The 115,343-nt window shown below is 58.4% G+C and carries 96 protein-coding genes, 3 tRNA genes and 1 riboswitch (1 of these 100 cut by a window edge); of the genes, 65 read left to right on the top strand and 34 right to left on the bottom strand.

Translation table 11 applies throughout. The annotated features are described in order from the left end of the window. From EAO82_RS14940 to EAO82_RS14865, 16 genes are all read left to right on the top strand, one after another. Complete coding sequence (locus EAO82_RS14940) at positions 1–1,335, top strand: CmpA/NrtA family ABC transporter substrate-binding protein (RefSeq protein WP_096344810.1); 1,335 nt, start codon at positions 1–3, stop codon at positions 1,333–1,335. Between the two features lie 140 nt (positions 1,336–1,475). Further along, positions 1,476–2,243, top strand: a complete 768-nt coding sequence (gene ntrB, locus EAO82_RS14935) for a nitrate ABC transporter permease (RefSeq protein WP_218838542.1) — start codon at positions 1,476–1,478, stop codon at positions 2,241–2,243. 10 nt (positions 2,244–2,253) lie between these two features. Continuing rightward, on the top strand, positions 2,254–3,054 hold the full coding sequence (locus EAO82_RS14930) for an ABC transporter ATP-binding protein (RefSeq protein ID WP_096344808.1): 801 nt from the start codon (positions 2,254–2,256) through the stop codon (positions 3,052–3,054). A 61-nt stretch (positions 3,055–3,115) separates the two neighbouring features. Beyond that, positions 3,116–3,361, top strand: a riboswitch (cobalamin riboswitch). Positions 3,362–3,480: 119 nt separating this feature from the next. Beyond that, positions 3,481–5,316, top strand: a complete 1,836-nt coding sequence (btuB, locus tag EAO82_RS14925) for a TonB-dependent vitamin B12 receptor (protein WP_096344807.1) — start codon at positions 3,481–3,483, stop codon at positions 5,314–5,316. 39 nt (positions 5,317–5,355) lie between these two features. Next, on the top strand, positions 5,356–5,931 hold the full coding sequence (locus EAO82_RS14920) for a hypothetical protein (protein ID WP_096344806.1): 576 nt from the start codon (positions 5,356–5,358) through the stop codon (positions 5,929–5,931). Further along, complete coding sequence (gene cobO, locus EAO82_RS14915; protein WP_096344805.1) at positions 5,928–6,539, top strand: cob(I)yrinic acid a,c-diamide adenosyltransferase; 612 nt, start codon at positions 5,928–5,930, stop codon at positions 6,537–6,539. The genes EAO82_RS14920 and cobO overlap by 4 nt, the downstream gene beginning before the upstream one ends. Next, entirely contained in the window at positions 6,536–7,852 is a 1,317-nt protein-coding gene (locus EAO82_RS14910) for a cobyrinate a,c-diamide synthase (protein ID WP_096344804.1), read from the top strand. The genes cobO and EAO82_RS14910 overlap by 4 nt, the downstream gene beginning before the upstream one ends. Positions 7,853–7,865: 13 nt before the next feature. Beyond that, positions 7,866–8,510, top strand: coding sequence for a 5,6-dimethylbenzimidazole synthase (bluB, locus tag EAO82_RS14905; protein ID WP_096344803.1), 645 nt, complete (start codon positions 7,866–7,868; stop codon positions 8,508–8,510). Next, positions 8,507–9,307 carry a cobalamin-binding protein gene (locus EAO82_RS14900; protein ID WP_096344856.1) on the top strand — a complete coding sequence of 267 codons (801 nt, stop codon included), beginning with the start codon at positions 8,507–8,509 and terminating at the stop codon, positions 9,305–9,307. The genes bluB and EAO82_RS14900 overlap by 4 nt, the downstream gene beginning before the upstream one ends. After that, positions 9,304–10,224: an adenosylcobinamide-phosphate synthase CbiB gene (gene cbiB / locus EAO82_RS14895; protein WP_231703364.1), complete on the top strand. Its 921-nt coding sequence runs from the start codon at positions 9,304–9,306 to the stop codon at positions 10,222–10,224. The genes EAO82_RS14900 and cbiB overlap by 4 nt, the downstream gene beginning before the upstream one ends. Then, positions 10,217–11,224 carry a threonine-phosphate decarboxylase CobD gene (gene cobD / locus EAO82_RS14890; protein WP_096344801.1) on the top strand — a complete coding sequence of 336 codons (1,008 nt, stop codon included), beginning with the start codon at positions 10,217–10,219 and terminating at the stop codon, positions 11,222–11,224. Before cbiB ends, cobD begins: the two co-directional genes overlap by 8 nt. Further along, positions 11,221–12,687, top strand: coding sequence for a cobyric acid synthase (locus EAO82_RS14885; protein ID WP_096344800.1), 1,467 nt, complete (start codon positions 11,221–11,223; stop codon positions 12,685–12,687). The genes cobD and EAO82_RS14885 overlap by 4 nt, the downstream gene beginning before the upstream one ends. Beyond that, positions 12,675–13,196, top strand: a complete 522-nt coding sequence (gene cobU / locus EAO82_RS14880; RefSeq protein WP_096344799.1) for a bifunctional adenosylcobinamide kinase/adenosylcobinamide-phosphate guanylyltransferase — start codon at positions 12,675–12,677, stop codon at positions 13,194–13,196. Before EAO82_RS14885 ends, cobU begins: the two co-directional genes overlap by 13 nt. Further along, positions 13,193–14,245 (top strand): nicotinate-nucleotide--dimethylbenzimidazole phosphoribosyltransferase, encoded by a 1,053-nt coding sequence (gene cobT / locus EAO82_RS14875; protein ID WP_096344798.1) that lies wholly within the window; start codon positions 13,193–13,195, stop codon positions 14,243–14,245. Before cobU ends, cobT begins: the two co-directional genes overlap by 4 nt. Next, positions 14,239–14,805 carry an alpha-ribazole phosphatase family protein gene (gene cobC, locus EAO82_RS14870; protein ID WP_096344797.1) on the top strand — a complete coding sequence of 189 codons (567 nt, stop codon included), beginning with the start codon at positions 14,239–14,241 and terminating at the stop codon, positions 14,803–14,805. Before cobT ends, cobC begins: the two co-directional genes overlap by 7 nt. After that, positions 14,802–15,554 (top strand): adenosylcobinamide-GDP ribazoletransferase, encoded by a 753-nt coding sequence (locus tag EAO82_RS14865; protein WP_096344796.1) that lies wholly within the window; start codon positions 14,802–14,804, stop codon positions 15,552–15,554. The genes cobC and EAO82_RS14865 overlap by 4 nt, the downstream gene beginning before the upstream one ends. 320 nt (positions 15,555–15,874) lie before the next feature. Here the strand turns inward: EAO82_RS14865 and EAO82_RS14860 are convergent, their stop codons facing one another. Beyond that, positions 15,875–16,909, bottom strand: coding sequence for an AraC family transcriptional regulator (locus tag EAO82_RS14860; protein ID WP_096344795.1), 1,035 nt, complete (start codon positions 16,907–16,909; stop codon positions 15,875–15,877). A gap of 160 nt (positions 16,910–17,069) precedes the next feature. Here EAO82_RS14860 and EAO82_RS14855 point away from each other — a divergent pair, with 160 nt between their 5' ends. The 11 genes from EAO82_RS14855 to EAO82_RS14805 all read left to right on the top strand — a co-directional run bounded on the left by EAO82_RS14855 (position 17,070) and on the right by EAO82_RS14805 (position 33,401). Then, entirely contained in the window at positions 17,070–19,103 is a 2,034-nt protein-coding gene (locus EAO82_RS14855) for an NADPH-dependent 2,4-dienoyl-CoA reductase (protein WP_096344794.1), read from the top strand. Between the two features lie 218 nt (positions 19,104–19,321). Continuing rightward, the gene (locus EAO82_RS14850; RefSeq protein ID WP_143520251.1) at positions 19,322–20,155 is read left to right on the top strand and encodes a hypothetical protein; all 834 of its coding nucleotides are present in this window, start codon (positions 19,322–19,324) and stop codon (positions 20,153–20,155) included. 155 nt (positions 20,156–20,310) lie between these two features. Then, positions 20,311–21,195 (top strand): NAD(+) kinase, encoded by an 885-nt coding sequence (locus tag EAO82_RS14845; protein ID WP_096344792.1) that lies wholly within the window; start codon positions 20,311–20,313, stop codon positions 21,193–21,195. Further along, positions 21,195–22,160: a metallophosphoesterase gene (locus tag EAO82_RS14840; RefSeq protein ID WP_096344791.1), complete on the top strand. Its 966-nt coding sequence runs from the start codon at positions 21,195–21,197 to the stop codon at positions 22,158–22,160. The genes EAO82_RS14845 and EAO82_RS14840 overlap by 1 nt, the downstream gene beginning before the upstream one ends. 7 nt (positions 22,161–22,167) lie before the next feature. Then, positions 22,168–23,019, top strand: coding sequence for a rhomboid family intramembrane serine protease (locus EAO82_RS14835; protein WP_096344790.1), 852 nt, complete (start codon positions 22,168–22,170; stop codon positions 23,017–23,019). A 40-nt stretch (positions 23,020–23,059) separates the two neighbouring features. Next, the gene (locus EAO82_RS14830) at positions 23,060–23,326 is read left to right on the top strand and encodes a YeaC family protein (protein ID WP_096344789.1); all 267 of its coding nucleotides are present in this window, start codon (positions 23,060–23,062) and stop codon (positions 23,324–23,326) included. Then, on the top strand, positions 23,326–24,156 hold the full coding sequence (locus tag EAO82_RS14825) for a DUF2797 domain-containing protein (protein ID WP_096344788.1): 831 nt from the start codon (positions 23,326–23,328) through the stop codon (positions 24,154–24,156). The genes EAO82_RS14830 and EAO82_RS14825 overlap by 1 nt, the downstream gene beginning before the upstream one ends. Positions 24,157–24,166: 10 nt before the next feature. Further along, entirely contained in the window at positions 24,167–26,818 is a 2,652-nt protein-coding gene (pepN, locus tag EAO82_RS14820) for an aminopeptidase N (protein WP_096344787.1), read from the top strand. Between the two features lie 450 nt (positions 26,819–27,268). Further along, complete coding sequence (locus EAO82_RS14815) at positions 27,269–29,647, top strand: efflux RND transporter permease subunit (RefSeq protein ID WP_096344786.1); 2,379 nt, start codon at positions 27,269–27,271, stop codon at positions 29,645–29,647. A 221-nt stretch (positions 29,648–29,868) separates the two neighbouring features. Next, positions 29,869–31,005, top strand: a complete 1,137-nt coding sequence (locus EAO82_RS14810; RefSeq protein WP_096344785.1) for a YCF48-related protein — start codon at positions 29,869–29,871, stop codon at positions 31,003–31,005. Between the two features lie 44 nt (positions 31,006–31,049). Then, positions 31,050–33,401: an efflux RND transporter permease subunit gene (locus tag EAO82_RS14805; protein ID WP_096344784.1), complete on the top strand. Its 2,352-nt coding sequence runs from the start codon at positions 31,050–31,052 to the stop codon at positions 33,399–33,401. A 170-nt stretch (positions 33,402–33,571) separates the two neighbouring features. Here EAO82_RS14805 and EAO82_RS14800 read toward each other — a convergent pair whose 3' ends face one another. Genes EAO82_RS14800 through EAO82_RS14775 form a run of 6 tightly spaced genes read right to left on the bottom strand, consistent with a single transcriptional unit; the run spans position 33,572 to position 40,461 of the window. After that, positions 33,572–35,251 carry a BatD family protein gene (locus EAO82_RS14800; protein WP_096344783.1) on the bottom strand — a complete coding sequence of 560 codons (1,680 nt, stop codon included), beginning with the start codon at positions 35,249–35,251 and terminating at the stop codon, positions 33,572–33,574. Further along, complete coding sequence (locus tag EAO82_RS14795; protein WP_174958903.1) at positions 35,248–37,077, bottom strand: VWA domain-containing protein; 1,830 nt, start codon at positions 37,075–37,077, stop codon at positions 35,248–35,250. The genes EAO82_RS14800 and EAO82_RS14795 overlap by 4 nt, the downstream gene beginning before the upstream one ends. Next, complete coding sequence (locus EAO82_RS14790; RefSeq protein WP_096344781.1) at positions 37,067–38,074, bottom strand: vWA domain-containing protein; 1,008 nt, start codon at positions 38,072–38,074, stop codon at positions 37,067–37,069. Before EAO82_RS14790 ends, EAO82_RS14795 begins: the two co-directional genes overlap by 11 nt. Continuing rightward, positions 38,067–38,552, bottom strand: a complete 486-nt coding sequence (locus tag EAO82_RS14785; protein ID WP_174958900.1) for a DUF4381 family protein — start codon at positions 38,550–38,552, stop codon at positions 38,067–38,069. Before EAO82_RS14785 ends, EAO82_RS14790 begins: the two co-directional genes overlap by 8 nt. After that, positions 38,549–39,499, bottom strand: coding sequence for a DUF58 domain-containing protein (locus tag EAO82_RS14780; RefSeq protein WP_174958897.1), 951 nt, complete (start codon positions 39,497–39,499; stop codon positions 38,549–38,551). The genes EAO82_RS14785 and EAO82_RS14780 overlap by 4 nt, the downstream gene beginning before the upstream one ends. A 2-nt stretch (positions 39,500–39,501) precedes the next feature. Further along, positions 39,502–40,461 carry an AAA family ATPase gene (locus tag EAO82_RS14775; protein WP_096344778.1) on the bottom strand — a complete coding sequence of 320 codons (960 nt, stop codon included), beginning with the start codon at positions 40,459–40,461 and terminating at the stop codon, positions 39,502–39,504. 198 nt (positions 40,462–40,659) lie between these two features. Between EAO82_RS14775 and EAO82_RS14770 the strand changes: the two genes are divergently transcribed. Genes EAO82_RS14770 through EAO82_RS14760 form a run of 3 tightly spaced genes read left to right on the top strand, consistent with a single transcriptional unit; the run spans position 40,660 to position 46,904 of the window. Continuing rightward, positions 40,660–45,570, top strand: coding sequence for an NAD-glutamate dehydrogenase (locus EAO82_RS14770; RefSeq protein WP_096344777.1), 4,911 nt, complete (start codon positions 40,660–40,662; stop codon positions 45,568–45,570). Beyond that, positions 45,567–45,824, top strand: a complete 258-nt coding sequence (locus tag EAO82_RS14765) for a DUF2835 domain-containing protein (RefSeq protein ID WP_231703216.1) — start codon at positions 45,567–45,569, stop codon at positions 45,822–45,824. The genes EAO82_RS14770 and EAO82_RS14765 overlap by 4 nt, the downstream gene beginning before the upstream one ends. Positions 45,825–45,875: 51 nt before the next feature. Next, positions 45,876–46,904 (top strand): quinone-dependent dihydroorotate dehydrogenase, encoded by a 1,029-nt coding sequence (locus EAO82_RS14760; protein WP_096344776.1) that lies wholly within the window; start codon positions 45,876–45,878, stop codon positions 46,902–46,904. 106 nt (positions 46,905–47,010) lie between these two features. Here the strand turns inward: EAO82_RS14760 and rmf are convergent, their stop codons facing one another. Further along, positions 47,011–47,226 carry a ribosome modulation factor gene (gene rmf, locus EAO82_RS14755; protein WP_096344775.1) on the bottom strand — a complete coding sequence of 72 codons (216 nt, stop codon included), beginning with the start codon at positions 47,224–47,226 and terminating at the stop codon, positions 47,011–47,013. Positions 47,227–47,488: 262 nt separating this feature from the next. Here rmf and rlmKL point away from each other — a divergent pair, with 262 nt between their 5' ends. Further along, entirely contained in the window at positions 47,489–49,726 is a 2,238-nt protein-coding gene (gene rlmKL, locus EAO82_RS14750) for a bifunctional 23S rRNA (guanine(2069)-N(7))-methyltransferase RlmK/23S rRNA (guanine(2445)-N(2))-methyltransferase RlmL (RefSeq protein ID WP_096344774.1), read from the top strand. Between the two features lie 22 nt (positions 49,727–49,748). On the opposite strand, the gene dacB is transcribed toward rlmKL, so the two are convergent. The 4 genes from dacB to EAO82_RS14730 all read right to left on the bottom strand — a co-directional run bounded on the left by dacB (position 49,749) and on the right by EAO82_RS14730 (position 55,046). After that, positions 49,749–51,218 (bottom strand): D-alanyl-D-alanine carboxypeptidase/D-alanyl-D-alanine-endopeptidase, encoded by a 1,470-nt coding sequence (gene dacB / locus EAO82_RS14745; RefSeq protein ID WP_174958894.1) that lies wholly within the window; start codon positions 51,216–51,218, stop codon positions 49,749–49,751. Between the two features lie 121 nt (positions 51,219–51,339). Beyond that, a complete protein-coding gene (locus EAO82_RS14740) occupies positions 51,340–52,464 on the bottom strand; it encodes a cache domain-containing protein (protein ID WP_096344773.1) in 1,125 nt (374 codons plus the stop codon). A gap of 44 nt (positions 52,465–52,508) precedes the next feature. Continuing rightward, positions 52,509–53,321, bottom strand: a complete 813-nt coding sequence (locus EAO82_RS14735) for a TatD family hydrolase (RefSeq protein WP_096344772.1) — start codon at positions 53,319–53,321, stop codon at positions 52,509–52,511. Positions 53,322–53,333: 12 nt separating this feature from the next. After that, entirely contained in the window at positions 53,334–55,046 is a 1,713-nt protein-coding gene (locus tag EAO82_RS14730) for a DEAD/DEAH box helicase (protein ID WP_096344771.1), read from the bottom strand. 142 nt (positions 55,047–55,188) lie between these two features. Here EAO82_RS14730 and EAO82_RS14725 point away from each other — a divergent pair, with 142 nt between their 5' ends. Continuing rightward, on the top strand, positions 55,189–56,121 hold the full coding sequence (locus EAO82_RS14725; protein ID WP_096344770.1) for a glutathione S-transferase family protein: 933 nt from the start codon (positions 55,189–55,191) through the stop codon (positions 56,119–56,121). 10 nt (positions 56,122–56,131) lie between these two features. Here EAO82_RS14725 and EAO82_RS14720 read toward each other — a convergent pair whose 3' ends face one another. The 5 genes from EAO82_RS14720 to EAO82_RS14700 form a co-directional block, all read right to left on the bottom strand. Beyond that, positions 56,132–56,515, bottom strand: coding sequence for a YajD family HNH nuclease (locus EAO82_RS14720; protein ID WP_096344769.1), 384 nt, complete (start codon positions 56,513–56,515; stop codon positions 56,132–56,134). Between the two features lie 85 nt (positions 56,516–56,600). Continuing rightward, positions 56,601–57,764, bottom strand: coding sequence for a sensor domain-containing diguanylate cyclase (locus EAO82_RS14715; RefSeq protein WP_174958891.1), 1,164 nt, complete (start codon positions 57,762–57,764; stop codon positions 56,601–56,603). A gap of 148 nt (positions 57,765–57,912) precedes the next feature. Then, positions 57,913–58,422 (bottom strand): transcription elongation factor GreB, encoded by a 510-nt coding sequence (greB, locus tag EAO82_RS14710; protein ID WP_096344767.1) that lies wholly within the window; start codon positions 58,420–58,422, stop codon positions 57,913–57,915. 2 nt (positions 58,423–58,424) lie between these two features. Beyond that, complete coding sequence (locus tag EAO82_RS14705; protein ID WP_153274296.1) at positions 58,425–60,932, bottom strand: ABC transporter permease; 2,508 nt, start codon at positions 60,930–60,932, stop codon at positions 58,425–58,427. After that, a complete protein-coding gene (locus tag EAO82_RS14700; RefSeq protein ID WP_096344765.1) occupies positions 60,925–61,608 on the bottom strand; it encodes an ABC transporter ATP-binding protein in 684 nt (227 codons plus the stop codon). Before EAO82_RS14700 ends, EAO82_RS14705 begins: the two co-directional genes overlap by 8 nt. A 50-nt stretch (positions 61,609–61,658) precedes the next feature. Between EAO82_RS14700 and EAO82_RS14695 the strand changes: the two genes are divergently transcribed. From EAO82_RS14695 to EAO82_RS14685, 3 genes are read left to right on the top strand one after another with little or no spacing between them, the layout of a single operon-like run. Beyond that, a complete protein-coding gene (locus EAO82_RS14695; RefSeq protein WP_096344853.1) occupies positions 61,659–62,243 on the top strand; it encodes an arylesterase in 585 nt (194 codons plus the stop codon). 28 nt (positions 62,244–62,271) lie between these two features. Continuing rightward, positions 62,272–62,622: a hypothetical protein gene (locus EAO82_RS14690; protein ID WP_096344764.1), complete on the top strand. Its 351-nt coding sequence runs from the start codon at positions 62,272–62,274 to the stop codon at positions 62,620–62,622. Between the two features lies 1 nt (position 62,623). Further along, complete coding sequence (locus tag EAO82_RS14685) at positions 62,624–63,538, top strand: L,D-transpeptidase family protein (RefSeq protein ID WP_096344852.1); 915 nt, start codon at positions 62,624–62,626, stop codon at positions 63,536–63,538. Positions 63,539–63,598: 60 nt separating this feature from the next. On the opposite strand, the gene EAO82_RS14680 is transcribed toward EAO82_RS14685, so the two are convergent. Beyond that, positions 63,599–63,856 (bottom strand): Lpp/OprI family alanine-zipper lipoprotein, encoded by a 258-nt coding sequence (locus EAO82_RS14680; RefSeq protein ID WP_096344763.1) that lies wholly within the window; start codon positions 63,854–63,856, stop codon positions 63,599–63,601. A 205-nt stretch (positions 63,857–64,061) separates the two neighbouring features. Between EAO82_RS14680 and EAO82_RS14675 the strand changes: the two genes are divergently transcribed. Beyond that, positions 64,062–65,462: a GntP family permease gene (locus EAO82_RS14675; RefSeq protein WP_096344762.1), complete on the top strand. Its 1,401-nt coding sequence runs from the start codon at positions 64,062–64,064 to the stop codon at positions 65,460–65,462. A 113-nt stretch (positions 65,463–65,575) separates the two neighbouring features. Next, on the top strand, positions 65,576–65,860 hold the full coding sequence (locus EAO82_RS14670; protein ID WP_096344851.1) for a GNAT family N-acetyltransferase: 285 nt from the start codon (positions 65,576–65,578) through the stop codon (positions 65,858–65,860). Positions 65,861–65,918: 58 nt separating this feature from the next. Here EAO82_RS14670 and EAO82_RS14665 read toward each other — a convergent pair whose 3' ends face one another. After that, the gene (locus EAO82_RS14665) at positions 65,919–66,995 is read right to left on the bottom strand and encodes a 3-deoxy-7-phosphoheptulonate synthase (protein WP_096344761.1); all 1,077 of its coding nucleotides are present in this window, start codon (positions 66,993–66,995) and stop codon (positions 65,919–65,921) included. Between the two features lie 242 nt (positions 66,996–67,237). Between EAO82_RS14665 and EAO82_RS14660 the strand changes: the two genes are divergently transcribed. From EAO82_RS14660 to cysB, 3 genes are all read left to right on the top strand, one after another. Next, complete coding sequence (locus EAO82_RS14660) at positions 67,238–68,194, top strand: putative 2-dehydropantoate 2-reductase (RefSeq protein ID WP_096344760.1); 957 nt, start codon at positions 67,238–67,240, stop codon at positions 68,192–68,194. Positions 68,195–68,204: 10 nt separating this feature from the next. After that, complete coding sequence (locus tag EAO82_RS14655; RefSeq protein ID WP_096344759.1) at positions 68,205–69,116, top strand: 5'-nucleotidase; 912 nt, start codon at positions 68,205–68,207, stop codon at positions 69,114–69,116. Positions 69,117–69,263: 147 nt separating this feature from the next. Beyond that, complete coding sequence (gene cysB, locus EAO82_RS14650; RefSeq protein ID WP_096344758.1) at positions 69,264–70,238, top strand: HTH-type transcriptional regulator CysB; 975 nt, start codon at positions 69,264–69,266, stop codon at positions 70,236–70,238. Between the two features lie 130 nt (positions 70,239–70,368). On the opposite strand, the gene EAO82_RS14645 is transcribed toward cysB, so the two are convergent. Beyond that, positions 70,369–71,103 carry a phosphoadenylyl-sulfate reductase gene (locus EAO82_RS14645; RefSeq protein WP_096344757.1) on the bottom strand — a complete coding sequence of 245 codons (735 nt, stop codon included), beginning with the start codon at positions 71,101–71,103 and terminating at the stop codon, positions 70,369–70,371. Between the two features lie 197 nt (positions 71,104–71,300). Here EAO82_RS14645 and thrH point away from each other — a divergent pair, with 197 nt between their 5' ends. Next, positions 71,301–71,918: a bifunctional phosphoserine phosphatase/homoserine phosphotransferase ThrH gene (gene thrH, locus EAO82_RS14640; RefSeq protein WP_096344756.1), complete on the top strand. Its 618-nt coding sequence runs from the start codon at positions 71,301–71,303 to the stop codon at positions 71,916–71,918. Between the two features lie 178 nt (positions 71,919–72,096). Here thrH and pabB read toward each other — a convergent pair whose 3' ends face one another. Genes pabB through EAO82_RS14625 form a run of 3 tightly spaced genes read right to left on the bottom strand, consistent with a single transcriptional unit; the run spans position 72,097 to position 75,995 of the window. After that, the gene (pabB, locus tag EAO82_RS14635; RefSeq protein ID WP_096344755.1) at positions 72,097–73,446 is read right to left on the bottom strand and encodes an aminodeoxychorismate synthase component I; all 1,350 of its coding nucleotides are present in this window, start codon (positions 73,444–73,446) and stop codon (positions 72,097–72,099) included. Beyond that, positions 73,443–74,456, bottom strand: a complete 1,014-nt coding sequence (locus EAO82_RS14630; RefSeq protein ID WP_096344754.1) for an alpha-L-glutamate ligase-like protein — start codon at positions 74,454–74,456, stop codon at positions 73,443–73,445. The genes pabB and EAO82_RS14630 overlap by 4 nt, the downstream gene beginning before the upstream one ends. A 9-nt stretch (positions 74,457–74,465) precedes the next feature. Beyond that, complete coding sequence (locus tag EAO82_RS14625; RefSeq protein ID WP_096344753.1) at positions 74,466–75,995, bottom strand: inactive transglutaminase family protein; 1,530 nt, start codon at positions 75,993–75,995, stop codon at positions 74,466–74,468. Between the two features lie 227 nt (positions 75,996–76,222). Here EAO82_RS14625 and EAO82_RS14620 point away from each other — a divergent pair, with 227 nt between their 5' ends. The 6 genes from EAO82_RS14620 (at position 76,223) to EAO82_RS14595 (ending at position 83,962) form a co-directional block, all read left to right on the top strand. Further along, the gene (locus EAO82_RS14620) at positions 76,223–76,930 is read left to right on the top strand and encodes a GntR family transcriptional regulator (protein WP_231703215.1); all 708 of its coding nucleotides are present in this window, start codon (positions 76,223–76,225) and stop codon (positions 76,928–76,930) included. Then, the gene (gene prpB / locus EAO82_RS14615; RefSeq protein ID WP_096344751.1) at positions 76,930–77,814 is read left to right on the top strand and encodes a methylisocitrate lyase; all 885 of its coding nucleotides are present in this window, start codon (positions 76,930–76,932) and stop codon (positions 77,812–77,814) included. The genes EAO82_RS14620 and prpB overlap by 1 nt, the downstream gene beginning before the upstream one ends. Before the next feature lie 43 nt (positions 77,815–77,857). After that, complete coding sequence (prpC, locus tag EAO82_RS14610; RefSeq protein ID WP_096344750.1) at positions 77,858–78,985, top strand: 2-methylcitrate synthase; 1,128 nt, start codon at positions 77,858–77,860, stop codon at positions 78,983–78,985. 1 nt (position 78,986) lies between these two features. After that, positions 78,987–81,590 (top strand): Fe/S-dependent 2-methylisocitrate dehydratase AcnD, encoded by a 2,604-nt coding sequence (gene acnD / locus EAO82_RS14605; RefSeq protein WP_096344749.1) that lies wholly within the window; start codon positions 78,987–78,989, stop codon positions 81,588–81,590. Positions 81,591–81,875: 285 nt separating this feature from the next. Further along, a complete protein-coding gene (prpF, locus tag EAO82_RS14600) occupies positions 81,876–83,069 on the top strand; it encodes a 2-methylaconitate cis-trans isomerase PrpF (RefSeq protein WP_096344748.1) in 1,194 nt (397 codons plus the stop codon). Positions 83,070–83,176: 107 nt separating this feature from the next. Continuing rightward, complete coding sequence (locus tag EAO82_RS14595) at positions 83,177–83,962, top strand: SDR family oxidoreductase (RefSeq protein WP_096344747.1); 786 nt, start codon at positions 83,177–83,179, stop codon at positions 83,960–83,962. Between the two features lie 21 nt (positions 83,963–83,983). On the opposite strand, the gene folD is transcribed toward EAO82_RS14595, so the two are convergent. After that, entirely contained in the window at positions 83,984–84,838 is an 855-nt protein-coding gene (gene folD / locus EAO82_RS14590) for a bifunctional methylenetetrahydrofolate dehydrogenase/methenyltetrahydrofolate cyclohydrolase FolD (RefSeq protein ID WP_096344746.1), read from the bottom strand. A gap of 297 nt (positions 84,839–85,135) precedes the next feature. Between folD and EAO82_RS14585 the strand changes: the two genes are divergently transcribed. From EAO82_RS14585 to EAO82_RS14535, 11 genes are all read left to right on the top strand, one after another. Continuing rightward, positions 85,136–85,212: transfer RNA gene (locus EAO82_RS14585), tRNA-Arg, on the top strand. A gap of 64 nt (positions 85,213–85,276) precedes the next feature. Continuing rightward, positions 85,277–85,352 (top strand) — tRNA-His (locus tag EAO82_RS14580). Positions 85,353–85,404: 52 nt separating this feature from the next. Continuing rightward, positions 85,405–85,489, top strand: a tRNA-Leu gene (locus tag EAO82_RS14575). 403 nt (positions 85,490–85,892) lie between these two features. Next, a complete protein-coding gene (locus EAO82_RS14570; RefSeq protein WP_096344745.1) occupies positions 85,893–86,891 on the top strand; it encodes an ATP-grasp fold amidoligase family protein in 999 nt (332 codons plus the stop codon). Next, positions 86,888–88,180: a lipopolysaccharide biosynthesis protein gene (locus EAO82_RS14565; RefSeq protein ID WP_096344744.1), complete on the top strand. Its 1,293-nt coding sequence runs from the start codon at positions 86,888–86,890 to the stop codon at positions 88,178–88,180. The genes EAO82_RS14570 and EAO82_RS14565 overlap by 4 nt, the downstream gene beginning before the upstream one ends. A gap of 136 nt (positions 88,181–88,316) precedes the next feature. Next, positions 88,317–89,663, top strand: coding sequence for a trigger factor (tig, locus tag EAO82_RS14560; RefSeq protein WP_096344743.1), 1,347 nt, complete (start codon positions 88,317–88,319; stop codon positions 89,661–89,663). 90 nt (positions 89,664–89,753) lie between these two features. Beyond that, positions 89,754–90,395, top strand: a complete 642-nt coding sequence (gene clpP, locus EAO82_RS14555) for an ATP-dependent Clp endopeptidase proteolytic subunit ClpP (RefSeq protein ID WP_096344742.1) — start codon at positions 89,754–89,756, stop codon at positions 90,393–90,395. Between the two features lie 166 nt (positions 90,396–90,561). After that, complete coding sequence (gene clpX / locus EAO82_RS14550) at positions 90,562–91,845, top strand: ATP-dependent Clp protease ATP-binding subunit ClpX (RefSeq protein ID WP_096344741.1); 1,284 nt, start codon at positions 90,562–90,564, stop codon at positions 91,843–91,845. 199 nt (positions 91,846–92,044) lie between these two features. Continuing rightward, entirely contained in the window at positions 92,045–94,444 is a 2,400-nt protein-coding gene (lon, locus tag EAO82_RS14545; protein ID WP_096344740.1) for an endopeptidase La, read from the top strand. A gap of 214 nt (positions 94,445–94,658) precedes the next feature. Next, positions 94,659–94,931: an HU family DNA-binding protein gene (locus EAO82_RS14540; RefSeq protein ID WP_096344739.1), complete on the top strand. Its 273-nt coding sequence runs from the start codon at positions 94,659–94,661 to the stop codon at positions 94,929–94,931. 265 nt (positions 94,932–95,196) lie between these two features. Next, positions 95,197–97,080, top strand: a complete 1,884-nt coding sequence (locus EAO82_RS14535) for a SurA N-terminal domain-containing protein (RefSeq protein ID WP_231703214.1) — start codon at positions 95,197–95,199, stop codon at positions 97,078–97,080. 98 nt (positions 97,081–97,178) lie between these two features. On the opposite strand, the gene fabI is transcribed toward EAO82_RS14535, so the two are convergent. The 8 genes from fabI to gloB form a co-directional block, all read right to left on the bottom strand. Continuing rightward, entirely contained in the window at positions 97,179–97,973 is a 795-nt protein-coding gene (gene fabI / locus EAO82_RS14530; protein WP_096347377.1) for an enoyl-ACP reductase FabI, read from the bottom strand. 17 nt (positions 97,974–97,990) lie between these two features. After that, complete coding sequence (locus tag EAO82_RS14525) at positions 97,991–99,625, bottom strand: ABC transporter ATP-binding protein (protein WP_096347378.1); 1,635 nt, start codon at positions 99,623–99,625, stop codon at positions 97,991–97,993. 1 nt (position 99,626) lies between these two features. Next, on the bottom strand, positions 99,627–100,661 hold the full coding sequence (locus tag EAO82_RS14520; protein ID WP_096347379.1) for an ABC transporter permease: 1,035 nt from the start codon (positions 100,659–100,661) through the stop codon (positions 99,627–99,629). A 2-nt stretch (positions 100,662–100,663) separates the two neighbouring features. Then, positions 100,664–101,737, bottom strand: a complete 1,074-nt coding sequence (locus EAO82_RS14515) for a microcin C ABC transporter permease YejB (protein WP_096347380.1) — start codon at positions 101,735–101,737, stop codon at positions 100,664–100,666. Between the two features lie 2 nt (positions 101,738–101,739). Next, positions 101,740–103,596 (bottom strand): extracellular solute-binding protein, encoded by a 1,857-nt coding sequence (locus tag EAO82_RS14510; RefSeq protein ID WP_096347381.1) that lies wholly within the window; start codon positions 103,594–103,596, stop codon positions 101,740–101,742. 40 nt (positions 103,597–103,636) lie between these two features. Then, positions 103,637–105,466, bottom strand: coding sequence for an extracellular solute-binding protein (locus EAO82_RS14505; RefSeq protein ID WP_096347382.1), 1,830 nt, complete (start codon positions 105,464–105,466; stop codon positions 103,637–103,639). Positions 105,467–105,553: 87 nt separating this feature from the next. Next, entirely contained in the window at positions 105,554–107,122 is a 1,569-nt protein-coding gene (locus EAO82_RS14500) for a LysM peptidoglycan-binding domain-containing protein (protein ID WP_096347383.1), read from the bottom strand. 75 nt (positions 107,123–107,197) lie between these two features. Beyond that, on the bottom strand, positions 107,198–107,977 hold the full coding sequence (gloB, locus tag EAO82_RS14495; RefSeq protein WP_096347384.1) for a hydroxyacylglutathione hydrolase: 780 nt from the start codon (positions 107,975–107,977) through the stop codon (positions 107,198–107,200). A gap of 102 nt (positions 107,978–108,079) precedes the next feature. Here gloB and EAO82_RS14490 point away from each other — a divergent pair, with 102 nt between their 5' ends. The 7 genes from EAO82_RS14490 to EAO82_RS14460 all read left to right on the top strand — a co-directional run bounded on the left by EAO82_RS14490 (position 108,080) and on the right by EAO82_RS14460 (position 114,245). Continuing rightward, the gene (locus tag EAO82_RS14490) at positions 108,080–108,853 is read left to right on the top strand and encodes a class I SAM-dependent methyltransferase (protein WP_096347385.1); all 774 of its coding nucleotides are present in this window, start codon (positions 108,080–108,082) and stop codon (positions 108,851–108,853) included. Next, positions 108,850–109,311 carry a ribonuclease HI gene (rnhA, locus tag EAO82_RS14485; RefSeq protein WP_096347386.1) on the top strand — a complete coding sequence of 154 codons (462 nt, stop codon included), beginning with the start codon at positions 108,850–108,852 and terminating at the stop codon, positions 109,309–109,311. The genes EAO82_RS14490 and rnhA overlap by 4 nt, the downstream gene beginning before the upstream one ends. Next, positions 109,304–110,026, top strand: a complete 723-nt coding sequence (dnaQ, locus tag EAO82_RS14480) for a DNA polymerase III subunit epsilon (RefSeq protein WP_096347387.1) — start codon at positions 109,304–109,306, stop codon at positions 110,024–110,026. The genes rnhA and dnaQ overlap by 8 nt, the downstream gene beginning before the upstream one ends. A gap of 179 nt (positions 110,027–110,205) precedes the next feature. Further along, on the top strand, positions 110,206–111,018 hold the full coding sequence (locus tag EAO82_RS14475) for a crotonase/enoyl-CoA hydratase family protein (RefSeq protein ID WP_096347388.1): 813 nt from the start codon (positions 110,206–110,208) through the stop codon (positions 111,016–111,018). 97 nt (positions 111,019–111,115) lie between these two features. Continuing rightward, positions 111,116–112,735 carry a ferrous iron transporter B gene (locus EAO82_RS14470; protein WP_096347389.1) on the top strand — a complete coding sequence of 540 codons (1,620 nt, stop codon included), beginning with the start codon at positions 111,116–111,118 and terminating at the stop codon, positions 112,733–112,735. Positions 112,736–112,740: 5 nt separating this feature from the next. After that, positions 112,741–113,580 carry an NAD(+) diphosphatase gene (gene nudC, locus EAO82_RS14465; RefSeq protein WP_096347390.1) on the top strand — a complete coding sequence of 280 codons (840 nt, stop codon included), beginning with the start codon at positions 112,741–112,743 and terminating at the stop codon, positions 113,578–113,580. 17 nt (positions 113,581–113,597) lie between these two features. Next, positions 113,598–114,245: a hypothetical protein gene (locus tag EAO82_RS14460; RefSeq protein WP_096347391.1), complete on the top strand. Its 648-nt coding sequence runs from the start codon at positions 113,598–113,600 to the stop codon at positions 114,243–114,245. Positions 114,246–114,266: 21 nt separating this feature from the next. Here the strand turns inward: EAO82_RS14460 and EAO82_RS14455 are convergent, their stop codons facing one another. Together EAO82_RS14455 and EAO82_RS14450 are read right to left on the bottom strand one after the other, a co-directional pair. Next, the gene (locus EAO82_RS14455) at positions 114,267–115,034 is read right to left on the bottom strand and encodes an SDR family oxidoreductase (protein WP_096347392.1); all 768 of its coding nucleotides are present in this window, start codon (positions 115,032–115,034) and stop codon (positions 114,267–114,269) included. Between the two features lie 21 nt (positions 115,035–115,055). Next, on the bottom strand, positions 115,056–115,343 hold the 3' portion of the coding sequence (locus tag EAO82_RS14450) for a phosphotransferase family protein (RefSeq protein ID WP_096347393.1). It continues 780 nt past the right edge of the window; 288 of the gene's 1,068 nt are visible here — the last part of the coding sequence; the start codon falls outside the window, past its right edge; its stop codon occupies positions 115,056–115,058.

The raw sequence follows: 115,343 nt of genomic DNA, 5'->3' as shown, positions 1-115,343 counted from the left end.
ATGGATGACAACACCACCAAGGACGCCAAAGGCGCTCCGAGCATGATCAAGCGTCGGGACTTTCTCAAGTACTCCATAGCGGCTGTCAGTGGTGCTGCGCTGTTCAGTTCCTTGCCGCCTGGCATGCGCACAGCGGCTTGGGCCGCCGGCAGCGATGGGGTGGAAACCACCAAGGCGAAATTGGGCTTTATTGCTCTGACTGACGCGGCGCCGCTGTTTGTAGCCGATGAAAAAGGCTTCTTCGCCAAGCACGGCATGACCGATGTAGAGGTGCTCAAGCAGTCTTCCTGGGGCACCACGCGGGACAATCTGGTGCTGGGCTCGGCGCGTAACGGCATCGACGGCGCACACATCCTCACGCCCATGCCGTATCTGATCACCACCGGGGCGATGACCGCGAACAATATCCCCACGCCCATGTATATTCTCGCCCGTCTGAATCTGGGCGGGCAGTGCATATCGGTAGGGCAGGAATACGCAAACCTGAAGCTGGGCGTGGACAGCCAGCCATTCAAGGCGGCGCTTGAGGCGAAAAAAGCCACTGGCAAGCCGGTCAGCGCAGCAATGACCTTTCCCGGCGGTACTCATGATCTGTGGATGCGCTATTGGCTGGCAGCGGGCGGCATCGATCCGAACAGCGACATTTCCACCATCGTCGTGCCCCCGGCGCAGATGGTCGCCAACATGAAGGTCGGCAGCATGGATACCTTCTGCGTCTGCGAGCCGTGGAACGAGCAGTTGATCAACCAGAAGATCGGCTATACCGCGCTGACCACCAGCGAGTTGTGGCATAACCACCCGGAGAAGGCGCTGGGCATGCGCGCCGACTGGGTAGATGCCAACCCCAATGCCGCCCAGGCATTGATCAAGGCGGTGATGGAAGCGCAGATGTTCTGCGAAGACCCGGCCAACCGCGAAGAAGTGGCGAAGATCTGCTCCAAGCGCCGCTGGATCAATGCACCGTTCAACGACGTGGTTGAACGCATGAAGGGCAACTTCGACTACGGCAACGGCAAGGTGGTCGAGAACAGCGACAACCAGATGCGCTATTGGAAGGACAACGCCTCTTATCCGTACAAGAGCCATGACAAGTGGTTTATCACCGAAGATATCCGCTGGGGTTATCTGCCGCAGGATCTGGACATGGACGCGCTGGTCGACAAGGTCAACCGCGAGGATCTCTGGCGGGCAGCCGCGACCAGCCTTGGCGTACCGGCGGAGCAGATCCCCACGTCCACGTCCCGTGGCGTCGAAACCTTTTTCGATGGCAAGACCTTCGACCCGGAAAACCCCATGGCCTACCTGGATAGCCTGGCTATCAAGGCCATGAGCTGAACATGACGTCAGATTCAATGAGGGGCTTGCCCATGAACGCCAATGTAAAGATTGATGCCGCTAATGCGCTGGAGCTAAAGCCGGACCCGCGGCATAACGTCGAACTGCCGGCCTGGCTGCAGCATTACGGGGGGATTTTCATGCGCCAGGTGCTGCCACCGCTGATCTTCACCGCGGTGCTGCTGATCATCTGGCAGATGCTCTGTTCCATGGAAGGTAGCGCGTTGCCGCCGCCTACCCAGGTGGTGACCGATACCTGGGAGCTGATCATCGACCCGTTCTATGACAATGGCGGCAACGATGTGGGCATGGCCTGGCAGATTCTCGCCAGCCTTGAGCGGGTTGCCTACGGCTATATGCTCGCGGTGGTGGTGGGCATCAGTCTGGGTGTGCTGGTCGGGCAGTCGACCTGGGCCATGCGCGGTCTGGATCCGGTGTTCCAGGTGCTGCGTACCGTGCCGCCGCTGGCCTGGCTGCCGCTGTCACTGGCGGGTTTTCAGGACAGTAACCCCTCGGCGATCTTCGTCATCTTCATCACCGCGATCTGGCCGATCATCATCAATACCTCGGTGGGCGTGCGCAATATCCCAGAAGATTACCGCAACGTTGCCCGGGTGCTGCGGCTGAATGGATTCGAGTACTTCGGCAAGATCATGTTGCCTGCGGCCGCGCCCTATATCTTCTCCGGGTTGCGTATCGGTGTGGGTCTGTCCTGGCTGGCGATCGTCGCAGCGGAAATGCTGATTGGCGGCGTAGGCATAGGTTTCTTTATCTGGGATGCGTGGAACGCGTCGCTGATCAGCGACATCATCCTGGCCCTGATCTACGTCGGCGTGGTGGGATTCTTCCTGGATCGCCTGGTGGCCTGGATTGGTCGCCTGGTTACCCGCGGCACCTCAGCCAGTTAAGGAGCAGCATATGAGTCGTTATCTGAATATCGAAAAAGTCTCCAAGACCTTCACCACCGGCAAGATGTCCACCGAGGTGCTGGTGGATATCAACCTGAGTGTGGCGCGGGGCGAATACATTTCCATCATCGGCCACTCCGGCTGCGGCAAGTCCACAGTGCTGAATATCGTGGCCGGCCTGATGGATTCCACCTCCGGCGCGGTGATTCTGGATGGCAAGGAAGTCAGCGATCCAGGCCCGGACCGTAGCATGGTATTCCAGAATCATTCCCTGCTGCCCTGGCTGACGGTGTATCAGAACGTCGCCATCGCGGTGAACAAGGTCTGGCGCAGCAAGAACGCCAAGGAAAAGGACGAATGGGTGCGGCACAATTTGAACATGGTGCATATGAGCCACGCGCTGGACAAACTGCCGAGCGAAATCTCCGGCGGCATGAAGCAGCGTGTCGGTATCGCCCGCGCATTGGCCATGGAACCCAAGGTGCTGTTGCTGGATGAGCCCTTCGGCGCGCTGGATGCATTGACCCGCGCCCACCTGCAGGACGAAGTCATGCGCATCCAGAACGACCTGAAAAATACCGTGATCATGATCACTCACGATGTGGATGAGGCGGTGCTGCTGTCCGACCGTATCGTGATGATGACCAATGGGCCGTCGGCAACTATCGGTGAAATTCTGGACATAGATTTGCCGCGTCCGCGTGACAGGATCGCGCTGGCAGACAACCCAAAATACAACCAGTACCGCCAGGCCGTGCTGCGCTTTTTGTATGAAAAACAGCGCAAGGTCGAGGCGGCTGTCTCGGCTTGATCTGGCAACTGCTGGGCAGATGCAGGGCAAGAATGCGTTGACGCTTTGTTACAAAATCACTAATCTTCACCCCGCTTCAGGTGCCCGCTGATGCCTAATCAGCGGGTGAAACTGGGAAGCCGGTGCGTCTGCCAGTTGCAGACAATTCCGGCGCTGCCCCCGCAACGGTAAGCGAGCGTCAGTCGATGTGAATCGGCTGGCACGTCACCGCCATACACCACTGTGCCAACGGCATGGGAAGGTGCGGTGACGGGATCATTGGATCCGCTCGCAAGCCCGGAGACCGGCCTGACGCATATCACAGCAGAGCGGCGGGCTTTGCGGGTGTGCGGTCTCCTGCTGTGCCGGATCCGTCTGCCTTTTGCTTCGCCGACTGCTACCTCTCAGCAGTGTCGTACGGGTAGGTACGACGGAGCCAGAAATCGCATGTCCAGTAACCGCATTATCAGTTCTTTTCCCGCTTCTGTAGCGGTGGCCTGCATGGGCCTGTCCTCGTTCTCCTTCGCCAACTCCGTCAGCTTGAATGATCAGGTGGTCACCGCCACGCGTTCCTCCTTGTCCGCCAGCCAGGGCATCGCCTCGGTCAGCGTAATCGAGCGCGCGGAGATTGAGCGCTTGCAAGCGACCAGCGTGGCGCAATTGCTGCGCCGGGTGCCGGGCATCAACATCACCAATACCGGCGGCCATGGCAAGAACGAGGCGCTGGGTATTCGCGGTACCAACAGCAATCATGTACTGGTGTTGATCGACGGCATACGCCTGGGTTCGGCGACCACCGGCGATGTGGCCCTGCAGAACTTGCCGGTAGAGCAGATCGAACGCATCGAAGTGGTGCGCGGCCCGCGCTCCAGCCTGTATGGCTCCGAAGCCATAGGCGGTGTGATTCAGATCTTTACCCGTCGCGGTGAGCAACAGGGCGCCAAGCCCTGGGCTTCGGCCACCGCCGGTAGCCGTAACTATCACGCGGGTAGCGCCGGCGTGTCCGGCGGGCTGGGCAACGCCTGGTACAACCTGGGCGCGACCAGCATGGGTACGCGGGGTATTGACGCGCGGCCGCGCGCGCCGTCGCCTGAGCCGGATAACGACGGCTATCGCGAGTGGTCGGCGAACATGACCGCCGGCTATCGCTTCGATAATGGCCTGGAGCTGGATGGCCATGTCATCGAGGTGCGTTCACACAATGATTACGACTCCGGCTTCAAGGCCAACGCTGACAATCTGCTGCGTACCCACGGCTTGCGCGCGCGCTTTACCCCGACCGATCCCTGGCTGGTGACGCTGCAGGCAGGGCGCAGCGAAGACAAAGTCGATACCTTCAACGGCAATGTATTCAACACGCGGATTGATACCCGTCGCGATAGCTTCAGCTGGCAAAACGATGTTCAGCTCAAGCCCGGGCAGGTGCTGACACTGGGCTATGACCTGTTGCAGGACTCGGTCAACGGCAGCACTGATTTTGCCGAAGACAGCCGCGATAACCACGGCGCCTACGCCCAATACCTGGCGCAGCTGGGGCGGCACGAACTGCAACTCAGCGCTCGCCATGACGACAACGAGCAGCACGGCACCTACAACACCGGCAGCATCGGCTATGGCTACAGCATCAGCGATAGCCTGCGTGCCAGCGCCAGCTACGGCACCGCATTCAAGGCGCCGACCTTCAACCAGCTCTATCATCCCAGCTTTGGCAATCCGGCTATTTCCGAGGAAACCTCGCGCAGCCTTGAACTGGGTCTGGATGGCGCGCACGCCTGGGGCAGCTGGGCGGTAGCGGTGTACCGCAACGAGATCGACGATCTGATCGCCTACTTCAATCAAGGCGCTGGTTTGCGCGCGCAGAATATCGACAAGGCGGTGATCAACGGCGTCGAGCTATCGGCGGTCAGCCAAGTACTGGGGTGGGACCTGAGCAGCAATCTCACCCTGCAGGACCCGGCCAACGAATCAAACCGAGCAGGCCAGGGCTATCTGTTGCCGCGGCGGGCCGAGCAGATATTCAATCTGGATCTGGACCGTCGGTTCGGCCGAGTCGGCCTGGGTGCCAGCCTGCACGTGGAAGGCCGGCGCTGGGATAACGCCGCCAATACCACCGAGTTGTCCGGCTACAACACCGTCGATCTGCGCTCGGAATATCAGTTGAGTGATACCTGGCGCCTGCAGGCGCGCATCAGCAACCTGTTCGACACCGACTACGAGACCGCCGCGACCTATCAGCAACAGGGCCGGGCTGGCTATCTGACTTTGCGTTACCAGGCGCTGTAAAGCGCCTGTTTCTTAAAAACCATCCAAGGAGGATGACCCATGTTAGAACTGTCCAGACGTAGCCAGGTGGCTATCGGTATCGTACTTGTTTTGCTGGTCGCCATGAACCGTGGCAGCCATTTCAGCCTGGTCAATCTGCCCAGCGCGTCCTGGGCGGTGTTCTTCCTCGCCGGTGTGTTGCTCAAGCCGCGCTGGGTATTTCCTCTACTGTTTTTGCAAACCACCTTTATGGACATTATGAGCGTGGGCTGGACCAACGCCGGGCATCATTGCATGACTGTTGCCTATTGGATGCTGTTGCCAGCCTATGCTGCGCTGTGGTTCGGTGGCCGCCTGTATGCGCGCTGGCACCGTGAGCAATTGAGCTCACTGCTGGTACTGATCCCTGCCGTGCTCAGCAGCGCACTGGTATGTCAGCTGTTTTCCAGCGGCGGTTTCTACTTTTTCTCCGGCCGTTACGACAACCCGACTTTCTCCGGCATGCTTGAGCGCATCGCAACCTACTATCCGCAATACCTGAGCAGCATGGCGTTGTATGTGGGTGCGGCTGCGGTGATCTATATCGTTATGCGTGTTTATGCGGTGCGTGAGGCGCAGCAAGGCCGCCAGGCATGAGCGATAGCGCCGAACGCGACGAGCGTCATCGGCTGCGCATGCAGCGCAAGAAGGCCATTGTCGACGAGAAAATTGCCCAGGCTCAGGAAGAGCACGGCCTGCTGCTGGTGCTGACTGGCAACGGCAAAGGCAAGAGCAGTTCGGCCTTCGGCATGGCTGCTCGCAGTCTGGGTCACGGCTTGCAAGTGGGCATCGTGCAGTTTATCAAGGGCGCGCGCAGCACCGGAGAAGAAACCTTCTTCCGGCGCTTTCCCGAGCAGGTGCGCTACCACGTCATGGGCGCCGGCTTTACTTGGGAAACCCAGGACCGTCAGGACGATATCGCCAAGGCGCAAGCCGCCTGGGCGGTGGCGGTGGAACTGATGAGCGATCCCACGGTAGCGCTGGTGGTGCTGGATGAGCTGAATATTGCGCTGAAATACGGGTACCTGTCGCTGGATCAGGTATTACAGGATATCGGCTCGCGACCCATGGCCCAGCATGTGGTGGTCACCGGTCGTGGCGCGCCACCGGCTCTGATAGACGCTGCCGATACCGTGACCGAGATGGGCGTGGTTAAGCATGCATTCAAATCCGGCATCAAGGCGCAGAAGGGAGTGGAGTTTTGACCGAATCCGTCGTCACAGAGCAGCAGTGCCCGGCACTGCTGATCGCCGCGCCTGCTTCAGGGCAGGGCAAGACCACCATCACCGCAGCCTTGGCCCGGCTGCATAGTCGGCAGGGCAAACGGGTGCAGGTGTTCAAGTGCGGACCGGACTTTCTCGATCCGATGATACTGCAGCGCGCCAGCGGGCGACCGGTCTATCAGATCGATCTGTGGATGATCGGTGAGCAGGAAAGCCGCAAGCTACTCAGCAAGGCGGCCGCCGAGTCCGACCTGATTCTGATTGAAGGGGTCATGGGGCTGTTTGACGGTACGCCCTCAGCGGCGGATCTGGCGCGCTGCTTTGGGGTGCCGGTGCTGGCGGTGATCGATGGCTCCGGCATGGCCCAGACCTTTGGCGCCATGGCCCACGGCCTGGCGAGCTATCAGGCTGGCTTGCCCTTTGCCGGGGTGCTGGCCAACAAGGTTGGCAGTGCCCGGCATGGCGAGATACTGCGCGATTGCCTGCCCGATAGTTGTGCCTGGTTCGGCGCGCTGCCGCGCAGTGAAGCCATCGGCTTGCCGAGTCGGCATCTGGGTTTGGTGCAGGCGGATGAGCTGGCGGATCTGGATGCCCGGCTGGATGCGGCAGCCGATGCGCTACTGGCCAGTGCTGATACCCAGTTACCTGCGCCGATTCGCTTCAGCGCGCCGGAGGCTGCTCCAGCTGGTACATCTAGTGCAGCGCTGGCAGGCGTACGTATCGGTGTGGCGCGGGATAGCGCCTTTGCCTTTATCTACCAGGCCAATCTGGATCTGCTGGCGCAACTGGGCGCGGAGCTGCTGTTCTTCTCGCCGCTGACCGATACCCAACTGCCCGAGATCGACAGCCTGTATCTGCCGGGCGGTTATCCCGAACTGCATCTGGCCGAGTTGGGCGGCAACCAGGCGATGCAGGCTGCTATCCGCGAGCACCATGATGCCGGCAAGCCGATTCACGCCGAATGCGGCGGCATGCTCTATCTGTGCGAATCACTGACGGATGCCGAGGGGCAAAGCGCCGAGCTGGTCGGCCTGTTGCCGGGTCGTGCGACCATGCAGAAGCGCCTGACTGCGCTGGCGTTGCAGGAAGTTGCGCTGCCGGAAGGCACCTTACGCGGGCATACCTTTCATCATTCCTCCATCGAATGTGAACTGGAGCCGCTGGTGCGCGGCGAATGCCCGAATTACAAGCGCACCGCCGAGGCGGTATGGCGGATCGGGCGGCTGACGGCGTCTTATATCCACCTGTATCTGCCGGGCAACCCCCAGGCGGCAGCGGCTCTGTTTTGCCCATGAACGGCATGCGCCCATGAGTACAGCGGATTTCTCCGACGCCGAGCGTGCGGCGGTGTACCGGGCGATTCGCGAACGGCGGGATATGCGCCATTTCAGCGGCGGTGAGGTGCCTGCTGAGCAGTTGTCACGCCTGCTGGAAGCCGCCCATCAGGCGCCCAGTGTCGGGCTGATGCAGCCCTGGCGCTTTGTACGCATTACCCAGCCGGGTTTACGCACCGCCATTCATCAGCTGGTTGAGGAAGAGCGGCAGCGCACCGCAGAAGCACTGGGTGAACGTGCCGAGGATTTTATGCGGCTCAAGGTTGAAGGCATTCGCGACTGCGCCGAGTTGCTGGTAGCTGCGTTGCCGGACGGCCGCGAGCAACATGTGTTTGGCCGCCGGACGCTGCCGGAAATGGATCTGGCCTCGGTCGCCTGCGCAATTCAGAATCTGTGGCTGGCTGCCCGTGCCGAAGGGCTAGGCCTGGGTTGGGTTTCGTTGTTCGATCCGCAGGCGCTGGCAGAGCTGCTCGGCATGCCGGCGGATGCCAAACCGGTGGCGGTGCTGTGCCTGGGCCCGGTTGAAGCGTTCTACGCCGAGCCGATGCTGGTCGAGCAAGGCTGGACCAACCCCAGGCCGCTGTCCGAACTGTTATTTACAGATAAATGGGAGCTGTGATGAAAGGCCCGCAACGCATTGTCTGCCTGTCCACCGAAACCTGCGAAGTGCTGTATCGCCTGGGCGAACAGGATCGCATTGTGGGTATTTCCGGGTTTACCGTCCACCCGCCGCAGGCCCGCAAGGAAAAGCCCAAGGTCTCGGCTTTTATCAGTGCCAAGACCGAAAAGATTCTCGCACTCAAGCCGGACCTGGTACTTGGCTACTGTGATCTGCAGGCCGATATGGCCGCGGAACTGGCCCGCGAGGGGCTGGAAGTTCACCTGTTCAATCAGCGCGATATCGCCGGCATCCTGCGCATGATCGAAACTCTGGGCGCGTTGGTGCACGCCGGTGATAAAGCCGAGGCTTTGGTTGCTGAGTTGCAGCTGAGCATGGATAGGGTGCGCCAGCAGGCAGCGCAACTGACCCGTCGACCCAAGGTGTATTTCGAAGAGTGGGATGGTCCGTTGATTTCCGGCATTCGCTGGGTGAGCGAGCTGATCGAACTGGCCGGCGGGGAAGACTGTTTTGCCGAGCTCAGTCACCACCCGAAAGCCAAACAGCGCTATATCACTGACCCGCAGGAAGTGGTGCGCCGCGCGCCGGATCTGATTATCGGCTCCTGGTGCGGCAAGCGCTTCCGGCCTGAACATCTGTTTGACCGGCCCGGCTGGCCGGGGATTCCGGCGCTAAGCAATGAGCAGCTGTTCGAAATAAAATCGCCGGATATTCTGCAGCCCGGCATCTCGGCGCTGACCATCGGGCTGGACCAGTTGCATGAGTTGATCCGCCAATGGGATCAGCGTCAGTGCTGAGCGCCGCCGTGCTGAGCGCCCCTTGGCTGATCGGTGCGCTACTGCTTGATCACTTTCTGGGTGAACCGAAACGCTGGCACCCGCTGGTCGGCTTCGGTCTTTTTGCCGATTACCTGGAAGCCACCTTGAACCGCGATAGCGCGCGGCGTGGTCGCGGGTTGCTGGCCTGGGCCCTGGCGGTGCTGCCGCTGACGCTGGGCGCCTGGGCGCTGGCGAGCTTGCCGATCATTGGCTGGGTTTTTTCATTGCTGCTGCTGTACCTGGCCATCGGACTACGCAGCCTGGCTGAGCATGCCGAACCCGTCATTAAGGCGTTGCGCGAGGGTGATCTGGCCGAGGCGCGATTGCGCGTGAGCTATATGGTCAGCCGCCAGACCGATGAGCTGGACGAGGAGGGCATAGCTCGCGCCACTACCGAGTCGGTATTGGAAAACGGCAGCGACGCAGTATTTGCCGCGCTGTTCTGGTTCGCCCTGCTAGGTGCGCCGGGTGTGGTGCTGTACCGCTTGAGCAATACGCTGGACGCGATGTGGGGCTACCGCAATGCGCGGTTTCGCCAGTTTGGCTGGGCCGCGGCGCGGCTGGATGATGCGCTCAATTATCTGCCGGCCAGGCTGGTTGCGCTGACCTATGCCCTGTGCGGGCGTACACGCCAGGCATTGCACTGCTGGCGCATCCAGGCGCCGGCCTGGGACAGCCCCAACGCCGGTCCGGTGATGGCCGCCGGGGCCGGGGCGTTGAATGTCAGCCTGGGTGGGCCGGCAATTTATCAGGGCGAGCTGCACCAGCGGCCCACTTTGGGCGCCGGGCCGCAGGCAAAGGCTGAGGATATTGATCGCGCCGTAAAGCTGGTCCGCCAGGGTGTAGTGCTCTGGTTACTGACACTCGCGGTGCTCTGGGGGCTTTTGTATGCTTGAACACGGCGGTCGGTTACGCCAGGCCGCAGCGCACTACGGCATTGCCGTCGAGGACTGGCTTGATCTGTCCACCGGGCTGGCGCCTTATGTATGGCCGCTGCCGGCCTTGGGCCCGGCCATCTGGGCACGGTTGCCGGAGGAGGGCGACGGCCTGGAGACAATTGCCGCGGGGTATTACGGTGCCGCCCAAGCGCTGCCGGTGGCAGGCTCACAGGCGGCGATTCAAACGTTACCGCAGCTGTTTGCATCCGCTCGCGTGGGTTTTATCGAACCCTGCTATGCGGAACATCGCTACGCCTGGGAAAGGGCGGGGCACGAGACTATCGGCCTGGATCAGGTTGGTGTAGCCAGCCATCTGGAGCGTCTTGATGTGCTGGTGGTGGTCAATCCGAATAATCCAACCGGCACTCAGATCGATGTTGAAACGCTGCTGGAATGGCACGAGCAGTTACACCGACGCGGCGGGTGTCTTATCGTCGATGAAGCCTTTGCAGATATCGCGCCGGAGCACAGCCTGGCTGAATTCAGCGACCGCCCAGGTCTGATTGTGCTGCGCTCGCTGGGCAAATTCTTCGGCCTTGCCGGCGTGCGATTAGGCTTTGTGCTGAGTGAGGCAGGGATGCTCGTCGCATTGCAGCGGCAGCTCGGGCCCTGGAGCGTCAGCGGTCCTGCACGGGCGGTGGGCAAGGCGGTGCTCGCCGATCACACTACGCAGACTTTGTGGCGGGCGCGTTTGCGGCGTGATGGGCAGCGCTTGGTAGAGTTGCTGACCGAACATGGCCTGAGCCCAGCAGGCGGTTGCGCGCTGTTCCAGTGGGTCCCGCATCCCCAGGCCGCAGATATCCATGCGGCGTTGGCCCGCCAAGGCATTCTGCTCAGATTGTTCGACCAGCCAGCGGCATTGCGCATCGGTTTGCCCGGCAGTGAGTCCGCCTGGCAGCGGTTGCACGCGGCATTGGCTGATATGCATTTCAGCACGCCAGCGAGGGCGGGCGTATGAGTACGCTGATGATTCAGGGCACCACCTCGGATGCGGGCAAGAGCACACTGGTAACAGCGCTATGCCGTTGGTTGCGTCATCAGGACGTCAAGGTGGCGCCGTTCAAACCACAGAACATGGCATTGAATGCGGCGGTGACGGTCGATGGCGGTGAGATCGGCCGCGCTCAGGCGGTGCAGGCCCAGGCCGCGCACCTGGAGCCGCATACCGATATGAACCCGGTGCTGCTCAAGCCCAATACCGATGTGGGCGCTCAGGTCATTATTCATGGCCATGCGATTGGCTGCATGGATGCGGTGGCCTACCACGCCTACAAGCCCACCGCCCTGCGCGCGGTACTGGCGTCTCACCAACGTTTGCTGGCGAGCTACGACACCATCCTGGTTGAAGGCGCAGGTTCGCCGGCAGAGATCAATTTGCGGGCGGGTGATATCGCCAATATGGGCTTTGCCGAGGCGGTAGATTGCCCGGTGATTCTGATTGCCGATATAGACAAGGGCGGCGTGTTTGCCCACCTGGTCGGTACGCTGGCATTGCTCTCGGAAAGCGAGCAAGCGCGGATCAAGGGATTTGTCATCAATCGTTTCCGCGGCGATATCGCGCTGTTGCAGCCTGGCCTTGACTGGCTGGAGGCGCACACTGGCAAGCCGGTGCTGGGCGTATTGCCTTACCTGCATGATCTGCATCTGGAGGCCGAGGATGCGGTGAATGCCAATCAGGGCGCCAAGACCCTTGATGCGCTGCGGGTGGTGGTGCCGGTACTGCCGCGTATCAGCAATCACACTGACTTTGACCCATTGCGTCTACACCCGCAGGTCGACCTACAGTTTATTGGGCCGGGCCAGCCGATTCCGCCAGCGGATCTGATCATTCTGCCGGGCTCCAAAAGCGTCAGTGCCGATCTGGCTTTTTTGCGCCAGTACGGCTGGGATCATGCGATCACCCGCCATCTGCGTTATGGCGGCAAGTTGTTGGGGATTTGCGGCGGCCTGCAAATGCTCGGTCAGCGCATTGATGACCCGCTGGGTCTTGAGGGGCCGGCCGGTAGTGAAGCAGCGCTGGGGCTGCTGGATTTTTTCACTACCTTGCAGGCGCACAAGCGCCTAACACGGGTTGAAGGGCAACTGCAGATAGATCAGGCAAAAGTCAGTGGTTATGAAATCCATGCCGGGCGCAGTGCAGGGCCGGCGCTGGAGCGCCCGCTACTGTATCTAGACAGCGGCGAAGCCGACGGTGCTCTCAGTGAAGATGGGCAGATTGCCGGGACCTATCTGCACGGCCTGTTCGAATCGCCACAGGCCAGTCAGGCACTACTTCAGTGGGCGGGGCTGGCGCAGGCGCAGGCTCTGGATTACGCTGCGCTGCGTGAACGGGATATCGAGCGTCTGGCACAGAGTGTCGAAGCCCATCTGGATACTGAATTGCTACGGCAATTGTGTGGAGTTCCTGCATGCAAGAATTGATTCTGGGCGGCGCACGTTCCGGCAAGAGCCGGCTGGCCGAACAACTGGCCAAGGACAGCGGCTGGCCGGTGACCTACATTGCTACCAGTCAGGCGCTGGATGGCGAGATGAGCGAGCGCATTCGCCAACACCAGCAAAGTCGCCCGGCCGAATGGGCATTGGTAGAAGAGCCCCTGGCGCTGGCTGACGTATTACGCCGCGAGGCCGCCACCGAGCGTTGCCTGCTGGTCGATTGTTTGACGCTGTGGCTGACCAATCTGCTGCTGTGTGATGACCAATCCCGGCTGGAAGTCGAGCGCGAGGCCCTGCTCGATTGCCTTGGTGCACTGCCGGGCCGGATTATTCTGGTCAGCAATGAAACCGGGCTGGGCGTAGTACCCATGGGCGAGCTCAGCCGGCGTTATGTGGATGCGGCGGGCTGGCTGCATCAGGCGCTGGCGCAGCGCTGTGAGCGCGTGTTGTTTTGCATCGCCGGTTTGCCGATGGCCTTGAAGGGAGCACTTCCATGAGCCGGCCATGGTGGAGCGCAGCCGTGGCGCAGTGGGACCAGGCAGCCCTTCTCGAAGCCCAGCAACGGCAGAGCGAACTGACCAAGCCGACAGGTTCTCTTGGGCAACTGGAGACCCTGGCTGTGCAACTGGCAGCCATGCAAGGCTCGGATCAGCCAGCCATCGATGCGCCCTGGATCACTATTTTTGCTGCTGATCATGGGGTGATGGCCGAGAACGTGTCTGCCTACCCGCAGTCGGTAACTGGCGAAATGTTGCGCAATTTCTCCCAGGGTGGTGCCGCTATCTGTGTTCTGGCGCGGCACCTGGGCGCGACGCTGAAAGTCATGGATCTGGGCCTGGCAGTGCCGATTCGCTCTTTGAGCAATGTGGAGCATCGCTTTATTGCGCCGGGCACCGCCAACTTCTGCCGTGCCCCGGCCATGACGACCGAGCAGTGCCTCGAGGCCATACGCGTCGGCCAGGAGGCGGTGCTGGCGATCGACAAGGCCGATCTGTTTATTGGTGGAGAAATGGGTATCGGTAACAGCACCAGTGCCTGTGCGCTGGCCAGTGCTCTGCTGGGCCGGCCTGCGGCCTTGCTGGTAGGGCCGGGGACCGGGCTGAGCAAGTCCGGAATGGAACATAAACTGCGGGTCATCCAGCGTGGATTGTTACGCCACGCTGCGCATCTGCGTGATCCGCTTGCGGCCCTGTCACGGCTGGGCGGACTGGAAATAGCGGCGCTCACCGGCGCCTATCTGGCTGCCGCGCAGCGCGGCATGCCGATGCTGATCGATGGATATATCAGTTCGGTCGCGGCCCTCTGCGCGACCCGGCTTAACCCGGGTTGCCGCGAGTGGATGCTGTTCAGCCACCGCAGCGCCGAGCCCGGGCATACGCTGGTGCTTCAAGCCTTGCAGGCATCGCCGTTACTGGACCTGGGCATGCGCCTGGGCGAGGGTAGCGGTGCTGCGGTGGCGGTACCTTTGCTACGCGCAGCTTGCGCATTGCATAACCAGATGGCGACCTTCGCGCAAGCGGATGTCTCTGATCGCCAGCCGTGCTGATCGAACTGCTTCGCCACGGTGAAACAGCCCTGGCCGGCAGTTTGCGCGGCAGCCTGGATGACGAACTGACGCCCGCTGGCTGGCAACAAATGCACCAGGCCTGTCAGTCCCCCGGGACCTGGCAGCACATCATCAGTTCGCCGCTGCGTCGCTGCGCGGCTTTTGCCTTCGAGCTAGGCGCGCGACTTGGCACGCCGGTGAGCCTGGAGCCCGGTCTTTGTGAGCTGCACTTCGGCGAATGGGAAGGCCAGTATCCCGCCGATCTGATGCGTGAACACGCCGACACCCTGGCGGCTTTCTGGCGGGATCCCTATGCCTGCACGCCCCCCGGCGGCGAGCCGGTATTGGCGTTCGAGCAGCGGGTGCTGGCAAGTCTGGATGATCTGGCGCTGCGGCATGCCGGCGACAAGATCCTGGTTATAACCCATGGTGGCGTGATGCGGTTGTTGCTGGCGCGGGCGCAGGGCTTGCCACGCGAACAACTGCTGCAGGTGCAGGTGGCACTGGCCGAACGAGTGCTGCTGCGTCGTCATCCTGATGGTGATTTGGAGCAGTTATGAAACTCCCGCTGGCACTGATGATTGCACTGCAATTTCTCACACGCCTCCCGGTGCGCCTGCCTTCTCTTCCTACGGCGCAGGATAACGGCCGCTCGCTGTTGTGGTACCCGCTGGTCGGCGCGCTGATCGGGCTGGTATTGCTATTGACCCATTGGTTGCTGATATCGGCTGCGCCCTTGCTGCAGGCCGCCATTATCCTCAGTCTCTGGGTGTGGATCAGCGGTGCGCTGCATCTTGATGGTCTGGCAGATACCGCCGATGCCTGGGTCGGTGGGCACGGTGATCGCGACCGCACGCTGGCTATCATGAAAGACCCGGCCTGCGGCCCGATCGGTGTGGTGGCTCTGGTGCTGGTATTACTGCTCAAGTTCGCTGCGCTGGTCAGCCTGCTGGAAAATCAGGCGTGGTTGGCACTGTTGCTGGCGCCCTGGATCGGCCGGTTGCTGCTGCCGGCGCTGCTGATCAATACTCCTTACGCACGTCCCGGCGGCCTGGGTGCAGAGTTGGCGGCCCACGCGCCCGCTTCGCTGAAGCCTGCATTACTCGGTCATGCACTGGTGATTGCGCTGTTGGCTCTGGTGGCCTGGGGACCAGCCGGCTTACTGCCATTGTTCGGCGTAGTGCTTTTCACCTTCTATTGGCGCCGGGTGATAATCAGGCGCTTGGGTGGCACCACCGGGGATACCGCCGGCGCCGTGCTGGAAATGGCTGAAGCCCTGCTGCTGGTGGCCCTCTGCGTAATTTTCTGAACTTTTTTATTCTTGCTTCATCTGACTGTCATACACGGCCTATAGCGTCGGGTAGTGAGCCCGTTGGCTCGACAACAAAAAGAGGAAGCAGCAATGAACGACTATGTAGAAGAACTGATGGACAAGCGCGCCCAGGAATGGGATCAGGATGCTGAAGACGCCGAAGAGATGTAACCGCTTCGGCTTTCTTCTGCGGTAAGCTTTTTCACAGTGGCCTTTATCAGCAATTATCAGCAACAACTGTCAGTAGTAACTACCAGCAATACTCCCCTCGTTTCGCCCTTTGGTAACTCGCCTTCTGCTCCTTTCAGTATTTATATTCAGCTTGGCGTTCTGCGCTGCTGACGCCTGAATTGTCCCGGCGGTTGCCCGGTCCAACGTTTGAAAGCTCTCTGAAATGCCTCCGGCGACGAAAAGCCCAGCAAGAACGCAATCTCCCCCAACGCCAACTCCGTATCGCGAATGTAGCTCACGGCCAGATCCTGTCGGGTTTCATCGATGATGTCCTGAAACCGCGTCTGCTCTTCCTGCTGCAGCCGACGGCGTAGGGTCCAGGAGGGTAAGCCCAGCTTGCGCGCGACCTCCGGCAACGAGGGTAAGCGCTGGTGCAGTTGTGGCGACAATATCTCCTCGACCTTTTCCCGCAGGCCGCGATGACGGTTGAGGTCATGCAACTGGGCTTTGCACAGCGACTGCAGATGATAAAAGCTGGCGGGAGCAGATTGCTCCAACGGCAGATTCAGGCTCGCCGGTTCCCAAAGTAGCTGGTTGTGTTCCTGCTCAAAGAGAACCGGGCAATCGAAGACGTCTTCGTAACGGTCGGCATACGCGGGTGCGGGAAACTCGATATGCACCGCTGAGAGTATCGCCTTGCCGCCGGTCAGGTGGCGACCAAGTTGCGCGCGGGAGGCCAGGGCCGAGTCAACCACAAACAGGTTGAAGGCGTTGTACGGGCTGATCGAATAGAAGCGCAGCGCAGGTGCGTCAAAGCTGGAATGGCCACGGTAGTTCTGGCTGGACAAGCGCTCGAAGCGTACCAGCGTCTCGAAGGCCTGACCCAGGTCGGCCGCACATTGGGCGGTCATGCCGGCCAAGCCCAGATGGCTGGCGTGGCTGCAACGCCCCATCAACAAGCCGATGTCGGCACGGCCGGTCAGCTGGATGGCCGCATTGCCGAGGCGCATAAAGCGCGGAATGCTGATGCGCGCCTGCGGGGTCGCCAATAGATCACTGCTGATGCGAAAGCGCTGGAACAGCGGCAGCGGGTCATGACCCAGGCTGAGCAGGGCGGCCTGAAGGCTGTACAGGTAACCGACCGAGATATCGCCGAGCTTCAAGGGTTGAGTTTCATTCAAGGCACTCGCACTTATGGAGAAACACAACTGTAATTCAAAGTCATGATTATGTCATTCAGGGTGATTGAGCGATGTTCGCCACCGGCCTATTGTCTTGCCATAGCATTTGCCGGGCACGTATCCGGTAAAGACCCTGATGAAGTGATAACCGGAGCAGTCCATGAGCGAAACCTCTCTCTATCCGCATTTGTTGGCCCCCCTGGATCTGGGTTTTACCACCCTGCGCAATCGCACCCTGATGGGCTCGATGCACACCGGCCTGGAGGAGAGGCCGCACGGCTTCGAGCGCATGGCGGCTTACTTCGCCGAGCGTGCGCGCGGCGGTGTGGGTCTGATCGTCACCGGCGGGATTGGGCCCAATGAAGAGGGCAGTGTTGCCGCTGGTGCAGCGAAGATGACCACGCCGGAAGAAGCCGAGCATCACAAGGTGGTGACTCAGGCGGTGCATGAAGCCGGCGGCAAGATCTGCATGCAGATTCTGCATGCAGGCCGTTACGCCTACAGCCCCAAGCAGGTGTCTGCCAGCCCAGTCAAGGCGCCGATAAACCCCTTTACGCCGAGAGAGCTGGACGAGGAGGGCATCGAGAAGCAGATCAGCGATTTCGTTACCTGCTCGCAGCTGGCCCAGAGCGCTGGCTATGACGGTGTCGAAATCATGGGTTCGGAAGGTTATTTTATTAACCAGTTTCTGGTCAGCCATGTAAACAAGCGCACCGACCGCTGGGGCGGCAGCTACGAAAATCGCATGCGTTTGCCGGTAGAAATTGTCCGCCGTGTACGTGAGGGCGTAGGCCAGAACTTTATTATCATCTATCGCCTGTCCATGCTCGACCTGATTGAAGGCGGCAGCACCTGGGATGAGGTGGTGATGCTGGCAAAAGCGATTGAAAAGGCTGGCGCGACCATCATCAATACCGGCATCGGCTGGCACGAAGCGCGGATTCCAACCATTGCTACCAAGGTGCCGCGCGCTGCGTTCACTAAAGTCACCGCGAAGCTCAAGGGCGAGGTCAGCATCCCGCTGGTCACCACCAACCGGATCAACACTCCAGAAGTAGCAGAGCAGGTGTTGGCAGAGGGCGATGCAGACATGGTTTCCATGGCCCGGCCGTTCCTGGCCGATGCCGACTTCGTCAATAAAGCAGCTGCCGGCAAGGCCGATGAAATCAATACCTGTATTGGTTGTAACCAGGCCTGCCTGGATCACACCTTCGGCGGCAAGCTGACCAGTTGCCTGGTCAACCCGCGCGCCTGTCACGAAACCGAACTGAACTATATTCCGACCACTGCAGTGAAGAAGATCGCTGTGGTTGGTGCCGGTCCTGCCGGTTTGGCCGCGTCTACGGTTGCAGCGCAGCGCGGGCATGAGGTGACGTTGTTCGACTCGGCGGCGGAAATTGGCGGCCAATTCAATATCGCCAAGCAGGTTCCCGGCAAGGAAGAGTTTTTCGAAACCCTGCGCTACTTTGGCAAGATGATCGACAAGTACGGGGTCAAGCTGGTGCTGAACAAGCGCGTCGAGGCGGCGGATCTGGCTGAGTTCGATGAAGTGATTCTGGCGACAGGCATCAAGCCGCGCACGCCGGATATTCCCGGCATCGATCATCCCAAGGTGGTCAGCTATATCGACACCATCCTCAATCACAAGCCGCTGGGCAATAAAGTGGCGGTGATGGGCGCGGGCGGGATCGGCTTCGATGTGTCCGAGTACATTACCCACCAGGGCGGCAACCCGAGCCTGGATACCCAGCTGTTCTGGAAAGAATGGGGCATCGATCTGAATATCGAAGCCCGTGGCGGCATCGCCGGTATTACCCCGCAACCGCATCCGCCAGCACGTGAGGTCTATCTACTGCAGCGCAAGACCAGCAAGGTCGGGGATGGCCTGGGCAAGACCACTGGCTGGATTCATCGCACCGGCCTGAAAAACAAGCAGGTTCAAATGCTCAACTCGGTGCAGTATCTCAAGGTCGACGATGCCGGGCTGCATATCCAGATTGGAGAGGGCGAGCCACAGGTCCTGGCGGTCGACAATATTGTGATCTGTGCCGGGCAAGAGCCGCTGCGTGAATTGCAGGCGGGCCTGGAAGCGGCGGGTAAAACCCTGCATCTGATCGGCGGCGCTGATGTGGCAGCCGAGCTGGATGCCAAACGGGCAATTGATCAGGGGTCACGTCTGGCCGCGGCTATCTGAAATTTTCCCTGCACCAGGAGAGCCCGCCCCAGCCAGAAGCTGCGGCGGGCTTTTGCGTAGTTGCGTGGCACGCAAGCGCAGCAGAGGTTGTGCCAAGTGCATCACAGTCCTCAATGGCACTTTTCTCTACACTTGCGCTCCAAAGTGCAATTGCCATAAAAAAGCGTAGGATCATGTTTGATCTGGACAAGGCTGGACGGACCCGGCGGGAGCAAGTGATGAATACAGTACGAAAGCCGCTGCTGACCGAAGCGGTGATGTTTTTTTCCGAGCGAGGTATCGCCAAGGAAATGCTCTATCCGGAATTCGAGGCGCTGCTTGACGGCATGGTGTCGACCCCGGAATTCGCCGATGAAACGGTGGAGGCGGTATTTCTGCAGATCAGCAATCGGCTGCATGTCAGAGGCGCGGTGTTTTTCACTATCGACTTCGATCTGGATGGCAACATCAATAGCCTGTGGAATATGCCCCTGCGCACGATGGCCGAAAAGGCCGGGCGCGGTCCGGATATGGGTGGTGGGCCGATTCGTTTGGTATGTCTGGGCTTTTCCGCCAATCCGAAGTTCCGTCCGCACTTGTGGAAACCCGGCCAACGTGAGGGGCGCTCTGATCTGTTGATGATCAAGGAAGCGGTGACCCGTAACACCCTGGGTATTCTGGGGGATGACGAAGAAGCGCTGACGGTGCTGCAGACAGACCGCCTGCAGATGGCGGCGGAAGATGCCTGGTATGGCGGCAGCAATGTCGTGCCTATCGACTCGTCCAGCGCGGCGGCCAATGAAAAATCCAGGGCCACGGCAGAGATGGGTGAGCAGGAGCGTGCGGCACAGGCTGCTCAAATTGCCGAACTGCACGAGCAGATTGATCAATTGGTGCAGCAAAAGCATGCCGAGCTGATTGCCTTGCGTCAGCAGCACGAGGATCACCTGGCGATCATCCAAGGAGAGTTGGGCGACATCAAGAACGAGTTGGCCCAACAGCAGAAGCTCAATGCCGCGTTAAAGCGAGACATGTTGAAGCTTCAGAGCCGCACGCCGACCGACGTCGACTAACGCCCGTATCACAGGTTTTCACCTGCCTGACACTCCTCTTAACCTCTCCCATTTGCCAGCATCGTGCTGGCTGCGGATAATCATACTATTCGAATAGTTCAGCATCAGGCTGGGCGGCGTTGAACGCCGCCGGTTGGCTGCAAGAGTGAGGTGGTATGGAGCAGTTCCGTAATGTTGGTTTAATCGGACGTCTGGGTAGCGGCAAGGTGGTCGATACCCTCAAACGCCTCAAGCGGTTTCTGCTGGATAATGGCCATAGCGTGATCCTGGAAGATGCGGTGGCTGATCTGTTGCCGGGGCACCAGTTGCAGGTCTGTTCCCGGAAGATGATGGGCGAAATCTGCGATCTGGTCATTGTCGTCGGCGGCGACGGCAGTTTGTTGGGTGCTGCGCGTGCTCTGTGCCGCTATAACGTTCCGGTACTGGGCGTTAACCGCGGTGGGCTGGGGTTTCTTACCGATATCTCCCCTGACGAGCTGGAAAGCCGGGTAGGTGAAGTGCTGGCTGGCCAATACAGTGTAGAGAAGCGCTTTCTGCTGGACGTATTTGTGCGGCGCGGCGATGAGCAACTAGGCACGAGTGAGGCACTGAATGATGTGGTGCTGCACCCGGGCAAATCAGCGCGGATGATCGAGTTTGAGCTGTATATCGATGGCCAGTTTGTCTACAGCCAGAAGTCCGACGGGTTGATCGTTGCTACGCCGACCGGTTCGACCGCCTATTCACTGTCTGCCGGCGGGCCGATCATGCACCCGAAGCTGGATGCCATGGTGCTGGTGCCGATGTTTCCTCACACCTTGTCCAGTCGCCCGATCGTGGTGGATGCCAACAGCGAACTGAAGATCATCATTTCCAAGCAGAATGGCATTTATCCGCAGGTCAGTTGCGATGGCCAGGTGCATATCGCCTGTGCGCCGGGTGACAGCCTGACGATTCGCAAGAAGCCGCAAAAGCTGCGTCTGCTGCACCCACTGGATCACAACTTCTACGCGATTTGTCGCAGCAAGCTCGGCTGGTCAAGTCGTCTGACGGATCAATAATGCTTCCCGGCGATCTTCAAGGTTATGACGTTATTGGCGATGTGCACGGATGTGCGCAGACCCTGACGCAGCTATTGGCTCGTATGGGCTATGCAAAACAGGCTGGCGTGTGGCGGCACCCGACCCGCAAGGCGTTGTTCCTGGGCGATATCATTGATCGGGGGCCGCGCATCCGCGAGGCGCTGCACCTGGTGCATGACATGGTCGAAGCCGGCGCGGCCAGCTGCATCATGGGTAATCACGAAATCAATGCCCTGGCCTGGAGCACCCCGGCCCCGGCGGGTAGCGGCCGGCAGTATATTCGTGAACACACCGAGCGTAACCGACGGCAAATCCAGGATACGCTCGAGCAGTTCGCCGCCTGGCCTGAAGAGTGGGAATACTTTCTTGACTGGTTTTATACGCTGCCGCTGTTTATGGACATGGGTGAGATTCGCCTGGTACACGCCTGCTGGGACGACAACCTGATCAAACCTTTCGCCACGCAGTACCAGAACGGCTGTATTGATCGGGAGTTTCTTGAAGCCGCCACTGACCATGAGAGCTTTGCCTCCCAGGTGCTGGAGCGGCTGCTGCGCGGCATCGATATGCGCTTGCCGCACGGCCAGATCATGACCGGTAGGGACGGCCTGACGCGCCGGGCCTTTCGGACCAAATTCTGGGAAGAACAGCCGCAAACCTACGGCGATATTGTTTTTCAGCCCGACGCTTTACCTGATGAGGTTGCCGCTCGTCCTCTGAGCGATGATCAAAAGGCTGAGTTGCTGCTCTATGATACGGACCAGCCGATACTGTTTGTCGGGCACTATTGGCAGCAGGGCAATCCGCACCCTATCAGACCGAATCTTGCCTGCCTGGATTACAGTGCGGTGAAGTATGGCAAACTGGTCGCTTATCGCTGGGAAGGTGAACACCACCTGCACCGCGATCATTTTGTCTGGGTCGATGTACCCAGGCTGGCCTGAGGTAAGCATGTACCGCGCATTACAATGTTCTCTGGATGAAGACCTGAGTCGCTTTACCCACTTCCTGCGTAGCCGGGGGGTAGTGCATCGCATTACCGAAGAGGACGGCAAACAGGTGATCTGGACTCATGACGAAGCCGGAGCGCAGATCGTGCAGGCGTTCTACGCCGAAGGCATTCCGGATCAGGCATTTGACGCGGTCGAGAAAGCCAGCCCAGCGGCCGGGAGTTCCAACTGGCCGTTGGTCTGGCGACGTATCCCGGTCACCCTGATCGTGCTGGCGCTGACCGGTGTCGTCGCGCTGCTGACCGGAATAGGGAGCCGCCCTGAGACTATCGGCCTGTTCACCTTCGTGCCGGTCGACGCCAATGGCTATTTTGCCAGCGAAATGGATCTGAGCCAGTGGTGGCGTCTGGTTGCACCTATATTTCTGCATTTCGGCCTGATGCATCTGGCCTTCAACTCCTTGTGGTACTGGGAGCTGGGGCGGCGCATTGAAATGCGTTCCGGCGGCCTTTGGTTGCTGGGCCTGACACTGCTGTTTGCACTGATTTCCAACACCGCTCAGTGGTGGGTTAGCGGTCATGCACTCTTTGGTGGTCTGTCGGGCGTGCTTTACGGCTTGCTGGGCTATTGCTGGCTGTATCAATGGCTCGCCCCCAACGTGCATTTTGCCTTGCCCAAGGGGGTAGTGGTACTGATGCTGGTTTGGCTGGCGCTGTGTCTTTCCGGGCTGATTACCATGTTGGGGTTCGGCGCCATAGCCAATACCGCGCATGTTAGCGGCTTGCTGGCGGGGTGTGCGGTAGGCCTTGCCGCAGGCGGTCTGGAACGTGCTCGGCGCGGCCGGCAAGAGTGAATAGAATTGAACCAATGACATCGTTTTTTCTGGAGACATCATGACCAGTTTTGCCGAAATGCTGCGCAATATTACCCCTGACGTTTATGCCAGCCTGAAAACGGCGGTCGAGATCGGCAAATGGTCCGATGGGCGCAAGTTGACCCAGGAGCAGAAAGAACTGTGCCTGCAGGCGATGATCGCCTGGGAGCAGGATAATCTGCCAGAAGAGCAGCGCACCGGCTATATGGGGCCACAGAGCTGCAAATCCGAGGCAAAAACAGTACCCAATATTCTCTTTTCCACTGGCTCGGATACCCTGCACTGATGCCTTATTTGCAAGGCACAGGCAGTATCAGCAAGTTGAAAACGGCGCTGGATTCGCCGGTCAGCTACCATCTGCCGATTGGCGAATCCCGGCTACCGTTGAACGAGTGCCTGGGCAAGACCCTGCGCCTCGAGTCGCTCGGTCTGATTCATTGCAGCCATTGCGGTCGCCGCACGAAAAAGAGCTACAGCCAGGGCTACTGTTACCCCTGCATGATCAAGCTGGCCTCCTGCGATACCTGTATCATGAGTCCTGAGCGGTGCCACCATCACCTGGGTACCTGCCGCGAGCCGGCCTGGGGCGAGCAGTTCTGCATGACCGATCATATCGTTTATCTGGCCAACTCTTCCGGCCTCAAGGTGGGGATTACGCGCGCCACTCAAGTGCCGACCCGCTGGATAGATCAGGGCGCAAGCCAGGCGTTGCCGATCATGCGGGTTTCCACTCGGCTGCAGTCCGGGCTGGTGGAAGATCTGCTGCGCCAGCAGGTGGCAGACAAGACCAACTGGCGCGCGCTGCTCAAGGGTGAGCCGGAACCAGTGGATATGCTCGCCGCGCGTGACCGTCTGCTGGACGGTGCCGCGACCGGCATTATGGCGCTGCAGCAACAACATGGCCTGCAAGCCATTCAACCGCTGCAGGCCGACGTCACCGACATCCGCTATCCGGTGCTGCAATACAGCGCCAAACCGCAATCCGCCAACCTGGACAAGGAACCGGTCCTTGAAGGTACCCTGCTGGGTATCAAGGGCCAGTATCTGATACTCGATACCGGCGTCATCAATATTCGTAAATATACCGCCTATACACTGTCAGTCAGTGTGTCCTGAGGAGAACGCCATGCGTACCGAACAGCCGAAGACCATTTACCTCAAGGACTATGAGCAACCCGATTACTGGATCAGCGAAACCCACCTGACCTTTGATTTGCACGATGACCACGCACTGGTGCACAGCCGCTTGAGCGTGCAGCTGAATGCGGACAAACACGGCCAGGCGTTACCCGCGTTGATGCTCGACGGCCAGAATCTCGAGTTGCTGAGCGTCGCCATCGATGATGAGGCGCTGGCCAGCAGCGACTACCAGGTGGACGCCAATACGCTGCGCCTGCAACCTGCATCAGCATCCTTTGATCTGGCGATCACCACCCGGATCAAACCGCGGGACAATACCGCGCTGGAAGGTTTGTATCAGTCCGGCGCGATGTTCTGCACCCAGTGCGAGGCCGAGGGCTTTCGCAAAATCACCTATTACCTCGACCGTCCGGATGTGATGAGCCGCTTTACTACCACGGTCATCGCCGAGCGTGGCGATTATCCGGTACTGCTGTCCAACGGCAATCCCGTGGCCTCGGGCGACCACGAAGGCGGCCGGCACTGGGTGACCTGGGAAGATCCCTTCCCCAAACCGGCCTATCTGTTTGCGCTGGTGGCCGGAGATCTGTGTCTGATCCAGGACAGCTTCACCACCATGAGCGGGCGCGAGATCGACCTGCGCATCTACGTTGAGCCGGAAAATCGTGAACAGTGTGCGCACGCGATGGACAGCCTCAAGCGTTCAATGCGCTGGGACGAGGAGGTCTATGGCCGCGAATACGACCTGGATATCTTCATGATCGTTGCGGTCAACGATTTCAATATGGGCGCCATGGAAAACAAGGGGTTGAATATCTTCAACTCCAGCTGTGTGCTGGCGCATGCCGATACCGCCACCGATCTGGCGTTCCAGCGCGTCGAGGCAGTGGTTGCACATGAATACTTTCATAACTGGTCGGGCAACCGGGTGACCTGCCGCGACTGGTTTCAGCTCTCGCTCAAGGAAGGCTTCACTGTGCTGCGAGACTCGCAGTTTTCCGCTGACATGAATTCAGAGACGGTCAACCGCATAGAAGGCGTGACCTTTTTACGTGCCAATCAGTTTGCTGAGGATGCAGGCCCGATGGCCCATCCGGTACGGCCGGATTCCTTTATTGAAATCAGCAACTTCTATACCTTGACGGTGTATGAGAAGGGCGCAGAGGTCGTGCGTATGCTGCATACACTGCTGGGTGCTGAGGGGTTCCGGAAAGGCACGGATCTGTATTTTGATCGACACGATGGCCAGGCGGTGACCTGCGATGATTTCGTCAAGGCTCTGGAAGATGCCAACGGGGCTGATTTCACCCAGTTCAAGCGCTGGTACAGTCAGGCGGGTACCCCGCGCCTGGCGGTAGAAGGGCGTTACGATGCGGCGGCTGCGACCTTCAGTCTGCTTTTCCGCCAAAGCTGTCCACCGACCCCGGGGCAAAGCGAGAAAAAGCCGCAGGTGATACCGGTACGCATGGCGTTGCTGGATGCCCAGGGTCTGGAAATGCCGCTGCAACTTGCTGACGAGGCTCAGGCGCAGGGTACCGAGCGGGTGCTGGCGGTGACCGAGGCCGAGCAGCTGTTTACGTTTACCGGCATCTCTGAACAGCCGCTGCCGTCTTTGCTGCGCGGTTTTTCTGCACCGGTAAAAATGACCTACCCCTACAGTCGCGATGACCGGGTGTTTCTGGCCAAGCACGATCCCGACGGGTTCAATCGCTGGGAGGCTTCCCAGGCATTGGCGGTAGAGATTCTTCAAGGCTTGGTCGGAATTCATCGAGCAGGCCGGCCTTTGATGCTCGATCAGCGCCTGCTTGATGTGTATCGCACGCTTTTGGCCGACAGCACGCTCGACCCGGCGATGGTCGCGGAAATGTTGCGGCTGCCGTCCGAGGCTTATCTGGTCGAGCTGGCGGATGTGGCCGATATAGACGGCATTCACTACGTGCGGGACTGGGTGCGTCAGGAGTTGGCAGTGGCTCTGGAAGCCGAGATGTGGCCGCTTTACCAGGCGCTCAATGACCAGGTGCCCTACAGTCCGTCAGCTGCTGCCGTGGCGCGCCGTAGCCTGAAAAACACCTTGCTGGGTTATTTGATGCTGTGCCCGTCGGGCAAGGCGCTGGATGTCTGCGTACGCCAGTTTGTCGAGGCGAACAATATGACTGACCGTCAAGCGGCGTTGGTAGCCTTGGTCAATTCTTCTTATGACGAGCAGAAGCGCGCCGCGCTGAGTGATTTTGCCGAACGCTGGCAGAGTTACCCGCTGGTAATGGATCAGTGGTTCAGCATTCAGGCCGCCGCCAGCCAGCCCGGCGCGCTGCAACGCGTGCAGGAGTTGATGCAGCATCCGGCGTTCAGCATGCGCAACCCAAACAAGATCCGCTCACTGATAGGCGCGTTCGCCAATCAGAATCTGGTCAATTTCCATTCGGCAGATGGATCCGGCTATCGCTTCCTGGCCGATCGTATCCTGCAGCTGGATCCGCTCAACCCGCAGATCGCCGCGCGACTGCTGACGCCGCTGACACGCTGGCGGAAATATGACGAAGCCCGCCAAGCGCTGATGAAGGCGGAGTTGTCACGCATTATCGCTGCTGAAAACCTGTCGCCTGATGTTTACGAGGTGGTGAGTAAGTCACTGGTTTGACGGGAAGTGTTCCGCTCTGCAATATCACTGCCACGCAGAGCGGAACATCACCACAAGCATGCTTCACAAAAGATAACCATGAACTATTAGTCTAGAACGACCTTCGACTGTAATATCAGCCGATACGTCATGCGAGCATGGCGCCGAATAACAATAATAGAGGTTGATGTATGGGGACGCCATCTGTCTGGCATGCTTCGTCCGGTTGTTGTGCCAGGCCATTTGTTCGGGCTGTAAGCACCGCTCTCAAGATGTTTTCTTCGGTTTTTCTGCAATTTCCTTCAGGTAGCTATCCTGCCCTGAGTGGAATTTTGCGCCTGGTCGCACGCCCGGTTTCCGGCGCAGGTTTGACCCTTACCCCAGAGTTCTGTCCGTTGCTGGCGGGCAAAAGAAAGTCAGCGCCAAACCTAACAATAAATGATAGATGGCTTGTAGGCCGGGAGAGTCGGGATGTCGAATAATATTCACGAAGCCGAAACCTTTATGGAACGGCTGGTATTCAACAACCGCTTGTTGGTTGTTGCGATATTTGTAGTGATCACCATTTTTCTGGGCTGGCAGGCATCGCAGATCCGCCCGGATACCAGCTTTGCCAAGATGATCCCGCTTGAGCACCCCTATATTGTCAACATGATCGAACACCAGGACGACCTGGCCGGTCTGGGTAACTCGATCCGTATCGCCGTGTCGATCAAGGATGGCGATATCTTCTCCAGCGAGTACATGGAGACCCTTAAGCGTGTCAACGATGAGGTTTTCTTCCTGCCCGGCGTAAACCGGTCGGGTTTGCGCTCACTTTGGACGCCCAACGTGCGTTGGACCGAAGTAACCGAGTACGGTTTTGATGGCGGTCCGGTGGCCAGCCATCCTTCCTATGTGGATGACGCACAACTGGAAGATTTGCGCGTCAACGTGCTCAAATCCGGTGAAATTGGTCGTCTGGTGGCCAACAACTTCAAGTCGAGCATCATTGAAGTGCCGCTGCAGGAGTTCTATCCCAATCCGGAGGATCAGTCAGAGCTGATCGCGCTGGATTACGGTGATTTTTCGACCCTGCTGGAAGAAAAGATCCGTGATCAGTTCCAGAACGAAAACCCTAATATCGAGATCCACATCGTCGGCTTTGCGAAAAAAGTGGGTGATCTGATCGAAGGCCTGACCGCGGTGGTTGCCTTCTTCGGTATTGCGTTGTTGATCACGCTGGTGCTGCTGTACTGGTTCACCTGGTGCATCCGCAGCACACTCTCGGTTTTGATGACTACGCTGATTGCGGTGGTCTGGCAGCTTGGCCTGATCAATCTGATCGGTTTCGGGCTGGATCCGTATTCCATGCTGGTTCCGTTCCTGATTTTCGCCATTGGTATTTCCCACGGCGTGCAGAAGATCAACGGTATCGCACTGCAGTCCGGTGAAGCGGACAACGCTCTGATCGCTGCCCGACGCACCTTCCGTCAGTTATTCCTGCCGGGCATGATCGCGATTCTGGCTGACGCGGTTGGTTTTATCACCTTGCTGGTTATCGATATCGGCGTTATCCACGAACTGGCTATCGGCGCATCTGTAGGTGTGGCGGTCATCGTGTTCACCAACCTGATCATGTTGCCGGTAACCATTTCCTACCTGGGTATCAGCAAAAAGGCCATCGAGCGCAGCAAGCGTGATGCAGTGCGCGAACATCCTTTCTGGCGTGCACTGTCTTACACCGCGCATCCGAAGCTGGCGCCGGTACTGGTGCTCATGGCTGTGGTCGGCGGCACAGGTGCTTTCTTCTACCAGAAGGCCAACCTGCAGGTGGGTGACCTGGATCCAGGTGCTCCGGAACTGCGTCCCGATTCGCGCTATAACCTGGACAATGACTTCATTATCTCCAACTACTCGACCAGCTCGGATGTACTGGTAGTGATGGTCGAAACCGGCCCGGAAATGTGCTCCTCCTACGAAACCATGGCGGCCATCGATCAGCTCGAGTGGCACATGTCGAACGTGAAGGGCGTGCAGTCTGCGGTATCGCTGGTGACGGTTGCCAAGCAGGTGCTGATGGGCAACAACGAAGGCAACCTGAAATGGCAGACCCTGTCGCGTAACCAGGACAACCTGAACAGCGCGGTGAGTCGTGCCCCTGCCGGCATGTTCAACAATACCTGTTCGTTGGCGCCGGTCATGGTGTTCCTCAACGATCACAAGGCAGAGACCCTGAAGACCGCCACTGCGGCTGTTGAAGAGTTCGCTGCCGAGTACAACACCGAGGATATGAAATTCCTGCTGGCGGCCGGTAATGCCGGTATTGAAGCGGCCACCAACGAAGAGATCGCCAGCTCCGAGCTGTTGATTCTGGTGCTGGTATACATCTGGGTGGGCGTGATGTGTTACTTCACCTTCCGCTCGCTCGCCGCCACCATCTGCGTCGTGCTGCCGCTGGTATTGACGTCGGTGCTGGGTAACGCGCTGATGGCCTATCTGGGGATTGGCATGAAGGTGGCAACGCTGCCGGTGATTGCACTGGGTGTGGGCGTGGGTGTGGATTACGGCATCTATGTTTACAGCCGCCTGGAAACCTTCCTGCGTGCCGGCATGCCGCTGCAAGAAGCCTACTACGAGACGCTGCGCTCTACAGGTAAAGCGGTTCTGTTTACCGGTCTGTGTCTGGCCATCGGTGTGGCTACCTGGGTATTCTCGGCGATCAAGTTCCAGGCCGATATGGGTCTGATGCTGACCTTCATGTTCCTGGTCAACATGATCGGCGCGCTGTTGCTGTTGCCGGCCCTGGCTCGGTTCCTGATCAATCCGGCGAAGATGGCCGAAAAGCCAGCGAGCAAACTGACTCACTGATTGCGAAGTGGGCCAGTCGGATTCCGGCTGGCTCAAGGGCACTGAAAGGGGTGGTCAAAACGGCCCTTTCTACTGCTCGCTTATCATTGAGGTGATTAACAAAAGATAACCGCGGCCCGTTGGCAGGCTCTGTCAAAGGCCGGTACTATTGATTGACCGCTATCGGCGGTTGCCCTGCCTGTACTAATACAGGCACCTATAAGAATAAGGGGGAATGGTGTATGCGTAAGCCCATCGAGCGGCGCGCTTTACTTCTTTGCCAAGCCAGTACTGAAAATAAACTGGCAGCCAAGAGTCGCAAACAATCTTTGTCTCGTCAGATCCTGACTGCGCTGGGGCTGTCCGCTGCCTTGACCTGTTTGCCTGTTGCTACCGCTATGGCTCAAGGCAGTATTGCTGGCGACGCAAAACCTGCAGTTATCTCCTTCAAGGCCAGCGAAGTGCTGTTGCTGGATGTGGAAAAGGTCGGTGATCGGCTCGTGGCTGTCGGCAGCCGTGGCCACATTGTCTACTCCTATGATCAGGGCCTTACCTGGATTCAGGCTCCGGTTCCTACCCGTCAATTGCTCACCGCAGTGCATTTCGCCGATGAGAAAAATGGCTGGGCTGTGGGTCATGACTCGCTGATTCTGCACACCGCTGATGCCGGTGAGACCTGGGAGCAGCAATACCGTGATCCGACTCTGGAGGAATCCCGGGACGAGCAGGAAGGCGGTCTTCTTGAGCGTCCGCTGATGGACGTCTGGTTTCGTGATGCCAATACCGGTTTTGCCGCAGGTGCCTATGGCCTGTTCCTGCGTACCGACGACGGTGGCAAGACCTGGGAAGACTTGACCGGTGATATCGATAACGTTGATGGCTTCCACTACAACGCGATTACTGAAGTGGCCGACACCGGCCTGTTCATGGTTGGCGAGCTCGGCACCATGTATCGCTCGCCTGATTATGGCGACACCTGGGAAACCCTGACTGACTTGCCCTATGACGGTTCCTTCTTCGGCGCCACTGGTACCGGTGAGGCCGGTGTGGTTCTGGCTTGGGGTCTGCGTGGCAACATGTTCCGTTCGGAAGATTTCGGTGACACCTGGGAACAGGTCAGCCTGAATACGCCGAATAACGGTCCTCTGGAATCCACTTTGTCCAGCGGTAGCCTGTCGGAAGACGGTCAGATCATTGTGGTGGGTATCGGCGGGGTAGTGTTGACCAGCGATGATCGCGGCCGCACTTTCAATGTCGCCATTCGTTCAGATCGTGTCGCTCTGTCTACCGGGACCTTCCTGGAAGATGGCAGCGTGCTCCTCATTGGCCAGCGTGGCGCGGTCAAGGCGGGTGAAAACGGTCTCACAGCCGCTCCCTGAGCGGCTGTACCCGGGAATAAAGTTCAGCTCCAGGAGAAAACTGGATGTCGAAACAGCATCAGCAATCTGCACCATTGATCGAGCGGTTGATCTTCAACAACCGCATGATTGTCTTGCTTATCTTCGCCGTGATAACCGCACTGTTGGGTTACCAGGCCGCACAGGTAAAGCCCGATACCAGCTTCGAGAAAATGATTCCTCTGAAGCATCCTTACATCGTCAATATGATGGAGCATCAGAACGATCTGGCCAACCTGGGTAACTCGATACGTATCGCCGTTGCCATCGAGGATGGTGACATTTTTACTACCGAGTATATGGAAACCCTCAAGCGCATTAACGACGAGGTGTTCTTCCTTCCTGGTGTTGACCGTTCCAACCTCCGCTCTTTATGGACTCCCAACGTACGCTGGACTGCCGTAACCGAGTATGGTTTTGATGGCGGGCCAGTGGCCAATCGTCCTGCCTATCTGAACGAAGAGGATCTCGAGCAGTTGCGCGAGAACGTGCTCAAGTCCGGTGAGATCGGCCGTCTGGTGGCGAATAACTTCAAGTCGACGATTATTGAAGTGCCGCTTCAGGAGTATTATCCCAATCCGGATGACCAAGGTGAGCTGCTGCGTCTGGATTACGGTGATTTCTCCCGGCAACTGGAAGAAAAAATCCGTTCCGAGTTTCAGGCAGAAAACCCGAATATCAGCATCCATATTGTCGGCTTCGCCAAAAAGGTCGGCGACCTGATTGAAGGCATCATGTTGGTAGTGATGTTCTTTGGCGGCGCGCTGATCATCACCTTTGTGCTGCTGATGATCTTTACCCGCTGCCTGAAGAGCTCACTGACCACCTTGGTGTGCTCGGTGATAGCGGTCATCTGGCAACTGGGGTTGCTGCGTAGTCTGGGCTTCGGTCTGGATCCCTATTCGATCCTCGTGCCTTTTCTGGTTTTCGCCATTGGTATTTCCCACGGCGTACAAATCATCAATGGTATGGCCATCGAATACGCCCATGCCGATGATGCCAATACCGCTGCTCGACGGGCCTTCCGCTCCTTGTATATACCGGGTATTGTCGCGCTGATTTCCGACGCGGTGGGCTTCATTACGCTGCTGCTGATCGAGATCGAAGTGATTCGTGAGCTGGGTATTGCGGCTTCGATCGGTGTGGGTGTGATCATTCTCACCAACCTGATGCTGCTGCCGATCCTGATGTCTTACATTGGTATCAGCAAGCGCGCCGTTGAGCGTAACCGTGACATGTCCTCGCGGCCGCAAAAGCTGTGGCTGGCTGTGGCCAAATTCGCGCATCCTAAGGTAGCTCCCGTGTCGATCGTGCTTGCGGTCATTGCCTTCGGTTTCGGTATCTATCACGGCAAAAACGTCGAGATCGGTGACCTGGATCCGGGTGCTCCGGAGCTGCGGCCGGACTCGCGTTACAATCTGGATAACGACTTCATCATCAGCAATTACTCGACCAGTTCGGACGTGCTGGTGGTGATGGTCAGCACGCCGCCGGAAATGTGTTCGGCCTACGGCACCATGGCTGCCATCGATCAGCTGGAATGGCGCATGCAGAACGTGCCGGGAGTCCAGTCGGCGGTGTCCATGGTGACGGTGGCCAAGCAGGTGATCATGGGCAACAACGAGGGTAACCTCCGTTGGCAAACCCTGTCGCGCAATCAGGATAACCTGAACAACGCGATTAGCCGCGCACCGACCGGCATGTTCAATGCCGCGTGTTCCCTGGCGCCCGTCATGTTGTATCTGGAGGATCACAAAGCCGACACCTTGTCCCGCGTGACCGCGGAGGTTGAGGAGTTTGCCGCCGAATACAACACCGATGAGCTGGAATTCAAGCTGGCTGCAGGTAATGCCGGTATTGAGGCCGCCACTAACGTGGTGATCGAGGCGTCGCAAACCAAGATGCTGTTGACGGTCTACGCGGTGGTGATCCTGATGTGCCTGGTCACTTTCCGATCGATCCGCGCGGTGATGTGTATCATCATTCCGTTGGCTCTGACGTCGGTATTGGCCAACGCGCTGATGGCGTTCCTCGGCATAGGTGTGAAAGTCGCAACCTTGCCGGTGATCGCGCTGGGTGTAGGCATCGGGGTTGACTATGGTATCTATATCTACAGCCGGCTGGAGACATACTTGCGTCAGGGCTTGCCGTTGCAGGAAGCCTACTACGAGACATTGAAAACCACAGGCAAGGCAGTGACCTTCACTGGCTTCACTCTGGCTATCGGTGTTGCCACCTGGATATTCTCGGCCATCAAGTTCCAGGCCGACATGGGTATCCTGCTGACCTTCATGTTCCTGTGGAACATGTTCGGTGCACTCTGGTTGCTGCCAGCCCTGGCGCGCTTCCTGATTCGTCCGGAAAAGCTGCGTGAGTAAGCCTGGCTGCTTTGCGGCTATAGCGAGTCAGTTATAGCGAACGCAGTAATATCGGTGTAATCAAGCCGCCCTTCGGGGCGGCTTTTTTATGTCAGCTAGATGCGCGTAGAAGGGGAGGATCTTGTTTGGACGCTAGACCTGTGCTCCGTCTCAGCCCTTTATCTACCCCGTCAGACGTGAGGGTAGAGTGACTCGAGGGTGGTGCTGTCATCCGGGGCTTGGCGTTTCTGGCTTTGCACGACCATTCGCACGGCACGCCAGAGTGGTTTGCCGCGCCACTGGCTCTCGCTTTGTCCAAATAGGCTGGCATTGAGATCATCCAGTGCGTCGGTCAGCTCAGGGTAGCGCTGAATCACCCCGATCAGACCTTCGGGGTCCTGCTGCCTGGCCCAGCTTTCCAGCGCCTTGCGCGCTTCGGCCGGATGGTTGGCGCGGCAGGCGGTTTGCAGATCCGCCAAGGGATTGCCTTGCACTACAGTATCGAAGATCTCTTCATCGGTTTCCGGTTGGCCGAACCGTTCCAGGCGTTTGCGCATGCGGTAAAGCATTAGCAAGCAGCCCGCCAGAGCCAAGCTCAGCAAGGCGGTTGCCAATTGCCAGGGCCAGAGCAGCGGCATCTCCGCCGCAACCAGGTCACTCGCTTCGGCTGTCTCTGTAGGGGTAGCCCCGGCAGGGAAGCTGTCGCTGCTGATGACATTCAGCGCGGTGGATTCCAGCTCGATCTGCTGCAGCGCATCTGCCTGGGTGTCCCACCAATACAGCGTCTGCGCGGGGAGCTGGGACTCGCCGGCTTTCTGCACCAGCAACGCGGCGCTGTCCTGACGGACCCCGCGTACACCATTCTCATCAATAACGTTTTCGAGTTTCGGTTGGTCGGCATACTGGCGCAACCCCTCCACCGGCAAGCCATCCAGACTGCCCAGAGCGGGCAATTGACTGGCACTCAAGCCATCCGCTTCCAGGCTTAAAGAGCGGGTCAAGGATTCACCACTGACCAATTCCGTATCGGGCTCGGGTTGCCAGGTTTGCGTCAAGGTCACCGACTTGGCCGGTATCCAGGGGGCGTCAGCGGGATAAGTTTCGGGAATCGGCTGCACTTCAAGGCGGATACTCGGCGAGCGCACCTGCACCAGGCGGCCGGTGCGGGCAGAGAAGCGCGATGAGGCGTCACGCGGCTGCAGGATGGTGGCGCTGAACAGTTGCGAAGGGATTTCCAGATCGCCACTGCGCTGTGGAAACAGGGCGTAGCGCACTTCTATGACGCCATGGCGGACGCCATTGATCACCCGCTCGTACTGCCTGGGGGCGCCCAGGCTCTCGACACGCGCGTCGGGAATATCCAGGCCGGTCAGGTTCGAGTCGTCATACAGCGAGACCGAATGGTAGATGCGCAAGGTCATCAGCACCTGAGCCTGCACATAGGGTGTTTCGGTGTCCATTTCCGTATCAATGAACACCGGGGCCATCTGCACGTTGTTGTCACTTGCGGCTTCTTCGGCTGAGAGCACATGCAGGCTGATGGGATCGGACCGGGCTTCATCCAGCGCAATCGGCGGGATCACCACATAACCGGTGCGTTTGGGCACGAGCGTGATGACCCATCGGGTAATAGGTTGGCTGCGGCCATTGAGCTGGCTGACCAGGCTGAGCTGGCGGGTACCCTGCATGACGAAATGTTCTTCCAGCACGCCCAGTTCGGGGCTGCTGAAGCGGTTCGTTGCGCCACTTTCCAGCGTCAGCTCCAGCGTTTCGCCCTCCACCAGCCGCGTGCGGTCCACGCTGGCTTGGATGTCCGCCAGGGCAGGGCTGCCGAGCAGCAGGCATAAACAGATCAAAAGGCATCGCATCATTGAGATAGGTCTTCCAGTTGCTGCAGACGCTGGTAAAGGAATTTGCGTTTCAGCAGCTCGGCGGGGTCATCGGGGATATCCTGTAGCCATTGCTGCAGTGCTGCTTGCTGTTCATTGTTGCGGGTCCTGGCGCTGCTGTCATCCGCATCAGAACCGCCGGGTGGGTTATCTGTGACCGGCTTATCAGCATTGGCGTTAGCCTCAGCCGCCGGGTCATCGCCTTCTGCCTCGCCATCGCCGCCATCGCCAGGCGTGTCGTCGTTGCGCGAAGCGGCGGCCTGCTCGCTGTTGCCTGAAGCTTCCTCCTGGCGGTCGGTGGGCGCTGTTGGGTTGGCGTTACTGTCGTCTTCTGTTCGCGAACCGTTGCTCGAGTCGGTGGCAGAGCCGCTATCGTCATCGCTCTCGTCAGGTTCGTCTGATGCTTGCTCTTGAGCCTGTTCCTGCTGTTTGGCCAGCTCTTTCAACAAGGCTTCTATTCGCTCGCGATTGTGCCGCGCTGGTTGATGCTCCGGCGCTCTGGTCAGCGTCTGCTCGTAGGCCTCCAGGGCGGCCTGGTATTCGCCCGCCATCGCCAGCGCAGTACCGTGATTGAAATGATGCTCGGGATTGTCCGGCTGGGCGCTCAGAAGCGCCTCGTAAGCTTTCACCGCCGCCGGGTAGTCACCCGCCTGATAGTAGGCCCAGGCGCGCCACTGCGGATCCTCGAAGCGTTCTGCTGCGGCTGCTGGCTGCTGACGTTGCAGCTGCTGCATGGCTTGCTGATCGGGGCGCTGCCACAGATCCTGCCAGACAGAGGCATCCGCCGGCAGGGGGAGCAGGGCTGCGCACAATACCAGCCCCAGCCAGCCACGGCGGGCACCCATTGCAGCGAGCGGCAGTAACAAGAGAATCAGCCAATGCCCCTGATCGCTTCTGCTCAGGCCGGCCTCCTGCTCAGTCTCGGCCAGGCTTTGGTTAGTTGGAACCAGGCTATTGAGATCCTGATCACTGAGCCTTATTTGCTGATAGCGCGCGCCGGTATTGCGGGCGATGGCAGTCAGACTTTTGCTGTTGAGCCTGGGTAGCAGAATGCCGCCCTGGGCGTCGCGCATAAAACCACCCTCCATTAGCGGAACCGGCGCGCCTTCGGTAGTGCCCACGCCGAGGATGGAGAGCCGGTCACCCAGTTCGCGTGCCTGTTGGCGCAATGCATCCAGCTGGGTGCCCTCAACGCCGCTGGTAATAACCAGTACCCGGCTATTGGCCGGGGGCAGGTCCGCGATCATCTGGCGAGCAAGCTGCAGGCCAGCCTCCAGATTCTGACCGTCCTCGGGCATCACGCTGGGTTGCAGTGCCACCAGCAGATTGGTCAGCGTTTGCATGTCGTTGCTCAATGGTGTCACCGGATGAGCGGTGCCAGCGTAAGCGATCAATGCCAGTTGGCTATCCGAGTGCAACTGCATCAGGTCGCGGATTTTCAGTCGCGCCCGCTCCAGGCGGTTGGGCTGCAGGTCGGTAGCCAGCATATTGCGTGACACGTCCCAGACGATCACCAGCGCGGACTGATTGGTTTGTGTGGCGGGTAGCGGTGAATCCAGCACCGGGCCGGCCAAGGCGAGGATGCCGGTCAGCCAGGCCCCGGCTAGAAAAAGGAAGCGTCCAGCGTGCTTGCCCCCGGCCTGGCGTTGCAACAGCGCCAGACGTATTGGCGCCGGCAGCAGTTTATCCCAGACCGAGCGCTGATTGACCTGGCGGTAAAGCAACCAGCAGCAAAGGCCGGCCACGGGTAGCAGCAGTAGCACCCAGGGACGCGCGAAAGTCAGACTCTGGAGCGCTTCAATCTGCATGGCGCGGCGCTCTGTGCAGCACATTCAAGCGCAGACAGGTGAACAGCAGACTGAGTAGCAGCGCTAAGCCCAACGGCCAGGGATAAAGCGGCCGGGCCTGGCGCTGGGGGCGTCCATCACGCAGCGCCGGTTCAAGCTGGTCGATCCGTTGGTATATCTGCTGCAAACTGTCTGCATCCCGGGCGCGGAAATATTCACCTCCGGTAGCCAGTGCGACATCGGTTAACGTGCCTTCGTCCAGTTCGACCGAGGGGTCACGGTCCATGGCCAGGGTGCCGGACAACTCCGCCTGGGTGATGCTCTCGGCCCCCACGCCAATGGTGAAGATGCGGATTTGCTCTTGGGCGGCCAGCCGCGCTGCCTGTAACGGATTGATCTCGCCGGCGTTATTGGCGCCATCTGTAATCAGAATCAGCACGCGGCTTTCCGCCGGCTCGTCGGTAAGGCGTTTTACCGCCAGCCCGATGGCATTGCCAATGGCAGTCTGACGCCCGGCCAAACCGATAAAGGCTTCATCAAGCCAGACCCTGACGCTGTTCAGATCATGCGTCAGTGGCGCTTGCACATAGGCATTGGAGCCAAACAGGATGAGGCCGATCCGGTCGCCCTGACGCTGGGCGATAAACTGGCTCAGCAGGGTTTTGACCAGCGTTAGCCGATCGACAACCTCGTCTTCATGCTGCATGTCGGCATACTCCATGCTGCCTGACAGGTCCACGGCAATCATCATATCGCGACCGCTGATATTGATCGGTAAAGGTTCGCCTAGCCATTGCGGACGCATGCACGCAAACACCAGTAACAACCAGATCAGTATGTAGCGCCAGCGGGCAGGGGCGGCCGGCTGGCCGGCACCTTCCTCCTGGAGCGTCTGTAGGCGCGGCAGAAATGCGACTTGCAGCGCAGCGGTGCGGTTGGTGGCCGGGGGTAGAATTCGGCGTAACACCCAGGGGAGTGGAAGCAACAGAATCGCGGCGGGCCAGGCGAGATCAAACATGGTTATGCCTTAGCCAGCGGCGCAATTCACGCTGTAGTTCCCGGCGTTGTTGCGGGGTCAGTTCAGCGGTTTGCCGGTAGAGTTCAGCCGCGAGGGGCTCGAGGCTGCGCCGCTGTGGCCGGGGATAGTGAGCACAAAGATAATCCAGCCATTGCTGGCCATACAAGCGGGTGGCCGCCACGTCACCACGCTGTTTAAGCAAACGCTTGAGCAGTGTATTGACCTCGGTGAGCCATTGCTGATCGGTCAGTGTGGTCGGAATGTCACGCAGCGCTTGCTGCGCGCGTAGCTTGATCGCCGATCTGCGCCGCCAGCGCAGCACCAGCCAGGGCGTTAACATGGCCAGCAACAATAATAATCCGAGTACCAGCCACCAGCCGGGTGCGGGCGGCCACCAGGGGATGGGCGGCGGCGCAGCAGGATGCACCAACGAGGCATACAAGCCCTCGCTTAGCGCTGTGCTTGGGCCTTCGCTCACTGGGTGCTCCGGTGCTTGTGGCTGCTGAGCATGTCGCGCAATTGGTCGACCGCACTGCTGCCCGTATGCAGGCTGAACAGGGAGCATGAGACGCGTCGGGAGAGGCGCTGCCAGGCCTGTTGCTGGGCGATAAACTGGTCGGCGTAGGCATTTCGCAGAGCGGCATCCGCGGTGTTCAGAGTCAGACGGTCGTCGGCCTGCATGAACGCCAGAGATGTCTGCGCGGGTAACTGGCTTTCCATGACGTCGTAAACGGGTAACAGCACCAGATCATTGTGGACGGCCAGATTGATCAGCAACGTCTGGTTCAGATGGTCGATAGCCGCATGGTCACAGAGCAAGTATAGAATGCTGCCTGGCTTGACCACTTCGCGACTGTGGCGCAAGGCGAGGTTGAGTGGCTCGGAGGGCATGTCGCTGATGGCTTTGCTGGCCGGCTGCAGGGCGTTGTTCGCCTCCTTCAACAGACTGAACAAGCGCAGGATCGCACGGCGGTTACGTTGCGGACGCACCTCGTGGCATTCGGCGCCAAAGATGACCCCGCCGACACGATCATTATGGGCCAGAGCGGTCCAGGCTATCAGGCTGGCAGCATCCGCCGCCAGTACCGATTTCATGCAGGTCTGGCTACCGAAGAACATGCGGTCGCTTTGCTCGCACATCAAAAATACCGGACGCTCGCGCTCTTCATTGAATACCTTGGTGTGAACCTTGCCGCTGCGCGCCGTCACCCGCCAATCAATGCTGCGGATGTCGTCACCAGGCTGGTAACTGCGCACCTGGTCGAAGTCGACGCCGCGACCGCGCAGGCGGGTAAATTGCTGGCCCAGTTGGCGACTGGCGCGCACCGGCCCGCGAAACAGCGGCAGACGTTGGCAATGCTGCCGACTGTTGAGCAAATCATCCAGGCTGATGTACACACGGCTCTGCGCCACCGGGGTCTTCACCGTCAGACCACCGCTACCGATTCGACCAGTAGATTGATCGCCTTGTCGGCATCAATGCCGGCGGCCTCCGCTTCAAAGCTGAGCATCAGCCGATGCCGCAGCACATCATGCACAATAGCCTGCACGTCCTCGGGGCTGACGAAGTCGCGGCCGGCCATCCAGGCATGCGCTCGTGCGCAGCGATCCAGCGCGATAGTGCCGCGCGGGCTGGCGCCCAGTTGCAACCACTCCGCCAGCTGCGGGCTGTACAGCTCGGGGCGCCGCGTCGCCATGATCAGTTGGATCATGTATTCCTCCACCGCGTCGGCCATGAACAGACTTAATACTTCCTGCCGCGCGGCGAGAATGGATGCCTGGCTGATGCGCTGACTGATACGCGCGTTTACCCCCTGGGCTTCCCCGCGAGCAAGATGCAGAATCTGCCGCTCCAGGGCCGCATCGGGAAAGCCGATGCGAACGTGCATCAGAAAACGGTCCAGCTGCGCCTCGGGCAGCGGGTAGGTACCCTCTTGCTCGATTGGGTTCTGAGTCGCCATGACCATAAACAGCTCAGGCAGATGGTAGGTCTCGCGGCCGATACTCACTTGCCGCTCCGCCATCGCTTCCAGCAACGCAGATTGGACCTTGGCTGGCGCGCGGTTGATCTCGTCTGCCAGCACCAGGTGATGGAAGATCGGCCCTTGCTGAAAGCTGAAGCTGGCAGTTTCCGGGCGGTAGACTTCGGTACCAGTGATATCCGCGGGCAGCAGATCAGGGGTGAACTGGATGCGGTGAAAGTCGGCTTCGATGGCCTCGGAAAGTGTTTTGATCGCCTTGGTCTTGGCCAGACCCGGAGCTCCTTCGACCAGTACGTGCCCGCCAGCGAGCAGGCAGATCAACATCCGATCGATCAGTTGTTCCTGACCGAAAATCTGGCTCGTCATCCAACTGCGCAGTTGTTGGATGGATTCATTGTGGGTCATTTCTGTTCTATCCCTGTAGTGTCGTGCTCGGTAGTGTCGTGTCCATGCACGAAACTGTCACTGTAGCGAAAGGTCTATGGTCTAGACTGATTATTATGCCTTTTTAAGGCCGGTATTAGTGACCGCGCCGCGTGCATTTTCTTCACATTTCCATGACCCATGAAGGGTCAGCCCGCAAACGGGTCCTCCGGAGGCAGCATGGCATTTATCATGGCCAGCAACAGAAAAGAATTTCTCAACATCCTGCAAGAACGGTTAAGTGAATTTGTCGAGCAAAGCGAACAGGACATCCTCCTGCGCTTTACCGAGCAGTTCTTCGGCATAGTCCCCCTGGGGGAACTGCTGGCCAGGCATGACACCGATCTGTTCGGCTGCACGCTGTCCTACTGGCGCTTTTTCAAGAACTACGATGGCGAAGCTGAAAAGCTCCGCGTGTTCAATCCTGACATTCAGCAACACGGCTGGCAATCCACGCATTCGATCGTGGAGATTGTGCATAGGGACTCACCTTTTCTGGTGGATTCGGTGCGCATGGAGTTGAACCGTGCCGGTTATGCCATTCATACATTGCAGAACAGCGTCATGGCGGTTGAGCGCGATGAGAAGGGCCTGCTAAAGGCGCTGTATAGTCGCGACAAGGCTCCCGCCAAAGCCACCCACGAGTCGGTCATGTATATTGAGGTGGACCGTTGCTCGAGCGCTGGAGAGCTGAAGCGCTTGAGTAACCGGTTGAAAACGGTGCTGTCGCATGTGCGCGCGGCAGTCGGTGATTTTGCCGCGATGCAGGCCCAGGCCCAGGGTCTGATCGAGGCGTTGAAGAGCAAATCCAAGAGTTTCCGTTACTACCAGGACGAAGACCGCAGCGAGTGCCAGGCGTTTCTGAAATGGCTCTTGGACAACCACTTTACCTTCCTCGGTTATGAACGCTTCAGCGTTGCCACTGGCCTGAAAAACATGCAATTGGGGATCGATACGGATGCCTGTCTGGGCGTATTGAGCCTCACCCGGCGTGATGAATCATTGAAGGGCTTGCCGGACAAGGTGCTTGATTATCTGCAATCCCCGGTGCTGCTGTCATTCGCCAAGGCCTCTGATTTCAGCAAGGTGCATAGGCCGGCGTATCCGGATTACGTGTCTGTTCGCGAGGTTGATGCCAAAGGCAAGGTGCTGGTAGAGCACCGTTTCATGGGGCTTTATACGTCACGCGTTTACTCCGACGTGGTCGAACATATTCCGCATTTGCGCCGCAAGGTTGATGCTGTACGTGCGGCATCCGGGTTTACCGCGCACAGCCATCTGGGCAAGGAACTGGATCAGGTGCTGCAGGTATTGCCGCGCGATGATCTGTTTCAGATGTCCGAGCAACAATTGAGTGAGACAGCGCTGAGTATTGTGCAGATCCAGGAGCGCAACCAGATTCGAGTGTTCCTGCGCAGCGGCAATTATGGTCGCTTCTATTACTGCCTGGCCTATATCCCGCGGGATGTTTACTCCACGGATATCCGCTTGAAGATCGAAAAGGTGCTGATGGAGCGTCTGCAGGCGACCGAATGCGAGTTCTGGACCTATTTCTCTGAATCGGTACTGGCGCGAACGCAATTTATTCTCAGTGTTGATCCGAAGAAGGACCTGGATGTGGACCCCATCAAGATCGAGCAGGATGTGATACAGATTTGCCGCAACTGGAAGGATGATTTCCGTGATCGTCTGCTGGAGACGCTGGGTGAAGCCAAAGCCACCGAAGCGCTGGAGCAGTTTGCCGGCAGTTTTCCTGCCGGTTATGTGGAGCGTTTTACCCCGGCCAGCGGTGTGGTCGATTTGCAGCACATGCTCAGTCTGAGCAGCGAGCAGCAACTGGCGATGAGTTTCTATCAACCGCTGTCGCAGAAAACCGGGGTATTGCATTGCAAGCTTTACCACCTGCATGAGCCGCTACCGCTGTCGGACATTCTGCCGATTCTGGAGAATCTCGGCTTGCGCGTGATGGGCGAGTTTCCGTTCTGCTTCGAGCGCAGTGACGGTACCCGCTTCTGGATCCACGACTTCGAATTTACCTATGCGCTCGACAGCAGTCTGGATATACAGGAAGTCAACGAACTGTTCCGCGATGCTTTTGTACAGGTTTGGCGCGGGCTGGCGGAAAACGATGGTTTCAACCGGCTGGTTTTGCTCGCGCGCATGTCCTGGCGCGATGTGTCGCTGCTGCGTGCCTATGCCCGTTACCTGAAGCAGATCCGTCTGGGCTTCGAGTTGCCCTACATCGCCAATACGCTGGTGACTCATGCGGATATCGCCCGTGAGTTGGTACGCCTGTTCAAGACGCGGTTCTATCTGGCGCGCAAACTGTCTGCTGATGATCTCGAAGACATGCAGCAGCGCCTGGATCAGGCCATCATTGGCGCCCTGGACGGTGTTGCAGTGCTGAACGAGGATCGCATCCTGCGGCGTTATCTGGACCTGGTCAAAGCGACGCTGCGAACCAACTTTTATCAGAATGACGAAAACGGCGCGGTAAAGGATTACATCAGCCTGAAATTCAATCCTCGGGCGATTCCTGAGTTGCCGTTGCCGCGGCCGATGTACGAGATCTTTGTCTACTCGCCGCGTTTTGAAGGCGTGCATTTGCGTGGCGGCAAGGTCGCCCGTGGCGGCTTGCGCTGGTCCGATCGAGAAGAGGACTATCGCACCGAGGTCCTCGGTCTGGTCAAGGCTCAGCAGGTCAAAAACGCGGTTATCGTTCCGGTCGGTGCGAAGGGCGGTTTTGTTCCGCGGCGCCTGCCATTGGGCGGCACACGCGATGAAGTGCAGCAGGAGGCCATCGCCTGCTACCGTTTATTTATCAAAGGCTTGCTGGATATTACCGATAACCTGCATGAAGGTAATGTGCTGCCACCGGCTCAGGTTGTGCGCCACGATGAAGACGACCCATACCTGGTTGTGGCGGCAGATAAAGGTACAGCGACCTTCTCGGATATCGCCAATGGCATTGCCGCTGAATACGATTTCTGGCTCGGCGATGCGTTCGCTTCCGGCGGTTCCGCTGGCTACGATCACAAGAAAATGGGTATCACCGCCAAGGGTGCCTGGGTGTCAGTGCAGCGGCACTTCCGCGAACTGGGTTTGAACGTGCAGAGCGACCCGGTGACCGTGCTCGGCATCGGTGATATGGCCGGCGACGTGTTCGGCAACGGCATGTTGCTGTCACGAAGCCTGAAGTTGGTGGCGGCGTTCAACCACCAGCATATTTTCATCGATCCTGATCCGGATCCCGAGACCAGCTTCAATGAGCGCCAGCGCCTGTTTGATCTGCCGCGCTCGAATTGGGCCGACTATGATCAGAAGCTGATCTCCGCGGGTGGCGGACTTTTTGAGCGCAGCCTCAAACAGATCACCTTGACCCCGCAAATGCGCAAGCTGTTTGATATAGATGCAGACAAGCTGACGCCCAATGAACTGATCCACCGTTTGCTCAAGGCCCCGGTTGATCTGCTGTGGAATGGTGGTATTGGTACCTATGTCAAAGGCAGCGCTGAAAGCCATGCGGACGTCGGTGACAAAGCCAATGACATTCTCCGGGTCGATGGCCGCGACCTGCGCTGCAAGGTGATCGGCGAGGGCGGCAATCTGGGCATGACCCAGCTGGGGCGCGTGGAGTTCTGCCTGAAGGGCGGCGCGTTGAACACCGACTTTATCGATAACGCCGGCGGGGTCGATTGCTCGGACCATGAGGTTAATATCAAGATTCTGCTCAACGAGGTGGTGACCGCGCAGGACATGACCGGCAAGCAGCGCAACAAGCTGTTGGCCAGCATGACCGATGCGGTGGCTGACCTGGTGCTGGCCAACAACTACAAGCAGACCCAGGCCATCAGTCTGGCGCAGCGTCAGGCTGCGAAAACCATGACCGAATACCGGCGCTTTATCAGCGCGATGGAGGCCAGCGGCAAGCTCAGCCGCTCGTTGGAATACATCCCCGAGGATGACCAGTTGGCCGAGCGCACAGCGCAAGGGCGCGGTCTGACCCGTCCCGAGTTGTCGGTGTTGATCTCCTACTCCAAGGGCGACCTCAAGGAAGCGCTGGTCGCTACCGATGTGCCTGAAGACCCCTATCTGGCGCGTGAGGTGGAAACCGCGTTCCCCGCCGTTCTAGCGAAAAAGTATGCGCCCGCTCTGCGTAATCACCGCTTGCGTCGCGAGATTATCTCGACGCAGTTGGCCAACGATCTGGTCAACCATATGGGGATTACCTTCCTGCGTCGCCTTGAGCAATCCACTGGCGCTCTTGCCGGCGATATTGTGCGCGCCTATGTCGTTGCGCGGGACGTGTTCAGTCTTCCCACGCATTTTGCGGCTATCGAAGCGCTGGATTATCAGGTGCCTGCCGAAGTGCAGCTTGAGTTGATGGATGACCTGATGCGTCTGGGCCGCCGGGCAACCCGCTGGTTTATTCGCAACCGTCGTGGTGAGCTGAACCCAGAGCGGGAAGTGGCGCATTTTGCGCCGCGTATTCAGGCACTGGCTCGGCAGTTCGACAGCTTGTTTGAAGGCCCGGTACGGGCGGTGTGGGAAAACAAGTTCAATGGCTATGTGGAAGCCGGTGTGCCGGACGAGATAGCCCGGCTGGTGGCTGGTACCGGGCACTTCTATACCTTGCTCGGCATCATCGAGGCAGCGGACGCTACTGGCCAGCCTTCGGAACTGGTGGCGCAACTGTTCTTCGCACTGGGCTCTGAACTGCAGTTGCCCTGGTTCGCCCAGCAGGTGAACAATCTGCCGGTGGAGAACCACTGGCAGGCGTTGGCGCGGGAAAGTTACCGGGATGATCTGGACTGGCAGACTCGAACCATGACCATCGCGGTGCTGCAACTGGCCAGTGAAGGCGACACGGTGGAGCAACTGGTGCAAAAGTGGACCGCGTTGAATCCATTCCTGGTCCAGCGCTGGCGTGCGATGTTGACCGACTTGAAGAGTGCCGGCGCGGGAGACTATCCGATGGTTGCTGTCGCTATGCGCGAGTTACTGGACCTTGCCCAGGCGGCGCGGCACAGTGGCGTCGAGACTGAGAACGGCAGCGCGCAAGCGGCGCCAGTGGAGGAGGAAGCTGATTGAGTCAGGAGCAGCTGATTGTAGATGTGGCGCTGCCTGCCGAACGTTATCTGGCCTGGTATAGGGGCCAGGCGGGCAGGGTGCTGATGGTTAGCCGGGATGGCCGGAGGGTGAGTTTGCCGGCGCATCACCTGCGCGCTTTTCTTACCCATGAAGGTGTCTACGGCAGCTTTCTGATGCGTTTTACCGCAGACGGCAAGCTGGTCTCACTGGAGCGTTTGGGTGGAGAAGGGCCCTGCAGTGCCCCCAGCTTCTGACAGAGCAGGTATACTCTGCCCCAGATTTTTCCCTCTGCAAGGTACTTGTCCATGTATTCCATGATGCGCTCGCTGCTTTTTCGGCTGTCCGCCGAAACCTCCCATGATCTGGCTCTGGACATGATAGGCGCCGCCGGCCGCACCGGCCTGGCGCGCAAGCTGGTCAGGCAACTGGCGCCTGATCCCGTTGAGGTCATGGGGCTTACATTTGATAACCCGGTCGGCCTGGCAGCGGGACTGGACAAGAATGGTCTGGCAGTCGACGGTCTCGGCGCGATGGGCTTCGGCTTTCTCGAGGTGGGTACGGTGACGCCGCTTGCCCAGCCGGGCAACCCGAAGCCGCGGATGTTTCGTCTGCCCGAGCAGAACGCGATCATAAACCGGCTGGGGTTTAATAACCTGGGAGTGGATGCGCTGTTGGCGCGCCTGGATGCGGTGCGGTATCAGGGTGTGCTGGGGATCAATATCGGCAAGAACGCCGTTACTCCAGTAGAGCATGCAGTGGATGATTACCTCACCTGCCTGCGCAAGGTCTACAGCCGGGCCAGTTATGTGACGGTGAATCTGTCGTCGCCGAATACACCCGGGTTGCGGACCCTGCAATACGGTGAGGCGCTCAAACTACTGCTCGGGCAGATCAAGAGCTGTCAGGGCGAGCTAGCCACTCAATACGGCCGTTACGTGCCTATCGCTATCAAGATTGCCCCGGACATGCTGCCCGAGGATCTGGCTCTGGTTGCCGGCTCGTTGGTCGAGGCGGGTATGGATGCGGTGATCGCGACCAATACCACGCTGGAACGCACTGCGGTGATCGGGCTTGAGCACGCCGATGAGGCGGGCGGGCTTTCTGGCGGGCCGCTTACCGATGTGTCTACCGAGGTCATCCGACTGCTGGCCGACGAGCTCAAAGGACGTATGCCGATCATTGGTGTAGGCGGGATCCTTCAGGGCGCTGACGCAGTAGAGAAGCTCAAGGCTGGCGCCAGTCTGGTGCAGATTTACAGTGGCTTTATTTATCGCGGTCCGGAGCTGGTCCGTGAATGTGTAGATGCGGTAGCGGCGTACCGCGCTGGACTCTGATCAGCCCGCTGAAATGAAAGGCCCCCGCATTGCGGGGGCCGATGGGCCGTTTCAAAGGCCCGGCGCTTTAGTGAAGCGCCATAGGAAAATCAACTTGATCGGGGAGTTAACCTACCGCGCGCATCTCATTGAGTCGGTGCACGCCAGAAATGCCGGTAAAGCCGTCCCAGTGATCGGCCCGGCCCTCGCGCCACCCATTGATCCAGGTCTGTCGGGCGGTGGGGCTATTGAAGGGGCAAGTATCCTGGGATTTACCATGAACACCATGTTGATAACCGCGCAAAAACGCTCGTTCCATCGGATCACGCTTGAGTCTTCTCATAAAGTAGAGCCCTCATTTGAAGTACAAACCCGGCTCGCAGTTTGCGAGGCCAGGAGCAAGGTGCACAGGGTTGTCCTGCGGCACCGTGGGGACTCGCCGATGAGCTTGCCCCCAAATAGGTTTTCCCGTACTCAAGAGTTACTGTTGTAACCTACGGATTGCCGCCAACCCAAAGATCGATTTGGCATACCTGGGATGCCCCTTAGCCGGGTACGCAATAACCCGGCACTCATTCTGTCACTGTGTTCTGGAAATCAATTAGATGCGTGAAACTCTTGAATTATTTGTCACCTGCCCACGTGGTATCGAAGGCCTGCTGCTCGAGGAAATGAAGGCACTCGGGGCGCAGTCGCCACGGGAGACGCATTCCGGCGTCAGCCTGCAGGGTGACATGCAACTGGCCTATCGCATCTGCCTCTGGTCACGGTTGGCCAATCGCGTGCTGTTGATACTTGAGCGCTTTCCAGTGGCTGATGCTCAGGGCCTTTACGAAGGTGTGGCGGGTATCGATTGGTCGCAGCATCTGTTGCCTGAAGGTAGCCTGGCAGTCGATTTCGGCGGGATTCTGCCGGGTGTCGACAACACCCACTTCGGCGCGCTGAAGGCAAAGGATGCCATCGTTGACGGTCTGCGCAAGGCCGATGGTAGTCGCCCCAGCGTTGATCGGGTAAACCCTGATTTGCGTATCAATGTGCATTGCCGCAGTAACGAAGCGCAGTTGGCGATTGATCTGTCGGGTCACAGCCTGCACCAGCGCGGCTATCGATTGCAGCAGGGCGCCGCGCCCTTGAAAGAAAATCTGGCTGCGGCGATTCTGCTTCGCGCCGGCTGGCCGCAGTTGGCTGAAACCCAGGGCGCACTGGCGGATCCGATGTGCGGCTCTGGTACTTTTCTGGTTGAAGCGGCGATGATGGCCGCTGATATGGCACCCAATCTCCAGCGCGAGCAGTGGGGCTTCAGTCATTGGCTGCAACATGATCCGGCACTCTGGGAGACGGTCCGTGCCGAGGCGAAGCAGCGTGCGGAGGCGGGCCTGGCCCGTGAGCCGCTGTGGATACGCGGTTACGAGGCTGATCCGCGTCTGCTGCAACCGCTGCGCAATAACATCCAGCGTGCCGGTCTGGGCAACTGGGTCAAGGTATATCAGGGCGAGCTGGCGACCTTCGCGCCTAGCCCGGACAAGGGCCAGAAAGGCCTGATCGTCTGTAACCCGCCCTATGGCGAGCGGCTTGGCGAGGCGGCCAGCCTGGTGTATCTGTACCAGAAGCTGGGCGAAGTGCTGCGTCAGCAGTGTGAGGGTTGGCAGGCGGCGATCTTCACCGGCAATCCGGACCTGGGCAAGCGCATGGGCATCCGCAGCCATAAGCAATACGCACTGTTCAACGGCGCGCTGCCCTGCAAACTGCTACTGATGGATCTGCAGCCAGAGCGCTACGTTACGGGCTCGGCCAAGCCAATGCAGGAGCGCGGCAACCAGTCACCGGCTCAGCCTGAACAACAGGCAGATTCAAGACAGCCGTCGGCGCCGCCAGTAACTGACGCACCAGAGACCAACGCCCGGCTCAGCGAGTCGGCGCAGATGTTTGCCAATCGACTGAAAAAGAATCTGAAGAATCTGGGTAAATGGGCGCGACAGCAGGACATCAGCTGTTACCGCGTTTATGACGCCGACATGCCCGAATTCGCCGTGGCCATCGATCTCTATGGTGATTGGGCCCACGTTCAGGAGTATCAGGCGCCGGAGACTATCAGTGAAGACAAGGCCCGGGCCCGCTTGCAGGATGTGCTGGTCGCTTTGCCCGGGGTGTTGGGGATTCCTCCGGCTCAGGTGGTGCTCAAGCAGCGTCTGCGTCAGAGTGGCAGTGCCCAGTACCAGCGCATGGACCGCAAGGGCGAGTTTCTTACCATCAGCGAAGGTCAGGTAAAGCTGTTGGTCAATCTGACCGACTACCTGGACACCGGGGTGTTTCTCGACCACCGTCCGCTGCGTTTGCGCCTGGCCGCTGAGGCACGCAACAAGCGCTTTCTGAATCTGTTCTGCTACACCGCCAGTGCAACCGTGCACGCTGCCGTCGGCGGTGCTCGCAGCACCACCAGTGTCGATCTGTCGCGGACTTACCTGGACTGGGCCAGACGTAATCTATCGCTCAATGGCCTGTCGGACCTGCACCAGTTGGTGCATGCCGATGTGATGCAGTGGCTGGAAGAGGATCGTGGCGAATATGATCTGATCTTTATCGATCCGCCGACCTTCTCCAATTCCAAACGGCTGGACGATGTATTTGACGTGCAGCGCGATCACGTCCGTCTGATTGAAATGGCGATGGATCGTTTGGCGGCGGGGGGTGTGGCTTACTTTTCCAACAACTTCCGGCGATTCCGGCTGGATGCGGCATTGCAGGACAAGTACGAGGTCAGTGATATTTCCGCGCAGACGCTGGACAAGGACTTTCAGCGCAATACACGGATTCACCGTACCTGGCGCATCAGCCGTCGCTGATGCGCCTCAGGGCCACCCGGATTTACTGATTGGTGGCCATTTCGGTGCTGGAGCGCCGATGCACATCGGTCAGCACGCGGTCGAGTGCCTGACGGCTTGCGCCAGCGGCAGGATGGTTAACGATGGCAGCGACGGCCCAGCTCTTGCCATTGGCATCCTGGGTAATACCGGCAATCGCGCGTACGCTGCGCAAGCTGCCGGTTTTGATGTGCGCTCGCCCGGCCACCGGGGTATTGAGCATGCGCCGGCGCATGGTGCCGTCCATCGCTGCCAGCGGCATGGACGCGATAAACTCAGCGGCGTAGGGGCTTTTCCAGGCATGCTCCAGCAGCATTGCCAGGTCGCGTGCGGTCATGCGCTCCACCCGCGATAGCCCCGAGCCGTTCTCCAATACCAGGCCTTTGGGCCGCATTCCCTTGCGGCTCATCCATTCATCAATGCTGCGGACCGCGGCCTGGTAGTCATCCACATCGCCCGGGGCACGCTGGTCACGGCCGATCGCCAGGAACAGCTGGCGGGCCATGGTGTTGTTGCTGAACTTGTTGATGTCGCGAATGATGCTGACCAGATCGGCGGAATCGTTATAAGCCAGCTGCTGTGCACCACTGGGCATGTAACCGACGCGTGTGGTGCCGCTGATCTTGCCGCCCATCTCCTGCCACAACGAGCGCAACGCGCTGCCTGTATAGGTGGCCGCATTCAACGCAGACATATAGCGCTGTACCGAACAACCTTCATGCAGGGCCCCGGTCAGGGTGACCTGCGCCTGGGTGCCCTGGTCCTTGATTGCATAGGCGATGTTGGGCCACGGGCAGGAACTGACTTTTGGCAGCAGCTTGAGCTGGTTGTCGATGGTCACTTCGGGGAGCGCCGGTTCGAGATGGATACGTACGCCACCGCGCTCGCCATAGCTGCTCAGTGTCAGCACCTTGAGGTTGGTCAGCAGTGGGTCGGGCTCGACCAGAAAGGGCTTGCTGGGGTCGTTGCCGTCATCCGGGAAGGGTTGCGCATTCAATGGCATGCGCATATCAGCCGGCTGCAGCACCAGATCACCGCGCACTTCCTTCACCCCGGCAGCGCGCAGATCACGCAGCAGTGTCCACATGCGCTCAAGTGTCACCTTCGGATCGCCGCTGCTGCGGTACACCAGGTCGCCTTGAAGGACGCCGTTTTCTATTGGCCCGGTACCGTGCAGTGAGGTGCGCCATTGATAGGTTGGTCCGAGCAGTTCCAGTGCGGCATAGGTGGTCACCAGTTTCATTGTTGAAGCTGGATTGACCTCCTGATCAGCATTTACATATTGTGCGACGCCCTGGCCTTCCAGCGGAATGATGGCCAGTGACATGGCGGTGCTCGGAATTCGGGCGCTGTCCAGTGAACTGCGGACCTGGCTTGGCAGGCTGCTCAGGTCAGCGGCCAGCACAGTAGTGCTCAACAGTAAGGCGGTGGCAGGTAACAGGCGGCGCAATGAATAGCGCAGTGAAAAGAACATAATTAGCGGTTACTCCAGGGTGTCATATGGCCTGCTCTAATATGCTGGCGAGGCTCAAAAAAGCAGTCTTGGCCATCATCACCCAATTGCAGACGAAGTCCAAGGGGCTCAGGGCATTTAGTCATCCGCGCCGTCGCGTTAGCCGCGTAATAAATAACCAGGCGAGAGGCAGAAGCACCAGACTGGCGATCAAGGTGATCCACACACTGTGTCGGCGTATGCGGTAGGCCTCGGCCAATAACTCGCGCTCGGGGACCAGGATGGCCAGGTAGGTTTCCGGTAGCCCGGCAAGGTCTATGCGGCTCTGTGACAGGGTCCAGCGTTGGCCTTCCAGCACCAGACTCGTCAGCCGCTCCTGGTTATAGCCATCTTCGGCCAGGCGGGCCAGCAGCGTACTGCCCAGTTCGTTGAAGCCTTTGAGGCGCAGCGCTGTGCCCTGGGCAACGTTGAGAATGCGGGCGACATCATGGTAAGCGATGACCGTGCCCTCAGGATCATAGAGCAACAGCTGTGAATGTGCGGTCAGCTGCAGTTTGGCCAGGGTGTGCGAAAGCTGGCCGAGCGTGAGATCCGCGCCGAGTACGCTGCCGCTGATTGTCGGCCGGGCCAGGGTAGTGCCGAATTCGCTGGTGGAAAAAAAGATGTAGGGCGTGGTGATGATCTGCGCGCCGCTGCCGCGTGCCTGGCTGTACCACAGACGTTGGCGGGGATCGTAGCCGTCGTTGAACAGCTCGCGTTGCTCCAGTATCTGCAACTGCTCGTCGTAAAACAGGTGCACCGCCTTGCCTGCTTCTGGACCCATCTGGATATGCCATACCATCCAGACCGCTTCAAAGGGGGCGTTGAAGCGCGTGCGCAGGCTCGGTGTGCGCAACGGTCTGAGCATCATATAGTCGCCGGTCGGCCAGCCCTGGTAAAGCGAATTGAGCTGAGGATTGTCTATCAGTACCTGGGCCAACTGGGGCAAATAATTCAGCCGCTGCTCCAGCGAAATTGTGCTTGAAAGATCGCTCAGGGCCAACAGATTGAGGGCCTGGGCCGGTGGCTGATAAAGGCGCAGAAGTTCTGTTTCAAGTTGCTGGCTGATATGGCGGAAGAGCGTCTCGCCGGTATTGAGAATGACCTTGCTCTGCTGCTGGTAGTGAAAGATCGCCAGACCAACCCCGAGAGTCAGGGCGACCAGTGTGCTGACTGCCAATAGCACCCAGGCGGATGGGACCAACGCAGCGGAGGTATGTCGAGCCATCTAGGCAACCTGACCAGGAAATGCTACTCACAGCGTAGCGGAGTTTAGCTGGGTTGCAGGCTATGGTTCGCGGGTAAGTCGAAAAAAGTACGAGCGCACCGGGTAGTATGCTCGGCAAGTTGCTCCAGTGTTTCCCCACGGCAACTGGCCACCAGGCCGGCTACTTCAAGAAGAAAAGCCGGCTCGTTGCGGCCCTTTTTTGGCTTGGGTCGCAGTGTGCGCGGTAACAGCCACGGAGCGTCCGTTTCCAGCATCAGACGCCCGGCAGGGATGTTGGCGACCAACTGTTGCAGATGCGTGCCACGTCGTTCATCACAGATCCAGCCCGTGATGCCGATGTGCAGATCCAGGTCCAGATAGGCGTGCAATGCAGACTTTTCGCCGGTAAAACAGTGGACTACAGCTGCCGGCAAATGATCGCGGTAATCCTTGAGTATCTCAGCCAATACTGTGCTGGCGTCGCGCTCATGCAGGAACACTGGTAGTCGCAGCTCTACAGCTAGTTGCAGCTGCTGCTCCAGTGCCTTGACCTGTTGAGGCCGCGGCGAAAAATCACGATTGTAATCCAGGCCGCACTCGCCAATCGCTTTCACGCACTCAGCTTGCGCCAGGCGGCGTATTTCGCCGGCCAGTTCGTCGGTCCAGTCGCGGGCTTGATGCGGATGCACACCGGCCGTACAAAACAGCCTTGAGGGAAGATCGTTGCAGAGTTGTTGCACCTGATGGCTGGTCGCCAGCGACGTGGCGGTCAGTATCATCTGGCTTATATCGGCTTGCCAAGCCCTGTCCAACACGGCCTGTTGATCATGATCGAAGGTCGTGTCGGTCAGGTTGACGCCAATATCAATCCATTCCATGCCTGCGGGCTATCAGCTGGCCGGGCGTGGTTTGGCAGCGCGCGGCTTGCTTGGAAATTCCTTGCGCGGCTTCGGTCGGGCAGGGCGCTCGACTTCACCGGGCGGCAAGGGCCAGGCACGGATCTGCAGGGCAACGCCATTGATTTCCACGCTGGTCAGCTTGGCAATGGTCGCCTCGTTGAGCTCGGGAAGATACACACCAGTATGCTCGGTGAACATCTTGATATGACCAATCTGCTGGCGCTGCAGGCCGCCAAAGCGGCACAGGGCATCGACCAGCGGCTTGGGCATCAACCCGTTGGAGCGGCCACCCTTGACCTTGTAACGTACCAAGCCGCTGTCGCGTTCGGCGAAACCATCGCGAGCGCTGTTGGCGGCAGGCGCGGTAGGCAGATCCTTGACCGGCTCAACCAGCGTTTTGGCACTGGGCATGATTGCCAGCAAGGTCGCCGCCAATTCTTCCGGCGTCAGGTTGGTCAGCTCCAGCAGGTCACTGGCGAGCTTTTCATGCAGAGCGCCAGTGGTTTCACGAGCGGTGTTGATCCGCGTAGCCAGCTTGGTCAAACGACCGCTGCGTACGGCATCCGCACTGGGCAGTGCCTGGGTCAGAATTTTCTGGCCGGTAGCTTTTTCCAGCTGGTGCAGCAAGCGACGCTCACGCGGCGTGGCGAACAGGATCGCGGTGCCGGAGCGACCGGCACGGCCAGTACGGCCGATACGGTGAACGTAGGATTCGCTATCGTGCGGCACGTCGTAGTTGAGTACGTGGGAAATACGTTCCACGTCCAGACCGCGCGCAGCCACATCCGTCGCGACGACGATATCCAGCAGGCCACGTTTGAGGCGGTCAACCACCTGTTCACGCAACTGTTGGCTGAGATCGCCATTCAGGGCTGCTGCAGCAAAACCACGGGCTTCCAGACGCTCGGCAATTTCCATGCTGGCAGTCTTGGTACGTACAAAGACGATCATCGCCTCGACCGGCTCGACTTCGAGCAGACGGGTCATGGCATCGAGTTTGTGGTGGTTGGATACCTCCCAAACGATCTGGGTAATGGTATCCAGGCTGCTGCTCACGCCGCTGTGCAGGCGGATTTCCTTGGGCTCGCGCATATGCTTGCGGGCTACGGTACGCACGCCGGCAGGCATGGTCGCGGAGAACAGGGCTTTCTGGGTGTTAGTCGGTACTTTTTCGAACACCGCATCCAGGTCGTCGGCAAAGCCCATCTTGAGCATTTCGTCGGCTTCATCAAGCACCAGAAAACGCATGTTCTCAAACTTGATGCTGCCACGACGCATATGGTCAGTCAGGCGGCCAGGGGTCGCTACGACCACGTGGGCGCCGCGTTCCAATGCCTTGAACTGCGGGGCAAAAGCCGAGCCGCCGTACAGAGCCAGCACGGAAAAGCCGCGCATGTTCTGAGCGTAACGCTGGAAGGCTTCAGCCACCTGCAATGCCAGCTCGCGGGTGGGAGTCAGAATCAGGGCCTGAGTGGCGCGGATACTGACGTCAATGCCAGCCAGTACAGGCAGGGCGAATGCGGCTGTTTTGCCGGTACCCGTCTGAGCCAAGCCAAGCAGGTCGTCACCGGCCAGAAGGGTAGGGATTGCCTCGGCTTGAATCGCGGAGGGTGTTTCATATCCGAGGCTGGTCAGAGCCTCGAGAAGCGGTGCAGGCAGGCCTAAATCGGCGAACTGCGGTGCCGCCGGAGCGGTATCGGACATACTTGGAGTGAACCTTGGGGGATAAATAGATCGAATAGTATACGCGCATTTGAGGAAAATTGCCGCAAGGTTTTTCAATCACTGGCCAGGGCAGGGCGCATGCTGTCAGGCTATCAACACTTTCAGTCAAGGAGTACACGCTATGGGCAGGCTGGTAAACGGGACCTGGCATGATGAGTGGTACGACACCAAAAGCACCGATGGTGAGTTCGTGCGTGAGGACGCCGGATTTCGCGGTGCGGTAGAAAAGGGCGGGCGCTTTGCGCCTGAATCCGGCCGTTATCACCTGTACGTGTCGCTGGCGTGCCCCTGGGCGCACCGGACGCTGATCATGCGCAAACTCAAGGGGCTGGAGTCGCATATCGATGTGACCGTAGTCGAGCCGCATATGCTTGAGGAAGGCTGGACCTACAACCCGCCTGAGCCCTTGTACGGTTATACCCGACATCATCAGCTGTATACCCACGCCAAATCCGATTATACCGGCCGCGTTACCGTCCCGGTGCTCTGGGACAAGCAGGAAGAAACCATCGTCAATAATGAATCGGCCGAGATCATCCGCCTGTTCAACAGCGCCTTCAATGACCTGACTGGTGACACCCAGGACTTCTATCCAGAGACCTTGCGTGAGGAAATCGATCGGATCAACACGCGGGTCTATGACGAGATTAACAACGGCGTATACAAGAGCGGTTTTGCCACTACCCAGAAAGCCTATGAGAAAGCCTGCCGGACGCTGTTCGAAGCGCTGGACTGGGTGGAAGGCTTATTGGCGGAGCGGCGTTATCTGGCGGGCGAGCAGATAACCGAAGCCGATTGGCGGCTGTTTACCACGCTGGTGCGCTTTGATCCCGTGTATCACGGCCATTTCAAGTGCAATATCCGCCGGATTGAGGACTACCCGCATATGGCCGGCTACCTGCGTGAGCTCTACCAATGGCCGGGCGTTGCCGATACGGTCGATTTCGAGCATATCAAGCAACATTACTACTACAGCCACGAGACCATTAATCCGACGCGTATCGTACCGCTAGGAGATGGTCTGGATTTGAATCTACCACACGGCCGGGGTTGATCCGGCCGGGTTAGCTGTCGGTCTTGCGGCTGGCGAGCAGCTCGGCAAGACCGCCCAGGGCTTTGTGTGTGGCTTGGGTGGTTTTTGGTGTAGCGGTAGAACTCTCACCGAAATACTGTTGGTCGGTATAGCGGGCGTGTTCGTTGTCGTGGCAATACAGGCAAAGTAGCTCCCAGTTTGAGCCGTCCTCGGGATTGTTATCATGATTGTGGTCGCGGTGATGCACGGTCAGCTCACTGACGCGCTTGCCGCTGAACTCCCGAGCACAGCGCCCACAAACCCAGGGATACATCTTCAGCGCCTTTTCCCGGTAGCCGGTTTCACGCCGCTGTTGGGCCTCGGCGAGAATCTTGTCCAGCTTGTTGGTGCTCGCGGATTTTTCGCTGCTACTCATAAGGGCATCCTGGGCATGACTGACTCGGGGGGACGAAGCGACCCGCAATCTCACAGGCCGCTAATCTCAGAATAGTCTATTTCATTCAGGCTTCGTCAGTCTGGCTGATTACCGCACTTATCACGCGATTGCGCCCGCTCTCCTTGGCTTGATACAGCGCCTTGTCAGCCCTGGCCAGGGTGTCGTCGGTAGTCTCTCCCGCCTGAAATTCTGCCAGGCCAATGGAAACGGTAATGCTGATGTCCGCCGGCAGGTCATCAAAGCGCAGCGTTTCAATGCTGGAGCGGATACGCTCGGCTTTAATCTCGGCCCCAGCCAGTGTGGTTTGCGGCAGGATCAGCAGAAATTCCTCACCACCGTAGCGACCAAAACTGTCGATTACGCGCAGATCGTCAGTCACGCTGCTGGCCAGTTGCCGCAGAATCTTGTCTCCAGCCTGATGGCCATGGGTATCGTTGATTTGCTTGAAGAAGTCCACGTCGAGAATGCCCACACTGAACGCGCCCGGGGCGCGGCGGTAGCGGTTGGACTCTTCATTCAGCACCTGAAAAATACGCCGACGATTATAGATGCCGGTCAGCTCGTCGATATTGACCAGCTCCTGAATTCGCCCCATCGCATTTTTCAGCTCGCGGTTGCGCAGCCGCAACTTGCCGCGCAACCCGCTGATAAATCCACCAATCAGCGCCACCTCGGCCAGTACCAGCACAAAGGCGAAACTCTGAATCAGCTCCAGCTCGGTATTCATCACCTGCGGGCGATATAGCCACAGGGCGAGGTGCAACGCGCTGTACTGAATCAGAAAACCGATGCTGACCAGGATGAAATTGCGTACGTTCAACGCAAGAATGCCGTAGAGCGCCGGCACTATGGTGATCAGCAGGAAGATCGCTCGGGCCTGCCCCGCTTCGAGGAAAAACATCACCCACAGCGCCGGCCATTGGCAGATGATCATCTGCAGGGCGGTCATGCTTGGGTCTCTGAAGCGCAGGTTGATATTGCTGTGTATCAGCAACCAGAGAGCGGCGTTTACCACCAGGCTGAACAGCGCGAAGTGCCCAGCTACTCTCAGCGGGATCATTTGCTGATAGCAGAAGAACAACACCACGGTAAAGGTGACGGTGTACGACGCGAAAGACATGCCCAGGCGCCGCTTGCGCAGGCGTTGCTCCAGGCTGATGGTGTCGCGGTCCTTGCGGGCGGTGCTTGACTGAGGTTGCTCTGTGTCGGGGAGTGAGGTCGTGTCCATGGGCATACCGTTATTATTATTTTCAGAGTCACCCAGTCGGGATTGCCCGGAAGAGTGCCAGCCGATATTAGCGGCATTTGACTGCAAAGCCAGAGCGAGTCAGGAAGAAAACGAATTTCTGTGACCTGACTCTAATCTGGCAGAAAAGTTATGTCACTGGGCCAGTATAGTTGATGGCGGTAATCCAGTAATGTTTTTCCCCGGCGGGGGCTTGCAGACTGATTTCGTCATCCAGGGATTTGCCCAGCAGCGCGCGGGCCATGGGGCTATCGATGCTGATGTGGCGGAGCTGGGTGTCTATTTCGTCGGGCCCGACAATACGCAGATGCAGCGCTTGCCCCTCATCATCCTCCAGTTCAACCCAGGCGCTGAAAAACACCTTCGAACAGTCCGATGGCTGTTGAGTAATGATCTTGAGATTCTCCAGGCGCTTTCGCAAAAAGCGAACCCGGCTGTCTATCTCGCGCAGCATTTTCTTGCCGTAGATATACTCGGCGTTCTCTGAGCGGTCGCCAAGCGCGGCGGCTTCGCTGACCGCCTGGGTCACCGCAGGCCGACGCACCTGCCACAGTTCATGCAGCTCATCGCGCAAGCGCTGCGCACCCTCGGCGGTGATCAAGGGGGTGCCAGCACTGCGTGGCGGGCGGTAGCGGCTCATGTTCAAGCACCCCGGTTGATCAGGCGCATCGGGCTTTCACGCACCACGGCGCGGGTGCCAAGTGCGCCAGCACAGCCGATCAGCAGGGCACCGCCCAGTGGAACCACCAGCCACAGCAGATAGTGTGGGCTCCATTCCAGATTCAGCGCAAAGCGGTACAGCAACAGGGTGATCAGCTCGGCAGCGACGATCGCCATCACCCCGGCGAGCGCGCCAAGCAATGCGAACTCCATCAGGTTGGCCTGCCGCAGCAACTGGCGGCGTGCGCCGAGAGTGCGCAGCAGGGCGCCTTCATACAAACGATTGTCGAGCGTGGATTGCAGCGCCGCAAACAGGACGGTAAAACCGGCCAGTAGCACGAAGGCTAATACGTACTCCACCGCGAGGGTCACCTGAGCGAGAATGTCACGTATCTGCGCGAGGATCGCTTCCACCTCGAGCAATGTCATCGCCGGAAATTCCCGTGTCAGCTCGCGTAACGCGTCCCGTTGCTCGACCGGCAGACTGAAGCTGGTAAGGATGGTGGTAGGCATGTTGTCCAGCGTGCCGGGCGAGAAGATCATATAGAAATTGGGGGTGAAATTATCCCAATTCACTTCGCGAAAACTGCTGACGCGCGCCTCAACAATCTGCCCGCCAATCACAAAAGTCAGCAGGTCGTTCAGCTCCAGGCCCAGACTCTCGGCCAGCTCCGCTTCCACCGACACCAGGGCGGCATCGTCGGCCAGATCAGCCGGCCACCACTGGCCAGCGCTGAGGACGTTGTCAGATGCCATTTCGGCGGATGAGGTCAGGCTCAGGTCGCGACTGATAGCCCGCTCACCCTGACTGTCCTTGTCCTTGGTGACGATGTCGCGCACAGGTTGATTGTTGATTTCGTTCAGGCGGCCTGGGGTCACCGGGTAGAGCGGGGCCGCCGCGGCGCCAATACGCTCCAGTGCAGCCGCAAACGCATCGGCTTCGGTGGGCAGAATATTCAGTGCAAAGTGATTGGGGGTATCTGCCGGAAGCTGATCTTGCCAAGTGTCGAGCAGCTCGGTACGCATGATCAATACCACGACCATCGACATCAGAATCAGGCCGAAGGCCAGGATCTGACCGGCTGCTGCCGCTGGTTGTTTCAACAACTGGCCACTGCCCAGGCGCCACGCCAGGCTGGCATTGCGCAGTCGGCTGCCGGTAAGACGCAGCAGTGCCAGGGCCAGCAAGCCGAGCAGCAGTGCAGCCAGCGCGCCGCCGAAGACCACCGCAAGGGTGATGCGCAGGTTGCCGGTAAATTGCCACATCAGCAGGCTCAGGCTGCCGAGTGCCAGCCCGTAAATCAGCCAGCCACTGCTGGGCAGCGGCGCGAGGTCGCGGCGCAGTACCCGCAAAGGGGCAACCTGGCCCAGACGCAGCAGCGGTGGCAGGGCAAAGCCGGCCAGCGCGATCAGGCCAGTAGCCGCGCCTACGAGCAGCGGCTTTAGCCCGACGTCAGGCAGGTTGGGCGGCAGCAGGTCGCGTAGCAGGTGTACCAGCCCCCATTGCATCAACCAGCCCAGCACCAGCCCAATCAAAGTGGCGATCAGGCCCAGACAGGCCAACTGAATAATGAAAATCCACATCACCTTGCGCCGGCTCGCGCCCAGGCAGCGCAGCAACGCACTGGTGTCAAAATGTCGGGTGGCGAATCGACTCGCGGACAACGCCACGGCGACACCTGCCAGTACCACCGCAGCGATACTGGCGAGGCCCAGGAACTGCCCGGCACGATCCAGCGCGCCGCCAATCTGCTGATTGTCATCGGCTACCGTGGTCAGCCGCTGGTTGTCTTGCAGCTGGGGCTCCAGCCACTGGGTATAGCTTTGCAGCACATTCTCGTCGCCGCTGAGCAGCAGGCTGTAGCGCACCCGGCTACCGGGCTGAACTACGTTGGTTGCCTGCAGATCGGCCATGTTCATTAGCACGCGCGGCGTCAGGCTGTAGAAATCACCTGCCCGATCAGGTTCATGGGTCAGTAGCGCGCCGACTTCCAGATTGCTGACGCCGACGTCCAGACGCGATCCCGCATCCAGCTCAAGGTAGGACGCCAGACGCGGTTCGATCCATACCTGGCCAGGCGGCGGCACGCCACGGGCAGGCTGTTCGTCGCCAAACAATTCGCTCGCGATGCGCACTTCGCCGCGTAATGGATAGCCGTCCGAGACCGCCTTGACGCTGGATAGCTGCATGTCGTCGGCGCCGGACATCATGCTGGAGAATTCCACCACTTCGACGGAATTCAGCCCCCGTTCGGTTGCCTGCGTCAGGAACTCGGGAGGTAGTGCCGAGCGTGAGGAGATGACCATGTCCGCGCCGAGAAACTCGGCGGCCCGGCTGACCATGCCGCGTTGCAGTCGGTCGGTAAAAAAGCTGATCGCGGTGCTGACCAGTACGGCGATGATCAGCGCCATGACCAGTACTCGCAGTTCCCCAGCGCGCCATTCGCGTGTCAGCAGCCGGGCTGCCAGGGGCAGGGTGCTGTTACGCATCGACGGGCTCCAGCAGACGGCCGGCATCAAGCTGCAAGGCGTTCTGGCAGCGCTCGGCCAGCCGCTGATCATGCGTGACCAGAACCAGGGTAGTGCCCTGTTCACGGTTCAACTCGAATAGCAGTTCGGTAATGCGCTGGCCGGTCACGGCATCAAGGTTGCCGGTAGGCTCGTCGGCAAAAAGAATATCCGGCTCGCTGGCGAAGGCTCTGGCAATGGCGACGCGCTGTTGTTCGCCACCCGAGAGCTGGCGCGGGTAATGCGTTACCCGTGCGGCCAGGCCGACGCGGCCGAGTAGCTCCTCGGCACGCACACGCGCATCTTTGCGCCCGTGCAACTCCAACGGCAACATCACGTTCTCGAGTGCAGTCAGGCTGTCGAGCAATTGAAAGGACTGGAACACAAAGCCGACATGCTCGGCGCGCAGAGCAGCACGCTGGTCTTCATCCAACTGGCTGAGCGTCTTGCCGGCGAGGTGAACCTCGCCGCTGCTGGGCAGGTCCAGGCCAGCGAGCAAACTGAGCAGCGTGGATTTGCCCGAGCCGGAAGCGCCGACAATGGCTACGCTGCTGCCGCGTTCGATTTGCAGGCTGACATTGTCGAGAATGGTCAGGTCCGCTTCCGAGCTGCGGACGACTTTGCTAAGGTGGCTGGCAACGATCACGCTGTCTGACATGGAATCTGCCCTTGAGAGAAGTAAAAAGAATTGCTTTGTTGTGCTTGCTGATGATGGTGCCGGTGTTGCCCGCCAGCGCGCAGGGAATACTGATTGTTGGCGATAGTATCAGTGCCGCTTTCGGTCTGGAAATCGATCAGGGCTGGACGGCCCTGCTGGAGGAGCGTCTGGAGGAGGAAGGGGCCGACATTGAGGTGATGAATGCATCCGTCAGTGGCGATACCACTGCAGGGGGGCTGGCCCGCTTGCCACGCCTGCTGGAGCAACATAATCCGGACCTGGTAGTGATAGAATTAGGCGGTAATGATGGCTTGCGCGGGATGCCGCCAACCAATATGCAACAGAATCTTTCGGCGATGGTAGAACAGTCGCAGGAAGCAGGTGCAGAGGTGCTTTTATTGGGTATGCGGATTCCGCCTAACTACGGCGTGCGGTATACCCAGGCGTTTGAGCAGGTCTTTGCCGAGATCAGCGAACAATACGATGTAGCGCTCTTGCCCTTTGTGCTGGACGGCATTGCCGGAGAAGCTGATCAGAGTCTCATGCAGTCAGATGGAATTCATCCAACTGCTGAAGGCCAGCCACTGATCCTGGATAACGTTTGGCCTTATATCGAGACCTGGCTGCAGCGCTGAAGCAGTCGATTTTCTGGAGAGATAACGCGTGAGTGTAGCGTGGCTGGCCAAGCGTTGGTGCGTGGTCGAACAGGACGAGCAGCAGGACCTGTTTGTGGCAGATCCCTGGCATGTGCATATGGTAGACATCAACCTGCGTCTGGATAACCCGGTAGAGCGGACTCTGTGCGGTGACCTGTTGCCTGCGCGACCGGTGTATCGGGAGCTGCTTCGCGCAGTTATGCCCACACTTTGCCCGCAATGTCTGGATCAAGCGCGCTCACACAAGCGCGGTGGCAGCAACGGCCCCTCAGCATCAACCGCACGCAACCGACCTGAAGCCGCCGAAGCCTTGACCGCTGTGCAACAGATAGATCTCTATGCGCAGGGCCGGCACTGAGATGAGCTTACGTAGAGTGTTATCAAGCTTACTGCTGATCACGCCAGCCCTGGCGGCTAACGAGTACCCCCTGTTGGTGCCCGAGCAGCAGATCGTTGGCGAAACCTTCGCTATCCACGCGGCCTATGAAGACACCCTTGACGATCTGGGTGAAGAATATGGCTATGGTTACCTGGAAATGCTCGCAGCCAATCCCGGGGTGGACCCCTGGCTGCCGGGTGAGGGCGCGCGGGTCATGTTACCCGGGGAACACATTTTGCCCGACGCCCCGCGCAAGGGCATCGTCATCAATCTGCCTGAATACCGGTTGTACTATTATCCCCCGGAAGGTGATCGGGTGATTACCTACCCCGTGGGTATTGGCCGCGAGGGCTGGTCCTCGCCGCTGGGTGAGACGCAGGTGGCACGCAAGCAGGCCAATCCGTCCTGGTATCCTCCGCAGTCGATCCGTGACGAACATGCCGCCGAGGGGGATTTTCTACCCGAGGTGGTACCGCCAGGGCCGGACAATCCGATGGGCCCGTTCAAGATGAATCTGGCGATGGGCGCCTACGTGATTCACGGTACCAACAAGCAGTTCGGCATTGGAATGCGCGTGAGTCACGGTTGTTTCCGCATGCGCAACGAGGATATCAATGCACTGTTTCCACAGATTCCTGCGGGCACGCAGGTACGTATTATCAACCAGCCTTACAAGCTCGCGCTGCGTGACGGGCAGCTGTTGCTGGAGGTCCACACGCCGCTGGACGAGCACGGTTTGCCTTCGACCATAGACCGTCAGGCCGCTATCCAGCAACTGCTGGCCGAACAGACACCAGGCTTTGTTAATCTGCATCTGGACTGGAAGAAGATCAGGGATGCGGCATTTGAGGAAAACGGTCTCCCTACCGTCATAGGGCGGGTGGGCGAGGGGTGATGATGCCGGCCCTGGCGGGTCGGCATCATCCTGCAGGCAAGCAGTATCTGACAGTAACCGTTACTTGCGGCTTGCCTTGTCGAGCATGCGCATGGCGCGCTCGTTGGCCTCATCAGCGCTTTGTTGAGCGCGCATGGCGGCGGCCATTGCTTCTTCGGCCTTGCGATAAGCTTCATCAGCGCGCGCTTGCGCGCGGGCTGCCGAGGTTTCTGCTGCCGACAGCCTGCTGGTCGTTTCTTCTTGAAACTGGTTATTACTGCAGCCGGCAACCAGCACGGCTGCCAACGCAACGGCTGAGACGTTCAGAATCTGTTTCATGTGAATCCCCTTTTTATCCAGTACATGCCAAGCATCCCAATAAGCTGGCGAAAAGAGTTTAGCAGCTGATCAGCGTAGTGGAATTGATGAGGATCATAAATCATCGGGTATTCAGCATATCGAGCGGCTCTTATGCATATTGTATTGTCTCGCTGCTGAGGTATTGTGATGCGAGTAATATCAATAAATATAAGGAATAAGCTCAATGCTGGGGAATCTGGGACTGCTGGTGGGGCTGGCGCTGCTGATCTATATGGCCATGCGCGGCATCAATATTTTTGTCGCTTCGCTTCTTTGTTCGTTGGTGGTGGCGCTGACCAACGGCTTACTGATTCCGCGGACGTTACTTGAGTACTATCCATCCGGTTCATTAGGCGCATTCAGTTTCGCCGGACGCTTCTTCCTGCTGTTCCTCTGCGGCGCCATTTTCGGTAAGGCCATGGCGACCAGCCAGGCCGCCAAGGCCATTGCCTTGGCCATTACCCGCGGTTTGGGCGTCAAACACACGTTGTTGGTGGGCATGATCGTTTGTGCCTTGCTGACATACGGCGGTGTGGTGGTGTTTGTCGTGGTGTTCACCATGTATCCGCTGGGCATCACCCTGATGCGCGAAGCGAATCTGCCGAAGCGACTCTGGGCTGCCGCCACCTCGGTGGGGGCGGGCACCTTTACCATGACCGCGATGCCCGGCACGCCGTCTATTCACAACGTGATTTCGGCCAGCTCATTGGGCACCGACCTGTTTGCCGGTGGTTGGATTGGTCTGTTTGCCGCGGTCATCATGGCCGGCCTGGGTATGTGGTACGTGGAGCGTGGCTGGCGGCTGGCCAGGGCCAATGGTGAAGGTTTCAGCGAAAACGCGCAGGACCGGCGCATGGAACAGTTGGCTGGCGACCCGAACGATGTCCCCTCCTGGAAGCTGGCGCTGATCCCCATGGTCGTGGTCCTCGGCGTAATCATGCTGCCGCGGCTGGTGATTGGTCTAGGTGATTGGTCACAGAGCGACAGTGGGCTTGCATCACTGCTGGCCTTCAGTCAGGCGCAACCGATCATCTGGCCGAGCATGGCATTGATCCTCGGTTCGCTGACCTGCGTGGTGTTGTTCCCGAGCATGCGCCGCAAGATTGTTGAGGTTTTCGGCCAGGGTGCGGAAGACTCGGTAATGCCGCTGATCAACACGGCTGCGGTTATCGGTTTTGGCGGCGTGGTTACGCAAACGGCGGGGTTCAGTCAGTTTGCCCAGTGGATGCTTAACGCGGATCTACCACCGCTTATTTCGGTGTTTGCCTCCGCCAGTGTGGTGTCCGCGATTGTTGGCTCGTCTTCGGGCGGGTTGCAGATCTTTATGCAGACGCTCGCACCTAGCTACCTGGAAATGGGTATCGAACCGGAAATTCTCCACCGTATTGCCGCTATCGCCTCCGGCGGTCTGGACTCTCTGCCACACTGCGGGGCGGTCATTGCGACCTTCATGATCATGGGATTGACCCACAAGGAAGCCTATAAGGACATGTTCATGGTCACGGTCGCGATTCCGGTGATTGCCTGCCTGGCTTCCATCGCGTTGTTGATGGCGTTGGGGATCGGCGTCAATCCGGTTGGCTGAGAATATAATTCGCGACCTTGGGAATTATTTTCCAGGTCGCATGTCAACGTTACTTGAGCAGTACTTTTTCACGAGAAAGGTTCTGCAAGGCGATTGCTGGTGGGGAGATGGGCATGGATCTGAACGCACCGATTCAGCACGATACTGAAGACAAGCAGTTTTATGTTGCCATTGACGGTGCGAGGGCTTACCTGGCTTATATGGATCTTGGCAAAAAGACCCTGGATATCTACCGGACCTATGTGCCCAACGCCTTGCGTGGCAAGGGTTTGGCTGCACAGCTGACAGCTCACGCGCTGCAGTTTGCCGAAGAGCGGGGCTACACCGTTATACCGTCCTGTTCCTATGTGGAGCGTTATATGCTCCGCCAGGAAAAGCTGCGACAGCGTCAGCATTGATGCTGTTATGCAAAGCATAAAAAACCGCCATGTGGCGGTTTTTTTAGGAGCGTGCCAATCAGCCGCGTTGACGCTTGGGCAACACATCCCGCAACTTGGCGTGCATGCTGCGGATGCTGGTGACCGTAGTGTCCCAGTCGATACAGGCATCGGTTACCGATACGCCGTACTGCAGCTGTGACAAATCCTTGGGGATAGACTGATTGCCCCAACCGATATGGCTTTCCACCATCAGACCGATGATCGAGTTGTTACCTTCCAGGATCTGGTTGGCGACGTTGTCCATCACCAGCGGCTGCAGACCGGGATCCTTGTTGGAATTGGCGTGACTGCAATCGACCATGATGTTCGGTGCGATTCCGGCTTTTTCCAGGTCCTTTTCGCACAGTGAAACACTGACCGAATCATAGTTGGGCTTGCCGTTGCCACCGCGCAGTACCACATGGCCGTACTGATTGCCTTTGGTGGTCACGATGGATACCTGACCGTCCTGGTTGATGCCCAGGAAGCGGTGGGGGCTGGAGACCGACTGCAGGGCATTGATGGCGACGGTCAGGCTGCCATCGGTGCCGTTCTTGAAACCCACTGCAGAAGACAGGCCGGAGGACATCTCGCGGTGAGTCTGCGATTCGGTCGTGCGTGCGCCGATCGCTGACCAGGAAATCAGATCCTGCAAATACTGCGGCGAAATCGGGTCCAGCGCTTCGGTGGCGGTGGGCAGGCCCATCGCAGTCAAATCGCTGAGCAGTTGCCGACCAATATGCAGGCCATCTTCTACCTTGAACGAGTCGTCCAGATAGGGATCGTTGATCAAGCCTTTCCAGCCAACGGTGGTACGCGGCTTCTCGAAATACACGCGCATGACCAGATACAGAGTGTCGCCCACTTCGTCAGCCAGCTTCTTCAGACGCGCGGCGTAGTCCTTGGCGGCTTCCAGATCATGAATCGAGCAAGGGCCGATCACGATGAACAGGCGGTGATCCTTGCCATCGAGAATGTCACGAATCACTTGCCGGCTTTGCACCACCGTAGCTTCGGACGCCGCGCTCATGGGTATCTTCGCCTTGAGCTGGGCAGGGGTTATCAGTACCTCATTGGAGGCAACGTTCAGATCATCAATAGGTAAGTCGGCCATCATCTATCCCGGCAGGTCAGTTAGGCAGTCAATCGGCTACCTTTAATTAGTTGTGCACAGCTTAATCAAGGAACGCCAGCGCGGCTACCCCGGTATGTCGTATCGGTGCGATTAAGCTGCTCAATAGCCGGGAAAAAAGCCGAATGTTTGCAGCTTTGTCGCATGGCTGACTGTCTCCTTGGGGCCCGCGCGATTACCATGAGCGCAATTGGTTGATCCAGACATGCAAAAGAGGGGTTCTCATGCAGCAGACAAAACCGCGGGTTGGCATTATTGGTACCGGGGCGATCGGTGGCTTCTATGGGCTGATGCTGGCGCAAGCCGGCCACGACGTGCATTTTTTGCTGCGTAGCGAATATGACGCGGTGGTCAAGGATGGCATTACGGTGGATAGCATGGTGCATGGCAGCATGACCCTCAACCCGGTGCAGGCGTATAATGATGTGACCAAGATGCCACCTTGCGACTGGCTGCTGGTGGGCACCAAGGCCACGGGGAATGCGGATCTGGCGCCGATCATCGCCGCTGCCGCTGCAGAGAATGCCAAGGTAGTGCTGTTTCAGAATGGCTTGAACAACGAAACCTACCTGCGGCCACTGCTGCCTGATCATATCCACCTGATTGGCGGGCTCTGCTACGTGTGTCTCTACCGCGAAGGTCCTGGCCAGGTGAAACATCAGGCCAACGGGCTGGTCGATCTGGGCTATCACTCGGGTCCGGCATCTGGGGATGAAGCCGCTCAGATCATCTCCGCTGCAGCCGAGCTGTTCCGCAGCTCCGGAATCGAGGCGCGGGAAATGGGCAATATCGATGCTGCGCGCTGGCAGAAGCTGGTGTGGAATGCCTCCTTCAACGGCGTTTCGGTCCTTCTCGACGCGGGTACCGAGTCGCTGCTCAAGAGCGCCGCGAGCCGGCAGTTGATCGGTGATCTGATGAGTGAAGTGGTCGCGGCCGCCAAGGCCTGTGGTCATGAGATGCCGGAAGACTACGCGGCCAAGCTGCTCAAGGTCACCCGGCATATGCCCGATTACTATCCGAGCATGTACCACGACTGGCTGCACAAGCGTCCCATGGAACTCGACAGCCTCTATCGCGAAGCGCTAAAGCTGGGGGCCCAGGCCGGTTGCAGCATGCCGAAAACCGAGGCATTGTTGAACATGCTGGAATTCATTCAAGACAGCTATCTGCAACCCGAGTAAAGGACGCATCATGCCGGTCAGGCTTGGCGATAAACTGGTCGTAGCGATTTCCTCCAGAGCACTGTTTGATCTGGATGAGAGTCATCAGGTTTACGAGCAGGAAGGCCTGGAAGCCTACCGGCAGTACCAGATTGCCCGCGAGGATACGCCGCTGGAGCCAGGCGAGGCCTTTGGCCTGGTGCAGAAGCTGCTGCGTATCAATAGTATGCTGGAGGGCGACAGCCGCGTGGAGGTAGTGCTGCTGTCGCGTAACAGCGCGGATACCGGGCTGCGGGTGTTCAATTCGATTCAGCATTACGGTCTGGGCATCACCCGCGCGGCTTTTGCTGGCGGTCGCAGTCCGTTTCAGTATATTCCCGCATTCGGTACGCAACTGTTTTTGTCGACCCACGCCGAGGATGTGCGCAGTACTCTTGAAGCCGGCTTCGCCGCAGCGACTATTCTGCCGTCCAACCAGCCAAGGGAAATGCGTGATGAACTGCGCATCGCTTTTGATGGCGATGCGGTGCTGTTTTCTGACGAATCCGAGCAGGTGTTCCAGCGTGACGGCCTCGAGGCTTTTCAGGCCAGCGAACTGGCCTCCGCTCGTGATCCCTTGGGCGGCGGGCCGTTCAAGGCGTTTCTCGCGGCGTTGAACCGGATCCAGACCGAATTCGCTGCGGGCGAGTGCCCGATCCGCACGGCGCTTTTTACCGCGCGCAGTGCACCGGCCCACGAAAGGGTAATACGCACGCTGCGTGAGTGGGACATCCGCCTGGATGAATCACTGTTTTTGGGCGGCATGGACAAGTCAGAATTTCTCCGCGCTTTTGGCGCCGATCTGTTCTTCGATGACCAGGAAGGGCACTGTCGCAGCGCGGTAGGCGTGGTCCCTACCGGCCATGTGCCGCATGGCATCAGCAACAGGCTGCTCAAACCCTGAGCTGCGCCGGTTTAACCAGTTGTCGGAATATTTCACTCCTGTTGCAGTCATTCCCGATTTTTATGGTCTAACCTGATTGGTATATACGCTAATATGGTTATAAAGCACCGGGAATGGGTGTTGTTCGACCTACAGGGGAAGTCACTGATGAAACTGCAGCAGCTCCGCTATATATGGGAAGTGGCGCACCATGATCTGAATGTCTCCGCCACAGCGCAGAGCCTGTACACCTCACAGCCCGGCATCAGCAAGCAGATACGTTTGCTTGAGGACGAACTGGGCGTCGAAGTCTTCTCCCGTAGCGGCAAGCATCTCACGCGTATTACCCCCGCCGGGGAGCGCATTATCCAGACGGCTGGCGAGATTTTGCGCAAGGTCGATAGCATCAAACAGATCGCTCAGGAATTCAGCAATGAACGCAAGGGCAATCTGACGCTGGCCACTACCCATACCCAGGCCCGCTACGCGCTGCCGCCGATTATCAGCAAGTTTATTCAACGCTACCCGGACGTGTCGCTGCACATGCACCAGGGCACACCCATCCAGATTTGCGAGATGACGGTCGACGGCACTGCCGACTTTGCCATTGCCACCGAGGCACTGGAGCTGTTTGCGGATCTGGTGATGATGCCTTGCTACCGCTGGAACCGCTGCGTGATCGTGCCCAAGGGCCACCCGTTAACGCAGGTCAAGGATTTGTCCCTGGAAGCTCTGGCCGAGCATCCGTTGGTCACTTATGTGTTCGGTTTTACCGGTCGCTCGAAGCTGGATGAGGCCTTCAGCAACCGCGGGCTGTCGCCGAAAGTGGTGTTTACTGCGGCGGATGCCGACGTGATCAAGACCTACGTGCGCCTGGGGCTGGGCGTCGGTATCGTCGCCAAGATGGCGATTGATCCGGTGCTTGATTCTGATCTGGTGATGATTGATGCCGGGCATCTGTTCGAAGCCAGTATCACCAAGATAGGTTTCCGTCGCGGGACCTTTATGCGGGGGTTCATGTACGATTTCATGCAGGAATTTGCACCACACCTGAACCGCGACAGGGTAGAAAAAGCCCTGCAGTGTCATACCAAGGCTGAGCTGGACGAAGTCTTTGAGGGCGTCGACCTGCCGGTGCATTGACGCCTTTGACGCCTTTGGCGTCAGCCGCAAGCTTCAAGCGGCAAGCTACAAGCTGCAAGTTAAAATCTAGAGCAGCTTCTTCACGGGACTGTGGTTTCTTGAAGCTTGCCGCTTGAAGCTTGCGGCTGCTTCACCCCCTGGCAATCAGATTGCCGGCGTGCAATCCGCATTCTTTCTGCGTTGCTTCCTCCCACCACCAGCGACCTTCGCGCTCATGCTGGTTAGGAAGGATTGGGCGAGTGCACGGCTCGCAACCGATGCTGACAAAACCGCGTTCATGCAGGCTGTTATAAGGTATTTCCAGCATGCGAATATAATTCCACACGTCCTCGCTGGTGTAGTTGGCCAGGGGGTTGAACTTGATCAGTTCACGGCCGGGACCGCTGAATCCGCCATCTACTTCGATCACGGGTACGTGGCTGCGGGTACCGGGGCTTTGATCCTTGCGCTGCCCGGTGATCCAGGCGTCCACGCCAGCAAGCTTGCGCCGTAGCGGTGCGATCTTGCGCACACCGCAGCACTCGCCATGGCCGCTTTCATAGAAGTCGAACAGACCTTTTTCTTTCACGTAAGCTTCCAAGGCTTGCTGGTCGGGGGAGAGTATTTCCAGCTGGATGCCGTAGTGCTTTCTGACCTTCTCCAGAAACTGATAGGTTTCAGGGTGCAGGCGGCCAGTATCGAGTGTGAATACCTTGATCTGCGGGTTGATCTTCCAGGCCATATCCAGCACCACGATGTCATCCGCGCCGCTGAACGACAACCACAGGTCGTCATACTGGTCCAAGGCCAATTCGAGGATCTGCTGCGGCGATTTGCCGGCATATTCTTCGGCCAGTTTAGGAACATCAAAAACGTCAAGAGCCATGGGTTTCTCCGCATCAGGGGCGCCTGTCTATGCAGGCTGCCGTATTGCGGAGAGTCTAGCAAAGGCGTCTTAGTCCATCCTCTTTTATTTAGTTATACTTTTATGCTTTATCGGTATGAAGCCGGCGCAGCCATTGCGTCGTGGCAGCCCAACCGGTAGATTGTGCGCCAATTCAAATTGCCTATCAGGAGTAACCTGTGGAAATCGCCTGCCTTGATCTTGAAGGGGTTCTGGTCCCGGAAATCTGGATCGCCTTTGCTGAGAAAACCGGTATCGCCGAACTCAAGGACACCACCCGGGATATTCCTGATTATGATGTGCTGATGAAGCAGCGCTTGCGGATTCTGGACGAGCACGGCCTGAAGCTGGGCGATATTCAAGAGGTGATTGCTACCTTGAGTCCGCTGGATGGCGCAGCAGAATTTGTCGACTGGCTGCGTGAGCGCTTCCAGGTCGTTATTCTGTCCGATACCTTCTATGAGTTCTCGCAACCACTGATGCGCCAATTGGGTTTCCCGACGCTGCTTTGCCATCGTCTGATTACCGACGACACTGACCGTGTTGTGGACTATCAGCTACGCCAGAAAGACCCCAAGCGTCAGTCGGTGCTGGCGTTCAAGAGCTTGTACTATCGCGTGATCGCGGCGGGCGACTCCTACAATGACACCACCATGCTGTCGGAAGCACATGCTGGCATCCTGTTTCACGCACCGGACAATGTTATCGCCGAATTCCCGCAATTCCCGGCGGTGCATACCTTCGAAGAGCTGAAGCAGGAATTTATCAAGGCGTCCAATCGGCCGCTCAGCCTTTAAACCGAAGCTTCAAGCGGCAAGCTGCAAGTTAAAAGCAGTGGCAGTGGCGAAGGTTCCTGGTCTTGCTGAAATGAAAGGGTTGACCAGGGGCGACGCAACACCAAACTGATTAAGCTTGCAGCTTGCAGCTTGCAGCTTGCAGCTTGCAGCTTGCAGCTTGCAGCTTGCAGCTTGCAGCTCAGCCCGCCAGGGCGTCCATCAACACCCGCACTTTGGCCAGGGTTTCCTGGTATTCCGACTCGCCTTCCGAGTCGGCCACGATACCGCCGCCACCCCAGCAGTATAGTCGCTCGTCCTGATGCACCAGGCTGCGGATGGCGATGTTCAAGTCCATCTGACCCTCGCAACCGATATAGCCAATACTGCCGCAGTACAGGCTGCGGCGCACAGGCTCGAGCTCTTCAATGATCTGCATCGCGCGAATTTTTGGTGCCCCGGTAATGGAGCCGCCGGGAAAGGCGCCTGCCAGTAGATCCAGCGCATCACGGCCCTCGGCCAACCTGCCGGTTACGCTGCTGACCAGGTGATGCACATTCGGGTAGCTTTCCAGCTTGAATAGTTCCGGCACCTTGACGCTGCCTGCCGCGCAGGACCGGCTGAGATCGTTGCGCAGCAGGTCGACGATCATCAGGTTCTCTGCTCGGTCTTTGAGGCTGGTTTGCAGGTCCGCCGCCAACTGGGCATCCTGCTGTGCGGTGGCGCCGCGGGCCCGCGTACCTTTTATCGGGCGGGTTTCAACTTCACCCTGGGACACGCTGAGGAAGCGCTCTGGGGATAGGCACAACAAGCTGTAGTCGTCGCTTTCAATATAGGCAGCAAAGGGTACGGGGCAGGCTGTGCGCAAGCGCTGATAAGCGCTCAGTGGGTCACCGCTGCAGCCGGCGCTGAACCGCTGGGAGAGATTGATCTGGTAACAGTCGCCAGCATGAATGTATTTCTGGACCCGGTCGAATGAGGCCTGATAATCGGCGCGCGTCTGTTCTGGTTGAAAAGGCGCTGTCAAGGCAAAGGGGCGGGGAGCGTTGGGCTGTTCCTGCAGGCGGGTCAGTAGCGCTTGCTGCTCGGGCTCGGGCAAGGCCGGATGGCAGACCAGCCAACTTTGCTGGCGACTGCGGTCGTTGACGATGCTCCACAGGTAAATCCCCATCTTCAGACTGGGCAAGCGAACGTCCGCATCTGCCAATGCCGGCAGCGTTTCCAGCAGACGGCCGAAATCGTAACTAAGATAGCCCAGCGCGCCAGCGCCAAAGGGCAAGCTGATATGCTCCGGCCAGCGGGCGGCAGGGAGATGCGATAGTGCATCACGCAGACGAGCGAGCGTCTGCAGGCCGGTTTCATTGGCGCGTGGTTCGATCAGCGTTTGGGGGCCGGCGGCGAGGATGCTGTAGCGTGCAAAGCGCTCGATACCGGCAGCGGAGTCGAGCAGTACGCTATGCCCCAGGTCGCGCACAAGCCGCAGGCGCGGGAGCGGATCCGCCTGATACGGAAGTTCGACAAGCCGATAGTGCTCGGCCTCCGGTGTGCTCATGCTGCGGTGCCGGGCTCCTCGGCTGGCGTTTCGGTGCGCGAGACTGGCTGACCGAAATGCTTCTGGGCGTAGGCCACCCGATCCGCCACTGACTCGGTACGTCCGGTTTTTTTCAGCGCCGCCAGATGGCGCTCAACCATATGGCAGCGCGTAGTCAGGCCGGCATCATTGGCGATCTGGATGTTCAGGCCGGGGCGGGCGTTGAGCTCCAGAATCAGCGGGCCCTTTTCCTCGTCCAACACCAGGTCTACGCCGATGTAACCCAGTCCGGACAGTTCATAGCAGGACGCCGCCAGATTCATAAAGCCGTCCCAGTCCGGCAACTGCACGCCATCGACCTGATTAGTGGTGTCAGGATGCTTGGCGATCTTCTTGTTCAGCCAGGTGCCCTTGAGGGTCTTGCCGGTGGCCAGATCGACCCCAACGCCAATGGCGCCCTGGTGCAGGTTGGCCTTGCCGCCGGATTGCCGGGTCGGCAGGCGCACCATACCCATCACCGGATAACCCATCAACAGGATGATACGGATATCCGGCACGCCTTCGTAACTGATGCTCTTGAACAAGGGATCGGGACTGACGCGATATTCGATCAGTACCCGGTCGCGGTGCCCACCAAGTGAGTACAGGCCGGACAGAATGCTGGAAATATGGTGGCCGATTTCGTCGCGGCTTATGATCTTGCCGGACACGGTCTTGAACATGCCCTCAAAGCGGTCAGCGATAACAATGATGCCGTCACCACCAGCGCCCTGGGCTGGCTTGATGACGAAGTCACGATGCTTTTCGACAATCGCATCGAACAGGTCGATGTCCTTCTCGGTTTCAATGACGCCGTAGAGCTCGGGTACATCAATGCCAACGGCAATGGCGCGTTCCTTGGTCAGAATCTTGTCATCTACTATCGGATACAGATTCCGCTTGTTGTACTTGAGTACATAGTCGGCATTCCGGCGGTTGATGCCCATGACCCCGGCGTCACTCAGGGTTTTCCAGGTTTTCCACAAAAACATGGTGTCTCCTCAGCCCTTGGTCATCAGTGCTTTGAAGCGCACCAGTTCGGTCAGGCGGTAACCGCGGTAGCGACCCATGGCCAGCATGAAGCCCACCAGGATCAGCAGCACGGCCGGGAAGGTGAAGACGAAGTAGGCCAGCTCCGGCACGCTCATCAACAGGTGAGCCAGGGTGGCAGCAAACAGGGTGCCCAGGGCGACCTTGAATGAATGTCCGCCGCCACGTTCTTCCCAGGTGATGGACAGACGCTCGATGGTCATGGTCAGAATCACCATCGGGAACAGCGAAACAGACAGGGCCTTTTCCATGCCCAGCTTGTGACCCAGCAGGGTGATGCCGGCAATGATCACGACGACAAATGTCAGGACCACAGAGAGACGAGGCAGCATCTGCAGCTTCAGGTGTTCAAGGTAGGAGCGCAGCGACAGACCCAGTGCGGTGATCAGCGTGAACAGCACAATACCCCAGCCAATGTCGGTTTCGCGGAAGGCCAGCGAGATCAGCACCGGGGTAAAGGTACCCAATGTCTGAATGCCGATGATATTACGCAGGATCAGAATCACCAGGACCCCGATAGGGATCATGATCATCACGCGGTAAACCTGCTGAGCATGCAGCGGCAGGCCATAGAGCGAGTATTCCAGCAGCGCCGACGAGGTGTTCTCGGTAGTCATCTCCGCCAAGCGCAATGCATTCATCTCGCTGTTATTCAAGGTGATGGTCACGCGGCCCTGGCGGCCGCCTTCCAGGTTGTACAGCGGGGCGTTGCCGCTCCACCAGACCAGGCGATTTTCCGGAATGCCCTGTTGGCCAGTTTCCGGATGGAAGTACAGCCAGCGCTCGCCATTATGGCTACGCAACCAGAGCTCGGGCTCCTGGTTGGGAGTGCTTTCCAGTCGCACGGTATGCACCAGCTCAAGGGGAATGCGTGCATTGGAAAGAAGTACATCAAGCACGCGTGCCTTGCCCAGCGGCGAGGTGTCCTCACCGAGCAACAGCTTGACGTTGTCATCGGTGATGTCGTTCACGCGGCGGATAGCCTCGCTGACGAAGGTTTCAATGTCCGCTGATGTTTGACGAATAGGGCGAATCAGCGCGTCGGCAGCGACTTCCTCGGCGCCTTCGAGCTCAATGGGTTGGCGCGGCGCGGGGGCCGGGTCCTCAATGGCTTCGGGGCTATAGCGTTGGGTCAGTACCAGGCGGTAATAAAGGGACTGGTTGCCGCTGGCGCGACGTGCCGACCAGGTTACCCGGCGATTGCCGTCGGTCTGGTTGATGCTGACGCCATAATTGTTTGAGATGAAGCTCTCGTTGAGGCTGATGTAATTCTGATCCAGCGGGGGGATGAACATCTGCGCCTTGACCGGCGTTCCTGCCACGGCCTGAAACTCGAGTCGGGCATCGAGGCTCCAAATATCGTCGGTTTCATCCTGGGTGACAGGAATATCCAGTACATAGATTTGGTAAGCGGTTATGGCCAAACCCAGGCTGACCAAGATGGCGATCAGGACTTTCAGGTGCAGATTGATCGATTGCATAGTCTTCTCAACGAGCTATAGGAATTGCTGCTTCGGCAGGCACCGCAACAACGACAGGCGGCATCTTAGCATGGACGTTGATCTGCTCGTAGCGCCTTTGTGATGCTTTGTTCATAGCGTAGACCAGAATGCTCGAGCCAGGATTGTTGACAATAACGGGGCGTAAAGCGCAAAATTCGTTAATCAAACCGGTAAATATCATCGCTTTGTAGACAAGGCGGGTAATGATGGCTGAAGCAGAACAGGATTTGCCTACTCTGACGCTCTCTGATGGCGCTTTTCAGCGTATTCAGACGGCGATCGTCAAAGGCGAGATTGCGCCAGGCACACGGATCAGTGAGCAGTACCTGTCGACTACCTTTGGTATTGGCCGTGGCCCGCTACGCGAGGCTATCCGCCGGCTTGAAGGGCGACGGCTAGTGGTCCGCATTCCGCACGCCGGTGTGCGTGTGGTATCGCTGAGCTACGCTGAATTGATCGAGCTGTATCACGTGCGTGAAGCGCTGGAAGGTATGGCATGCCGCCAGGCTGCGGAAAACATGACCGAGGCAGAAATTGCCGGGCTGCGCGAGGTGCTGGCCACTCACGAGAAGCACAGTGGGTTGAAGGCCAACGAGTCCTACTACCAGCAAGAAGGTGATCTGGATATCCATTACCTGATCATCCATGGCAGCAAGAACCGCACTCTGGCCGATATGCTCTGCGGCGACCTTTATCATCTGGTGCGCATGTACCGCTACCGTTTCTCTACCACACCCAAACGACCGCAACAGGCGTTTGCCGAACACCACCGCATTATCGAGGCCATTGCTGATCGCGATGGCGAACTCGCGGAAATGCTGATGCGCCGTCATATCAGCGCCTCACGCCGCAACATTGAGCGTCGCATGCAAGAGCAGAGCGCCGCGTCCACATCCTCAGGAGGGATAGTCTGATGTCGAAAACCCCGGGCCAACGTTTCCGCGATGCGGTTGCCGAAGAACATCCATTGCAGGTGGTCGGCGCGATCAATGCCAACCATGCGCTGCTGGCCAAGCGTGCCGGCTTCAAGGCGATCTACCTGTCCGGCGGTGGAGTGGCCGCAGGCTCTCTGGGTTTGCCGGACCTGGGCATTACCGGCCTGGATGATGTGCTGACTGATGTGCGGCGCATCACCGACGTCTGCGATCTGCCGCTGCTGGTTGACGTGGATACCGGCTTTGGTTCCAGCGCCTTCAACGTGGCGCGTACGGTCAAGTCGATGATCAAGTTCGGCGCCGCTGCCATGCATATCGAGGATCAGGTCGGTGCCAAGCGTTGCGGCCATCGCCCGAACAAGGAAATCGTCAGCCAGCAGGAGATGGTTGATCGCATCAAGGCGGCGGTGGATGCCCGTACCGACGACAGCTTTGTGATCATGGCGCGTACCGATGCGCTGGCGGTGGAAGGCCTGGAGTCGGCGCTGGATCGTGCAGCGGCCTGTATCGAAGCCGGGGCGGACATGATCTTCCCCGAGGCGATCACCGAGCTGGACATGTACAAGCTGTTCGCTTCCAAGGTCAAGGCGCCGATCCTGGCCAATATCACCGAGTTTGGTGCGACACCTTTATATACCACCGACGAGCTGGCCTCGGCCGACGTCTCTCTAGTGCTGTATCCGCTGTCGGCCTTCCGCGCGATGAACAAGGCTGCGGAAAATGTCTATACCGCCATCCGCCGCGACGGCACGCAACAGAATGTCATCGATACCATGCAGACTCGTATGGAGCTGTATGACCGTATCGATTACCACGTCTTCGAGCAGAAGCTTGATGCACTGTTCGCGCAGAAAAAATCCTGAGCCGGCAGCAAGACACCCGGTACCAACAAGAAGGAGCAAAATCATGGCTGAAGCAAAAAAATTGAGTGGCGCTGGCCTGCGTGGCCAGGTCGCTGGCAAGACCGCATTGTCTACCGTCGGACAAACCGGCTCGGGTCTGACCTATCGTGGTTACGATGTGAAGGATCTTGCGGCTAACTGCCAGTTTGAAGAAGTGGCGCACCTTATTCTCAAGGGCGAATTGCCCACCAAGGCCGAGCTGGACGCGTACAAGACCAAGCTCAAGGGGCTGCGTGGCCTGCCCAAGGCGCTGAAGGATGTGCTTGAGCTCATTCCCAAGAATGCCCATCCGATGGATGTGATGCGCACCGGTTGCTCAATGCTCGGCAACCTGGAAACAGAAGCCAGCTTCGATCAGCAGCAGGACGCCACTGACCGTCTACTTGCTGCGTTTCCGTCAATCATCTGCTACTGGTATCGCTTCAGCCACGACGGCGTGCGTATCGATGAGAATACCGATGACAATTCGGTTGGTGCGCACTTCCTGCACATGTTGCGCGGCGAGAAGCCCAACGCGTTGCATGAAGCAACCATGAACGTGTCGCTGATCCTCTACGCCGAACACGAATTCAATGCCTCGACCTTCACCGCTCGCGTCTGCGCCTCGACCCTGTCGGATATGCACAGCTGCGTTACTGCGGCGATCGGTTCCCTGCGTGGCCCGCTGCATGGCGGTGCCAATGAAGCGGCGATGGACATGATCGAGCGCTTTACCAGTGCCGATCACGCCGAGAAGGAAATGCTCGGCATGCTCGAGCGCAAGGAAAAGATCATGGGCTTTGGCCACGCGATCTACAGCACCAGCGACCCGCGCAACGAGATCATCAAACAATGGTCCGAAAAACTCGCCAAGGACGTCGGCGATACCGTGCTGTATCCGGTTTCAGTGCGTTGCGAAGAAGTGATGTGGCGCGAGAAGAAACTGTTCTGTAACGCCGACTTCTTCCACGCTTCGGCCTACCATTTCATGGGTATCCCGACCAAATTGTTCACGCCGATCTTTGTCATGAGCCGCCTGACTGGCTGGGCTGCACACGTTATGGAGCAGCGCGCAGACAACCGCATCATTCGCCCGAGCGCCGAGTATGTAGGCGTAGCACCGCGCACAGTCGAGCCGATAGAGAGTCGTTGATATGAATAGCCAATACCGCAAGGCCCTACCCGGCACGCAACTGGATTACTTCGATACCCGTGAAGCGGTCGATGCGATCCAGCCGGGCGCGTACGACAAGTTGCCCTACACCTCACGGATTCACGCGGAAAACCTGGTGCGTCGCTGTGAGCCGTCGATGCTCACCGAGTCGCTCAAGCAGTTTATTGAGCGCCGCCGGGATCTGGATTTTCCCTGGTTTCCGGCGCGAGTCGTCTGTCACGACATTCTCGGCCAGACCGCGCTGGTCGATCTCGCCGGTCTGCGAGATGCCATTGCCGAGAAGGGTGGTGATCCAGCCAAGGTCAATCCGGTAGTGCCGACTCAGTTGATTGTCGATCACTCACTGGCCGTCGAGCATGCTGGCTTCGAGAAGGATGCTTTCGAGAAGAACCGCGCCATTGAAGATCGCCGCAATGATGACCGCTTTCACTTTATCAACTGGACCAAGACGGCGTTCAAGAATGTCGACGTGATCCCGCCCGGTAACGGCATCATGCATCAGATCAACCTGGAGAAGATGTCGCCGGTGGTGCAGGTGGTTGATGGCGTGGCCTTTCCTGATACCTGTGTGGGTACCGATAGTCACACGCCCATGGTCGATGCGCTGGGCGTAATCTCCGTTGGTGTCGGCGGCCTGGAAGCAGAAAGCGTGATGCTGGGGCGTGCTTCCTGGATGCGTCTGCCGGATATTATCGGCGTGGAGCTGACCGGCAAACTGCAGCCCGGCATTACCAGCACCGATCTGGTGTTGGCACTCACTGCGTTTTTGCGCAAGGAGCGGGTAGTCGGTGCTTATCTCGAGTTCTATGGCGAGGGTGCGTCGAATCTGACCGTGGGTGACCGCGCGACCATCTCCAACATGACGCCGGAGTACGGCGCTACGGCGGCGATGTTCTATATCGATGAGCAGACCGTCGAATACCTCAAGCTGACCGGCCGTGAAGACGATCAGGTCAAGCTGGTGGAGCAATATGCCCGTGAAGCCGGTCTGTGGGCAGACACCCTGACCAATGCCGAGTACGAGCGGGTTCTGCGCTTCGACCTGACCAGCGTGCCACGCACCCTGGCCGGACCGTCGAATCCGCATGCCTTGCTGCCGACATCCGAGCTGGCCGCACGTGGTATCAGCGGTGTGGTCGAGAATGAAGAGGGCAAGATGCCCGATGGCGCGGTCATCATCGCGGCGATTACCAGCTGCACCAACACCAGCAACCCGCGCAACATGATTGCCGCCGGCCTGATTGCGCGTAATGCCAACAAGCTGGGCCTGACTCGCAAGCCCTGGGTGAAATCTTCGCTGGCACCGGGCTCCAAGACGGTGAAAATGTACCTGGAAGAAGCCGATCTGCTCGGCGAGCTGGAAAATCTCGGCTTCGGCGTGGTCGCTTTCGCCTGCACCACCTGCAACGGCATGAGCGGCGCGCTGGATCCGGTGATTCAGAAAGAAGTGGTTGAGCGTGATCTGTACGCCACAGCGGTACTCTCCGGGAACCGCAACTTCGATGGTCGTATCCACCCCTATGCCAAGCAGGCGTTTCTGGCTTCACCGCCGCTGGTGGTGGCCTATGCGATTGCAGGGACCATCCGTTTCGATATCGAAAAGGACGTGCTTGGCCACGACCAGCAGGGCAATCCGATCATGCTCAAGGACATCTGGCCCAGTGACGAGGAAATCAACGCTATCGTCAAGACCAGCGTCAAGCCAGAGCAATACCGTGAAGTCTATATCCCGATGTTCGACATCACCCGAGAAGCGCAGAACATCAACCCGCTTTACGAGTGGCGGCCACAGAGCACCTATATTCGCCGTCCGCCCTATTGGGAAGGCGCGCTGGCCGGTGAGCGCTCACTGACCGGTATGCGTGCGCTGGCGGTCTTGGGTGACAACATCACTACCGACCACCTGTCGCCGTCCAACGCTATCATGCTGGATAGCGCCGCCGGCGCCTACCTGCACAAGATGGGCGTGCCGGAAGTCGATTTCAATTCCTACGCCACTCACCGTGGTGACCATCTGACTGCCCAGCGCGCGACCTTTGCCAATCCCAAGCTGCTTAACGAAATGGTGATGGAAAACGGCCAGATCAAGCAGGGTTCTCTGGCGCGGATCGAGCCTGAAGGCAAGGTCACACGCATGTGGGAGGCGATTGAAACCTACATGGAGCGCAAACAGCCACTGATCATTATTGCCGGCGCCGATTACGGTCAAGGTTCATCCCGCGACTGGGCGGCCAAGGGTGTGCGTTTGGCGGGTGTGGAGGCGATTGCCGCCGAAGGTTTCGAGCGTATTCACCGCACCAACCTGCTGGGTATGGGTGTGTTGCCGCTGGAGTTTTTGCCGGGTACGACGCGCAAGACGCTAGGCATCGACGGGACTGAAACCTTCGACGTCACCGGTGATATCAAGCCGCGTGGCCGCATGACACTGGTCATCAATCGTCGTGATGGCGAGCGGGTAGAGGTGCCGGTGACCTGCCGGCTGGATACCCAGGAAGAGGTGTCGATTTTTGATGCGGGCGGCATATTGCAGCGTTTTGCTCAGGATTTTCTTGAGGCAGAGCCTGACATGGTGGCTCCTGCGTAAGAAACACTGATTGTTGAATGGAGGTGTGAGCTATGTTGCCACCCCGGTGGACTGGACACGTTGTAAATACCCTTCGGGGCCGGCCCACCGATCACAGATCGGGTGTCGTTCGACTGCGCGCGAAGCAGTGCTTCGCAAACGCTTGTCTCACCCCTGTAAGCTCGGCGATGCCCGTCCAGGGCATCGACGGTCCAGCCCACCGGGGTGGCAACGCCGCCTGATACTGCGTACATCAATCAGTGTTTCTCGGTATCAGTTTTTTGCTTACATCAAAGGAGCGGAAGCATGGCCCATAGGCCCCAGATTAGAATTCCTGCCACCTATATGCGTGGTGGCACAAGCAAGGGGGTATTTTTCCGCTTGCAGGATCTACCGGAAGCAGCTCAGCAACCAGGCGCTGCGCGTGACAACCTGTTGCTACGCGTAATCGGCAGTCCCGACCCTTACGGCAAGCAGACCGACGGCATGGGCGGGGCGACGTCCAGTACCAGCAAGACGGTTATTCTGGCGAAAAGCGCGCAGCCCGAGCACGACGTGGACTACCTGTTCGGGCAGGTCTCGATCGATACTGCTTTCGTGGATTGGAGCGGCAACTGCGGCAACCTCTCTGCCGCGGTGGGCGCATTTGCTATCGCTGGGGGGCTGGTTGCCAGTGATCGGATACCGCAAGACGGCATCGCCGTCGTGCGCATCTGGCAGAGCAATATCGGCAAAACCATTATTGCCCATGTGCCGATGACCGGCGGTGAGGTGCAAGAGACCGGTGACTTCGAACTGGATGGTGTGACCTTTCCGGCGGCGGAGGTGCAGGTCGAGTTTCTGGATCCGGCTGATGACGGTGATGGGGACGGCGGCGGCGCGATGTTCCCGACCGGCAATCTGGTCGATGAGCTGGATGTACCTGGTGTTGGCAAGCTGCAGGCAACCATGATTAATGCCGGGATTCCGACGATATTTATCAAAGCTCAGGATGTTGGTTACAACGGCACCGAGTTGCAGGAAGCCATCAATGGCGATCCGGCAGCCTTGCTCAAATTCGAAACCATCCGCGCCCATGGCGCGGTGCGCATGGGATTGATCAAGCATGTGGATGAGGCGGCCAGCCGCCAACATACGCCCAAGGTCGCTTTCGTGGCCAAACCGGCGGATTATGTGTCGTCCAGCGGCAAGCAGGTGACAGCCGCAGATACCGATCTGCTGGTGCGTGCGTTGTCCATGGGCAAATTGCACCATGCGATGATGGGAACGGCTGCAGTCGCCATTGGTACCGCAGCGGCGATACCCGGCACGCTAGTCAATCTAGCCGCCGGTGGCGGCGACCGGACTGCGGTGGTTTTCGGTCATCCCTCAGGTACCTTGCGCGTCGGCGCTGAAGCCAAGCAGGTTGGCGGTGAGTGGACGGTGAAAAAGGCTGTTATGAGTCGCAGTGCTCGGGTGCTGATGGAAGGTTGGGTGCGGGTGCCAGGCGACTGCCTGTAAAGAGCGGCAAGCTACAAGCTTCAAGCTGCAAGTTAAGGGCGGCGCCGTGTCTTGGTTTTGCTTTCAGCTTGATGCTTGCCGCTTGCAGCTACTCAAAGGAGGGGTGTATGAATCTGGATCTTTCGGGAAAGCGCGCGCTGGTATGTGGCGCGAGTCAGGGCCTTGGCGAAGCTTGTGCGCGTCAGTTGGCGGAGCAGGGCGCTGAAGTGATCCTGCTGGCCCGCAATGAGGCAAATTTGTTGAAAGTGCAGCAAAGCCTGTCGGTGGACCAGGGGCAGCAGCACAGCGTAATCGCGGTGGATGCGTCTGACGTGGCCGCGCTCAGCGCCGCCGTCGCGGCACAGTTGCAGCGCGGCCTGGTGCATATCTGGGTCAACAATACCGGTGGGCCAGCGCCGGGACCGGCCAATGCCGCTGAGCCGGAAGCCTTTGCATCAGCGTTCAATCAGCATCTGGTCAGCGCCCAGCATCTGTTGCAGCTGTTGTTGCCGGGTATGCGCGAGGCCGGCTATGGCCGCATTCTCAATGTCTTGTCTACGTCGGTTAAGGCGCCCATTGCCAATCTTGGCGTGTCCAACAGCATTCGCGCGGCGATGGCCAATTGGGCGAAAACGTTGGCGGGTGAGTTGGGTAGTCAGGGGATAACGGTTAATAACGTATTGCCCGGACTAACCAAAACCGCAAGGCTGGACAGCCTCATCGGGCATATCGCCCAGTCGAGCGGCCGGACGGTGGAGCAGGTGGCGGAGGGCATGAAGGCGACCATACCAGTCCGGCGTTTCGCCGAACCGGAAGAGTTCGCCAATGCGGTGGGCTTTCTCGCTTCGCCCGCCGCGGCCTATATCAATGGTATCAACGTGCCGGTCGATGGCGGCAGCACCGCCAGCCTTTAGCACTTTGAACATGCGGGTGCCTCAGGGATGCAGGTACTCGCAGGCGTAAAGCGTGTTTTCCAGCAGGCAGGCGCGGGTCATCGGGCCTACGCCGCCGGGTACGGGTGTAATCCAGCCAGCGCGTTCCGCAGCCGGGCCGAATTCCACATCGCCGGTCAGGCGACCGTCGTCGGTACGATTGATGCCGACATCAATCACGATAGCGCCAGGTTTTACCCACTCACCTTTGACAATGCCCGGCTTGCCTACCGCCACCACCAGCAGGTCAGCGCGGCCGACGTGTTCAGCCAGATTCTTGGTGAAGCGGTGGGCGACGGTAGTCGTGCAACCGCCCAGCAGTAACTCCAACGCCATGGGCCGGCCAACGATATTCGAGGCGCCTACCACCAACGCATTCATGCCATACAGGTCCGCACCGGTGCTCTGCAGCAGCCGCATGATGCCGAAGGGCGTGCACGGGCGTAGCAGTGGCATGCGCTGGGCCAGGCGGCCAATGTTGAACGGGTGGAAACCATCCACATCCTTGTCTGGACGAATCCGCTCCAGCAGCAAAGATGAGTCCAGATGCGCCGGTAACGGTAGCTGTACGAGGATGCCATCAATGGACGGATCGTCATTCAGCGTGTCGATCAGCTCCAGGAGGGTGTCCTGCTGGGTATCAGCAGGCAGGTCGTACGAATGGGAGATAAAGCCCACTTCTTCGCAATCCTTGCGTTTATGACTGACATAGACCTGGGAGGCGGGGTCCTGGCCAACCAGAATCACCGCAAGACCGGGAAGCCTGAGGCCGTGTTCCTTGCGTTCGGCGACTTTCAGCGCGATATTCTGTCGGATGGAGGCAGCGATCTGCTTGCCGTCGATGAGTTTGGCGTTCATGGGCTTCCTGACACAAACAAAATTGTGGCGCGATTGTCGCACGGGAGCGACGGCGGCAAAAGACTCATCTGTTTGAACCCGGCGATGTTCTCTGGTGTAGAGCATAAGCTGCTAAAATAATTAAAAAATTGTCCTGCAGGCGTTGACGTGGGAAAGGTGGCTGAGTATGATTCGCCCCGCTTCACAAACACAGCGAAAGCGGTTTGGAAGGCGACCAAGCTCCTCCATTTCACTGGCTTCTTGCCGCTGATTTGGGCATGCTCAGATACTCCCACGGGGTACTGTACGGTGCGTAAGGCGCCCGTAGCTCAGCTGGATAGAGCACCCGCCTTCTAAGCGGGTGGCCGCAGGTTCGAGTCCTGCCGGGCGTACCATCGCACTGCGGTCTGGATGCTTGAAGCGAGCGGTAGTGGTAGCAACAGAAGTAAAGAAGTAATGGTGGGCGTAGCTCAGTTGGTAGAGCACAGGATTGTGACTCCTGTTGTCGTGGGTTCGAAACCCATCGTCCACCCCATTTTCTAAAACGCCAGGCCCCGGCCTGGCGTTGTTGTTTGAAGCCTTGTTATGCGGACGTGGTGGAATTGGTAGACACACCAGATTTAGGTTCTGGCGCCGCGAGGTGTGAGAGTTCGAGTCTCTCCGTCCGCACCATTTTTTAATAGGCTGCCATATCGGCAGCGTCATCTATACTTCCTCTCCAGATTTTCTCTGCGTTGCCGTCCGTCGGCATGTCGCGTTATTTCAGATAAGCCATCTTGTAAAACTTAAGGCGTCTACGCGATATTGGCCTCGTGCCATTACACTGTTTCTGTTTTGAGTTGTCCAGCCCGCGTCCGCTGCCAGTGCGAAGCGGAGCTGCAGGGATCGCATTAGCAGCACTGCGTAATGGCAACATAACAAGAAGGAGTGATCTTGAGTGTCTGACAAGCCGGTTGCCTGTTAACCGAGCCTGAGCATCGCGTGCTCCTGTCTTCAAAAGGTTGTGCTGGTGGCGCGCTCCGGTTCAGGGGTGTCGGCGCGCTTTATAGTGGTCCTTTACGCAGGTCACTGGGAAATGGAAGATTTACCGCGCGCTACCATGGATAAGGTTGTTTACCGGTTATGTGTCGAGTTCATCTGCTTCCTCAAAGATCATATTCCCGAGTCGTTACACTACCAATGGCGCTATTTCCGCGCGCATGGGCGTCTATGCAACTTCCAGAACCCGCGTCGATTTTCAGAAAAAATCTATCATCGCATGCGCTTTCCCCTCCCGGATTTTTCCCGGTTGGCGGACAAGGTGGCGGTGCGTGACTATGTCCGTGACACGGTTGGCGATCAGTTCAATGTGCCGCTTTACATCGCTGTGACTAAAGTAGTGCCGGAGCTATTTGATGCTTTGCCGAGCGCTTTTGTCATGAAGTGCAACAATGCCTGCGGCGCCACGCGAGTGGTGCTGGATAAGGCGTCGGAGGACATCCAGTCTCTGGTAGACCTGGCCAATAGCTGGCTGCAACGGGATTTTTCACGCTGTAATGGCGAGAGGCACTACCGCAGCATTGCGCCACAGATTCTGTTCGAAAAGGCTCTGCTGATTGATGGTCGACCGGCTGCTGATTACAAGGTCCACGTGTTCAATCCTGCCGAAGGCGACGCCTATTGCTTTATGCAGGTCATAGGTGATCGGTTCGGCCAGATTACGCAAAATCTGTATTCGACGGACTGGATGGGCACTGCCTTCAAACTCGGTGGAAGCTTGCCGCCGAGCACCTGCCCCAGTATCACCCTGCCTCCTGCACAGTTGCCGCAGATGCTGGACGCGGCAAAGCGTCTGGCTCAGCCGTTTGGCTACTGCCGGGTGGACTTCTACGTCCATGATGGAGGCGTCTATGTGGGGGAGCTGACATTTACCCCGGGGGCCGGCAGATGCGTTTTTCATCCGGTGAAGTGGGATCGGATGTTGGGCGCGAAGTTCCGGTGGCCAGAAACGCTGGAAATGCCGTCTCCCTCAAGCGGTATACCCATGTCTGGGGTGCCCGACGGGCAATCAAGCGGTGAACAGCAACTGGCATGAAGATGCCAGGCGCTGCAGCGCGGCTGTTGGTCAGTCTTCGAGATCGTACCATGCGTTCGGTGGCGACCTTGTTGGCAGGTGCAACGGCGGGACAACTGATTACCTTGATAACAGTGCCTTTGCTGACCCGGATATTCAGCCCTGAAGTTTTCGGTGAAACAGGAACGCTGCTGGCTGTGGCATCGGTGGTTATGCCTGTGGCTGGATTGTGCCTGCCGTTGGCGATAGTGCTGGCCACGGACGATAACGAGGCTCGTGCGCTGGGCCGGGCTTCACTCACAATCAGTGTGTTACTCGCAGCAGTGATGGCGTTTGGTATCGTCTTTTGGTCTTCTCTGGCAGATGCGCCCTGGGGAGTGAGTAATGGGTTGCTGATGTTTATTCCGCTGCTTACGTGTCTGGCAACCGCGGTCAGTGTTTTAGAGCAATGGGCGCACCGCCGGTCCTGTTATGCGGCATCAGCAAAAGTATCCGTAGGCAAATCCCTGGTAGGTAATGGTGGCAAGGTTCTTGGTGGGCTTATGGCGCCGGTATCAATGACCTTGGTGTTGATGACCGCAGTGGCGGAAGCGGTCGCAGCGATGCTGTATCTGGGATGGTTGCGCGGCGGTGTTACGCCGGATAGGACCACCCCTCTGAGATGGTGGGCCTTGGTTCTCAAATACCGACAGTTTCCGCTTTTTCGCGCGCCCCAGGTGTTGGTCAGTTGTCTCTCGCTCGCTGTGCCGGTGCTGTTGCTGGGCGTCTGGTACGAACCTGCGATCGTGGGCTTTTTCGTGCTGGCCAGAAGTGTGGTGGCTGCACCCTCAATGTTGCTTGGCAAGGCTATAGGTGATGTGATTTACCCGCGCCTGGCGAGAGCGGCTCAGGAAGGTTTGCCGTTGTTGTCCCTGCAGTTCAAAGCGGTAACCCTGCTGGGTGTATTGGGTCTGCTTCCGCTGATTCCGATTCTGCTGGCCGCGCCGCAAATTTTCGACCTGCTGTTTGGCGAGGCTTGGCAGATGGCTGGGGAGCACGCCAGATGGATGGCGCTGTGGTTCTACTTCACGCTGGTAGGCGTGCCCTGTATCAGTTCAATGCCCATACTGCAGACCCAGCGCCTACATCTTATCTACACCTGTTTTACAGCGCTGAGCAGGGCTGCGTTGATGTATTGGGCTTGCGCCATAGCGCAATTGGACGCGATTACCAGTGTGGCGTTGTACTGTGTTTCGGGGGCGGTGCTGAATGCCGGGTTGATGGTGTGGGTGCTTTTACTGTCGGCGCATCGAGATCGGATCATGGCCTAGTGCTACGAAAGCTTGGTAAGGGCGCGGACGTTTTGCTTCTTATGTTCCCAGAGGATGACTTATCCCTGCCGAGGGACTAGAATATCGTCCCTTTAGAATTTGTCCAATTACACTGTTCGTTCAACGAGGACTCTCCATGCAAGTTTCGGTAGAAACCATCTCCGGCCTTGAGCGCCGCATGACCGTAGGCATTCCTGCTGATCGCATCGAATCAGAGGTCAACAAGCGCCTGCAACAGACTGCCAGCCGCGCAAAGGTTGATGGATTTCGTCCCGGCAAGGTGCCGATGAGCGTTATTCGCAAGCGTTTTGGCGGCTCCGCCCGTCAGGAAGTCATGGGTGAGATGATCCAGTCCTCCTTCTATGAAGCCGTTATGCAGGAAAAACTCAACCCTGCCGGTATGCCCAGCGTCGAGCCGAAAGATCTAGCCGAAGGCAAGGATTTCGAGTACATCGCCACCTTTGAAGTTTATCCGGAAGTCACCCTGGGTGACTTCAGCGCTATCAAGGTTGAGCGCGTTGAGTCCGAAGTGACCGACGCCGATCTGGACAAGATGCTCGACATCCTGCGTGGCCAGAACAAGCGTTTCGATGAAGTCGATCGTGCTGCCGAGAATGGCGATCAGTTGAAAGTCGACTTCGTTGGTAAGGTTGACGGCGAACCCTTCCAGGGCGGTACTGCCAGCAATACCCAGATCGAACTGGGTTCGGGCCGCATGATTCCTGGTTTCGAAGACGGCCTGGTTGGCGCCAAGGCTGGCGATTCCGTGGTGCTCAAGGTGACCTTCCCTGAGGACTATCAGAACCTCGAACTGGCCGGCAAAGACGCCGAGTTCGACGTTATTGTGCACAGTGTATCCGCTGCGGTTCTGCCGGAGCTGGACGATGAGTTCTTCGCCAAGTTCGGCGTGGAAGAGGGCGGTATCGACGCTTTCCGCTCTGAAGTACGCAAGAACATGGAGCGTGAACTGCGCCAGGCGATCAAGACCAAGGTCAAGACCCAGGTTATGGATGGCTTGCTGGAAACCAACAGCATTGAAGTGCCGAAGGCGCTGGTTGCTACCGAAATTGATCGTCTGCGCGCACAAGCTGTGCAGCAGTTCGGTGGTGCCAACATCAAGCCTGAGCAGTTGCCTGCCGAGCTTTTTGAAGAGCAGGCCAAGCGTCGCGTCAGCCTTGGGCTGATCGTTGCTGAAGTGGTCAAGCAGCATGAAATCAAGCCGGATACCGATAGTGTTCGCGCGATGGTTGAAGATCTTGCTTCTGCTTATCAAGAGCCGGAGCAGGTCGTGAACTGGTATTACCAGAATGAGCAACAATTGGCAGAAATTCAGTCGGTTGTGCTGGAAGAGCAAGTGGTGGATACTGTTTTGCAGAAGGCTCAGGTAACCGACAAAGCGGTTCCTTATGAGGATGCTGTAAAGCCCGCCCAGCCAGCTCAGAACCTTGAAGCTGACGAGGCCGAGGCCAGCGCTGACGAGTAATATCGTCATCCACTCAATGCAATGCGTGAGCCAGCCATAGTGCTGGCTTTCGTTTTTTCGCAAAAGGCTCAATCGGAGTGATATCAATCCATGACGCATAACAGCTTCAGTCAGTTTCCACCGGATATTCAGGCCGCAGGTGGTCTGGTCCCCATGGTTGTCGAGCAGTCCGCCCGCGGCGAACGCTCCTATGACATCTATTCACGCCTGCTCAAGGAACGCGTCATCTTCCTGGTTGGTCAGGTTGAAGATTACATGGCCAATCTGGTTGTGGCTCAGTTGTTGTTTCTGGAGTCGGAGAATCCTGACAAGGATATCCACCTCTACATCAACTCGCCTGGCGGTTCTGTGACCGCGGGTATGGCGATCTACGACACCATGCAGTTCATTAAGCCGCACGTCAGCACCTTGTGCATTGGCCAGGCTTGCAGCATGGGTTCTTTCCTGCTGGCCGGTGGTGAGGCGGGTAAGCGCTTTGCGTTGCCGCATGCGCGCATGATGATTCATCAACCGCTGGGTGGTTTCCAGGGCCAGGCGTCTGACTTCGAAATCCATGCGCGTGAAATTCTCAACATCAGAGAGAAACTCAACGCCATTCTGGCCCATCACACTGGCCAGTCGCTGGATGTGATCGCCCGCGATACAGACCGTGACCGCTTTATGAGCGCCAGCGAATCTGTTGAATATGGCCTGATCGACAAGGTGCTGGATCGCCGGGTTGTTGCCGAATAACGCCGTATAGATGGTATTTCAGTTGAACGGGTTCGGTAGTTAACCGGACCTGACTTTTTCGCCGCCCCCTGTGGCGTGCGGACATGCATTGACAGGGTCGCGCTTGCAAAGTGGCGTTATTGCCTGCATCTTTGCGGATAAGCGTGAACGTAAGTAGGGGTTTTAAATGACCGATATAACTGGGAAGGGTGACGACAACGGCAAGCTGCTGTATTGCTCCTTCTGCGGCAAAAGCCAGCATGAAGTGCGCAAGCTGATTGCCGGCCCCTCCGTATTTATCTGTGATGAATGCGTAGATCTGTGTAACGACATCATCCGTGAAGAAGTGCAGGAAAGTCAGTCCGAAAGCGCTGGCCAGAAACTGCCTTCGCCCAAGGAAATCTGCGGCATTCTTGATCAGTACGTGATTGGCCAGGAACGTGCGAAGAAGGTGCTGTCAGTGGCGGTGTATAACCACTACAAGCGTCTGAATCAGCGTGAAGGCAAAGACGACGTCGAGTTGGGCAAGAGCAACATACTGATGATCGGGCCGACCGGCTCGGGTAAGACGCTGCTGGCCGAAACCTTGGCTCGCCTGCTGAATGTACCCTTTACCATCGCCGACGCCACCACCCTGACCGAAGCGGGTTATGTTGGTGAGGATGTTGAGAACATCATTCAGAAGCTGTTGCAGAAGTGCGATTACGATGTAGAGAAGGCCCAGATGGGTATTGTCTATATCGACGAGATCGACAAGATTTCACGCAAATCCGATAACCCGTCCATCACCCGTGATGTTTCTGGTGAAGGCGTGCAGCAAGCGCTGTTGAAGCTGATTGAAGGTACTGTTGCGTCGGTTCCGCCGCAGGGCGGCCGCAAGCATCCGCAGCAGGAATTTCTGCAGGTGGATACGCGTAACATCCTGTTTATCTGTGGTGGTGCCTTCTCCGGTCTGGAGAAGGTCATCCGTGATCGCTCAGAGAAGAGCGGCATTGGTTTCAACGCCGCGGTACGCAGTCAGGACGTCGGCAAGAAAGTCGGCCAGACCCTCAAGGGCGTGGAGCCCGAAGATCTGGTGCGTTTTGGCCTGATCCCCGAGTTCGTTGGTCGTCTGCCGGTCATCGCTACTCTGGATGAGCTGGATGAAGCAGCGTTGATCCAGATTCTGACCGAACCAAAGAATGCGCTGACCAAGCAGTATGCGCGTCTGTTCGAGATGGAAGGCGTTGAGCTGGAGTTCCGTACCGATGCACTGACGGCGATCGCCAGCCGTGCTCTGGAACGCAAAACCGGTGCCCGTGGCCTGCGCTCCATTCTGGAGAACGTGCTACTGGAAACCATGTATGAAATCCCCTCTGCCGAGCATGTCAGCAAGGTAGTAATCGACGAAAACGTGATCAGTGGCGACTCTCAGCCGTTGCTGATCTACGAATCTGCCGAGAAGCCATCGAAGGCCATGCCGGAGGATTGATTCCGGCAGACCCGACGCCCGGACGTTTGTCAGAACGCCCGGGCGTTTTTGTTCGTGTGGTACAAGCTTGGCATTCTCTTGTGTTGCAGTATGTGAACCACCTTGTTTTTTTACTGCAATGCCCCCATCTTGAAACCATGGACATTTCTTATTCCGGGGCCAGCCGTTGGTTGCTCCCCCCAGCAAGCGAGCCTCAGCCATGACGACTCTTAGCGAATTTCCGCTCCTGCCGCTACGCGATGTAGTGGTGTACCCCCACATGGTCATCCCCCTGTTTGTAGGCCGCGACAAGTCCATTGAGGCCTTGGAAGCCGCCATGGCCGGTAACAAGCAAGTGTTGCTGGTGGCCCAGCGCGACCCTGGTGAAGATGATCCGGGCCGTGATGGCCTGTATGGTCTGGGCACCGTGGCGACTATTCTGCAACTGCTCAAGCTGCCCGACGGCACCGTTAAGGTATTGGTCGAAGGTGAGCAGCGTGCCCGCATTGACCAGGTCGATGAATTGGGTACCTACCAGGTCGCCAAAGCCGAATGGTTGGATGAAAGTGCTCTGGATGAGCGTGAAGCCGAAGTGCTGATACGCAGCCTCATGAGCCAGTTCGAGCAGTTCGTACAGCTGGGCAAGAAGGTACCGGCCGAAGTGCTCTCATCCTTGTCCAGCATTGAAGACCCCAGCCGCCTGGTAGACACCATGGCTGCGCATCTGACCCTTAAACTGGATCAGAAGCAGGCGATCCTCGAAATTCTGCCGCTGCGTGAGCGGGTCGAGCATGTGCTCGGTGTGCTGGATAGCGAGATCGATCTGCTGCAGGTCGAAAAGCGCATACGTGGGCGGGTCAAGAAGCAGATGGAGCGCAGCCAGCGCGAGTATTATCTGAACGAACAGATGAAGGCCATCCAGAAAGAAATGGGCGGTCTGGATGAGGGTCACAGCGAGCTGGATGACCTGAAAACCAAGATTGATGACGCTGGCATGAGCAAAGAAGCGCACGCCAAGGCGACAACTGAGCTGAATAAGTTAAAAATGATGTCGCCGATGTCCGCTGAAGCGACCGTAGTGCGTTCCTACATCGATTGGCTGACCAGTGTGCCTTGGCAGAAAGCCAGCAAGGTGCGTCATGATCTGAAGAAAGCCGAAGAGGTTCTGGACGCCGATCACTATGGTCTGGAAGAGGTCAAGGAGCGAATTCTTGAATACCTTGCAGTACAGAAGCGCGTGCGCAAATTGAAGGGGCCGGTACTCTGTCTGGTCGGGCCGCCCGGCGTTGGCAAGACCTCGCTAGGTGAGTCGCTGGCGCGCGCAACCAACCGCAAATTTGTTCGCATGGCCTTGGGTGGCGTGCGTGACGAGGCCGAGATTCGCGGCCATCGGCGCACCTACATCGGTTCCCTTCCAGGTAAACTGATTCAAAAGATGTCCAAAGCAGGCGTCCGTAACCCATTGTTTTTGTTAGACGAAATAGACAAGATGGGTCAGGATATGCGTGGTGATCCGTCATCGGCGCTGCTGGAAGTGCTGGATCCGGAACAGAACCACAACTTCAACGATCACTACCTTGAAGTCGATTATGACCTTTCGGATGTGATGTTTATCTGTACCGCCAACTCGATGAATATTCCTGCGCCGCTGCTGGATCGCATGGAGGTTATTCGCATTCCCGGCTACACCGAGGATGAGAAAATCAACATCGCCCAGCGCTATCTGGTGGCCAAGCAGATCAAGAACAATGGCTTGAAAAAAGACGAGCTGACCTTCACCCATGATTCCCTGCGCGACATCATTCGTTACTACACTCGCGAGGCGGGTGTGCGTGGATTGGAGCGTCAGATCGCCAAATTGTGCCGTAAGGTAGTTCGTGAACAGGTTGGCAAAAGCGGCAAAAATACTGTCGTGGTCGACGGCGAACTACTCGAGAATCTGCTGGGGGTGCGCAAATTCAAGTACGGTTTGGCCGAAGAAGCCGATCAGGTTGGTCAGGTAACCGGCCTGGCCTGGACCCAAGTGGGCGGTGAATTGCTCAGTCTTGAGGCGGTTGTGGTGCCCGGCAAGGGTCGGCAGATCAAAACCGGCTCGCTTGGCGACGTTATGCAGGAGTCAATCAGTGCTGCCTTGACGGTGGTTCGCAGCCGCGCTGCGAGCCTTGGCATAGCCGCCGATTTTCACGAAAAGCATGACATCCATATCCACGTGCCTGAGGGCGCGACTCCCAAAGATGGACCGAGTGCCGGCGTGGGCATGTGTACCGCTCTGGTGTCCGCATTGACCCGTATTCCGGTGCGTGCAGACGTGGCGATGACCGGCGAGATCACGCTCAGAGGCCAGGTTTTGCCGATTGGCGGGCTCAAGGAAAAGCTGCTCGCGGCGCATCGTGGAGGGATCAAAACGGTGATCATTCCACACGACAACGTCCGCGATCTGAAAGAAATTCCGGACAAGATCAAACAGGATATTGACGTCAAACCTGTGAAATGGATTGACGAAGTGTTGCAGATTGCGCTGCAATACATGCCGGAGCCCTTGCAAGAAGGGGTTGAAGAGATGGTTGCAAAGGATGACAATCACGGGGCCGATGCAAAAAAGCGCATTAGCACTCACTGAGGTGTCAGCGGTCTGGACGTGTGATGTCACCCATTTGGGTGAGTGCTTAGCGATCAGACCGGCGATACCACAGGCATTCCTTGACACGGTTTTTGACCGCTTGCTATAAAGCGTGCTTCGACCTAAGCAGGTATGCTGACTGGCCACGGCTTTGCTAAGACCACAAGCTTACATAACGACTAACAACTCACTGAAATTTATAAGGGGACTTAGAGTGAACAAGTCTGAATTGATTGATGCCATCGCCGCCTCCGCCGATATTCCTAAAGCTGCTGCCGGTCGTGCTCTTGACGCCGTCATCGAGTCCATCACTGGTGCTCTGAAGGCTGGTGATTCGGTTGTGCTGGTAGGTTTCGGTACTTTTGCTGTTAAAGATCGCGCTGCTCGTACTGGTCGCAACCCCCAGACTGGCAAGCCGATTGAAATCAGCGCTGCCAAGATCCCTGGCTTCAAAGCCGGTAAAGCACTGAAGGACGCTGTTAACTGATAGCGTCCTGTAACTGATTGTTGTATTGGAGTCCTCGGGCTCCGGTATGGACTTCGAATCATCAGCGTTTATGGCTATCGCTGCATAGGCAGACACCCACCGATGGTTCGGTCAGTTTCCCGAAAGGCGCATCATCTTCGATGCGCCTTTTTTGTTTTAGCGAAACATACAAATGTCAGGCAGGTGCGGGACGCCTGGCATAAGCCAGCCACTAACCAGGTGCGCGGCAGATAACAGTTTTTTTGGGGGCAAGATGCTGCAAAAAATGAGGGAAAATGCACAGAGCTGGATCGCCAAGGTGATCGTCGGCGTCATTGTGTTGATTTTCGCTTTGACTGGTTGGGAGTCGATCAGCAGTTTCAACAGCAACGCACAGAATGCTGCTGCGGTGAATGACGCGGAAATTACCCGCACGGAGCTTGATCAGGCTGTGGCCATGCAGCGCCGCCAACTGATTCAACAGATGCAGCAACTTAACGACAGCTTTGATCCGGGCATGATCAACGACAATCTGCTGCGCGAGTCGGTGCTCGAAGATCTGATTGATCGCGCCGTCCTGCTTGACGGAGCACAAGCAGCAGACCTGCGGGTGTCCGAGCAGATGATCGATCAACTGATCCTCTCCACCCCGGACTTCCAGGTAGATGGGCAGTTTGATGCCAACCGTTTTGATATTGTCATCCGCAATATGGGCCTTGCCTCGCGTCTGGCTTTCCGTGACCTGGTCCGCCAGGAGCTGATGATCAATCAATTACGCAGCGCCTACGTCACCAGCGCCTTTGCGACCCCCACCGAACGTCTGCAACTGGCTCGCCTGGAAGAGCAGAGCCGGGATTTCGCCACGATCGAACTGGACGTTGATAACGATGCGGTCACGGTTGAAGAGGACGAGGTCAGCGACTATTACACCGCCAACGCAGAGCAGTTCATGACCGAGGAACAGGTCGTGCTGGAAGTGCTCACTCTTTCACGCAGCGACTTTTTCGACCAGGTCGAAGTGGACGAGACCGAGCTGCAGGCAATGTATGAGCAGGAGATCGGTAATCTGGAAGAGCAGCGCCGCGTCTCGCACATCCTCATTGAAGTGCCTGAAGACGATGCTGAAGCTGACGCAGCCGCTCTTGAGCAGGCCCAGGCGATCAGTGAGCGCCTGGAGCAGGGCGAGGATTTCGCCGACATCGCCCAGGAACTGTCGGATGACACCGGTAGCGCCAGTGGCGGCGGCGATCTGGGCTATGCCGTACGCGGCAGCTACGATCCCGCCTTTGAAGAAGCTTTGTTCAATCTGGAAGAAGGTCAGGTCTCTGAGCCGGTACGCACCAGTTTTGGTTACCATCTGGTGAAACTGACTGGGTTGCTGGCGCCTGAGGTGCCCTCACTGGAGTCAATGCGTCCTGAAATTGAACGTGAGTTGAAGGCCGAGCAGGTCGAGCGACGCTTTGTTGAAGCGTCCCGTGAGCTGGCGAACCTGGCCTACGAATCGGAAGATCTGTCCGAACCTGCGCGTGCGCTTGATCTGGAAGTCGAAACCATTGGCCCGGTAGGTCGTCAGGGCGACGAAGGCCTGACTGCCAATCCGCGCGTGATGGCTGCAGCTTTCAATGAAGAAGTGCTGACTGACGGCTTGAACAGTGAGCTGTTGGAGCTGGATGCTGATACTGCTGTAGTCCTGCGGGTGAAAGAGCACCTGCGTGCCACTCAGCGTCCTCTGGAAGAGGTTCGCGACGAGATCGTCGACACGCTTCGCTTTGAGCGGGCGGTAGAGCAGGCGGAGCGCAAGGCGGCAGAGCATGTTGCGGCGTTGCGCGAGGGCGATCTTGAGGCGGATGCGCTGGCCGAGCAGCTCGGTCAAAGCTGGGAAACACATGAAGCGATTCGTCGTTCCAGCAACGATCTGCCGGCAGCCTTGCTGCGTAGTGTCTTTGCAATGCCCCGTCCGGACGCTGAGAGCGCCGTCTACGGTCATTTCCGCCAACCTGATGGAAGTCAGTGGATCGTCCAGCTGAACGGCGTAGCCACGCCTCAGAGCCTTGAGGAAGCGGTAGATGGCGACATGTACCAGAGCTTTATCTCCGGTCAGGCTGGTCAGCAGGATTTCAGCGCTCTGCAGCAGCGTTTGAAGGAACAGGCTGATATCGAACGCTTCTGATCTGGCTGGAGCCTGAGATTCAGGCTCCAGACTGACTATTCAGCAGGCACAAAAAAACCGCAAATTCGCGGTTTTTTTGTGCCTGCTATGTGTCGGGCTCAGTCTTCGAGATTGCCCATTGCGGTAATATTGAAGCCACCGTCAACATACATGATCTCGCCCGAGACGCCTGAAGCCAGGTCAGAGCATAAAAAGGCGCCGGCATTGCCCACTTCATCGATGGTCACGTTACGACGCATCGGCGTCTGCTTCTCGTTATGCGAAAGCATTTTACGGAAACTCTTGATGCCCGAAGCCGCCAGGGTGCGGATAGGGCCTGCAGAAATGGCGTTCACGCGAGTGCCTTCTGGGCCCAGGCTGGTAGCCAGGTAACGCACGCCTGCTTCCAGACTGGCCTTGGCCATGCCCATCACGTTGTAATTGGGCATGGTGCGTTCCGCGCCCAGGTAAGACAAGGTTAGCAGGCTGCCATTGCGACCCTGCATCAGCTCACGGCCGGCCTTGGCCAATGCGACAAAGCTGTAAGCACTGATATCGTGAGCGATACGGAAGCCTTCACGGGTGGTGACCGCGGTAAAGTCGCCATCCAATTGGTCTCCGGGAGCAAAGCCGACGGAGTGAACGATGCAATCCAGACCGTCCCACTTTTTCGCCAGCTCGGCAAAGGCTTGCTCGATCTGCGCGTCATCCGCGACATCACAGGGGAAGCACAGCTCTGGCCCGGAGCCCCATTCAGCGGCAAAGCCCTCAACGCGGGCCTTGAGTTTGTCGTTCTGATAGGTAAAGGCCAGCTCGGCACCTTCCCGGTGCATCGCGGCAGCGATGCCGGATGCAATGGATAGTTTGCTGGCTACGCCAACGATAAGTACGCGCTTTCCGCTGAGAAATCCCATGCTTGCTTCCTGTTTTACTAGGCCACTGTTGTCGGGGCCTTGTTGACGGATACCGGGTGGGCAAAAGCTGCCTCTAGCAACTGACGAGTATAGTCGTGTTGCGGCGAGGCAAATATCGCACTTGCCGACCCCTGTTCTACAATGTGTCCCTGGCGTATTACCATCAGCTCGTGACTGAGAGCTCTGACCACCGCCAGGTCGTGGCTAATAAACAGATAACTCAAATTGTGCCTGTCTTGCAGATCGCGTAGCAACTCCACCACCTGACCCTGAACCGTGCGATCCAGTGCCGAGGTGGGTTCATCCAGCAGGATCAGCGACGGCTTGAGCACCAGGGCCCGGGCAATGGCAATACGCTGCCGTTGGCCGCCGGAAAACTCGTGCGGATAACGGTGGCGGGTAGCCGGGTCCAGGCCTACTTCCTGCAGCACCTGAATAACCATCTGCTCGCGTTCCTGCTCGTCGCCGATCTTGTGGATCTCCAGCCCTTCGCTGATGATCTGCGCCACCGACATTCGCGGGCTCAAACTGCCAAAGGGGTCCTGAAAGACCACCTGAAACTGCCGCCGCATGGGCCTGACATCATCCTGACTGAGCCCGTCCAGACGCTGACCATTGCATTCAATCAGACCCTGGCTTTCCACCAGCCTGAGCAACGCCAGACCGAGTGTGGTTTTGCCCGATCCGCTCTCGCCAACAATGCCCAACGTATGACCTTGCTTGAGCGTAAAGCTGGCATCGGTGACCGCTTTGACATGGTCCACGGTCCGGCGCAGTACGCCCTGACGTATCGGAAACCAGACCTTCAGCTGCTCCACACGCATGATCTGCGGTGCATCAACTTTGACCTGCACCGGGCTGCCGGACGGGTCGGCGGCAATCAGCCGCTGGGTGTATTCGTGCCGTGGATCTGCGAACAGCGTTGCGCAATCATTCTCTTCGACGACGCGACCCTGATACATGACACATACCCGATGGGCTATTCTGCGCACCAGATTCAAATCGTGGCTGATCAGCAGCAGCGCCATGCCGAGTTTTTCCTGCAGCGATTTCAGCAACTCAAGAATCTTCAACTGCACGGTAACGTCCAGCGCAGTGGTTGGCTCATCGGCAATCAGCAGCTCAGGTTCATTGGCCAGCGCCATGGCGATCATCACTCGCTGCCGCTGGCCGCCAGAGAGCTCATGCGGGTAAGCAGTCAGGCGTTTGGCCGGCTCGGGTATGCCAACCAGTTCGAGCAGTTCCAAGGTGCGAGCTCGGGCGGCCTTTTTATCCAGGCCCTTGTGCAGAAACAGCACCTCGTTGATTTGCCGCTCGACACTGTGCAGCGGGTTCAACGAGCTCATCGGCTCCTGAAAGATCATTGAAATACGATTGCCGCGCACCTGACGCAGGCGTTTTTCATTGGCCTTCAGCAGATCTTCGCCCTTGTACAGGATTTGACCGCTGGGGTGGCGTGACTGCGGGTGGGGCAGCAGGCGCAGAATCGAGTGCGCAGTCACCGATTTGCCCGAGCCGCTTTCACCGACCAGCGCCAGGGTTTCGCCTGCGCGGATGTCCAGGCTCACGCCGCGCACCGCCATGACTTCCTCGGTCTCGCTGCGAAAGGCCACGCTCAGATTGTCGATCCGTATCAACGGCTGATCAGACATGTCATTTCCTCGGGTCGAAGGCATCACGCAACGCCTCGCCAATAAATACCAGCAGGCTGAGCATCAGCGACAGCACAACGAAGGCGGTAACGCCAAGCCAGGGCGCTTGCAGGTTCGCCTTGCCCTGGGCAATCAACTCGCCCAATGAGGGCGAGCCAGCCGGCAAGCCGAAGCCGAGAAAGTCCAGTGAGGTCAGTGTGATAACGCCTCCGGTAAGAATGAACGGGAAAAACGTCAGGGTCGCAACCATGGCATTGGGCAGGATGTGGCGGAACATGATGATGCGATTATTGGCGCCCAGCGCCCGTGCCGCGCGCACATATTCCAGATTCCGGCCACGCAGAAACTCCGCCCGGACCACATCCACCAGCGCCATCCACGAGAACAGCAGCATGATGCCGAGCAACCACCAGAAGTTTGGTTGCACGAAGCTGGCCAGAATGATCAGCAGATAAAGTACCGGCAGTCCTGACCAGATTTCGATAAAACGCTGGCCGAACAGATCCATTTTACCGCCGTAGAATCCCTGCACCGCGCCGATGATCACGCCGATGACCGAGCTGAGAATGGTCAGTGTCAGCGCAAAGAGCACGGAAATACGGAAGCCGTAGATCACCCGTGAACTGACGTCCCGCGCCTGGTCATCCGTGCCCAGCCAGTTGTCGGCGGAAGGCGGGGCAGGGGCGGGCAGCTCCAGGTCGTAATTGATGGTGTCGTAATAAAACGGGATCGGCGGCCAGAGCATCCAGCCGTCACCTTGCTCTTCAATCAACTGCTGAACATAGGGGCTACGGTAGTCCGCAGCAATCGGAAATTCACCACCAAATTCGGTTTCCGCGTAGCGCTTGAAGACCGGGAAGTAGTAACTGTTTTCGTATTTGACCAGCAGCGGCTTGTCATTGGCGACCATCTCCGCGCCCAGGCTGAGCACGAACAGCACCATGAAGATATGCAGCGACCACCAGCCGCGCTTGTTCGCCTTGAAAAGCGCAAACCGCCGACGGTTGAGGGGGGAGAGTTTGAAATTCAGCGCCATGCTCAGCCCTCCCTACTTTCGAAATCGATACGCGGATCGACCAGGGTGTAGGTGATATCACCGATCAATTTCACCACCAGGCCGAGCAGGGTGAAGATGTACAGCGTGCCGAACATGACCGGATAATCACGGTTGATTGCCGCCTCGAAGCCCAGCAGGCCCAAGCCATCGAGCGAGAAGATCACCTCAATCAGCAGTGCGCCGGTAAAGAACACGCTGATCAGCGCTGACGGAAAACCCGCGATAATCAACAGCATCGCGTTACGGAATACGTGACCATACAGCACCCGCCCGGCAGACAGACCCTTGGCTTTGGCGGTGACCACGTACTGTTTGCCGATTTCATCCAGAAAACAGTTCTTGGTCAGCATGGTTAGCGTGGCGAAGCTGCCGATAACCATTGCGGTAATGGGCAGCACCAGATGCCAGGCGTAATCCTTGGCCTTTTCCCAATCGCTGAGCTCTTCCCAGTTGTTGGAGGTCAGCCCGCGTAGCGGGAACCAGTCCAGGTAGCTACCCCCGGCAAACACCACAATCAGCAGGATCGCCAACAGAAAGCCGGGAATCGCATAGCCGACAATAATTAACGAGCTGGTCCAGATATCAAAAGTCGAGCCGTGGCGTACCGCCTTGCGAATGCCCAGCGGAATGGAAATCAGATAGGTCAGCAAGGTGGTCCACAGGCCCAGCGAGATGGAAACCGGCATTTTCTCCAGAATCAGGTTAATAACGCTTTCATCCCGGAAGAAGCTGTCCCCAAAGTCAAAGGTCATATACCCCTTGATCATCAGCCAGAAGCGCTCGGGAGCGCTCTTGTCAAAACCATACATGCGTTCGATTTCGGCGATGATATCCGGGTCCAGGCCCTGCGCACCGCGGTAACTGCCACCGCTGGCGACTTCACCTTGCATGCTGCCGGAAATCCGGCTGGTAGCGCCTTCAAAACCCTCCAGATTGGCGATCATCTGCTCGACCGGGCCGCCTGGCGCGGCCTGGATAATCAGGAAATTGATCAGCAGAATGCCGAACAGGGTAGGGATGATCAGTAGCAGACGGCGAACAATATAAGCCAGCATGCTCAGTTTTCCTGTTGTTCTATCAGCGCCGGAGCCTCTTTCAATTCGGCCTCTTTGGCCGGATCAACCCACCAGGTATACAGCCCCAGATCATAGCGAGGGGAGGTTTCCGGGTGGGAGAATTTGTCCCAGTAGGCGACGCGGTAGACCTTGGTATGGAAGTTCGGCACCAGATAGTGTCCGACGCGTAATACCCGATCCAGCGCGCGGGTGTGGGTTACTAATGATTCGCGCGAGTCGGCTTGGATCAGCCCCTCCACCAGCGCGTCTACCACCGGGTCGCGCAGGCCCATCAGGTTGCGGCTTCCGGGGTTGTCGGCGCTCGATGAATGCCAGTACTCGCGCTGCTCATTGCCCGGTGAGTTGGACTGGCCGAAGCCAGAGACGACCATATCGAAGTCGCGTGAACGCAGGCGATTGATGTATTGCGAGGTGTCGACGCGGCGCAAAGTCAATTCGATACCCAGTGATGCCAGATTGCGCTTGAACGGCAGCACCACGCGCTCGAAGTCGGCCTGCACGATCAAAAACTCAAAGCTCAGTTGATTGCCGTCGGCATCGACCAGACGGTCATCGACGATCTTCCAGCCGGCTTCCTGCAGCAGTGCGTAGGCATCGCGCATCTGGTCGCGAATGATACCGCTGCCATCAGTTACCGGCGGACTGTAAGCCGGGCCAAACACGTCCTCGGATAACTGGTCGCGCCAGGGCTCCAGCAACGCCAGTTCGGCCTCGTCCGGGGTGCCGGTGGCGCCCAGTTCGGAGTTGTCGAAAAAGCTGTCGGTACGGGTGTAAGCGTCGTGGAACAGCCTGCCATTGGACCATTCGAAGTCGAACAGCAGACTGATGGCCTTACGCACCCGCACGTCAGAAAAGTAGCTGCGACGGGTGTTGAAGACAAAGCCCTGCATGCCCTGAGTGTTAAGGTTGGGGATCTCTTCCTTGATGATACGGCCGTCGCGCAAGGGCGGGCTGTCGTAGCCGGTCGCCCAGTTCTTTGCACTGACTTCCTGGTTGACATCAAAGCGACCCGCTTTGAATGCTTCCAGGGCCACACCGGTGTCGCGGTAATAATCGATGACTACCCGGTCGAAATTGTAGAAGCCGCGCTGCACCGGCAAATCCGCAGCCCAGTAATCCTTGACCCGTTCATAGGTGATGCTGCGCCCGGCACTGACGTTGCTGATTTGATAGGGCCCGCTACCCAGGGGGGGGTCCAGCGTGGTTCGGCTGAAGTCTCGCTCCGCCCAGTAATGCTCGGGGAACACCGGCAGTTGGCCTATCACCAGCGGCAGTTCACGGTTTTCCCCGTCACGGAAGCGAAACAGCACACTGTGTTCGTTCTCCGCGACCACCTCTGTCACATCCGCGTAATAGGCTTTGTAGAAAGGCGCGCCGTGTTCGATCAAGGTATTGAAGGTGAACACCACGTCACTGGCAGTAACGGGTTCGCCATCGTGAAAGCGTGCTTCCGGGCGCAGATAAAAGCGTACCCAGGTGCCGTCTTCAGCCCGCTCTATGCGTTCAGCCAAAAGTCCGTATTCGGTAAAGGGTTCATCCAGCGAATGAAACGTCAGAGTGTCGTAAATGAGCGACAGCTCGGAGGCGCTGTTGCCGCGCGTAATGAAACCATTCAATGAATCGAAACTGCCAAAGCCCGACTGCCGCAAGGTGCCGCCTTTGGGAGCGTCCGGGTTGACGTAGTCGAAATGCTTGAAATCCGCCGAGTAGGCCGGCGGTTCGCCGTACAGCGTTAGTGCGTGGCTACCCGCCGAGGGCTGCGGCGCCGGTTGGGCATGAGCAAGACCGGTGACAGTGATCAAGGCGCATCCGCAGAGCGTTTTGAGTATAGGGTGCATCCAGTGACCTTGTTTTTGTAGACGGTTTTAAACAGTGTTTCTATTCAGTGTCCGGCATCTTCCACCAGGTGCGTATCGCCAGCGAGTAGGGCGGCGTCGCGGTGGATTTAAGCCATTCCCGATGGGCTATGCGATGGTAATCAATATACCAGTTCGGAATTGTATAGTGTTCCCATAATAGTACCCGGTCCAACGCCTTCGCTGCGGCTATCTGCTGGTCGCGGTTGCCTGCGGCCAGGAGTTTCTCAATCATGTCATCAACCACCGGGTTGTCGATTCCGGCATAGTTGCGGCTGCCTTTGACGTTGCGCTGGCTGGAATGAAAATAGCCGTGCTGCTCCAGGCCAGGGGACAGGCTCTGCGGCAAGGTCGCGAGGATCATGTCGTAATCGAACTGATCCAGCCGCGATTTGTATTGCGCCCGGTCGACCGTACGTATGCGCATGTCGATGCCCAGACGGGCTAAATTGGTCCGGTAGGGTTGTATGATGCGTTCGAGGCTGGGATTGACCAGCAATACTTCGAATATCAGTTGATCGCCATCGGCGTTCTGCAGGCGGCCATTGCGTAGAGTCCAGCCGGCCTGTTCAAACAGCTCCACCGCTCGGCGCAGACTGTCCCGGGAAATACCGCGGCCGTCCGTGGTGGGCAGACGGAAGGGTTCGAAGAAAAGCTCTCGGGGTAGTTCTTCACGGTGCTCGTTCAGATACAAGAACTCCTGCCCGGCCGGCAGCCCGGTCGCGCTGAACGGGCTGTTGGGGTAGTAGCTCTCTGAGCGGCGGTAGGCATCGTAGAACAACACCCGATTGGACCACTCGAAATCAAACAGCATGCCCAGCGCTTCGCGCATGCTGCGCTGATCGAAGGGCGTGCGCCGGGTGTTGAAGAACATGGCCTGAGTGGCACTGGGAATCTGGTGTTTTACCTCACGCTTTTCTACTTCACCATTTCGCACTGCGGGGAAGTCGTAGGCATTGGCCCAATTACTGGCTTTGTGATCGAAATAGAAGTCAAATTCGCCCGCCTTGAAGGCTTCAAAGGCGACATTGTTATCGCGGTAGAACTCGGCCTCAAGGCGGTCAAAGTTGTATTTCCCGCGGTTGATCGGCAGATCCTTGCCCCAGTAATCCTTGACGCGCTCAAAGGACAGACGGCGTCCGGGGGCGACATCGGTAATCCGATAGGGTCCGCTGTTCAGTCCGGGTTCAAAGGTGGTTTCGCCGAAATCTCGATCGCGCCAGTAGTGCTCAGGCAATATGGGCAGCTCGCCCAGGCGCAGAATCATCAGCGGATTGTTGGCGCGGCTGAACACAAAGCGAATGCGGTGTTTGCCCAGTACGTCCACGCGCTCCACATCCTGCAGCATCGAGCGATAATTCGGGTGACCCTTTTCACGCAGCAACTGGTAGCTGAAAGCAACATCTTCAGCGGTGATGTCCTGCCCATCGTGGAAGCGAGCCTCTTCACGCAGGTTGAATACCACCCAGCTGCGGTCGTCGGAAAACTCCAGGGTTTCGGCGATCAGGCCATAGGAAGAGTAGGGTTCATCGCCGGACGGGTCATACAAGCCGCTACCGGCCATCAGGGTCTCGTTCAGCTCGGTGACGCCGTAGTGTACAAAATTGCCGGTGTTGACCGGGCTGGTACCCTTCAAAGTATAAGGGTTAAGGGTGTCAAAGGTACCGGTGCCCATAACCCGCAGCGTACCGCCCTTGGGCGCGTCCGGGTTGACGTAGTCCAGGTGCTCGAAATCGGCGGGGTAATGGGGTTGGCCATACAGGGCGTACCCATGCTGACGGTATACCGCTGCGCCAGCATCGGTCCAGATGAACAGTATCAACAGTGATGTGAATAATAACCTGAAGTTCATAGCAGCTCTGGATGGGGCGTGACAGGCTATCACGCTAACATTACCGCCAGGCCGGTGAAAGCCTCACAGGGGTGTAGCGTAACAGCCTCAGCGTAACAGTAAAGTGAGCTGTTGCCCCGGCCGCAAATGACTGCCCAAGGGGTTTTCTTTACGAATACGGTCAATGCTTATATTGAACTGTCGGGCAATGCTGTACAGCGAATCTCCGGCTTTGACGGTATAGACCATCGAACGGGGACTGGAAGAACCGGCCGTGTTTGCGCTAGCCGTGCTGCGGTTGCCCGGTATGCGCAGACTCTGACCAACGCTCAGCGAATGATTGGCGTCGATATTATTCTGCTCCCGTAAAGCGCTGATAGTGACGCCGTGTGCCCGGGAAATATTCCACAGACTGTCGCCGGCTTTGACGCGGTACACCGATGGGCTTGCGGCCACTTGCGCCGCAGGCTGACGGGGCGCTGCGGGGCCAGCACCCATCTGCGGTAAAACAAGTGTCTGGCCGATATTGATCATATTGCCGCTGAGCTGGTTGGCATCGCGGATGGCCGAGACGCTCAACTGGTGACGTCGGGCAATCTGCGACAGGGTATCGCCAGAGCGCACCTGATAATGCAGATAACTGACTCGCTCGCTTTCCGGTAGCCGCGCCAGGGCGGTGCTGAACTGTTCAGCCCGGTCCACCGGCACCAGCAAGCGGTAGATGCCCTGGGGGGAGGTCATGCGTTGTTTGAATGCAGGGTTGAGCAACATGAAATCTTCGGTGGGCATGTCGGCCAGTTCAGCGGCCTTGTGCAGGTCCAACTGACGCTTGATCTCTATTTCGGTGAAGTACGGCGTATCAGCCAGGTCCGGCAGCACCAGGCCATGCAGGCCCGGGCGGTCGATGATCTGCGACATCGCCAACAGTTTGGGCACATAGTTCATGGTTTCCTGCGGCAGTTGCAGGTTCCAATAGTCGGTAGGCAGGCCAAGCTGCTGGTTGCGTTTGATGGCTCGCCCCACGCAGCCCTCACCACAGTTATAGGCCGCAATCGCCAGCAACCAATCGCCGCCGAACATGTCGGACAATTTGCTCAGGTAATCGAGTGCGGCCTGGGTAGAGGCGGTGATGTCACGGCGCCCGTCGTACCACCAATCCTGGCGCAGGGAGAAGACTTCGCCTGTGGAAGGGATAAACTGCCAGATGCCGGCCGCGCTACTGCTGGACATGGCCATGGGGTTATAGCCGCTTTCCACAAAGGGCAGCAAAGCCAGCTCCAGGGGCATCTGGCGGGCGTCCAACTGCTCCACGACGTAGTGCATATAGCGTTCGGCGCGCGGACTGGTCAGTTCGAAATAGCGCGGTTGAGCAGTATATAAAAGGCGTTGCTGAGTCACCCGCGGATTGTCGATCGCGCCGGGGTCGAGCATGAAGCCCTGGCGAATCCGACTCCACAGGGTGTAGACCGATTCGATCTCGTCCGCACTGCGAGGCGCGCGCGCGGTGCGCAGCAAAGTGATCTGCCGTGCTTCCTTGCGTTCGGCGTCTGTAGGGTTGTTGCCCAGGCCGGAGCGCGAAGTGCTGGGCGATGACTGGCAACCTGCAAGGCCCGCAATCAGCAGGCACGCAAACAGTATTTTTGTGAAGGAATACGAGCGTGGATCAGAAAAACACATAGGCTGGTCCGTTGAAAATTGGCTCGATTCTAGGAAGTCGCCCTTCGGCGGTCAAGGAACCATTCCACAGAAACCTCAGAAGCTGTCTTTCCACGCCCTGATCCGGGCAAAGGTCGCGAGCTCTGTAGCAACTGATTCGCCAGCGTGGGCCGCCGCCGCTTGGTTCACTTGTGCCACTGCGGAGCGCAGGAAGGGGTTGGTTTTCTTTTCCAGGCCAATGCTCGATGGCAGGGTCATGCGTCCGGCTGCGCGCAGATCATCCACCACTTCGGCGCGCACCTTGATATCGTTGTTTTCTGGCTCGACTGCGCGGGCAAAACGCAGGTTGGCCTGCGTGTACTCATGCGCACAATAAACGCGCGTGTCGTCGGGCAGGGCAGCAAGGCGCTGAAGCGAGCGGTGCATCTGTTCGGCCGTCCCCTCGAATAGCCGGCCGCAACCGCCTGCGAACAAGGTATCGCCACTCAGCAGCCAGGGTGCACCGGGCTCATTGCAATAGAAGGCAATATGTCCGCGGGTATGGCCGGGCACGGATATTACTCGCAGGTCCAGGCCGAACAGGCTGACGGTTTCATCGTCCACCAACCTGCGATCCAGGCCGGGAATGTCTTCGGCAGCCGGCCCCCAAACCTTGCACCCGGTGGCCGCCTTGATGGTGGCCAGGCCGCCGGTATGATCGCGGTGATGGTGGGTAATCAGCATGTGCGTCAGGTCATATTCGGGATGTCGTCCCAGCCAGGTGATCACCGGGACTGCATCACCAGGATCAACCACCGCCGCGCGGTTGTTCTGGGTGTCGAGAATCAGCCAAATGTAATTGTCCTGGAAGGCGGGTAATGCTATGAATTCGAGCATGTCTAAAGCACCCTGAAAGGAATATGCTTTTATAGTACAGGCGCTGACTGGCTTGGGAAACTCAAGGGTCTGGAAAACCAGGCTGAGCGCAACGGAGGCTCGATGTTGATTGATGACCGGTCTGGCTCGATTAGCCAGGCCGACTTGATGGACCTGTTGCGCGTGGCGCGCACCTGGCTGGAGACTCCGGCGGGACAGATGCTGCTGGAAGCCCAGCAGGGGGTGATCGAAGAGGCTTTGCAGCGCTGTTTCGGTCAGCATCTGGTGCAGTACGGACTGGCGCCGTCGTTGCTGGATGGCGACCAGCAGGTGTTGCGCAATAGTTGGCATTTCGACCTGATCGCCGAGCCGCCGACCATGCCACTGCAGGAAGACCAATGGCCCTTTGCTCCGCAATCGCTGGACGTGGTGCTGCTGCACCACGGCCTGGATTTCTGCCTCTCGCCGCGCACTTTGTTGCGTGAAGCCAGTCAGGCGGTACGCGCTGGCGGTCACATTATCATTCTTGGCTTCAATCCCTGGAGTAGCTGGGGGCTGAATCATTTCGCCGGCCGCAGTTGGCTGAGTGAGGCCGGGTTTGTCAGCCCGACGCGCCTTGCCGACTGGTTGGAAGTCCTGGGTTTTGCTGTGGAGAAACGCATTAATGGGTGCTATCGTCCGCCGCTTGCCACACAGAAGTGGCTGGACAGGATGGTCTTTCTCGAGCGCTTCGGGGAACGGCACAATCTACCGATGGGCGGTTTCTACTGCCTGATCGCACGCCGGCAAATGTACGGAGTGACTCCGCGCAAACAGCCCGCCAGAGCCTTTCCAGCCTTGAATTTGCCGCCCCTGACGGTGGGTACCCGGCGCACGCAGAAACGGAAGAGTGAATGACGCACACGATCGAAATTTTTACCGACGGGGCCTGCAAGGGTAATCCCGGACCGGGTGGCTGGGGCGTACTGCTGCGCCTGGGCGAGCATGAAAAATCGTTGTACGGTGGCGAGTTGCAGACAACCAACAATCGCATGGAGCTCACCGCGGCGATCCGCGGGTTGGAAGCGCTAAAAAAGCCGGCGCCGGTTTTGCTCACCACCGATTCGGAATACGTGATGAAAGGCATTCGTGAATGGATGCCGAACTGGAAAAAGCGCGGCTGGAAAACTGCCAGCCGCCAACCGGTGAAGAATGCCGACCTGTGGATGCAGCTTGACGCGCTGGTCAATCAGCATCAGGTGGAATGGCGCTGGGTGAAAGGTCACAGCGGCCATAGAGAAAACGATCTGGCTGACGAGTTGGCCAATCTGGGAGTGCAGGACGTGCTGGCGAAACGGAGTCCGAAACATGCGTGAAGTGGTTCTCGACACGGAAACAACCGGCATCGATCCCAAGGACGGCCACCGCATCATCGAGATCGGCTGCGTCGAACTACTCGATCGGCGCCTGACCGGCCGGCATTTCCACGTCTACATCAATCCCGAACGGGAAGTGGAAGAAGGTGCGTTCGCGGTCCACGGCATCAGCGATGAGTTTCTGTCCGACAAGCCATTGTTTGCCGACGTAGCCAATGACTTCATGCAGTTCGTCAAAGGCGCCCGGCTGGTCATCCACAACGCAGCGTTCGATATCGGCTTTCTGGATATGGAGCTGGAGCGCCTGGGCGGTCTGCTCGGCAAGATGGGCGATCATTGCGGCGTGGTTGATACGTTGATGATGGCCCGAGAGAAGCATCCAGGTCAGCGCAATAGCCTGGATGCGCTGTGCAAACGCTACATGGTCGACAACTCCCAGCGTGACCTGCATGGTGCTTTGCTCGATGCGGAGATTCTGGCTGACGTTTACCTGACCATGACCGGCGGCCAGACGGCACTGCTGTTAGCCGGGCAGGGCGCGGAAAGTGATACCAATAGCCACGGCGTGACCAGTATCCGCCGGCTGGATCCGAGCAAACGCGGCGCCCTGAAAGTGATCATGCCCAGCCCGGCTGAGCTGGATGCGCATACCGAGCGCCTCGCGGCGATAGAAAAGGCCGCCGGGTTTGTGGTGTGGGAGGGACCGGCCGGGTAGGCTCGACCGGATAGGTTCCGCCGGACAGCTCCCGCCGGACAGGCTCGGTTAGATACTGGCTTTTTGCTTCACCCAGTACCCGAGCAGCCTGAGCTATGCCATTGATCCTTAATGCTTGTTATAGTCTGGTTTGAACACAATGTCGCCGCGTTTGGCTAAAGTATCCCGGGAGCGCAGTCATGCCTGAGTATCAAACTCTGCTGGTGGAACAAACCGGCAATATTGCCCACATTCAGATCAATCGGCCTGACAAGGTCAATGCGATGAACAAGGCCTTCTGGGAAGAGATCATCCAGGCTTTTGACTGGGTAGACAGCACCGACAGCGTTCGCGTGGTGGTCGTCTCCGGCGCGGGCAAGCACTTCTCCGCGGGGATCGATTTGCAGCTGCTGGCCCAGGCGTCTTCCGAGATGGGCAAGGACATCGGCCGTAACGCCGAGATCATTCGCCGCAACGTGTTGCGCCTGCAAACCTCGTTCAATGTCATCGATACCTGCCGCAAACCCGTCATCGCCGCTATTCATGGCTACTGTATCGGGGGCGCCATTGATCTGATTAGCGCCTGCGACATGCGTTATTCCACCCCTGATGCGCATTTTTCCATCAAGGAAATTGACATGGGCATGGCCGCGGATGTCGGTACTTTACAAAGATTGCCCCACCTCATAGGTGATGGCATGATGCGGGAGCTGGCCTACACTGGCCGTGCCTTTGACGGTGATGAGGCGGCGCGCATGGGGCTGGTCAACAGGACTTTTGCCGATCATGCCGAGCTGCTTTCCGGCGTCATGGCGGTGGCAGGTGAGATTGCCAGCAAATCACCGCTGGCTATACGCGGTACCAAGGAAATGATTCGTTATAGTCGCGACCACAGTGTTGACGATGGTCTCAACTATATAGCTACATGGAATGCAGCAATGCTTCAATCCGAAGATCTGAAGCTAGCCATGATGGCGCATATGGCTAAAAAGACCGCTGATTTCGCAGACTGAGGCGGTCAGGGCACAGCAGGGACGGGTGGGGAGACACAATACGATGTTAACAGGCGCCACATCTTTAGATCTTGTCAGGGAAGAGCTCTTCACCAGCATGGGTGAAGTGGAAGATCTGCTCCAGCAGTTTCTGGAAGACCGCCACAATGGCAGCTTGCTGCAACAGGCCATCGAGGGACTGCAGCAGCTGCGCGGCACCCTGACGTTGATCGAGCTGCGCGGTGCAGCCTTGCTGCTGGCAGAGATGATCGCGCTGGCCACGGATATTCCCGAGCATGACGGCACCGATCGCAACGAACCGCTTTCGGCGTTGTGCGACAGCCTGTTTTTGCTCGAGCGTTATTTGCAGCAGTGCCGGCACCAGGGTTTTGAACGACCGGAGCTGTTGCTGCCCACCATCAATCAATTACGTGCCAACCGCCCCGGCGTACCGGCGCTATCGGATAGCCATTTCTATAGCCTGGCCGCAGAAACCCTGCCGTTGACATTGCGCGGCCAGCAGGAGCAGCAGCCACTCGATGGCCGTACTTTCAATCGTCTGCGGCAAATGTATCAGTTGGGCTTGCTGGGCATGATCCGTGATGATGGTCTGGCCGCTTCCGCGCCGCTGATGCAGCGTGCGCTGGTACGTTGGCAGTCGACGCTGGACCCGAGCGCTGCGACCTTGTGCTGGGTTGCGGCCGCCGCGCTGGAAGCCATCGAACGGACCCCGTTGCAGTTGTCGTCCCCGCGCAAACGGCTTTTCTCGCAGCTCGATCGTGAGATCAAGAAGCGCGCCGTTCGTCAGCCATCGCCGGCGCCAACCAACAACCCCGAACTGCTGCGCGAGTTGGCTTTTCTTGTAGCGCTGGGTGATGCCACTTGTGACCGCTGTGAAGAAGTCAAAGCGGCCCTGAGATTGCCGGATCCCGGCTATACCGAATTGGAGCTGCAGTCCTCATTCCATCGATTGCGTGGGCCGGGAGTGGATGTCATGCGCTCGGTGGCGGAAGCGCTACGCGAAGAACTCACCGCGATCAAAGACCTGCTTGACCTGCTGGCGAGAAACGCTGGCGATCCGGAGCAATCGCTGGAAACGCTGGGCGGCGCGCTTCAGCGCCTCTGGAAGACACTGTCGATGCTTGACCTGCCAGAGGCTGCCGCCGCTATCGAAGCGGCGGCCGAGCAACTCAGCAGTTGGAAGAGTGCCGACATAGAGGTGCTTGAACAGATAGCCGACGCGGTACTGATGGCAGAAACCGCAGTGAATCGTCTGGACGAGCGGGGCAGCGATGTGGGGCCGGTACCCGGTTCGGTCCCGGGTGACAGCAAGGAGCCGGTCGAGCTGAAAGAAGCACGCATCGTGCTGATTGAAGAGTCCCAGGCCGGTCTTTCGCTGGCCAAGCGTGCAATCACCGCTTATATGGAATCAGGCAACGACATCATGCATTTGATGAACGTACCCTCTACCCTGGAAACCGTGCGCGGCGGTCTGATATTTTTGGGCATGACCCGAGCAGCGAGTATCATCAATCTGTCCGGCCGTTTTATTCAGGAAGTCATGCTTGAACGCCGCGACGTACCCAAGGCCCAGCAACTGGAAGTATTGGCTGACGCATTGACCAGCATCGAATTCTATCTGGAGTCGGCTGAACGCTCCGCCGTCGCCACCACCGATGTACTGACCCTGGCCGAAGAAAGTCTGGCTGAACTGGGCTACACCCTGGCAGGACCTTGAGTAGCATGAAACAGAGTGACAAACGTTTTATCGCCGCAACGCGCACAGCGAAAATCGAAGACAATGACCTGGTTGTGGTTTTCCATGAACAGAAATTCGCCATGTACCAGGGTCGCTTCCTGCACGACCCGGACAGCATGCGCTTTCTCGGCAACACCGATTTTCATCTACTGATTGGCCATCTGGATAATACCGCATGCCATCTGCTGCGCATCAGCGATCCGGTGGATCTGCCCGGTCTTAGTTGGCATGGCCTGCGTACGCTGATCGGGCAGGTGGATGATGACGTATATCGGTTGCTTGGTCTGGCGCAACAGTTGGAGGCCTGGTACGACAGCCATCGCTTCTGCGGCCGCTGTGGTGCCACCATGCAACCGCGGGGCGAAGAGCGGGCCATGGAGTGTTCCGCCTGTGATCTGCGCCAGTACCCGAAATTGGCGCCATGCATCATAGTGCTGATTACCCGTGGTGATGAGGTGCTGTTGGCTCGTTCACCGCATTTCCGCCCCGGATTCTTCAGTACCCTGGCCGGTTTTATCGAGCCTGGCGAGTCGGTCGAGGAATGCCTGCACCGTGAGGTGATGGAAGAGGTGGGTGTTGAGGTGGACCAGCTTGAGTATCTCGGCAGTCAGAACTGGCCTTTCCCGAATTCCTTGATGATGGGTTTTCACGCCCGCTACGTCAGCGGTGATATCGTTCCGCAACCCGGTGAGATTGAAGAGGCCGGTTGGTGGCACGTGGACGATCTGCCGGGCATTCCACCCCCCGGTTCCATTTCCCGCTGGTTGATAGACTGCCACCTGGCCCGCCGGCGCGGCCAACCCCTTCCACCTGTGCCGGCCTGATCTGGCCTGGAGACATCATGCTGTACTACGGATTGGCCGCCTTGCTGGGCGTGGTATCGCTGTTGATTCTCGGCGCTGTGATCGCAAAGGGTTGGCGTGTTGAGTGGTTGTGGTCCTGGTTGAAAGGCAATCTGTTGTTGTTGTCGCTGCTGGTCGGGCTGATCCTGGCCCTGGCTGCGTGGGATCTGCATCAATTCAAACCGGTCCAGATGGGAAGCAACGTCGGCACGCTGACATTTATCGAAGTCGCGCCCCAGCAATTCAATGTCCAACTGAGCTCCCACGATGACCTGCGCCTGAAGTTGGAGGGTGACCTGTGGGAAATGGACGTACAGGTGCTGCGCTGGAGAGGCTTGGGTTATGCCATCGGACTGCAGGATGGGTATCGGCTGCATCGGCTAGCCGGACGCTATCTGGCGCTTGAACAGCAGCGCGATGCCTTGCCGCCGCAGCAGGATATATTGCATGGCACGCCGAGCTGGCGCGATTTATGGTATTGGTTGGACAGGTTGGGTACGCAGTCGCTGCTGGAGGCGGATGCCTTCACCTTGCGCTTCATCCCCATGGTGGACGGCGCCACCTTCAATCTTGAGATCGGGGCGACCGGCTTGACGCCGGTGCCTATGAACGAGGCTGCGACAGAGGCTCTCGAACGCTTCGAGTAACCCCTGCTCGGCAGCGATTTCTCAGGCGAGCATGCCGCCATCAACGTTGATAGCTGCACCAGTGGTGTAGCTGGACGCATCACTGACCAGATACAAAACGGTACCGGCCATTTCGCTTGGATCCGCTGCGCGGCGCAGCGGAATGCGCTGCAGAGCCATCTTCAGAATCGAATCATTGGTGGTCAGTGCCGAGGCAAACTTGGTGTCGGTCAGACCTGGCAGCAGGGCGTTGCAGCGGATGCCGAACTGCGCACACTCCTTGGCAAACACCTTGGTCATATTGATCACTGCAGCTTTGGTGATCGAGTAGATGCCCTGCATGTCTCCAGGCACCATGCCGTTGACGGACGCTACGTTCAGAATCGCGCCGCCGCCGTTCTCACGCATCAATTTGCCGGCTTCAACTGACATGAAGAAGTAGCCGCGGATATTCACGTCTACCGTCTTCTGGAACGCGGTCAGATCGGTATCCAGCACGTTGCCGAAGTAGGGGTTGGTAGCTGCGTTATTGACCAGGATATCCAGCTTGCCAAACTGGCTGCGGATGGTCTCGACGGTGGCAGTAATCTGCGCCATCTCGCCAATATGGCAGGCCATGGCGGTGGCTTTGCCGCCAGCGGCGACAATCGCGTCAGCCACTTCCTGGCAGCCTTCAATTTTGCGGCTGGTCACAATCACGTGGGCGCCTTGTTGGGCCAGCAGTTTGGCGATGGATTCGCCGATACCACGGCTGGCGCCGGTCACCAGGGCAACTTTACCGTCCAGATCAAACAATTGAGTCTTTTGCATGGGTGTGTCCTCTTCTTAAGCTTATAGGGTGGATTTGTTGATGACCGAGAGGCTCAACTGTTCCAGCAACTTGTTCATATGGATAAAGTTGCCGAAGCGCTTATCCTGGGTCTGGCCGTGATAGAAACGGTAGTAGATCTGCTGCACGATGCCAGCCAGACGGAACAAGCCATAGGTGTAGTAATAATCCAGATTGGGAATCTCGATGCCGGCTTTCTCTGCGTAATAATCCGCAAATTCCTGCCGCGTCAGCATGCCCGGTGCGTGGCTGGGCTGGCGACGGATGGCCTGCATCGGTTGTGGGTCATC

It is taken from the genome of Halopseudomonas pelagia, assembly GCF_009497895.1.
GTDB classification, from domain to species: domain Bacteria; phylum Pseudomonadota; class Gammaproteobacteria; order Pseudomonadales; family Pseudomonadaceae; genus Halopseudomonas; species Halopseudomonas pelagia_A.
This window is presented reverse-complemented; position numbering and strand designations above follow the sequence as displayed.

Bases quoted from the DNA above. Each gene is read 5' to 3' on its own strand.
- EAO82_RS14940 (WP_096344810.1), top strand. From the start codon at position 1: ATGGATGACAACACCACCAAGGACGCCAAAGGCGCTCCGAGCATGATC.
- ntrB (WP_218838542.1), top strand. From the start codon at position 1,476: ATGCGCCAGGTGCTGCCACCGCTGATCTTCACCGCGGTGCTGCTGATC.
- EAO82_RS14930 (WP_096344808.1), top strand. From the start codon at position 2,254: ATGAGTCGTTATCTGAATATCGAAAAAGTCTCCAAGACCTTCACCACC.
- btuB (WP_096344807.1), top strand. From the start codon at position 3,481: ATGTCCAGTAACCGCATTATCAGTTCTTTTCCCGCTTCTGTAGCGGTG.
- EAO82_RS14920 (WP_096344806.1), top strand. From the start codon at position 5,356: ATGTTAGAACTGTCCAGACGTAGCCAGGTGGCTATCGGTATCGTACTT.
- cobO (WP_096344805.1), top strand. From the start codon at position 5,928: ATGAGCGATAGCGCCGAACGCGACGAGCGTCATCGGCTGCGCATGCAG.
- bluB (WP_096344803.1), top strand. From the start codon at position 7,866: ATGAGTACAGCGGATTTCTCCGACGCCGAGCGTGCGGCGGTGTACCGG.
- cobD (WP_096344801.1), top strand. From the start codon at position 10,217: ATGCTTGAACACGGCGGTCGGTTACGCCAGGCCGCAGCGCACTACGGC.
- EAO82_RS14885 (WP_096344800.1), top strand. From the start codon at position 11,221: ATGAGTACGCTGATGATTCAGGGCACCACCTCGGATGCGGGCAAGAGC.
- cobU (WP_096344799.1), top strand. From the start codon at position 12,675: ATGCAAGAATTGATTCTGGGCGGCGCACGTTCCGGCAAGAGCCGGCTG.
- cobT (WP_096344798.1), top strand. From the start codon at position 13,193: ATGAGCCGGCCATGGTGGAGCGCAGCCGTGGCGCAGTGGGACCAGGCA.
- EAO82_RS14865 (WP_096344796.1), top strand. From the start codon at position 14,802: ATGAAACTCCCGCTGGCACTGATGATTGCACTGCAATTTCTCACACGC.
- EAO82_RS14855 (WP_096344794.1), top strand. From the start codon at position 17,070: ATGAGCGAAACCTCTCTCTATCCGCATTTGTTGGCCCCCCTGGATCTG.
- EAO82_RS14850 (WP_143520251.1), top strand. From the start codon at position 19,322: ATGAATACAGTACGAAAGCCGCTGCTGACCGAAGCGGTGATGTTTTTT.
- EAO82_RS14845 (WP_096344792.1), top strand. From the start codon at position 20,311: ATGGAGCAGTTCCGTAATGTTGGTTTAATCGGACGTCTGGGTAGCGGC.
- EAO82_RS14840 (WP_096344791.1), top strand. From the start codon at position 21,195: ATGCTTCCCGGCGATCTTCAAGGTTATGACGTTATTGGCGATGTGCAC.
- EAO82_RS14835 (WP_096344790.1), top strand. From the start codon at position 22,168: ATGTACCGCGCATTACAATGTTCTCTGGATGAAGACCTGAGTCGCTTT.
- EAO82_RS14830 (WP_096344789.1), top strand. From the start codon at position 23,060: ATGACCAGTTTTGCCGAAATGCTGCGCAATATTACCCCTGACGTTTAT.
- EAO82_RS14825 (WP_096344788.1), top strand. From the start codon at position 23,326: ATGCCTTATTTGCAAGGCACAGGCAGTATCAGCAAGTTGAAAACGGCG.
- pepN (WP_096344787.1), top strand. From the start codon at position 24,167: ATGCGTACCGAACAGCCGAAGACCATTTACCTCAAGGACTATGAGCAA.
- EAO82_RS14815 (WP_096344786.1), top strand. From the start codon at position 27,269: ATGTCGAATAATATTCACGAAGCCGAAACCTTTATGGAACGGCTGGTA.
- EAO82_RS14810 (WP_096344785.1), top strand. From the start codon at position 29,869: ATGCGTAAGCCCATCGAGCGGCGCGCTTTACTTCTTTGCCAAGCCAGT.
- EAO82_RS14805 (WP_096344784.1), top strand. From the start codon at position 31,050: ATGTCGAAACAGCATCAGCAATCTGCACCATTGATCGAGCGGTTGATC.
- EAO82_RS14800 (WP_096344783.1), bottom strand. From the start codon at position 35,251: ATGATGCGATGCCTTTTGATCTGTTTATGCCTGCTGCTCGGCAGCCCT.
- EAO82_RS14795 (WP_174958903.1), bottom strand. From the start codon at position 37,077: ATGCAGATTGAAGCGCTCCAGAGTCTGACTTTCGCGCGTCCCTGGGTG.
- EAO82_RS14790 (WP_096344781.1), bottom strand. From the start codon at position 38,074: ATGTTTGATCTCGCCTGGCCCGCCGCGATTCTGTTGCTTCCACTCCCC.
- EAO82_RS14775 (WP_096344778.1), bottom strand. From the start codon at position 40,461: ATGACCCACAATGAATCCATCCAACAACTGCGCAGTTGGATGACGAGC.
- EAO82_RS14770 (WP_096344777.1), top strand. From the start codon at position 40,660: ATGGCATTTATCATGGCCAGCAACAGAAAAGAATTTCTCAACATCCTG.
- EAO82_RS14760 (WP_096344776.1), top strand. From the start codon at position 45,876: ATGTATTCCATGATGCGCTCGCTGCTTTTTCGGCTGTCCGCCGAAACC.
- rmf (WP_096344775.1), bottom strand. From the start codon at position 47,226: ATGAGAAGACTCAAGCGTGATCCGATGGAACGAGCGTTTTTGCGCGGT.
- rlmKL (WP_096344774.1), top strand. From the start codon at position 47,489: ATGCGTGAAACTCTTGAATTATTTGTCACCTGCCCACGTGGTATCGAA.
- dacB (WP_174958894.1), bottom strand. From the start codon at position 51,218: ATGTTCTTTTCACTGCGCTATTCATTGCGCCGCCTGTTACCTGCCACC.
- EAO82_RS14740 (WP_096344773.1), bottom strand. From the start codon at position 52,464: ATGGCTCGACATACCTCCGCTGCGTTGGTCCCATCCGCCTGGGTGCTA.
- EAO82_RS14735 (WP_096344772.1), bottom strand. From the start codon at position 53,321: ATGGAATGGATTGATATTGGCGTCAACCTGACCGACACGACCTTCGAT.
- EAO82_RS14730 (WP_096344771.1), bottom strand. From the start codon at position 55,046: ATGTCCGATACCGCTCCGGCGGCACCGCAGTTCGCCGATTTAGGCCTG.
- EAO82_RS14725 (WP_096344770.1), top strand. From the start codon at position 55,189: ATGGGCAGGCTGGTAAACGGGACCTGGCATGATGAGTGGTACGACACC.
- EAO82_RS14720 (WP_096344769.1), bottom strand. From the start codon at position 56,515: ATGAGTAGCAGCGAAAAATCCGCGAGCACCAACAAGCTGGACAAGATT.
- EAO82_RS14715 (WP_174958891.1), bottom strand. From the start codon at position 57,764: ATGGACACGACCTCACTCCCCGACACAGAGCAACCTCAGTCAAGCACC.
- greB (WP_096344767.1), bottom strand. From the start codon at position 58,422: ATGAGCCGCTACCGCCCGCCACGCAGTGCTGGCACCCCCTTGATCACC.
- EAO82_RS14705 (WP_153274296.1), bottom strand. From the start codon at position 60,932: ATGCGTAACAGCACCCTGCCCCTGGCAGCCCGGCTGCTGACACGCGAA.
- EAO82_RS14700 (WP_096344765.1), bottom strand. From the start codon at position 61,608: ATGTCAGACAGCGTGATCGTTGCCAGCCACCTTAGCAAAGTCGTCCGC.
- EAO82_RS14695 (WP_096344853.1), top strand. From the start codon at position 61,659: ATGATGGTGCCGGTGTTGCCCGCCAGCGCGCAGGGAATACTGATTGTT.
- EAO82_RS14685 (WP_096344852.1), top strand. From the start codon at position 62,624: ATGAGCTTACGTAGAGTGTTATCAAGCTTACTGCTGATCACGCCAGCC.
- EAO82_RS14680 (WP_096344763.1), bottom strand. From the start codon at position 63,856: ATGAAACAGATTCTGAACGTCTCAGCCGTTGCGTTGGCAGCCGTGCTG.
- EAO82_RS14675 (WP_096344762.1), top strand. From the start codon at position 64,062: ATGCTGGGGAATCTGGGACTGCTGGTGGGGCTGGCGCTGCTGATCTAT.
- EAO82_RS14670 (WP_096344851.1), top strand. From the start codon at position 65,576: ATGGATCTGAACGCACCGATTCAGCACGATACTGAAGACAAGCAGTTT.
- EAO82_RS14665 (WP_096344761.1), bottom strand. From the start codon at position 66,995: ATGGCCGACTTACCTATTGATGATCTGAACGTTGCCTCCAATGAGGTA.
- EAO82_RS14660 (WP_096344760.1), top strand. From the start codon at position 67,238: ATGCAGCAGACAAAACCGCGGGTTGGCATTATTGGTACCGGGGCGATC.
- EAO82_RS14655 (WP_096344759.1), top strand. From the start codon at position 68,205: ATGCCGGTCAGGCTTGGCGATAAACTGGTCGTAGCGATTTCCTCCAGA.
- cysB (WP_096344758.1), top strand. From the start codon at position 69,264: ATGAAACTGCAGCAGCTCCGCTATATATGGGAAGTGGCGCACCATGAT.
- EAO82_RS14645 (WP_096344757.1), bottom strand. From the start codon at position 71,103: ATGGCTCTTGACGTTTTTGATGTTCCTAAACTGGCCGAAGAATATGCC.
- pabB (WP_096344755.1), bottom strand. From the start codon at position 73,446: ATGAGCACACCGGAGGCCGAGCACTATCGGCTTGTCGAACTTCCGTAT.
- EAO82_RS14630 (WP_096344754.1), bottom strand. From the start codon at position 74,456: ATGTTTTTGTGGAAAACCTGGAAAACCCTGAGTGACGCCGGGGTCATG.
- EAO82_RS14625 (WP_096344753.1), bottom strand. From the start codon at position 75,995: ATGCAATCGATCAATCTGCACCTGAAAGTCCTGATCGCCATCTTGGTC.
- EAO82_RS14620 (WP_231703215.1), top strand. From the start codon at position 76,223: ATGGCTGAAGCAGAACAGGATTTGCCTACTCTGACGCTCTCTGATGGC.
- prpB (WP_096344751.1), top strand. From the start codon at position 76,930: ATGTCGAAAACCCCGGGCCAACGTTTCCGCGATGCGGTTGCCGAAGAA.
- prpC (WP_096344750.1), top strand. From the start codon at position 77,858: ATGGCTGAAGCAAAAAAATTGAGTGGCGCTGGCCTGCGTGGCCAGGTC.
- acnD (WP_096344749.1), top strand. From the start codon at position 78,987: ATGAATAGCCAATACCGCAAGGCCCTACCCGGCACGCAACTGGATTAC.
- prpF (WP_096344748.1), top strand. From the start codon at position 81,876: ATGGCCCATAGGCCCCAGATTAGAATTCCTGCCACCTATATGCGTGGT.
- EAO82_RS14595 (WP_096344747.1), top strand. From the start codon at position 83,177: ATGAATCTGGATCTTTCGGGAAAGCGCGCGCTGGTATGTGGCGCGAGT.
- folD (WP_096344746.1), bottom strand. From the start codon at position 84,838: ATGAACGCCAAACTCATCGACGGCAAGCAGATCGCTGCCTCCATCCGA.
- EAO82_RS14570 (WP_096344745.1), top strand. From the start codon at position 85,893: ATGGAAGATTTACCGCGCGCTACCATGGATAAGGTTGTTTACCGGTTA.
- EAO82_RS14565 (WP_096344744.1), top strand. From the start codon at position 86,888: ATGAAGATGCCAGGCGCTGCAGCGCGGCTGTTGGTCAGTCTTCGAGAT.
- tig (WP_096344743.1), top strand. From the start codon at position 88,317: ATGCAAGTTTCGGTAGAAACCATCTCCGGCCTTGAGCGCCGCATGACC.
- clpP (WP_096344742.1), top strand. From the start codon at position 89,754: ATGACGCATAACAGCTTCAGTCAGTTTCCACCGGATATTCAGGCCGCA.
- clpX (WP_096344741.1), top strand. From the start codon at position 90,562: ATGACCGATATAACTGGGAAGGGTGACGACAACGGCAAGCTGCTGTAT.
- lon (WP_096344740.1), top strand. From the start codon at position 92,045: ATGACGACTCTTAGCGAATTTCCGCTCCTGCCGCTACGCGATGTAGTG.
- EAO82_RS14535 (WP_231703214.1), top strand. From the start codon at position 95,197: ATGAGGGAAAATGCACAGAGCTGGATCGCCAAGGTGATCGTCGGCGTC.
- fabI (WP_096347377.1), bottom strand. From the start codon at position 97,973: ATGGGATTTCTCAGCGGAAAGCGCGTACTTATCGTTGGCGTAGCCAGC.
- EAO82_RS14525 (WP_096347378.1), bottom strand. From the start codon at position 99,625: ATGTCTGATCAGCCGTTGATACGGATCGACAATCTGAGCGTGGCCTTT.
- EAO82_RS14520 (WP_096347379.1), bottom strand. From the start codon at position 100,661: ATGGCGCTGAATTTCAAACTCTCCCCCCTCAACCGTCGGCGGTTTGCG.
- EAO82_RS14515 (WP_096347380.1), bottom strand. From the start codon at position 101,737: ATGCTGGCTTATATTGTTCGCCGTCTGCTACTGATCATCCCTACCCTG.
- EAO82_RS14510 (WP_096347381.1), bottom strand. From the start codon at position 103,596: ATGCACCCTATACTCAAAACGCTCTGCGGATGCGCCTTGATCACTGTC.
- EAO82_RS14505 (WP_096347382.1), bottom strand. From the start codon at position 105,466: ATGAACTTCAGGTTATTATTCACATCACTGTTGATACTGTTCATCTGG.
- EAO82_RS14500 (WP_096347383.1), bottom strand. From the start codon at position 107,122: ATGTGTTTTTCTGATCCACGCTCGTATTCCTTCACAAAAATACTGTTT.
- gloB (WP_096347384.1), bottom strand. From the start codon at position 107,977: ATGCTCGAATTCATAGCATTACCCGCCTTCCAGGACAATTACATTTGG.
- EAO82_RS14490 (WP_096347385.1), top strand. From the start codon at position 108,080: ATGTTGATTGATGACCGGTCTGGCTCGATTAGCCAGGCCGACTTGATG.
- rnhA (WP_096347386.1), top strand. From the start codon at position 108,850: ATGACGCACACGATCGAAATTTTTACCGACGGGGCCTGCAAGGGTAAT.
- dnaQ (WP_096347387.1), top strand. From the start codon at position 109,304: ATGCGTGAAGTGGTTCTCGACACGGAAACAACCGGCATCGATCCCAAG.
- EAO82_RS14475 (WP_096347388.1), top strand. From the start codon at position 110,206: ATGCCTGAGTATCAAACTCTGCTGGTGGAACAAACCGGCAATATTGCC.
- EAO82_RS14470 (WP_096347389.1), top strand. From the start codon at position 111,116: ATGGGTGAAGTGGAAGATCTGCTCCAGCAGTTTCTGGAAGACCGCCAC.
- nudC (WP_096347390.1), top strand. From the start codon at position 112,741: ATGAAACAGAGTGACAAACGTTTTATCGCCGCAACGCGCACAGCGAAA.
- EAO82_RS14460 (WP_096347391.1), top strand. From the start codon at position 113,598: ATGCTGTACTACGGATTGGCCGCCTTGCTGGGCGTGGTATCGCTGTTG.
- EAO82_RS14455 (WP_096347392.1), bottom strand. From the start codon at position 115,034: ATGCAAAAGACTCAATTGTTTGATCTGGACGGTAAAGTTGCCCTGGTG.